Annotated in this window: 79 protein-coding genes and 1 tRNA gene (1 of these 80 running past the window's edge); 24 read left to right on the top strand and 56 right to left on the bottom strand. The window is 38.3% G+C overall.

Annotated elements, in window-relative coordinates; genetic code table 11:
- Window positions 1-513: 513 nt before the first annotated feature.
- The 9 genes from BM143_RS15640 to BM143_RS15605 form a co-directional block, all read right to left on the bottom strand.
- The gene (locus BM143_RS15640) at window positions 514-840 is read right to left on the bottom strand and encodes a VanZ family protein (protein WP_262484252.1); all 327 of its coding nucleotides are present in this window, start codon (window positions 838-840) and stop codon (window positions 514-516) included.
- A gap of 25 nt (window positions 841-865) precedes the next feature.
- The gene (gene gcvH, locus BM143_RS15635) at window positions 866-1,243 is read right to left on the bottom strand and encodes a glycine cleavage system protein GcvH (protein WP_034725701.1); all 378 of its coding nucleotides are present in this window, start codon (window positions 1,241-1,243) and stop codon (window positions 866-868) included.
- Window positions 1,244-1,410: 167 nt separating this feature from the next.
- A complete protein-coding gene (locus tag BM143_RS24185) occupies window positions 1,411-2,313 on the bottom strand; it encodes a hypothetical protein (RefSeq protein ID WP_228430857.1) in 903 nt (300 codons plus the stop codon).
- A gap of 129 nt (window positions 2,314-2,442) precedes the next feature.
- Window positions 2,443-9,459 (bottom strand): T9SS outer membrane translocon Sov/SprA, encoded by a 7,017-nt coding sequence (gene sov / locus BM143_RS15625; protein ID WP_090025383.1) that lies wholly within the window; start codon window positions 9,457-9,459, stop codon window positions 2,443-2,445.
- Between the two features lie 57 nt (window positions 9,460-9,516).
- Window positions 9,517-10,101 (bottom strand): Holliday junction branch migration protein RuvA, encoded by a 585-nt coding sequence (gene ruvA / locus BM143_RS15620; RefSeq protein ID WP_034738448.1) that lies wholly within the window; start codon window positions 10,099-10,101, stop codon window positions 9,517-9,519.
- A 178-nt stretch (window positions 10,102-10,279) separates the two neighbouring features.
- Window positions 10,280-10,480, bottom strand: a complete 201-nt coding sequence (locus BM143_RS24345; RefSeq protein WP_449384777.1) for a bacteriocin-like protein — start codon at window positions 10,478-10,480, stop codon at window positions 10,280-10,282.
- 228 nt (window positions 10,481-10,708) lie between these two features.
- Entirely contained in the window at window positions 10,709-12,997 is a 2,289-nt protein-coding gene (locus BM143_RS15615) for an NADP-dependent malic enzyme (RefSeq protein ID WP_090025382.1), read from the bottom strand.
- A 16-nt stretch (window positions 12,998-13,013) separates the two neighbouring features.
- Complete coding sequence (locus BM143_RS15610; RefSeq protein ID WP_072925015.1) at window positions 13,014-13,865, bottom strand: BadF/BadG/BcrA/BcrD ATPase family protein; 852 nt, start codon at window positions 13,863-13,865, stop codon at window positions 13,014-13,016.
- Window positions 13,866-13,940: 75 nt separating this feature from the next.
- Window positions 13,941-14,204, bottom strand: a complete 264-nt coding sequence (locus tag BM143_RS15605) for a hypothetical protein (protein ID WP_034725705.1) — start codon at window positions 14,202-14,204, stop codon at window positions 13,941-13,943.
- Between the two features lie 514 nt (window positions 14,205-14,718).
- Between BM143_RS15605 and BM143_RS15600 the strand changes: the two genes are divergently transcribed.
- The 9 genes from BM143_RS15600 to BM143_RS15560 all read left to right on the top strand — a co-directional run bounded on the left by BM143_RS15600 (window position 14,719) and on the right by BM143_RS15560 (window position 25,115).
- Window positions 14,719-15,177, top strand: a complete 459-nt coding sequence (locus BM143_RS15600) for a GtrA family protein (RefSeq protein ID WP_034725707.1) — start codon at window positions 14,719-14,721, stop codon at window positions 15,175-15,177.
- 3 nt (window positions 15,178-15,180) lie between these two features.
- Complete coding sequence (locus BM143_RS15595) at window positions 15,181-15,909, top strand: lysophospholipid acyltransferase family protein (protein ID WP_081873919.1); 729 nt, start codon at window positions 15,181-15,183, stop codon at window positions 15,907-15,909.
- A 39-nt stretch (window positions 15,910-15,948) separates the two neighbouring features.
- The gene (locus BM143_RS15590; RefSeq protein ID WP_090025380.1) at window positions 15,949-17,394 is read left to right on the top strand and encodes an MFS transporter; all 1,446 of its coding nucleotides are present in this window, start codon (window positions 15,949-15,951) and stop codon (window positions 17,392-17,394) included.
- Window positions 17,395-17,485: 91 nt separating this feature from the next.
- Complete coding sequence (locus BM143_RS15585) at window positions 17,486-18,442, top strand: DUF3810 domain-containing protein (protein ID WP_228430855.1); 957 nt, start codon at window positions 17,486-17,488, stop codon at window positions 18,440-18,442.
- 892 nt (window positions 18,443-19,334) lie between these two features.
- Window positions 19,335-20,843 carry a vitamin K epoxide reductase family protein gene (locus BM143_RS15580; RefSeq protein ID WP_090025377.1) on the top strand — a complete coding sequence of 503 codons (1,509 nt, stop codon included), beginning with the start codon at window positions 19,335-19,337 and terminating at the stop codon, window positions 20,841-20,843.
- A gap of 101 nt (window positions 20,844-20,944) precedes the next feature.
- Entirely contained in the window at window positions 20,945-21,142 is a 198-nt protein-coding gene (locus BM143_RS15575; RefSeq protein WP_090025376.1) for a bacteriocin-like protein, read from the top strand.
- Between the two features lie 177 nt (window positions 21,143-21,319).
- Window positions 21,320-23,512 carry a peptidase domain-containing ABC transporter gene (locus BM143_RS15570; protein WP_047454528.1) on the top strand — a complete coding sequence of 731 codons (2,193 nt, stop codon included), beginning with the start codon at window positions 21,320-21,322 and terminating at the stop codon, window positions 23,510-23,512.
- A 65-nt stretch (window positions 23,513-23,577) separates the two neighbouring features.
- A complete protein-coding gene (locus BM143_RS15565) occupies window positions 23,578-23,772 on the top strand; it encodes a bacteriocin-like protein (protein ID WP_081987471.1) in 195 nt (64 codons plus the stop codon).
- Window positions 23,773-23,816: 44 nt separating this feature from the next.
- A complete protein-coding gene (locus BM143_RS15560) occupies window positions 23,817-25,115 on the top strand; it encodes an HlyD family secretion protein (protein WP_090025374.1) in 1,299 nt (432 codons plus the stop codon).
- A gap of 100 nt (window positions 25,116-25,215) precedes the next feature.
- Here the strand turns inward: BM143_RS15560 and BM143_RS15555 are convergent, their stop codons facing one another.
- From BM143_RS15555 to greA, 11 genes are all read right to left on the bottom strand, one after another.
- A complete protein-coding gene (locus BM143_RS15555) occupies window positions 25,216-26,595 on the bottom strand; it encodes a hypothetical protein (protein WP_090025373.1) in 1,380 nt (459 codons plus the stop codon).
- Entirely contained in the window at window positions 26,592-28,325 is a 1,734-nt protein-coding gene (locus BM143_RS15550) for a hypothetical protein (protein WP_090025371.1), read from the bottom strand. The genes BM143_RS15555 and BM143_RS15550 overlap by 4 nt, the downstream gene beginning before the upstream one ends.
- Window positions 28,326-28,729: 404 nt before the next feature.
- The gene (locus tag BM143_RS15545; protein ID WP_090025369.1) at window positions 28,730-29,497 is read right to left on the bottom strand and encodes a copper chaperone; all 768 of its coding nucleotides are present in this window, start codon (window positions 29,495-29,497) and stop codon (window positions 28,730-28,732) included.
- Complete coding sequence (locus BM143_RS15540) at window positions 29,494-31,011, bottom strand: tyrosinase family protein (protein WP_090025367.1); 1,518 nt, start codon at window positions 31,009-31,011, stop codon at window positions 29,494-29,496. The genes BM143_RS15545 and BM143_RS15540 overlap by 4 nt, the downstream gene beginning before the upstream one ends.
- A 340-nt stretch (window positions 31,012-31,351) precedes the next feature.
- A tRNA-Met gene (locus BM143_RS15535) sits at window positions 31,352-31,425 on the bottom strand.
- A 44-nt stretch (window positions 31,426-31,469) separates the two neighbouring features.
- Window positions 31,470-32,762, bottom strand: a complete 1,293-nt coding sequence (locus BM143_RS15530; protein WP_090025366.1) for a peroxiredoxin family protein — start codon at window positions 32,760-32,762, stop codon at window positions 31,470-31,472.
- Between the two features lie 61 nt (window positions 32,763-32,823).
- Complete coding sequence (locus tag BM143_RS15525) at window positions 32,824-33,045, bottom strand: signal peptidase (RefSeq protein ID WP_090025364.1); 222 nt, start codon at window positions 33,043-33,045, stop codon at window positions 32,824-32,826.
- A 5-nt stretch (window positions 33,046-33,050) separates the two neighbouring features.
- Window positions 33,051-34,982 (bottom strand): T9SS type A sorting domain-containing protein, encoded by a 1,932-nt coding sequence (locus BM143_RS15520; protein WP_090025362.1) that lies wholly within the window; start codon window positions 34,980-34,982, stop codon window positions 33,051-33,053.
- Window positions 34,983-35,057: 75 nt separating this feature from the next.
- Entirely contained in the window at window positions 35,058-36,245 is a 1,188-nt protein-coding gene (clpX, locus tag BM143_RS15515; protein WP_090025361.1) for an ATP-dependent Clp protease ATP-binding subunit ClpX, read from the bottom strand.
- A gap of 58 nt (window positions 36,246-36,303) precedes the next feature.
- Window positions 36,304-36,690, bottom strand: a complete 387-nt coding sequence (locus tag BM143_RS15510) for an HIT family protein (RefSeq protein WP_090025359.1) — start codon at window positions 36,688-36,690, stop codon at window positions 36,304-36,306.
- 56 nt (window positions 36,691-36,746) lie between these two features.
- Complete coding sequence (greA, locus tag BM143_RS15505; protein WP_047454511.1) at window positions 36,747-37,217, bottom strand: transcription elongation factor GreA; 471 nt, start codon at window positions 37,215-37,217, stop codon at window positions 36,747-36,749.
- Between the two features lie 109 nt (window positions 37,218-37,326).
- Between greA and BM143_RS15500 the strand changes: the two genes are divergently transcribed.
- The 5 genes from BM143_RS15500 (at window position 37,327) to BM143_RS15480 (ending at window position 42,166) form a co-directional block, all read left to right on the top strand.
- Window positions 37,327-37,782 (top strand): hypothetical protein, encoded by a 456-nt coding sequence (locus tag BM143_RS15500; RefSeq protein ID WP_090025358.1) that lies wholly within the window; start codon window positions 37,327-37,329, stop codon window positions 37,780-37,782.
- 1 nt (window position 37,783) lies between these two features.
- Window positions 37,784-38,233, top strand: coding sequence for a D-aminoacyl-tRNA deacylase (gene dtd, locus BM143_RS15495; RefSeq protein ID WP_034725727.1), 450 nt, complete (start codon window positions 37,784-37,786; stop codon window positions 38,231-38,233).
- A gap of 72 nt (window positions 38,234-38,305) precedes the next feature.
- Window positions 38,306-39,433 (top strand): serine hydrolase domain-containing protein, encoded by a 1,128-nt coding sequence (locus BM143_RS15490; protein WP_228430853.1) that lies wholly within the window; start codon window positions 38,306-38,308, stop codon window positions 39,431-39,433.
- 218 nt (window positions 39,434-39,651) lie between these two features.
- Window positions 39,652-41,304, top strand: coding sequence for a S8 family peptidase (locus BM143_RS15485; protein ID WP_090025357.1), 1,653 nt, complete (start codon window positions 39,652-39,654; stop codon window positions 41,302-41,304).
- Between the two features lie 469 nt (window positions 41,305-41,773).
- The gene (locus tag BM143_RS15480) at window positions 41,774-42,166 is read left to right on the top strand and encodes an ACT domain-containing protein (protein WP_090025355.1); all 393 of its coding nucleotides are present in this window, start codon (window positions 41,774-41,776) and stop codon (window positions 42,164-42,166) included.
- A 63-nt stretch (window positions 42,167-42,229) separates the two neighbouring features.
- On the opposite strand, the gene BM143_RS15475 is transcribed toward BM143_RS15480, so the two are convergent.
- From BM143_RS15475 to BM143_RS15430, 10 genes are all read right to left on the bottom strand, one after another.
- Entirely contained in the window at window positions 42,230-42,742 is a 513-nt protein-coding gene (locus tag BM143_RS15475) for a hypothetical protein (RefSeq protein WP_047454502.1), read from the bottom strand.
- Between the two features lie 53 nt (window positions 42,743-42,795).
- Window positions 42,796-43,335, bottom strand: a complete 540-nt coding sequence (locus tag BM143_RS15470) for a hypothetical protein (RefSeq protein ID WP_090025354.1) — start codon at window positions 43,333-43,335, stop codon at window positions 42,796-42,798.
- A gap of 5 nt (window positions 43,336-43,340) precedes the next feature.
- Window positions 43,341-44,714 carry a DUF4153 domain-containing protein gene (locus BM143_RS15465; RefSeq protein WP_090025417.1) on the bottom strand — a complete coding sequence of 458 codons (1,374 nt, stop codon included), beginning with the start codon at window positions 44,712-44,714 and terminating at the stop codon, window positions 43,341-43,343.
- Between the two features lie 64 nt (window positions 44,715-44,778).
- Window positions 44,779-45,075, bottom strand: a complete 297-nt coding sequence (locus tag BM143_RS15460; protein ID WP_139222055.1) for a hypothetical protein — start codon at window positions 45,073-45,075, stop codon at window positions 44,779-44,781.
- Window positions 45,076-45,088: 13 nt separating this feature from the next.
- The gene (locus BM143_RS15455) at window positions 45,089-45,574 is read right to left on the bottom strand and encodes a Coq4 family protein (RefSeq protein WP_072924993.1); all 486 of its coding nucleotides are present in this window, start codon (window positions 45,572-45,574) and stop codon (window positions 45,089-45,091) included.
- A gap of 6 nt (window positions 45,575-45,580) precedes the next feature.
- On the bottom strand, window positions 45,581-45,880 hold the full coding sequence (locus BM143_RS15450; protein WP_090025351.1) for a hypothetical protein: 300 nt from the start codon (window positions 45,878-45,880) through the stop codon (window positions 45,581-45,583).
- A gap of 12 nt (window positions 45,881-45,892) precedes the next feature.
- Window positions 45,893-46,732 (bottom strand): metallophosphoesterase, encoded by an 840-nt coding sequence (locus tag BM143_RS15445; protein ID WP_090025349.1) that lies wholly within the window; start codon window positions 46,730-46,732, stop codon window positions 45,893-45,895.
- Between the two features lie 30 nt (window positions 46,733-46,762).
- A complete protein-coding gene (locus BM143_RS15440) occupies window positions 46,763-47,053 on the bottom strand; it encodes a hypothetical protein (RefSeq protein WP_090025347.1) in 291 nt (96 codons plus the stop codon).
- Between the two features lie 67 nt (window positions 47,054-47,120).
- Window positions 47,121-47,411, bottom strand: a complete 291-nt coding sequence (locus tag BM143_RS15435; RefSeq protein ID WP_090025346.1) for a winged helix-turn-helix domain-containing protein — start codon at window positions 47,409-47,411, stop codon at window positions 47,121-47,123.
- A 61-nt stretch (window positions 47,412-47,472) separates the two neighbouring features.
- A complete protein-coding gene (locus BM143_RS15430; RefSeq protein WP_090025344.1) occupies window positions 47,473-48,090 on the bottom strand; it encodes a hypothetical protein in 618 nt (205 codons plus the stop codon).
- Between the two features lie 162 nt (window positions 48,091-48,252).
- Here BM143_RS15430 and BM143_RS15425 point away from each other — a divergent pair, with 162 nt between their 5' ends.
- Complete coding sequence (locus BM143_RS15425; RefSeq protein ID WP_090025342.1) at window positions 48,253-48,786, top strand: hypothetical protein; 534 nt, start codon at window positions 48,253-48,255, stop codon at window positions 48,784-48,786.
- A 65-nt stretch (window positions 48,787-48,851) separates the two neighbouring features.
- Here the strand turns inward: BM143_RS15425 and BM143_RS15420 are convergent, their stop codons facing one another.
- The 3 genes from BM143_RS15420 to BM143_RS15410 all read right to left on the bottom strand — a co-directional run bounded on the left by BM143_RS15420 (window position 48,852) and on the right by BM143_RS15410 (window position 54,323).
- Window positions 48,852-50,360 carry a RagB/SusD family nutrient uptake outer membrane protein gene (locus BM143_RS15420; protein WP_090025341.1) on the bottom strand — a complete coding sequence of 503 codons (1,509 nt, stop codon included), beginning with the start codon at window positions 50,358-50,360 and terminating at the stop codon, window positions 48,852-48,854.
- 9 nt (window positions 50,361-50,369) lie between these two features.
- Window positions 50,370-53,318, bottom strand: coding sequence for a SusC/RagA family TonB-linked outer membrane protein (locus BM143_RS15415; RefSeq protein WP_090025339.1), 2,949 nt, complete (start codon window positions 53,316-53,318; stop codon window positions 50,370-50,372).
- Window positions 53,319-53,558: 240 nt separating this feature from the next.
- Complete coding sequence (locus tag BM143_RS15410; RefSeq protein WP_090025337.1) at window positions 53,559-54,323, bottom strand: enoyl-CoA hydratase/isomerase family protein; 765 nt, start codon at window positions 54,321-54,323, stop codon at window positions 53,559-53,561.
- A gap of 308 nt (window positions 54,324-54,631) precedes the next feature.
- Here BM143_RS15410 and BM143_RS15405 point away from each other — a divergent pair, with 308 nt between their 5' ends.
- Entirely contained in the window at window positions 54,632-55,180 is a 549-nt protein-coding gene (locus BM143_RS15405) for a phage tail protein (RefSeq protein WP_090025336.1), read from the top strand.
- A 28-nt stretch (window positions 55,181-55,208) separates the two neighbouring features.
- Complete coding sequence (locus BM143_RS15400; protein WP_090025334.1) at window positions 55,209-56,030, top strand: T9SS type A sorting domain-containing protein; 822 nt, start codon at window positions 55,209-55,211, stop codon at window positions 56,028-56,030.
- Window positions 56,031-56,116: 86 nt separating this feature from the next.
- On the opposite strand, the gene BM143_RS15395 is transcribed toward BM143_RS15400, so the two are convergent.
- The 23 genes from BM143_RS15395 to BM143_RS15290 all read right to left on the bottom strand — a co-directional run bounded on the left by BM143_RS15395 (window position 56,117) and on the right by BM143_RS15290 (window position 80,119).
- On the bottom strand, window positions 56,117-58,801 hold the full coding sequence (locus tag BM143_RS15395) for a DEAD/DEAH box helicase family protein (RefSeq protein WP_090025333.1): 2,685 nt from the start codon (window positions 58,799-58,801) through the stop codon (window positions 56,117-56,119).
- A gap of 28 nt (window positions 58,802-58,829) precedes the next feature.
- Window positions 58,830-59,516 carry an SMUG2 DNA glycosylase family protein gene (locus BM143_RS15390; protein ID WP_090025331.1) on the bottom strand — a complete coding sequence of 229 codons (687 nt, stop codon included), beginning with the start codon at window positions 59,514-59,516 and terminating at the stop codon, window positions 58,830-58,832.
- A 30-nt stretch (window positions 59,517-59,546) separates the two neighbouring features.
- The gene (locus tag BM143_RS15385; RefSeq protein ID WP_185116551.1) at window positions 59,547-60,296 is read right to left on the bottom strand and encodes a DUF4241 domain-containing protein; all 750 of its coding nucleotides are present in this window, start codon (window positions 60,294-60,296) and stop codon (window positions 59,547-59,549) included.
- A 49-nt stretch (window positions 60,297-60,345) separates the two neighbouring features.
- Window positions 60,346-60,882, bottom strand: coding sequence for an SMI1/KNR4 family protein (locus BM143_RS15380; protein WP_090025328.1), 537 nt, complete (start codon window positions 60,880-60,882; stop codon window positions 60,346-60,348).
- A 163-nt stretch (window positions 60,883-61,045) separates the two neighbouring features.
- The gene (locus BM143_RS24340; protein WP_449384776.1) at window positions 61,046-61,207 is read right to left on the bottom strand and encodes a bacteriocin-like protein; all 162 of its coding nucleotides are present in this window, start codon (window positions 61,205-61,207) and stop codon (window positions 61,046-61,048) included.
- Between the two features lie 184 nt (window positions 61,208-61,391).
- Window positions 61,392-63,887 (bottom strand): phenylacetic acid degradation bifunctional protein PaaZ, encoded by a 2,496-nt coding sequence (paaZ, locus tag BM143_RS15375; RefSeq protein WP_090025326.1) that lies wholly within the window; start codon window positions 63,885-63,887, stop codon window positions 61,392-61,394.
- A gap of 97 nt (window positions 63,888-63,984) precedes the next feature.
- Window positions 63,985-64,563 carry a transposase gene (locus tag BM143_RS15370; protein ID WP_090025324.1) on the bottom strand — a complete coding sequence of 193 codons (579 nt, stop codon included), beginning with the start codon at window positions 64,561-64,563 and terminating at the stop codon, window positions 63,985-63,987.
- A gap of 22 nt (window positions 64,564-64,585) precedes the next feature.
- The gene (locus BM143_RS15365; protein WP_090025322.1) at window positions 64,586-64,855 is read right to left on the bottom strand and encodes a hypothetical protein; all 270 of its coding nucleotides are present in this window, start codon (window positions 64,853-64,855) and stop codon (window positions 64,586-64,588) included.
- Window positions 64,856-66,181, bottom strand: a complete 1,326-nt coding sequence (locus BM143_RS24135; protein ID WP_185116550.1) for a DUF6624 domain-containing protein — start codon at window positions 66,179-66,181, stop codon at window positions 64,856-64,858.
- An 18-nt stretch (window positions 66,182-66,199) separates the two neighbouring features.
- Window positions 66,200-67,042 (bottom strand): alpha/beta hydrolase, encoded by an 843-nt coding sequence (locus tag BM143_RS15355; protein ID WP_228430851.1) that lies wholly within the window; start codon window positions 67,040-67,042, stop codon window positions 66,200-66,202.
- Between the two features lie 42 nt (window positions 67,043-67,084).
- Entirely contained in the window at window positions 67,085-67,678 is a 594-nt protein-coding gene (locus BM143_RS15350) for an acyltransferase (RefSeq protein WP_034725774.1), read from the bottom strand.
- Between the two features lie 96 nt (window positions 67,679-67,774).
- Complete coding sequence (gene pcaF / locus BM143_RS15345) at window positions 67,775-68,980, bottom strand: 3-oxoadipyl-CoA thiolase (protein WP_090025319.1); 1,206 nt, start codon at window positions 68,978-68,980, stop codon at window positions 67,775-67,777.
- Between the two features lie 84 nt (window positions 68,981-69,064).
- A complete protein-coding gene (locus tag BM143_RS15340; protein WP_090025414.1) occupies window positions 69,065-69,478 on the bottom strand; it encodes a PaaI family thioesterase in 414 nt (137 codons plus the stop codon).
- Between the two features lie 138 nt (window positions 69,479-69,616).
- On the bottom strand, window positions 69,617-70,750 hold the full coding sequence (locus tag BM143_RS15335) for a 3-hydroxyacyl-CoA dehydrogenase NAD-binding domain-containing protein (RefSeq protein ID WP_090025317.1): 1,134 nt from the start codon (window positions 70,748-70,750) through the stop codon (window positions 69,617-69,619).
- Window positions 70,751-70,834: 84 nt separating this feature from the next.
- A complete protein-coding gene (locus BM143_RS15330) occupies window positions 70,835-71,635 on the bottom strand; it encodes an enoyl-CoA hydratase/isomerase family protein (protein WP_090025316.1) in 801 nt (266 codons plus the stop codon).
- A 322-nt stretch (window positions 71,636-71,957) separates the two neighbouring features.
- Window positions 71,958-73,778, bottom strand: coding sequence for a hypothetical protein (locus BM143_RS15325; RefSeq protein ID WP_090025314.1), 1,821 nt, complete (start codon window positions 73,776-73,778; stop codon window positions 71,958-71,960).
- A gap of 144 nt (window positions 73,779-73,922) precedes the next feature.
- Window positions 73,923-74,387 carry a 1,2-phenylacetyl-CoA epoxidase subunit PaaD gene (paaD, locus tag BM143_RS15320; protein WP_047454464.1) on the bottom strand — a complete coding sequence of 155 codons (465 nt, stop codon included), beginning with the start codon at window positions 74,385-74,387 and terminating at the stop codon, window positions 73,923-73,925.
- 43 nt (window positions 74,388-74,430) lie between these two features.
- Window positions 74,431-75,180, bottom strand: a complete 750-nt coding sequence (paaC, locus tag BM143_RS15315; protein WP_090025311.1) for a 1,2-phenylacetyl-CoA epoxidase subunit PaaC — start codon at window positions 75,178-75,180, stop codon at window positions 74,431-74,433.
- Between the two features lie 74 nt (window positions 75,181-75,254).
- Window positions 75,255-75,536, bottom strand: coding sequence for a 1,2-phenylacetyl-CoA epoxidase subunit PaaB (gene paaB, locus BM143_RS15310; protein WP_034725794.1), 282 nt, complete (start codon window positions 75,534-75,536; stop codon window positions 75,255-75,257).
- Between the two features lie 118 nt (window positions 75,537-75,654).
- Window positions 75,655-76,593 (bottom strand): 1,2-phenylacetyl-CoA epoxidase subunit PaaA, encoded by a 939-nt coding sequence (paaA, locus tag BM143_RS15305; RefSeq protein WP_317041321.1) that lies wholly within the window; start codon window positions 76,591-76,593, stop codon window positions 75,655-75,657.
- 91 nt (window positions 76,594-76,684) lie between these two features.
- A complete protein-coding gene (locus BM143_RS15300; RefSeq protein ID WP_090025309.1) occupies window positions 76,685-77,770 on the bottom strand; it encodes a 2Fe-2S iron-sulfur cluster-binding protein in 1,086 nt (361 codons plus the stop codon).
- Window positions 77,770-79,086, bottom strand: coding sequence for a phenylacetate--CoA ligase family protein (locus tag BM143_RS15295; protein WP_090025307.1), 1,317 nt, complete (start codon window positions 79,084-79,086; stop codon window positions 77,770-77,772). Before BM143_RS15295 ends, BM143_RS15300 begins: the two co-directional genes overlap by 1 nt.
- A gap of 454 nt (window positions 79,087-79,540) precedes the next feature.
- Entirely contained in the window at window positions 79,541-80,119 is a 579-nt protein-coding gene (locus BM143_RS15290; protein WP_034725803.1) for a TetR/AcrR family transcriptional regulator, read from the bottom strand.
- Between the two features lie 469 nt (window positions 80,120-80,588).
- Between BM143_RS15290 and clpB the strand changes: the two genes are divergently transcribed.
- The 7 genes from clpB to BM143_RS15255 all read left to right on the top strand — a co-directional run.
- Window positions 80,589-83,183, top strand: coding sequence for an ATP-dependent chaperone ClpB (gene clpB, locus BM143_RS15285; protein WP_090025306.1), 2,595 nt, complete (start codon window positions 80,589-80,591; stop codon window positions 83,181-83,183).
- A 763-nt stretch (window positions 83,184-83,946) separates the two neighbouring features.
- On the top strand, window positions 83,947-84,948 hold the full coding sequence (locus BM143_RS15280) for a zinc metalloprotease (RefSeq protein ID WP_090025304.1): 1,002 nt from the start codon (window positions 83,947-83,949) through the stop codon (window positions 84,946-84,948).
- 177 nt (window positions 84,949-85,125) lie between these two features.
- Entirely contained in the window at window positions 85,126-85,665 is a 540-nt protein-coding gene (locus BM143_RS15275; RefSeq protein ID WP_090025303.1) for a hypothetical protein, read from the top strand.
- A 35-nt stretch (window positions 85,666-85,700) separates the two neighbouring features.
- Complete coding sequence (locus BM143_RS15270) at window positions 85,701-86,351, top strand: hypothetical protein (RefSeq protein ID WP_090025301.1); 651 nt, start codon at window positions 85,701-85,703, stop codon at window positions 86,349-86,351.
- A complete protein-coding gene (locus tag BM143_RS15265; protein ID WP_090025299.1) occupies window positions 86,330-87,115 on the top strand; it encodes a sensor histidine kinase in 786 nt (261 codons plus the stop codon). The genes BM143_RS15270 and BM143_RS15265 overlap by 22 nt, the downstream gene beginning before the upstream one ends.
- On the top strand, window positions 87,112-87,756 hold the full coding sequence (locus tag BM143_RS15260; protein ID WP_090025297.1) for a response regulator transcription factor: 645 nt from the start codon (window positions 87,112-87,114) through the stop codon (window positions 87,754-87,756). The genes BM143_RS15265 and BM143_RS15260 overlap by 4 nt, the downstream gene beginning before the upstream one ends.
- A 252-nt stretch (window positions 87,757-88,008) precedes the next feature.
- Window positions 88,009-88,821: the 5' portion of a zinc metalloprotease gene (locus BM143_RS15255; protein WP_090025296.1), read on the top strand. It continues 204 nt past the right edge of the window; only the first 813 of its 1,017 coding nucleotides appear in the window; its start codon is at window positions 88,009-88,011; its stop codon lies beyond the right edge, outside the window.

Here is an 88,821-nt window from a genome sequence, read left to right as displayed (position 1 = left end):
TTACTCACTTCTGCGCTCCGTTTAACCGGACTGCAAAGATACAAACTTTTTTAAAACTCACAACTTTTATTTCTAAAAGTTTTAAAAGTTTTTCGATTGTCTCTTAAAGCTCGTATAAATAGTTAATGCTTATCTAAAAGCTCTTCTGTGCTACTGTCCTACTCTCGTTTTTCAGTGGGGCAAAGATAACAACTTATTCATACGCAAAACAAGTTTATTTAACATAAAGTTTACAATACATTCATAATGGGGATAAATATCATTTTAAACCATTAATTAATAGAGTATTATAAGGATAATACAGTTATCCACAATGAGGGAGGATAATAAGTAGGAGTTAAAAGATGCACTAAAAAGATGAAGGAAAAGGCCTAGAGTCTCGATTTTGGCTAAAGCCATCCTATTCTGCTTCTGTTGTAAGCGGGCTAACGCCCCCTTCTATTGAATAGGTTTTCTGGAGATAGGTGAAAATCACACAGAATTTATGATACCATATAAATAGTAGTGTCTGGCTTAGAAAAAGCGTTTGATTAATACCTTATATATATAGTATCCTATTAAGCATCCTATAGTATCTGCTACGATATCTAAAGATTCCATGGATCTGCCTAATCCCATCTCCTCCTGAAAGATCTCGGTAAGGAATGCATATATAAGGATGATCTGAAAAAAGTATGAAAATTTAATTCTGGGAAATGCTGCAATGAAGGAGAACCCTAACATGGCAAATATGCTCACATGTAAAACTTTGTCGATACCGCTGAACATAAACCAGTATTCCTGGTTCTCTTCACCCGGCTTCAGGAGCATATAAGTAAGAAATGCCCAATAAATGGGCAAAATCTTACTGAATATTTTTGAAATCTTATCCAATGATTGCCTGGTATTCTTCTGCAGTAAGCAGTTCTGAATGATCAGCACCATCAGCAAGTTCTAATTTAATGATCCAACCGTCTCCGTAAGGGTCTGTGTTTAACAGCTCAGGCTGAGCTTCCAATTCTGAATTAAATTCAATAACTTTTCCTGCAATAGGTAAGAATAAATCTGAAACCGTTTTCACCGCTTCTACACTTCCGAAAACCGCTCCCCCTTCAAGATCATCATCTACAGTATCTACATCTACATATACGATATCGCCAAGTTCTCCTTGTGCAAAATCTGTAATACCAATTGTAGCTACGTTACCTTCAATCTTGATCCATTCGTGATCTTTCGTGTACTTTAATTCTGATGGTGTATTCATTTTAATTTTTATTTTGTACAAATGTATTCAAAATAATAAAAGGTTCAAAGAAGTAATGAATATCTTGATCAAATTTTAATTATTATTTTTTTTATGATTTTATATATTCCCCTTAGTTTTAAATTAGATAAATAATAATATATATCTAATTTTATCCATTACCAATATTACTTATTATTAGTTTTTAATTCCTTTACTTCTTTACTCAGTTTATCATTATTTTCCTGAAGTGTCTTAAGTTGTTTACTTTGTTCTATCATATACAACGTTAATTCTTCAATCTTTTGAAGAAGTTTAATCTGAAACTCTCCAACATTAACCCCTTCTTTTTCCATCTGTGCTGCTGATGCTACTTCAGGAAGGTGCTTTTTCTCTTTTATATGCTTTTCCACCTCTTCCAACTTTGGAAGATCATAATTATCATTAAAGACAAAGTCAGCTGTAGGAGTAAGGGTAACTTTTATTTCTTTTGCTTCAAATTTACCTTGTAACAAAGCATTTCCGTTGGGAGAGATTTTCATGACTTCAGTCATGGTTACAGGTGAGTTTAATGCAATTTGCTGGTGACTTTTCATTAAGAAACTGATTCCTTCATTATCTAAAGTGATCGCCGTTTTTGTCCAATCAAGCGTTCCATTACTGGATAACCATCCAAGACCCGAACCATTAGCCTTAACTCCAAAGCTCATGTACGTTGATGACGAGCTTCTTAAGGCACCCCAATTATTAATTGATCCGTCTTCATATCTAATAGCTAATGCATTAATGCCTTCCGTAGAATTTGTATTGCCAGTCAGGATATTACCCAAAACATCTAATTTTTGGATTGGAGTAGAAGTTCCTATTCCTACATTTCCGTCTCTTAATAGCTGTATCCCTACTCCTGCAGAAGTCTGTAATTTTATTCCTCCATACCAATTAATATCTAAACCATCACTACTCGCTACAGGATAATGCCCCAGGTAATAATGAACAGGATCAGAATTCCCATAAAGCTTGTCAAACGGGATATCTTGGGAAAACATCATCCCAAATGAAAACAATCCAAAACTCAATAATACTCTTTTCATAGTTTAAAAATTAATTGCGCAAAGGTAATATATAGAATTCAAATCTTCCTTCATTTGTAAATTAAAACTAAAATCCCCTTCTTTTATAGAAAGGGATTTTAGTTTTAATAACTACATATTAATTTTATTTTAGAAACCACCGCCTGAGTCACCAAATGTGAACGTCGCAGACAGACCGGCTCTGATGGTAGACAGCGGGAATGCCGTCGATATTTTATACTTGGAAGTCATCTGCTCGTAGAAGACTCTTAAGTTCAGATTCTCTGAAACATTGTAGTCTGCAGAAATCTTGATATTCATCAGTTTCTGACCTCCCGTGATCTGTGAATCATCGAGCAGGATATTCATGATAGAGGTTTTACTGTCTCTCAATGAAATATCTCCTCTGATGTTAAGATCGCTTCCTTTTCCTCTGGATCCTCTTGTATTCGCCATTCCTAATCTGAAGTTCTTGACAATGTATCCCAATCGCACTACATATTCACTATTGGAGTCTTCCGTAAGGGTATGGTTCACCAATCCCAGAATCATCATTCTGTTTCTGTTGTACTGAAGTCCGAACTGCATATTGTTTCTCATGGTCACATCTATTCCGATAAGTGGTGAGAAGGATTCTACGTAGCCCACCTGAGAGAAGGTAAACGGATTGATATAATCATTATTAACATCGAATGCATTTCCTCCTGAAATCCTGTTAAAGTAATCAATACTCGACTGGATTCCTGTTGCGGTATACGTTGCGGTATATCCATGCAGGATATCAAATTTAGAGAACTGACCATTAATAATCGGAACATTTCTTAAACCTGAGTATGTAAGTCTCCAGTTTGGAATCGGGATTCCTGCTTTCTTGGCATTTCCGACCTGCTTGACAGATTTTCCTTCCACTGCTGCTCTGAACGCCGGGATTAATACGTACGCATTGGCAATACTGTAATGATCCGCAAAACCATCACTATTCAATATTTCCCCTATACCCAACTGCTGTGACAGTATTCTTGCATTCTCCCTGATTGCCTGGTAGACAGCCTGAGTTTCTTTGAATGAAGTTTTTAAAAGCACCACTGAATTGGAGTATGTCACCTGATCATTCGCGAAAGCATAATCATGATTGGCTGTTCCGAGGTTATTCCTGTTATTAAATCCGGATTGTGAAAAGTTTCTGTTATAGTTGTGCAGTGTACTCAGGTCAATCCTGAAATCATTCATTGGAACGATCTGTAAATTGGCCCTCAATTCCCTGGTCGACATCTTGATGTAAGGATCGGTCATATATGGTGAATCACTTACCCATCCGTTTTCCAGCACTGTTCTTCTGATATCTGCCTGTGATCCGAAAAGGAATCCCATCGTAGGACCTCCCAATGTCTGGCCATAACCATACATATTCGGTGCAGACAATAAACCAGGAAGTACTGTTCCGTTGTTTTCAGAGTAATTAACATCTAACTGCTTGAATGATGTCATCACAAAAGCTGCGCTCTGAAGAATCGTCAGTTTGTTTTTAAACTTATAACTCTTGTATCTGTATCTTCTCTTCTCCCACTGCTGCGTGTATGCGTTATTCAGAGAGTCTATTTCCTGCTTGCGTTTCTGCAGTTTTGCAGAGATATTCTTGAAATATTTAAACTGTCCGAAGAACTTAGGAATATCAGCTGTAGCTGTTACCTGGATCACATTGGTATTCTGACCTACAGAACCAAGGCTTCCTTCAGGACTTGAAAGGAGTGCTGTAGATCTGGCATTCCAGTTATACGTCATTCCGTAACCTACTTCTGCATCAATGAAATCTAAATACGGAAGGTACTGGAACGGCAGTTTATAGTTCAGCTGCACTCTGTGATTGTACAATACCGGTCTACCTGCTCTGAAGATATTTCCAAAGATGGATTTATTACTCATCCCATTCACGTCTATATTATCATTCAGTGTTCTTGTCGCAGAATTGATTTCCAGTTTTAATGATTTTGTAAAATTAAATCCTAAACCGTACTGCCATCCGAAGAAGAAGTTTCTGTTTCTGATCGCCGCAAAGCTATCGCCTGTGTTTCCGCTTAGGATTGCTTCTACGTTTCTAAATTCAAGCTCGTTGTAATTTCTGTCTATTTCCGTTCTGAAAGATAGTCTTGTAGGAATTGGATTGAAATTGAATTCTTTTACCCATCTCAGGTATTTTGTAGATTTCGCCGTATCACTGATCATTTTGTTGAAAGGCTTAATCACCCAAGGCTTGAAGGTATAGTTGTAATCCACATATCCTCTCAGATACTGTCTGTAGTTTTTAGAGGTGTAAATATCTCTGAAATAGTCATCGTTATAAACCGCAGTTACGGAAACGTTTTCAATATCATAGAATTTAGGCTTCTTATTTGGATTTACTCTTTCCTTGTGCATATTCACCACACCGATGCTTCTTTGCTGTGTGTATGTTCTTGCTACTTTTTTCAGCTGCTCTTTATTGGCTGCCTTACTGAATTCCACATCGGTATCAAGAGGATTGTATTTCGGATCCTCGATGGTTTGTGAATAAGAATAGTTTAACGGAATTTTCATTCCGGTTTTCTCAGGAAGTAATTTATCTACGTTTATCGCTGTATTGATACTGAATGCTGATTGCGTAGACTGTGTTCTTTCTGCCGGTTTTGAATCTATATTCCCGAAACCTACAGAGGTATAAGATGCACTCGTATTAATGGTTGCAAAATCACCAAGGTTAAAGTTCAAGCTCGCATTACCTGCATATCCGCCATCGTTTTCAATTTCAGAAAGACGGATTTCGTTTACCCAAAGAACACGGTTGATAGAAGTCTGCGGATCTGCTCTTTCGTTACCATTTCTGATACCAACCATAATAGTGGTCACATTTCCTAAACTTGGACGTCCTTTAACGTATATTCTTTTAAAGCTAGGTCCGAGTTCAAAATTCGGATCCATTATTCTTTCTGCTATTCTATTCGGATTGTTTTTGTCTCTTCTTATTTTAGCATCTACCAAATTCTGGATTTCCAGTTCAACGTCATTTTCAAACGGCCAGATTTCCATTGGTGCAGTTGCTGTACCTTCTGTTAACTTCAGGGAAGCTTCATATTCATAATAGTTGTCTGTAGCATCACTACCGAAACGAATGAAGAACTTAGTTTTACGGTCTATCTCACCACCCCCAGGTTCTCTGATATTCGGATTATGAGCGTGTACAAAAAGTTTTAGTTTTTTATATCTTCTCATATCCAGTGAAGTATTTTTGAATACTCCTCTTGCCTCGCCACTTACAAGGTCGTTCACTTTCATGTATAGAGATGCCTCATTCTGTCTTTGTGCACCAGCATTTCCGCTTAATACCTGTCTGTCGATACCAGGAGGCAATACATATGGAGGCTGATTCAGGGCATTTTCTTCAATATTTACACTTCCAACTTCAAGATTGGTAGTGTTCACCTCCACACCTCCTTCATTGGTAGCAGGATCCGGATTAGGTTGTGAAAACAGTGCAATATTTTTAGGATACTTTCTCCAGTCCGATCTTACAAGATCCAGCGTTCCAAATCTCAAAGTAGAAGTCTGCTCGAAGCCCGCAAGCATTAATCTTGCAAACCTTACGTTGTTCAGTACCGATGGGTTTCTTTCTCCTTCAGCTTCAGTTTCTGCATATTTTGAAACCGGGATTCTGAACAGGTACCATTTTACATCTGAAGTTTGCCCGTTCTGGAAACTTGCCTTTACCGTTTTTATATCTACGATATTGTTTGTTCCTAATGCAAGACTCGGCTTATCAAGCTTTACAATATATTCATTGTAGCTTTCCGTCTGGTCTAGGTTGTAATCTTTATTGATATCTTCTGCATCCGGAGTCTGTGAAGCCACTTCCAGAGAGTTGGCCTGAGAGTTCCCTTCCGGGTTTCTGAAGTATTTGTATCGCTGAACAAGAGATGAAGCCTGCCCGCCTGTAAATTTATCAGACATGAAAAACACGAAATCATCTACTGCAGGGTCAGCCAGGTTGGTCACCGGGTTTACAAATGTATTCCCGAATCTCATCGCTTCCTGATCAGAGCTTAAACCATCGTATCCTAAATCCTGAGATCTTCTGTCGTCCCCTTCACTTGAGAATGCATAAAGAATAGGTGGTTGCTTTGGCTGTACTCCCCAGTTGGAGGTAGTTGTAGTAGAAGGAGCTCCCGGAGTAGGAAGACCGTTTTCATACTGCATTTTACCGTCCTTCAGGATATCTTCGGAAACGTTTCCTAAGTGAAGTAATAGTCTGGCTCTGTTTCCTAAGGTATTTCCGTCCGCATAAGGATCCATCATCCAGAATTCCACATATTCGATGTTGGAATTCACAAAGTTGGACACACTGATCGGTCTCATGATCCCCGCCCATCTCGCAGCTGCTGTTTCAGTGCCGGGATTGACGTTATAAGGACCTTTTTCATTAGGATAATAAGAAATATCTAAGGTATTGGTGAAAGTCTGCTCACCCGCAACAAAATCTCTGTTATTGTAAATCTCGGAATACTGAACTCTTCTGGACGCGTGATTGGAAACGGACTGTGCCGTAATTCCCGCAGGCGCTCTACCTCCTACTCCCCAGAATCTAGGGTCAATATTATACCAGGAAAGAAGTCCTCTTCCATAGCCGCTTGTCAATGCATCGTCGGCAGGCGGTCCGTTGAACGGTGCCGCTGTATTTTTTTCCGGTCTTGAAGCAAGGCTCCATGCAGCCGGTTCTTTTAAAGATATCTTAGAAGTGGTCTGTTCGAAGTCATCAATATAAGACTGATCATTCGTTCCTTTATTCAGTCCGGGAAGCAAATAAGCTGCTTCCATTTTGAAGTTCAGGTTGGATGGCGCTTCGGTGTTTACTAATGGAATTTTATCGGTCAGTCTGGTCAGGAAAGGCACCTGATTGTTGTACATCATATTCACCCCTGCCATGGTGTTATTAACAGCTTCCTGTCCATAATTTACCTTCTGGGTAAGCGGAGATTCTGAATAGTTGACAACCGTTCCACCGATGATAAAGTTCTCATTAAATCTTCTTTCTAAGTTTAATCCTAAGAATCTTTTTCTCTGGGTATTAAATGTAAGCTGGTTTTCCAGTGAAATATTAATCGCCTGTCCGGACTGTTTAACGTTTTCGTTGATTACCGTTACCGTTCCGAGCATATAGTCTACGGTATAGTCTACCCCTTCCGTCAGCTGAACTCCGTTTGCAGAAACTTTTACAGATCCCTGAGGAACGTTTACCGCTCCAAGAGAAATTCCCTGTCCCTGTGTTCCTTTATAACGCCCTTCAATCGTATAACGCTGTGCAAGGTTACTGGAAGTGGCTACCTGCTTTTGCTGGCGGTAAAGGTCATTAAATACATACTGCGGATCGTTAGTTCCAATCTGACTCTCCATAAAGCTTCCGAAAGGCTGTACTTTGGTGAAAATAATCCTACCTGTTTCCGGCCGTATCGTAATCCCGTTCACAAAGTCAAAAATACCGTCTCCCAGTACACCGCTGCTGGCCTGGATATCACCGTTCATATTCAAACGGTCCCAGTTAAATAGTTTTAGTAAATTCTTATCCTGAACTGGAGTACCAGGAAGATAGTTTACCTTACCTCCACTCTTCGGATCTCTGTAGAAAACATTAAGAATAAATCCGTCCTGCGCTACCTGTCCTGCATCCAGAGAATAGATGTTCTTCATCATCAGGTCCCACATCGGAGATTGTGTATTCACTTTGTTATTTACTCTTAGAACCTTCGTTACCAGTACAGGGCTTTCTTCGGAGAATTCTCCAACTTTATATACTTTATTGCTTCCGTCTGTAAATGAGTAAGAAACGGCTAAAAGCTGATTTTCGTTCAGCTTCTGGTTTAATGAAACATATCCTAACTGAGGCTGTAAGGTATACTCATTGGTATTCAGCCTTCTTGCTTTTGTATTAAAAATAAACTGCTCGCCGTTATCATAGGGCTGCGCACTTCCCGGGAAACTCTGCCCCTGGAATGTGGTTGCATAGTTTTTACCGGCTTCTCTCGGTCCTATGGCAGCATTAATAGACTGGTATAATCCATTCTGTGAGTTATCCGGCAATCCTCCGACTCCTTCTCCAAGGTCCCTGATCCCAATGATACTTTTCTGGTAAGCCAGATTACTGTTCCCCTGGTCCAATACCCAAACTTCCAATCTGGTTACGTTGACGGTGGAATTGATCTGCGGATAATTAAGCAATGCCTGGTCATAACGGTCGAGGAAGTAATGCCCCAGGAAAAAGTGTTGGTTATCTTCGTAGTCAATAGCATTGACTTTAAAGTTATTCATAACCCCACCACCTTGTACGACAATATTTCTGGCCTCACCCTGCTGTTGGGACAGAACTACTGTTCCGAAGGTCTTCCCAAGCTGGAATTCCGACTTTACCCCGAAAAGGGATTGTGAACCACGGATAAGACTGGTAGAAAGCGGCATATTTACGTTACCGAATTCTACTCTTTTTATGATTTTATCTTCCCCTCCGGCACTTGGCTTGTCTACATCACCAAGACCTTTTGTCTGAAGGTCTTTCCAGCTTCCTTTTGCCTGCCATACGAGGTTCATTCTGTTTTCGAATGCGAAACCACTCTGGGTATCGTAATTGGCTTTCAACTGAAGGTTCTCCCCTACTTTTCCTAAAAGTCCCAGCTGTATTCTCTGGTCTATATCAAACGTAAAACTGGTCCTGTTTTGTGGCAGGATCAGCGGGTTGTCTATTTTCTGGTAAAGTCCGGCAAAGTCTAGAGAGGCATATCCTGAAGGAATGATCTCAATTTTATTACTTCCGAAAATGGTTTCAAATAATCTGTTGTTGATCATCAGAGACGGAATAAGGCCTTGCTTTTTGGCATCCGTCCTGTCTCTTCTGAAAAGGAGACTGTATTTGTCAGATTTCTCTTTGTAGTAAGCTCTTGTCTGAGTCGCGAGCATAAATTCTTTATACTCTTCGGGGGACATCGCTGTAGGCGGGCCGGTGTAGGTATTTCCAATCTTTGGATATACATAGTACATTCCGGTTTTTATGTCATAAAAGGCTTCATACCGGGTGGGGTCAGCCAGTTGATATTCTTTCTTTATGATCGCAGTATCACGTACCTGTTGTGCAAAGGCACTTACTGACATGCACAGGAACGACAGGAACAAAAATATTTTGAGATGCTTATTATTCGCCACCAAATGTTAAATGTTTTTTAAAATTTGTTTTACCAGTTCTTCTACCGTGATCTCCGGATTCTGCTTCATCATTCTGTCTGCTATCTTCTCGCTCATCCGTTTCGGGATCCCTAAAACTTCTAATGCAGATAACGATTCTTCCTTGACTTTATTATCCACAAAAGCAGAAATATTTTCTGCCTCAATGCCGAATTTCTGGACCTTATCCTTCAAATCCACTATGATTCTTTCTGCGGTTTTAGCTCCTATCCCTTTGGCTTTTTGAATCAGTGCACTATTCTTGGAAAGGATAGCCGTAGCGATCTCTTCAAGGCTCAAAGTAGATAGAAGTATAAGGGCAGAAACAGCTCCTACTCCGTTAACGCTTATTAACAGATTGAACATTTCTTTTTCTGAACGAGTGTTAAAACCAAAGAGAAGATGGGCATCTTCCCGAATGATCTGCTGAATAAATAAGAATGCCGGCTTATTCAGGGCCAGTGCCTGGGAGGTCATCAAACTGATACCTACATAGTAACCAACTCCTTGTACGTTGATCACTGCGTAAGTGGGCGTAAGTTCTTGAACGCTGCCTTGTAAGGAAAATATCATTATTAATTTTTAAAACTCCCAAATATAGCAATTTAAACTAATTAATATTTTCATTTCATGTACGAATGATTTTTAACTTAAATTTTGACTATGAATTCAATGATTTAATATAAACGTAATAAAAACAAAAAACCCATCCGGACGGACAGGTTTTGTAATGATATATCGGAGCGTAATCTTATAAAGGATTTATATCTAAACACATGCTTACGTTACAAGCACCGTTTACGCAGGTTGGGGTACAACCTACAAGACACAGCTGTCCTTGAGACGGAAGGCAATAATATCCTCCTTCCGGTGATTGAATAGGCTGAGTTCTAGGCCCTCCTCCATTGATTTGTTTTAGATTTTCTCTTGATAGTTTTTGAATGTTTTTCATTATAAATAGTTTTTAATTACACGTAAATATATTTATTTTTCTATAAAATCATTATAATTTTTCAAAAAATTCTTTACTATTTCACTTTTTCAGGAATAAAGAAAGGCTACAGCGGCTAAATTCATATTTTCAGACGAGTCTGTATTCGCATTTTTTAATGATGTTAACAATAAAAAAAGCAGTACACAAGATGAGTGTACTGCTTTTATCTGTAAAGAAGATTCTTTATTATTTTTTATTTTCTCTTCTCTGAGCATCAAGAACGGCTACCGTCGCCAGATTTACAATTTCGTCTACGCTTGAACGCATCTGTAAAACGTGTACCGGCTGCTTTAATCCCATCAGGATTGGCCCGATTACCTGAGCTACTTTCATTCCTCTGATGATCTTGTAAGAAAGGTTCGCACTTTCAAGATTCGGGAAAACGAATGTATTGGCAGGAGTAGTTCCTAATTTAGAGAACGGATAATCGCTTAAATGATCTGCATTCATCGCAAAATCCGGTTGGATTTCACCATCAACAATCATTTTAGGATATTTCTCGTGAAGAATGCTTACCGCTTTCGCTACTTTTTTGGAAGTATCGGAAATGGCTGCAAAGTTTTCGAAACCAAGCATCGCAATTCTAGGCTCTATCGCAAAAGATTTCACTGTGATTTCTGCCATTTTAGCAATGTTCACAAGGTCTTCTGCTGTAGGATTCTGGTTGATGGATGTATCAGCAAAGAAAATAGGCTTCTTTTCTGAAAGGATCATCATCATCGCCGCAATTTTATCTACGCCTTTATCTTTTTCAATCACTTCCAAAACAGGACGAAGCACTGATGTATAGTTCTTAGAGAAACCAACGATCAATCCGTCTGTATCTCCGTGTCTTAACATCAATGGACCGAAATAATCTCTCTGGCGCACATATCTTTTCGCTTTGTACTCGTTCATTCCTTTTCTCTGACGAAGTTTCCAAAGGGTTTCTCTGTATCTTTTTCTGTTTTCCTTCTGATCATCATCACTCGGATCAATAATCGGGATGTCCAGATTGATACCGAAACGCTCCATCTGTTCTTTGATGTATTTTTTATCTCCTAAAAGACTTGGGAATGCAATTCCTTCCTCATAAAGAATCTGTGCTGCTTTCAATACGTTATATTCTTCAGCATTTCCTAACGTGATTCTCTTCGGATTAGATTTTGCACGGCTCTGCATCATTCTTACCAACTTCTCGTCTCTTCCCATTCTGTCCAGCAGCTGGTTTTCGTATTCTTCGAAGTCTTCGATGGTTTTTCTTGCAATACCGCTTTCAATAGCTGCTTTTGCTACAGCACTGGACACTTTGGTGATCAGTCTGTTATCAAATGGTTTCGGGATGAAATATTCTCTTCCAAACTGTAAGTTCTGAACATTATAGGCAAGGATTACTGCTTCCGGCACCGGTTCTTTGGCAAGATCCGCGATAGCATGTACCGCTGCAAGCTTCATTTCTTCATTGATTCCTTTCGCCTGAACGTCCAATGCACCACGGAAAATGTAAGGGAATCCCAATACATTGTTCACCTGGTTAGGATAGTCGCTTCTTCCGGTTGCCATGATCACGTCTTTACGGGTTTCAAGGGCAAGATCGTAAGCGATTTCAGGATCCGGGTTCGCCAAAGCAAAAACGATAGGATTCTCAGTCATGCTGGAAAGCATTTCCGGAGTCATTACGTTTCCTTTTGATAATCCGATGAAAACATCTGAACCTTTTACGGCATCTTCCAGGGTCTCAATATCGGTATTGGCAATGAAATCTATTTTTTCAGGCGTAAGATTTTCTCTTTTATGATTGATTACCCCTTTACTGTCGCACATTAAAACATTTTCTCTCTTCAGACCTAAAGAAATGTATAAGTTGGTACATGCAATGGCAGCCGCTCCGGCTCCGTTCACAACCATTTTTACTTCTCCGATATTTTTACCGGCGATCTGAAGCGAGTTGATCAGTGCAGCAGCTGAAATAATAGCTGTTCCATGCTGGTCATCGTGCATCAAAGGAATATCAAGCTCTTCTTTCAGTTTCTGCTCGATGTAGAAAGCTTCAGGAGCTTTGATATCTTCAAGGTTGATTCCTCCGAATGTCGGAGCAATTCCTTTTACAATCTGGATAAATTTGTCCGGATCTTTTTCATCGATCTCAATATCAAAGACATTGATGTCTGCAAAGATCTTAAACAAAAGACCTTTTCCTTCCATTACCGGTTTTGAAGCTTCAGCTCCGATATCACCAAGACCTAGTACAGCCGTTCCGTTGGAAATTACAGCTACCAGGTTTCCTTTTCCTGTGTAGTCATAAACGGTTTCCGGCTTATCGTGGATCTCCATACAAGGAACTGCCACCCCTGGTGAGTATGCCAATGATAAATCTCTTTGAGAAGAGTGAGGCTTCGAAGGGATAACTTCGATCTTTCCTTTAGGTTCGGCTTTATGATAATCTAACGCGGCCTGATTAAAGTTCTTTTCGTCGCGGTGGGTTTTACTTGACATAGAATTTTGTTTTTTATTAAAGTATATACTTAATATGGTAGTCTACTAAACTTTCGATAGGTTTCTGGACAACGTGTCCTACATTTAAATGAAATTCTTCTGCAACTGAGCGCAGCGTATCTTCATAGTAATACGCAATAGAGCCGATGAAATTGATCTCGGCGTCTTTTGATTGTTTATAAGGAATGACCTGATATTCGAAGAAGTTTTTCATTTCCTCATATACCATATCTTTAAAGTAAGGATGATCCTTTCTTTCGATGACAAATTTGTTGAAATCCGCCAGCCAGGCGTTAGGTCTTGAGCTGTGATACATGTTTTTCAATGCATCTTCTATTTTCAGCCCATAATTCTGCTCAAATTCCGTATGAAGGTCTGCCGGAAGTTTTTTCATAAAATATCTTCGCACCAGCTGTTTTCCAATGGCGCTTCCGCTTCCTTCATCTCCCATAAGGAAACCAAGGGAAGGAAGTTCTATTTTAATGTCTTTACCGTCGAAATAACATGAATTGGATCCGGTTCCCAAAATACATACGACAGCAGGCTTTCCGCTATACGCAGCGTAAGCGGCGGCCACAAGATCTTCTCTCACAACCACTTCAGCTTTTGTGAATACTTTTTTCAATTCTTCCTCTATGGTTTCGCAGTTTTTTTTCACACCGCATCCGGAACCATAGAAGAAAATCTTCGTAATGGAGTTTCTCACCAATATAAGGCTGCTGTTCTTTTCTATTTCAGGAACGATAAGTTCTCTATTGATAAAATTAGGATTAAAGCCGATAGTTTCTGTTTTTAAAAACACTTTTTTGAAGTCATCAAGGATCACCCAATCTGATTTGGTAGAACCACTATCAACAATAGCAACCATATATTACATTTTAGTTTAAGGATGCTAAATTATGAATTTATCTTTACATAGCGTTTAAAAACAGACTGGAAGCTTCTAATGTTTTATATCAGCTTTTTGATTGTCAAACTTCATCAGCCAGTCTTCAATTTCATCCTCCAGATAAGAACTCTGAAGCATGATAGCATTGATAAAATCATCCGGCACCGGTTTGTCTGTAGAATTCTCAAGGTTCCACAATTCGTCTGCCATATTTTCATACTCGGAATACACTCTTTTGAAGCGGGAATTCTCTCTCTCAAGAGCCTCAATATTTTTTTGCTGAAGCTGGAATTTTCTGTATTTGTTTTGACTTTTCATACAAATATTGTTATAGTTTGGGTCGTGAAAATTAAGGTATTATGCGTTAGGGCGCACATTCCAAGATAGAAAAAACCATCAACACAAGAAGTTGAAAATGAATTTATTATCAGGTTATAATTACATCATTCAGAAGAATAAATTTAGAAATTATTTTGATTCAAAAAAATTATTTAACAACTTTTTTCATTGTTTAACATATGCTTATCACAATATTTTCAGCCTCCCGATTCCGGATCATCTTCAATCCCTTTTGCTTACAACGATTGTCCTGTTTATCTCCCATTTATTAAATGATCATAAAGTAATTTTAAGGTCTGTTTCAGTCATTATCACGAACTGTTCAAAGAAACATATGCCCTCTTATATAAAGTATTTCCAGCCTATCCATCACACAAAACGACACATACCACACTATTAATCAATAAAATACACTCCTTTTTAATTTTAAAATAATCTTTTATTCTTACATTATTGACATATAATTATAAATTTGCACTTTCATATATATTGAATGAGAGAATTACTAATACGCCAGAAACAGGTTTTGTTCTTCATTATAGCCGGAGGGCTCAGCGCTATTGTAGAGATTGGAAGCTTCAAGGCTTTCAGTACTTACCTGCCGCATTTTTTCTCCGGAGAAACCAATTTTCACGGCATCCACTATCCTTTGAGTAACATTTTCTCTACCAGCTGCGGAATCATCACCAATTATTTTCTGAGCATCTGGTTCGTCTTTGAAAGGGGAAAACATTCCAAAAGGAAAGAATTTGCCTATTTCATGGGCGTTTCTTTTGTATCAACGTTACTGAGTTTAGGTTTTTTCCAGATTTTCTACAGCTTTATATTTAAGGATAATATCAATTTAATTTTTTATACCTTAAGCCCGGAAATGATCAGTAAGATCGCAGCAATTGTGCTGGTTTCCATTCTGAATTATTCAGTGAAAAAGAAAGTAATTTTTAACGGTTAAGCAGTGACAAAAATTTTAAATTATCTCTGGAGATTCTGGCTGCTGCTACTGGCATTTGTCTTAACAGTTACCCTGGGAATCCCTGTCTACATTCTATCCTTTAATAAAAAGCATTACAAATACGCATACAAATTCATCCGCATCTGGTGCTTCGGGATGTTCTACGGCATGGGCCTGAGATATGATCTTACCCACCTTTCCGATCAGAAAAAAGACAAAAGTAAACCCTACGTTTTTATTTCGAATCATACTTCCATTATGGATATTATGCTTACCTGTATTCTGATGCCGGATCATCCGATCTGTTTTGTGGGCAAAAAAGAACTGGTAAAGATCCCTATTTTCGGTACCATATATAAAAGGATATGTGTAATGGTAGACCGTGGAAGCGCAAGAAGCCGTGCAGATGTCTACAGAAGATGCGCAGAGAAAATGGAAGAAGGCAACAGCATTGCTATATTTCCCGAAGGTGGCGTACCGGACGATACTTCTATTATTCTGGATGAATTCAAAGATGGGGCATTTACTTTATCTTCCAAACACAACTCCCCGATTGCCGTGTATACCTTTGTAGGGCTGAAGGAAATTTTCCCTTTCGACAGCGCAAAAGGCTATCCCGGCCGTGTAAAAGTGTATTTCAACGGAATCATGGAGCCTTCCGATTCTCCAAAAGACCTAAAAACAGAGGCTTACAAAGAAATAAAAAAAACGCTGCTGGAACACTCTATATAAAAGAAATAGTTATATTTGTTTGCGAAATTTTTAACAAACATGTCAAATTACTCTAAACAAACCAATTGGGGACAGTTTATTCCTCTGGTTACTGTGTTCTTTTTCTGGGGATTCGTTGCGGCAAGTAACGATATTCTGATCCCGGTTTTCCAAAAAGCCTTTAAATTATCCCAAACCGAAAGCATGCTCGTACAGATCTGTTTTTATGTGGCTTATACGGTGGGATCTTTAATTTATATGGCCGTTTCAAAAGGTTTGAAACAGGATTTGATCAACAAAATAGGTTATAAGAATGGCTTAATATTAGGTCTTCTTATTTCTGCGGCAGGAACTTTACTGTTCTATCCGGCAGCCAATACGGCCTCGTTTCCATTAATGATCTCCGGTCTCTTTATAGTAGGGCTCGGGTTCTCGTTACAACAGATTGTTGCCAATCCGCTGGCGATAGAAGTAGGACCTACTGAAACAGGGTCTCAAAGACTTACGATGGCTGGAGGAATCAATAATCTCGGGACAACTATCGGACCGCTTATTGTATCGTTTGCTATTTTTGGTGCCGCTTCTACTGCCAATACAGAGGCCAGCATCGAAAGTGTGAAAATTCCTTACCTGATGCTTGGAGCCGCATTTGTGCTTGTTGCCATCATGCTTAAATTCTCTTCTCTTCCAGCTATAACTCCCACCATTACGACGGATACGGACGACGCAGTTCCGGGAGACCATAAAACTTCTGCTTTCCAGTATCCTCAATTGGTAATGGGTATGATTGCCATCTTTGTTTACGTAGGTGTAGAAGTATCTACAGCCAGCAACCTTCCTGCTTATATGGAAAAAAGCCTAGGCTTTGAAACTAAAGATGTAGCTCCTTATATTTCATTATACTGGGCCTCACTGATGATCGGCCGTTGGACAGGTGCTGTAGAGGCATTTGATGTAAATGCCGGGTTTAAAAAGATCTTAAGATTTCTTGCCCCTTACCTTGCATTCGGCGTATTTCTATTGGTGAATGCCATAGCAAAGCATGACCTTTCTCCTTTCTATGTATATGGTGCCGTTATCATTGTAATGATTATCTGTGACATCATGAGTAAAGGAAACCCTGCAAGAATGCTTTTAATTTTCTCCGTGGCGGGTATTGCAGCACTTCTTACGGGAATGTCTACAACAGGGATGGTTTCGGTATACGCTTTTACCAGTGTAGGACTTTTCTGTTCTACCTTATGGCCTTGTATCTTTGCCCTTGCGATCAACGGTTTGGGAAAACATACCAATCAGGGCTCAGGATATCTGATCATGATGATTATGGGTGGTGGAATTGTAAGTTTTATTCAGGGATACATTGCAGATAAAACAAATATTCACTTCAGCTATATCGTAGGTGTTGTCTGTTTTGCTTATCTTGCATTCTATGCAGTCCGTGTAACCGGGATCTTAAAATCTCAGGGTATTGACTTGGATAAAATCTCTAAAGGCAATGGTCACTAACAGTAAAAAAACAATACATAAGAAAAGATTTTGGGCAGGTGGATTACTTGCCCAATTTCTTTTGTTCTATGCGTTCTCTAAGTCGAAAACAATGATCTCTTTTTTCGAATGGTTCTTTGAACTTCAGAAAAAGATGCATCAGTTGCTTTTCAGCTGGATTCCGTTTTCTTTCGGCGATCTTATCTATATTCTTTTGGGCGTTTTTCTTTTATATGGCCTTATACTCTGTTTTAAAAAGAAAAGCAGAAACAAGGCTCTTTTAAGGCTTCTGGCCGGCATTAACATCTTCTACTTCATCTATCAGATCTGTTGGGGTATGCTGTACTTCCAGACTCCCGTTATCAAGAAACTTTCCAGTCAGAAAGAACCGGAAATCAATAAGGCAAAGATATTAGCCCTTCGCTATCTGGAAAAATGCAAAACTACCAGGCAATCTGTAAGAGAAGATAAAAACGGAGTATTTATTATTACTGATCTGAAGACCGTACAGGCAGAAATTCTTCAGCAACAAACCAAGCTTCCCCAATATATTTCAGATAAGTATGCGCCGGAAATCAATGCTTTTAAACCCAGCCTTTTTAAGAGTGTCATGAATTTTACAGGAATACTTGGGTACTATAATCCGTTTACAGCAGAAGCACAGTATAACAGTGAACTGCCCCATACTTTCATCCCGTTTACATCAGCACATGAGAGTTCGCACCAGCTTGGTTTTGCCAGAGAACAGGAAGCCAATTTTATAGGCTATCTGATTGGTGTGAATGCAAAAAATCCGGATCTGAGATACAGCACCGAATATTTTACGTTAAAAAGTCTTTTAAGATTTATTGTTGAGGAAGATCCTGCATTTGTAAAGTCTGTGATTGTGCAATATTCTCCTGCTATGAAAAGAGATAGGCTTTATGAAAGAAGTTTTATATTCAGACATCAGGGTTGGCTGGATGACTTCTTTGGGTTTACGAATAACCTGTTTCTGAAGAGCAACCAGCAGGAAGGAGCGGTTACTTATTCTTACTTTATCGACCTTCTTCTGAACTATGAAAAGTAGTCAACAAAAAAAAGAATCGTATCAGGCGATACGATTCTAAAAACACAAATGATGAAAAAAAATTTATTACCTTGACTTGTTCCCTCATTCAAGGCGATGTAAAAGTACAATATATTTTATAAATACAAAAACATTTCCCTCCTTTTTTAAAACTTTAAGAAAACTTTATGATTTTTTAAGTTTTTTTGAGTTCATCACTGAAAATTAGAATTTTACCAAAACGAATAATTCAATAATAATTCATTATTTAAATTTAAAATTCACTATGAAAAGTGTACAAATTTAAACAATTGTTTAAGGATTGAATATTTGAATTTTTAGGTATTTTTTCAATACTAAAAATTAGAGTTATTATCTGTAAGTGGGTAAAAATGAAGAGAAAAAAAGTAAAAATATATGCATCAAAATATATCTCTATTCCGGGATCGGACGATTTTTTATATTTTAGAATTTTCAAGCTTAAAAAAATGCCAATCCTTGTTTTATATTTTCTTTAAAATAGTAAAAACTATATTCCTTTCTTGTCTTTCCAAAACTAATAGTATTTCATTTCAAAGCAGAACTTTTATCTCTTTTTATAAGCTCAGATATATTCCACGGTTAGACAAGGAGTATTCAGCCATAAACGGATCACTACATCGATCGTAATCATTCAAGATTCTACTCTTATAAAATTTTTAAACTGCATCCTTTCTGATACCGTGCGAGACCTCTAATCAGACAACTTCTTACCTCTATTTCATTACGGAATAAGCTTCATTTTCTACTAAACAATGTAAAAAATACAGTAATATTTACACATAATCAAGCATTTAACAAAAGTATATCACTAACAAAAGAAAAAAAATTTGTTTTTTTAAAACATCTGCGTATTTTAGTTAAAAATATTACTATGATTTTCGACAAACTAATTAACTATCTAAAACTCGATAAACAGGAATTTTCTTTCCAGTTCAACTCACATCCAAACTACCCTTCAGCACTGGCTTTTAGTGATACACTTAACTTTATGGGAGTAAAAAATGATGCTTATGAACTTGATAAGGAATATTGGGATGAGCTGCCTGAAGAATTTATCGCGATTGTAGATAACTCCTTTTCTCTGGTAAAGAAATCGGGAGTCAGTTATTCGGTTTATTCAGAAAAAGCAAAAACACTTAATAAGGAAGAGCTTCACCAAAAATCTACAGATTTTGTACTTCTGTTTGAAAAGACTGAAAATGCGGAAAGTAAGCTGGCTTTTAATTTCACGCCTCTTTTATATCTTGTTTTCGCCATTATCCTTGTGTATTCTTTTTTCACCCAAACCATATTCGAAGCTCTTTTCAATCTTCTTTCTCTGGCTGGTGTCTATATATCTATGGAGATTTTCAATCAAAAATTCGGGAATACTTCTACCGTGATCGGAAGTATTTGCGGAGACACTTCTGCCAAACAGGCTGCCAACTCATGTGATAAAATCATCAAACAGGATAAAACCAGTATTTTAGGCTTAAAGTTCTCCGACTTTTCACTGATCTACTTTGCAGGGCTTGCCATATTGGGACTTTTCCTTCCGGCAACTGCTTATATTGTAAAAGGATTCACGTTCGTTTCTATTCTGGCCATCGGATATTCATTATATATTCAGGCTTTTGTAGAAAAAACATTCTGTAGAGTTTGTCTTTTGATTATTTCAATTCTTGCCGGACAGCTGGCGATCAGCATTTTCTTCTTCCAGAATACATCATTCAGTATTGGAGCATTATTATTAACCGCTGTTTTATGGATTCTCGTTTTTTCTGCAGTTCTGTATTTCAGCAATATTCTTTCTCAGAAAGAAACCCTTCAGAAGTCCAATGCCAAGAATCTTAGATTTAAAAGAAATTATGAACTTTTCAAAAGCCAGCTGATGGAAAATGAAAAAATAGAATTTCAGGATACCGAAACTTTTTCATTAGGTAGTAAGGATGCTAAACTTCGTCTTTCTATCGTATCCAATCCTTACTGTGGATTCTGTAAAGACGGACATAAAATCATGGAAGGCCTTCTAGAAAAATATCCTGAGGACATTTCTGTACAGATCCGTTTCAATTATTCATCAGAAAGAGCTGACGAGAAGTATACGAAGCTACTTTCAGCATTTAACTATATCTACCACCATAAGTCTCAGAAAGATTTCCTGAACGCTGTGGAAGAATGGTTTGAAACCAGAGACGAAAACAAAATCGTTGCCTTGTCCGGATCATCTGCAGAGGAAGATCTGACACCATTTATTGAAATGACAAAAGACAACAGCAATTCCGGTCTGAACTTTACTCCTATTTTTATTTTAAACGGACACCAGTTCCCGGATAAATATGACCGTGATGATATTTGGTTTTTCGTTGATGAATTGATGGAAGATGAGGACTTACACTAAGAAAATCTTCACGAATTGAAAAATTCACTATCTTAGGAAAAAATATAAGCGTCCTCCGAAAAGCTTTGAAAGAGTAGGAAAACAGCAAACTAAATAACACTATGAAAAACTTAAAGAAAATCTCAAGAGACAATTTAAAATCTATTAAAGGAGGACTTAGAAGATGTCCGGAAAATGGAGAATGTGGTGGTGACCAATGCTGTGCCAACGGAGTCTGCAGACCTATTGCAGGAGCCGGGCCCAACACGTATTATTGCACACCACCTCCCATGATTGATTTCACGCCACAGGGTTATTAGGATTAAACTAAAAAAAGCGGGAACATTATCTCTTCCCAGCTATTAATGATCCTTTAATTTGTATCGATGTATACAATAATGGTGCATGATATAAATGAACGATATAAATTTGAATATTAATTTGAATAAGTAAAAATGTCGTCATATTTTGGCGACATTTTATAATGAATATCAATTTTGAAGAAATTTCCCTTTTATAAACAGCCGGATGCCAAAGACTGCGGCCCTACCTGCCTTAGAATAGTAAGTAAATATTACGGCAGAAGTATTTCCCTGCAGCAGATCCGTACCCTTTCTGAAACTACACGTGAAGGAAGCAGCCTTTTAGGCCTTAGCGACGCATCAGAAAACTTAGGATTCCGTTCCCTTGGAGTCCAGATCGATTTTAATACCCTTGCAGAAGAAGTTCCTTTCCCCTGCATTGTACACTGGAACAAGAACCACTTCGTTGTTGTCTACAAAATTGATAAAAATAACAAAGTCTATATTTCAGATCCAAGTTATGGGCTGATCACTTATTCCCGTGATGAATTCATCAAATTATGGATCGGGGAAAATGCCAACGAAAATACGGAAGAAGGAATTGCCCTTATTCTTGAAACGACGCCTGCATTTTTTCAGACCGAATTTGATACAGAGGAAAGTAAGGCCAGTTTCTCTTTCTTATCCAAATACCTGCTTAAGTACAAGTCTCTTGTCATACAGCTTGCGGTGGGTCTTTTGGCGGGAAGTTTACTTTCGCTTATTTTCCCATTCCTTACGCAGAGTATTGTAGACGTCGGGATACAGAATCAGGATCTCAACTTTATTTATGTGGTTCTTCTTGCCCAGATCATGCTATTTCTGGGAAGGATGGGTATTGAAGTCATCCGAAGCTGGATTCTTCTCCACTTATCTGCTAGGATCAATATTTCCATCATTTCAGATTTCTTTATCAAGCTGATGAAGCTTCCGATAAGCTTTTTCGACACGAGAATGACGGGGGACATCATGCAGAGGATTAATGACCACCATAGAATTGAGCAGCTATTGACGAGTTCTTCGTTAAACACCCTTTTCTCTTTGGTGAATCTTATTATCTTCAGTATTGTTCTTCTGTTTTATGATTACAGACTGTTTGTCGTTTATCTGATAGGCGCAGGTCTTTACATCGGATGGATCAGCTTTTTCCTTAGTAAAAGAAAGGAACTGGATTACAAAAGATTCTCTCAGGTTTCACAGGAGCAGAGTAAGGTAATCGAGTTGATCAACGGGATGCAGGAAATCAAGATGCATAACGCAGAAAAGCAAAAACGTTGGGACTGGGAATTCCTTCAGGTTAAATTATTTAAGATCAGAATCAAGTCTCTATCCCTGGAACAATGGCAGTCGGTGGGAGGAAATTTCATCAACCAGATGAAAGATATTCTGGTCAGTTTCCTTTCAGCCAAACTTGTATTAGAAGGAAATCTTACTTTAGGGATGATGCTTTCGGTGCAGTATATTATCGGGCAGCTGAACAGTCCATTGTTACAGCTTATCGATTTTATCAAGCAGACTCAGGATGCCAAGATTTCCCTTGAAAGATTGGGTGAGATTCACGATAAAGAAGACGAAGAAGACAAAAATGAGCAGTATGCAGGAGAAATTCCTCAGAAAGACATTGAAGTCAGCAACATATCATTCAGGTATATCGGGTCAGATGTTCCTGTATTTGAAGATCTCAGCCTTACAATACCTTATCAGAAAACAACAGCTATTGTTGGAGCCAGCGGAAGTGGGAAAACCACGCTTTTAAAACTTCTGATGAAATTTTACGAACCTACGGCAGGAGATATCAGATTGGGAAGCACACAGCTGAAAAGTATTTCCCCGAGATTCTGGAGAGATCATTGTGGTGTAGTGATGCAGGAAGGATATGTATTTAATGATACCATCGCCAATAATATCGCGGTAGGAGAAGATCATGTAGACAAACAGAAATTACGACGTGCCGTAGAAATTGCCAACATCAAAGATTTCATTGAAAGTCTTCCGTTAAGCTATAATACAAAGATCGGAAATGAAGGTGTAGGTGTGAGTGGTGGTCAAAAGCAGAGGCTTTTCATTGCCAGAGCCGTTTACAAATCTCCGGAATTTATCTTTTTCGATGAAGCTACTTCTGCTTTGGATGCCAATAATGAAAAAGTGATCATGGAAAATCTTGAACAGTTCTTTAAAGGTAAGACCGCTATTGTGATTGCTCACAGACTATCCACCGTAAAACATGCCGACAAAATCATCGTTCTGGATAAAGGTGTGGTAGTAGAGGAAGGTAGCCATGCCGATCTGGTGGCTTTAAAAGGAGAATACTACAGACTGGTGAAAAATCAACTCGAATTAGGTAGCTAATACCCATAAAAAAGCGTATTCCGAAAAGCTTATAGAGTAGGAAAAAAACTAAGCAACTTTTAATTATGAAAAATCTGAAAAAACTGTCGAGAAAAGAATTAATTTCTATTGACGGAGGAGCAATACTCCCTGGTACAAATTGCTGCGGATCTTGGTGTAACGGAAGCTGGGTTCCATGCAGAATCAAGCATTTTGAGTGTCCACCGGATTCAGATACCAATCCTCCATCAGACTATGACGGAAACTGTCCATTTGCTTAAATTATATTCCCTCTGAAACATGGGGGAAATTTTATCTCAGAAACATGAAAGAAGATATTCTAGACAATATTGAACTCCGCTCAGAGAGTGTTCAGGACATTCTCACCCAGCCTCCGCATTGGATGATACGCTGGGGAAACAGCGTTATATTAATTATACTCCTGCTTATCCTTGGGATGAGCTACATCATCAAGTATCCGGAATTTGTTGCTGCTCCGGTTATGGTGACATCACAAAATCCTCCTGAGAAAATAGAGGCCAGAATGAACGCGAAGATTGAAAAGATTTTCATCAAAGATCATCAGCAGGTAAAGAAAGACGATGTATTGATGGTCATGCAGTCCACGGCCAATTATAAAGACGTCCTGGAACTGAAAAAGCTGGTGGATTCTATTTCTCCTCAACAACTGCAGAGTTTCCCTATTGCCATAACATCAAGATTCAAACTTGGTGAACTGCAGGGAGATTACAACAGTTTTGCAAAAGCTTTTCAGGATGAAGAACTTTTCACAAGACTTCAGCCTTACGCGCCGGAAAATATAGCAGCCAACCAGAGTATCTCAGAATACAGGGTAAGAATTGCTACTTTAAGACAACAGAAAAGTCTGGAACTGGCAAAATATGAATTATCAAAGAAAAGTTATCAGAGATCTCAGGAACTGTTCACCCAGGGAGTGATTGCTTCCGTAGAACTTGAAAATGAAAAAATAAAATTCCTTCAGGCTCAGCAAAACCTTGAAAACCTCAATATTTCAATCTCCCAGATGGATGAAGGGATTTCCAATCTGAATAAAACGAAAAGCGGAACAGCCATTAATACAGAAAAAGACAAGATCACCTATTCTTCTCAAACTTTACAGCTTTTTGAACAGCTTCGTAAATCTTTAAAACAATGGGAGCAAAATTATCTTGTCATCTCTTCTACAGATGGAATGGCCAGTTTTCAGCAGTTTTTTGGAGAAAATCAGTTTGTAAAAATGTCAGAACCCATTGTTTCCATCCTTCCTACCAATAAGGAAAAGCTGGTGGGAAGAATGTCCGTTCCTACCGTTAATTCAGGAAAGGTTATGACGGGTCAGAAAGTATTGATTAAACTGGACAACTACCGTTTTCAGGAATATGGTATCGTGGAAGGAAAAGTTCAGAATATTTCTCTTATTCCCGATGATAAAGGAAACTATTATGTAGATATCACCCTTCCGAAAGGATTAAAAACCAGCTACAACAAAAAGCTTCCTTTTGACAAAGAACTCAGAGGAAATGCTGAGATCGTAACACAGGATCTTCGTCTTATCGAAAGATTCTTCTATCAGATCAGAAAATTATTGGGGTACCAGACTTAATACTCCTTTAAATATTATAAAACAATAAAACCGCAGCTTACAAAGACTGCGGTTTTATTTTTATGATGAGTACGAATTTAAACTGACTATGGGTCCCGTTTTACTTTTCCAGTTTAGGTTTAACCTTTAAAAATATAAAACTGTAATCCGTAGGATATTTTTGGTCTCCAACCGATGCGTTTTTGTGGCAATCCATACACTGTTTCTCCTGGATATAAGTCTCCATTGTGACATTGGCTATATTCTTCGGGGTAATCCCACCGGTCATCAGAGGAGCTTTCTTATTGTTGTCTTTATCCTTCACCGGGTTTTCCGGCCACTGTACATTCACCAGCTGATAGTATTGCCACACAGATTTAGGATTGCTGGCTTTAATCATATTCTGTATCTGCTTATTCAGCTGTTGTATTTCCGGCGAAATGGCATTGTCTGCAATACGAACGACCTGAACAGGTTTGTTTAAACTGTCCTTTCCGGGAACCGGAGACTGGTTAGGTTTGTCCGTGCTTTTAGGATCATAAAAACAATATTTCACGGAGGGATCAACCTTTCCATCTGTTGGCGCATTGTTCACATGTTCAAAAGTCATCCAGGTAAATTGAGGAGACTGATTGGTTTTTCTGATGATATGAAGACCTACCAATCCTAAATATTTCTGTGAATATTTTCCATAGATCGGCTTATTGTTCTTATCAAAACCTTCGATCTCCGGAACCATCGCCATGGATATTTTGTAAAAATTCTTCAGCGATTCCAGCTGATCTTCCGGAATGATTCGCCATGCCGCTTTGATCTCAATAGATTCCATCGGAAACCAAACCCCTTGATTTTGGGCTGCAAAGGCACTTAAGCTTCCATAATTATAAAGTTTATTATCACGTACAAAATCACTTTCAATAGTATTCATCCGGATTTCGTACCAAACGATGTTTCCGCTTTGATCGGTCAGCCATGCTCCTTTAGCCTGCATGATCTCGTCTACATTTCCTCCCAGCATTGCTTTCAGCTTAGGTTTCGGAAGACTTGCATTGATATCCGTAAACTTATTGATCTCATTGATGTACTTCATATACCCGTTTTTGCTTCTAAGATTCCATTGTGCAGGTGGTTTGGAAGCAAATACATCATCAATACTCAGGTAGCTTTCCCATACCGTAGGTTTGTAGTCTCCGGGCATCCCGTAATCAGCGGCAACCGCAGCAGTATCAGGAACTCCCCTTTGGTCTGAAGCCAACCAGTTCAATGCAAGAAAATTTTTCCAGGCAAAACAATTCATTACATTCTGAGAACTGTTCACACAGCTGGAATCTGCCGGCAGCTGATACGTTACCGATGGAGGATCACAAAAGGCGCCACAGTCGAAGTCTGCCATCTTTTGAGAAAAGCCAACTCTGGAGTTTAATTTTTTGTCCTTTTTTCCGGATTCACATGAAATTGAAATTAAACTCAATAGAAAAAAGGAAAATAATAATGTTCTCATTTCAGTATTTTTTGAACCTGTTTGATTTGCTGATCAGAAAGTAAGGTCTGGTTTGGCGTAATGTTCAGTTTTGGAAGTGAACCCGGTGCCACTACTTCAAGAACTCCCGAAATCGTATATTTTGGATCTAAAGCACTATTGTACAGCGCAAGCGGTTTCTCTCCCAACGAGGCAGCAGCATGAACGGTAATATCAATTATGAACAGCTGATTATCATTTCCAAGATCCTGATAGTCGGTCACAGATACACTGATTCCAGGGCCAAAATCAAAACCTGTTTCCCTGTTGGCATCACTGGCCAGCACAGCAATTCCACTTGTAGTGGTTCCTGCTTCAATCTGGGTAATGCATGAGGTTAAATTAGAAAAAGTATTCAGTTTGTTGTAAAGACTCGCCTGAAGCAGATTATTATCCAGAAGATACTGTACACTTGGCAGGGTAACATCCGGATCTCCTACCGGCGGATATTCCTGAGGCTTGTCATTTCCTCCCGGAATTCCTGTTCCTGCAAGCTGTACTTTAAAAACATCCGCAATCTGTGAGCCCCATTTTAAAGGCTGGCCCTGTACTTTAATATCACTTAGTTTAAATTGAGCTCCGGCCGGAACTTCAAATCTTGAATGAAGAACCATATTAAAAGGATAAAAATCAGTCCCCGGATTGGTAGCTGCCCCTCTGATAATTTTATAACAATCTTCAATAGTATATCCTTTCGCTGAATCCGGCATTGTAAACTGAGTGAAATCCGGAACCTGACCGTACAGTGCGATTGGATTGGTCAATGATATTTTCAGCTTTTTATTATACACCAGGGCATTCACATTCTGCCCGATACGGGGATCACTGTTTCTGTAGATCTGTCCGTACTGTGCAGCACAAATCAGTGTATTCGCATCGGTAATCACTTTTCCTCCAACTACTCTTAAAATAGTAGCTGCTGCTCCAAGGTAAATTTCTGCACCTAATGAATTGGGCGGGCTGGTAAGATGCACCGCTCCGCCTCCACTTTCTGTAGCCGAAGATCCGTTGTTCCATTTATTAATCGGATTATAGGCAGGCAGGCCTGTTTCTCTTACTATAACAGGATTTCCATTTTCATCCAAAAGATAGAGATCTTCTTTCTTTACATTGGGGTTATTAAGGATTTCCTGATAAAGCGAAACCACCATATCCTGAGAAACTTTCCACATATGGAACCAGTATTCCGGGTTTTCGTGGGTGAAATTTACAGCGATAATATCTCCGTTGGCATCTCTGGTCACGCTCCATTCACAGTATTCATCCTGCCAGCCTCTGGGGCCGGAAGGGCCGAACGCTTTTGTATCCGTATTAGTCGGATCACATGGATTTTTAGGAACCACCAGTTTTGTACCATATTTTTCAGTGAATGCATTCGGTCCGATATCGGCAAGTTCATGCAGCTTGTCCTGAACTTCATTAGGAAAATCCTTAGTAAACTGACCGGTAAAATAATGATTGATTCTGTTCGGGAAAGCTCCCCACTGGATTGGGACTGTATTATTTTTATTAGGAGTAACAGGTGTTACAAGAGGATTATAGTACCAGCTTCTGGGATGATCATAACTGCTTGACCATGGATTTCCCATCTGTGAATTAATGGTACAGTATTTTACGTAATTGCTCCAGGCATTTTCGATCTGATTCTTCAGATCCGGCTGGTCTTTAAAATCTATGTCAGCCTGATAGGCCGGGGTGTCAAATTGTTTCATGGTTTTAATTTTTAATGGTATGTAGTTTTAAGAATTTGAAGTAACTGCGGTAAGAATGTTCATTCTCCAATACATCAGCACCGAAAGTGCAGTGAAGATCTGTTTTCAGAAAGCACCACCAGAAAATAATTTTTCTACTGATGCTCACGTGAAAAGTAAATTATGATACTCAAAGCTAGAAATTCCTCTTTGAAATTCTTTACGTATTTCTACGCAAATTTATTTTTCAAAGTTTATACCTATTGCTAGAACCCTTTTAATAAAGACGGAATAACAACCTTAAAAATCCCATGAATGGGAAATTAGTATCAAGTCACAAAAAAAACCGCACTCAGTGCGGTTTTCTCACCCTTATTTTACATAAGTCCGGTGAAGTAGTAGAATATAGTAGAAAACAAAAATATTTAATTGAATTTCAATATATTTTTCATGTTAAGTCTGGTCTGTGCAATCATAACACGGAGCAGCTTCAAACGAAAACTGAAATGCCATCCCGGAGATCTCGGATGTTCCATATGTTCACTGATCATGATGAAAGTAACGACAATCATCGCCAGATTATGTCCGGAAGGCAGCAACATCGGGAAAAGCATCAGTGCCCATCCTGCTCCCACACACCAGACTCCGTGCATAATTCCAAACATAAATGCATCACGATCTGCCTCGGAACCGAACGCAGCAAGCGCAACGTGATCATGTCCGCGGTTCAGACATTTTTGCTTGATCGGAGAAAACTGCCATATCACAGCAATGATTCCCACTGCCAATGCAGGAATGTAAGAATTCGGTAGAAGCAGATTCAGCCCTACAATGATCGCATTCATAAAAAAGCCCATGACAATCCATACTGCTGTATATCCCAATATGAAAAGTAATGCAGACCAAAACCTGCGGCTTTTGAAACTGCGGTCATAAATATACTGTACCGGGGTAATCAGTTTTGGCAGCATCATCGCCAATACCATCAGGGTCCAGCCGATCATCAGATCAGAGACCGGATTCATCTGAAGCATCATCTGTAATGAAGCTTTGGATGGTCCTTCAAGGCTAACATGACAATGCTTTACCGTCATAATCCCGCCGGGATTAAACAGCAGAATTATCCAAAAGAAAGCACTTACCGCCAGAATCGTTATACTTATTGAATAACGGATCCTTTTCGAGGTTTTCATAGTTTCTGCTCTTCACGATAGATGCTTACGCGACCTACCGTAATTTTTTCATCAGAAGGAATCACATTATCCGGCAGGATGGTTACATCCAGAGAATTAATATCAAGCTGATTATTGATAAACAGATTGTCGATAATGTCTGTAATATTAAGAATAAAGGTAAGTCCTGTTCCACCATTGTGCCCGTCTTTATCGGAAGCATTACGCAACCCGAAAAGAGAAACATGTCCGGCAAGCTGATGATTAACAGAAACGTTCAAAATATTCGCATCTCGTGTTCCTTTGACATTTTCCAGCTGAAGATAGACCTGATCCGGTAAATTGGATACAGAGGCTTTCATCAGGCTGTTGGGTACATTCTTCCAGGAACTGCTTTCTAACTTAACGGTCGTTTTCGCTCCTGATCCGTCTATCTGAACTTGTCCGGCATTGGCACCTACAAGTTCTGAGTTGTCTCCTAAGTCCATATCTTGTTCTTGTAAATTTTCTGTTTCTACAGATTGTGCTCCTAATTTAGTCAATCTTTGGGAAAGCGTTTTCTCCACGATAGGAGCCGTTGTAGGTTCAAGATCATCATACGTATAATCAAGCTTAGCTAAACTCGTCATTTCTGCAGGCGTATACACCCAGGCTTTATTATCCGGTAAAGGCATGATGAATTCTCTTTCGCCGTAAAGTGCCGGTCCTCCTAACCACAGTGGATTAATGGGATTACTGTTCTTTACATTCCATGCAGCCCACATTCTGTCGATATTACAGTGGTGAAGATAAAAAATCGGGTCAAGTCCTGCAGAATCAGGATCAGACATTATTCCGTCATTTCCTCCTACCTGTACGTGCACCAGATTATGTGGATTACTCTCAAGGTTACCACTGGTGGCACCGTCGTGTGAAAATTTGGTTTCCGGTCCGCCATACCCTGGTTTTGACGTTGCAGAATTGCTTCCCGTATAAATGGTATTTCCCTGACAAGCTTCTGAAAGTGGTGGAATCACCACATAAACGTTTCCATCACTTTTAGGGCCATATCTTGCGGTTACATATAAAGGATTCGGGGTTTTCCCGTCAGGAAGGGTTTCCTGTGTAAATGCCGGAGGTATTTTGTACTGGTCACCTGCTCCCAGATAATTCCAGTATGGAAGTGCCCAGTCTGCCGGACCACCTAAACTGATCACCGCCTGGCGGATCTGTTCTTCAAGAGCAATAAGGTACCCACGGTGCCATGGTGCAAAATACCAGCTCTGATGCTGACACTGATTCCAGTATTTATTCATTGTATCTGTATCCGGAAGCGGACTTGTAGGAACATTCGGAGGTCCGGGAAGAACATTCCAGTTCGGAAATGTATTTCCACCCATTTGCTCACCGTGCATGGCTGCAAAAAACCACCAGCTGTTTTCATCATTTAAAGCCCAGGACTGCATAACCCCTACTGCTTTTGCATACCACAAAAGATCCGGGTTGTCAAAAGTACCATTATACTCCCAAGCATTTTTTCTTGTAAACTTTGCCATAGAATTAGTTTTTAGTTTTTATGGTTATCAATTTTCTATCAGAAGTTACTGCTCTTTACAGGCAGATTTCATGTTAACCACAAATCTAGGAACAAGGCTTGAAAAAGGATTACGTATTTATACGTAATTTATCCCATATCAGTGAAATTTAATAAACTGATTCCAGGCCAATATAAATAGTCACTTAGAAACTTAAGGATGGAATAGTCTATGGAAAAAAGAATAGATAAGTCACGTAAAACTTATCGTAAGGAATTTTTAATTCAGGATTTTAAAATAAGTAACGACGAATCACTAAAATAAAAAAGGGAAAGTAAATCTATTACTTTCCCTCTTATTGTAGCGAAGACGGGAATTGAACCCGTGACCTCAGGGTTATGAATCCTGCGCTCTAACCAACTGAGCTACCTCGCCGTTTTGGTGGTGCAAATATAGAAAATATTTGTTTACCACCAAAATTATTTTAACTTAAAATATTCCAAAACATCACCTACGTGGTCTGGTTTATTGATTATCTTATTGTTAGCATCTAAAATAAAATACGTCGGAGTTGCATGAACATTATACATATCTACGTAAGTACTGTTCCATCCTCTTAATTCCGAGTCATTGATCCATGGAAATGCAGCGATTTTCTGAGTATAGGAATTTTTATCCGTATCTAAAGACAGGCCGACAACCTGAATATTTTTCGCTTTTAAATCATTGTATTTTGCTAAAAGCTGTGGTAGCTCACTTTCACAGTGAGAACATGTTGAAGACCAGAAAATGATCACTTTTTTATCCGCTTTAACGTCATACAGTGACTTTGCAGATGTGTTTGTTGCCGACTGGAATTTCACATTAGGAAATGCAGCACCCATTTCCACATTCGCATTGGATTTTAAAGTAGTGGCAAGTCTGTCGGTAATGGTGCATTTAAGGTTTTTCGCAAGGGTCAGATACTTGGTTTTAAACTCTTCCATATCATAGGCGTCAAAGATGTCGATAAGCTCAGATAAAACAGTCTGCCCTCTTGGAGTTTCTACCTTTAAACGGTCCAAAAGTGTATCCACTGAAGCTCCAACATTCGTATTTCCTCCGGAGTTAAGATATGACACCAAAACAGGCCTTAAAAGTGATGAAGACTCAAGCATATCATTAGACTTATCCAGGAAGTTAACAATATCGTCCTGAGTCACCTTTTTTGCGGGATCTGCTGAGTTAGACAGGAATTTAGCGTAATTGGTATTATAATAAGAAATAAAAGGATGTTTGGCAGCGTCAACACCAGTGCTGGTTCCGGAAAGTCTGTCTATTTCAGTTTTCAGAGCTTTTCCGAAATCGGTATTGTCTTTATAGTATTCTTTGATCTGTGCCAATGCAGGAAGAATAAGTTCTTTTTTCTGGGAACCTTCCTGCTGCTTGCTCATAATATCATTCACTTCATCAAGATAGGCTACATCTTTGACTTTACCATTCTGAACATCCAATTTTACACTTATATTTTTATTCTCCGAAACAAAGCTTACCGCGTTATTTGAAGTAGGAAAATACACTTTCATCATCCCCATATAATGGCCTGGATACTTGAAAGTCCATGAATTATTCTTATTCTGTTCTTTGGTAACGATGATATCTTTTGAGCCGTTTAATGTATATAGAATGGCATCCTGATCTTTAAATTCGGCAGGAGCCTGGACTGTAACCGTAAACTGGGCCTGCAGAGAAAATGCAGCTAATACTGCAGATAATATATATATCTTTTTCATAGAGTAAAAATAAAAAAACTCTCTGATTAATCAGAGAGTTTAATGTTATTTTAATAAAATTTTAGGCTTTTACGCTTTTTAATTTCTTTGTATAGAATATAATAAGTGCAATGGCAACTACAGACAGCAGATAAACGTACATGTCAATAGGTGATGCAGCAGCTCCCGGTCCTACCCCTCCGGTACCACCTCCTCCCGGTACTGGTGGAACTTCGTCATCGGCCTTGACCAGAAATGTTCCGAATAAGAAAAGAGCAATTACTAGTTTATTAATAGTTTTCATAATATTTATTTTAAGATTTTAGTGTTAACGGTTTCTCCTTTATCAGAGACAATTTTTACAACATAAGAATTTTTAACAGCGCCGTTAAGCTCAATTACAAAATCCCTAGATGCATCAACTGCCTTTTTAGAGATAACCAGTTTTCCGCTCATATCATAAACTTCAATATCTGCTTTTTTCCAGTTTGGATCAAATCTAACAATGTAGTTGGTAATTTCCGGATTGTATACTACCATTGTTCTTGAAGGAACATTATTAGTATCTTTTGTACCTAACACTACATTATTTGGATCACCATAATATAAATCATAAGATGCAACAGCGTTAGGTGCAATACCTCCCTGTGTTGCCTGTTGTACAGTACCGTTGGATGCTTTATAATAGAATCCGATACCTGCAGACAGTAGGTGAGTTCCTGTAGGAACCAACTCTCCGTTTTCTCTTATTTCGAACTTGTAAGATTTAACTTTATCAGTCTTATAATTTACAAGTTTAACATTTTTTCCTTTAAAGTTATTTTCATTGGCTTCATTGATATATAGCCAATACTGTGCTGTATAGTTTGAATCATAACCACCATTTAAAGCTTCTTCAAATGTACCGATCATGTTCTCACTTGTAGCTGTAGCCTGAACCGTAGTTGCTATTGAAGTCTGGTGACCTGTAGTAGCATCAGGTGAAACTACATAATACGTTCTTGCCAATTCATTTCCGTTAGCATCTAAACCAATTACTCCAAGCTGTTTTACAGTACCATCAGTACTTTTCGCACCATTTTTGGCAGCAGTAACGCTGTAATCCGTAGCTGCAGCTCTTACCGTTTGATTAAATCTTCTAAGGGTGTTGAAGTTTAATGCCTGTGGAGCAGAAGTTCTTAATTTCAGTACGAAAGTTTGCATTGGCTTGATGATCATTCCAATATCTCCAACAGGAACTCCATTAAGAGCATAAGTCTGAATCAATGCTCCAGAACTGTATGCATTACCTTGGGATCCTACTGTTACAGTTCCCGGGTCGTATCTTACTCCCCAAAGGTTAGGAATATTATTATTATCAGTAGTTCCTCCGTTTTCAACATATCCGATTTTTGACAAATCAAGATTCGTTAAGAAAGGATTTCCAAACTGATAAATATTCTTACCGTAAGTGTTTGCCCATGGTGTTATCGATACTTCGAACTGATCCTGAAGGTAGGTGTTGTATCTTTCGTTGTAGGCATTAAGAGCACTTCCTCCTGCATTGAAACTAACATTCCCTCCATTCTGAAGAGATACATTACTAGCCAATGTTGTATAAGGACGGCCATTAACGGTACGAAGTGCGCTGCTTGTGTCCAGATTATTATTGGCTGATCCCAGCATATAATATCCGGTAGCATCACTTGTAGGAGTAGTCAAATCTGTAAAATCAGCAACAGCACCAGTGTTGTTCCATTTTAAGATTTCGTTTTTACTTCTTCTTACTGTTCCGAATGTTTTACCAAGTTCAGTGGATAATGTGTTCAAGACTTTACCAGAGAAAGGCATTGCTACCTGCTGATAAAAATCCCCATTACCATGTTTCTTGGTTCTGAATTCTTTACTTACGATTCCAGTAATCTGTGCCTGGCTTAAGCCATCAACATATAACTGTCCATAAGTAGATGCGTCGTCGGTATTCCCGGGAGTATTAAGTCTTAAAATAATATTTCCGCCATCGGTTTTATCTCCACCAGCAGCGTCTATTGTTTTAAAAGCATCTCCGGCTGTACCTACAACCATGACGTTTCCGTGCACATCCAAAAGGCCATTACCTTTCGTCTGCACACCTCCACCACTATAAACAAGGGTGCCTTCGCTCACATACATATTAGCATTAGTGTCAACGTGACATAGTACCTGCGCCTGAACAGAGTAACTAATTGCTAAAAGACCTATAGCAAATAAACTTTTTCTCATTGTATAAATTATTTGTGTGTTAATACAATCTTCACCCGCAAAGGTAAGATTTTTTTTTAAAGAAAAAAAAATATTTTATTTATTAACAAAAATATTATCCTCTGTTAATATGATTTCTTTCTCCTCTCCTATTGAAAACATATAGTCCTCCAGAACTTTTTCAGTTGTTCCTCTTAAGCCTCTGGCTCCCAATCCTTTTTCAATGGTTTCTTCTACTATCTTTTCGACAGCGCCGTCTGTAAATACCAAATTCGTGCCATCCATTTTGAACAGTTCTATAAACTGATTGATGATCGAATTTTTGGGTTCTTTCATGATTCTTACCATGGTCTCTTTATCCAGTTTATCCAGGTAGGTAATGATCGGGAATCTACCTAAAAGTTCAGGAATTAATCCGAAAGTACGAAGGTCAATAGCATTGATATTTGTCAATACATATTTTTCTTCGTCCGTATTATTTATTTTTTCAGAACTGAAACCAATGGCTTGCTTGTTCATTCTTCTTTCGATGATATCTTTGATTCCGTCAAAGGCACCACCGGCAATAAACAGGATGTTCTGAGTATTCACCTGGATGTATTTCTGATCCGGGTGTTTTCTTCCTCCCTGAGGCGGAACATTGACAATACTCCCTTCAAGAAGTTTCAGTAATCCCTGTTGCACTCCTTCTCCGGAAACATCTCTTGTAATGCTTGGATTGTCAGATTTTCTTGCAATTTTATCGATCTCGTCAATAAATACAATTCCTCTTTCTGCCTTTTCCACATCATAATCAGCCACCATCAGAAGTCTTGAAAGGATACTTTCCACATCTTCTCCCACATAACCTGCTTCTGTAAGAATGGTAGCATCTACGATACAGAAAGGAACGTTAAGCTCTCTGGCAATTGTTTTTGCCAGAAGAGTTTTTCCTGTACCGGTTTCGCCTATCATGATGATATTTGATTTTTCAAGTTCTACTTCTCTGTTCTCATCCTGAGCGTGAAGCAGTCTTTTATAATGATTGTATACCGCGATCGAAAGCTGCTTTTTTGCCTGATCCTGCCCAATAACATATTGGTTCAGGAATTCTTTGATCTCTTTCGGTTTTTTAAGTTCGTCTATACTTTCTGCCGGAGAAGTCCCCGCTTTAGAAACGCTGTCTTTTACAATAACGTGCGCCTGTTCGATGCAGTTTTCACAAATAAAGCCGCTCTGCCCGGAAATAAGCATCTGTACTTCATTTCTTTTTCTGCCGCAGAAAGAACATTGGTTTGAATTCATACTATATAATAAGGTTAAAGAAAATCGTAAAAAATTTCTTTTTTACGATTTTATGCTTTTAAGAAATAATGGAGTTTTGAATCTCTCTATATTCTTCGTCTGTTAGTTTCAGTCTTTCATTTTTGAAGTTCATGTCTTCCACTTTGTTTAAGGGAATGAGGTGGATATGGGCATGAGGAACTTCAAGTCCTACTACAGCTACTCCCACTCTTACGCAGGGCACTGCATTTTTAATCTTTTTGGCGACTTGCTGGGCAAATCCCCAAAGGTTTTTATATTCTTCACTGTCCAGATCAAATATCAGATCTACTTCTTTCTTGGGAACTACCAGTGTATGTCCTTTCACTAAAGGCATTGCGTCCAGGAATGCGATAAAGTTATCATCCTCGGCAATAGTATAAGAGGGAATATCGCCATTAATGATTTTTGTGAATATACTGCTCATAAGGTAGAAGTTAGAGGTTAGATTTTAGAGATTTGATTCCGGATATCGTACTTAGATTATAGGGAAATATCTAATACTTCGAAAGACAGTTTGTTTCCGTTTGGTAATGTAATGTCAGCTGTTTCGCCGATTACTTTTCCAAGCAATCCTTTTGCAATAGGTGTATTTACAGAAATTCTTCCTGTTTTAAGGTCACTCTCATTATCCGGTACTAATGTAAACACCTGCTCCTGGTTGGTAACATTGTTTTTAAGTTTTACCGTAGTAAGGATAGAAACCTTTGAAGTATCTAATTGACTTTCATCTATGATCTTGGAAGTTGCGATAATATCTTTCAGCTTTGAAATTCTCATTTCAAGCATACCCTGAGCTTCTTTAGCCGCATCATATTCAGCATTTTCAGACAAATCTCCTTTATCTCTTGCTTCTGCGATCTGCATGGTAATTTTTGGTCTTTCCACAGTTTCTAACTGTTCCAGCTCAGCTTTCATTTTCTCTTGTCCCTCCTTTGTTACATAGCTTGCCATAATTTTCAAAATTTAGGTTTGGTATAAAAAAATAATCCGACATTTGCCGGACAATGTATTACGTGTTATATCGTTTAACTTTTACAAATATATAAAAATTTAAATTGAAATGAAAAAAACTTTTTCAATCCTTTCTATTTTAACGATGCTGATTTTCAGTATTTTAACTATAAACTCATGCGGAAGCAGAGAAGACACCGTGAGCTGTTTTCCCAGCAACCCTATCAATGTAACTTTAAATCTGAACCTGCCTGCTTACTACAATCTGACTTATGACGGAGGCTGGATTTACGTAAACGAGCAGCAGTCCGGAACAAGAGGACTGATCATAGTGCGTGTGGGAGAAAACTTTAAAGTCTATGACAGGAATGCACCACATCTATGCCCCGACAGCAACACCACCCTAGAAGTAAAAGACAATATCAGCATTCTATGTCCTAAGGATAACACCAAATGGATTCTGAGAACTGGCGAGCCGCAGTCTGGTTCACCGACTTCTCTTCCACCTAAAACCTATCTTAATAATTATGATCCTGCTACTAAAAATTTAAATATTTATTACTAAAATGAAGATTGTTATACAGAGAGTTTCGGAGGCTAGTGTAAAAGTGGACGGAAAAATTGTCGGGGAAATCGGGAAAGGACTGATGCTGCTGACCGGCATTGATGAAAATGATGAAAAAGCAGATGCAGACTGGCTGGTTCAAAAGATTTTAAACCTCAGGATTTTCGGTGATGAAGATGATAAACTTAATCTTTCTGTTAAAGATATTTCAGGAGAAATTCTTTGTATCAGCCAATTCACTCTGATCGCGGATTACAAAAAAGGCAATCGCCCTTCTTTCATCAAAGCTGCAAAACCGGATAAAGCCATTCCACTTTTTGATTATTTCAAAGAAGAAATCGCTAAATCAGGACTGAAAACCGAAAGCGGTATTTTCGGAGCGGATATGAAAGTCTCTCTTATCAATGATGGTCCGGTGACGATTGTCATGGATTCCATCACAAAAAGCTGATCATTCAGAAAGAAAATATTTACAGCTACAGCTCCGTTTCGCTAACCTTAAGATTAAAAAAACACCTTATTCATGCATCTTCGTTTTAAATTAATATCCGGACTTTTATTCATTTTCAGTATTCAGATGCCCTGTTTTGCTCAGAGCCGTGAGGAACTTTTAAAATCAAAATTAGATTCTGCGTTTTCAGAACTTTTCAAAGCAGACGAACCGGGCGGTGCTATTCTGATCCAGCAGGGAAATAAGGTTTTGTATGAAAATTCTTTCGGGCTGGCTGATCTGAAGACTAAGGAAAAATTCACAACAAAAACAGTCGCGAACCTTGGTTCTATTACTAAAACTTTTGTCTCCTATGGTATTCTGATGCTTCAGGACCGACATAAGCTTTCAACAGATGACAACCTGCTGAAATTTTTTCCGGATTTTAAGAATAAGGATATTGCTTCTAAAATTAAACTCCGCCATGTTCTTACTCACAGTTCCGGGCTTCCGGATCTCAGACATGTGGAGAAAGACAGCATCTTTTACCTGACCGCAAAGGATGAGGAGAATTTCAGACCTCTAAAATCTGCAGACTCACTGGAATTTGAACCGGGAACAAAATTCAAATATTCGAATCCTGCCTATAACGGACTGGCGCTGGTGATTGAAAAAACGAGTGGCATGAAATGGCAGCGTTTCATCGGTGAAAATATCTTCAAGTCTGCCGGAATGAAGAGCAGCCGTATTACAGACGGAAGCTATCCTGAAAAAAATGTAGCCCACGGTTATATCCTGAAAGATAAAGTATACACGGAATACGACTATGGTGAATACCCTACTTTTACTGCTGCCGGAAACGGAGGGGTCTGGAGCTCCATTGAAGATCTGAAAAAATACATTACAGCTATTAATCAGTGTAAGTTTACCAACTGTTCTGTTATTGAAGCATCTAAAACGCTTTATAAGCCGGAACAGTGGAATGGCAAAAAACCGGTTTACCACACCGGAACCTGGTTTGTACACAAAGGTTTTTACGCCGATACCCCAACAGAAGAGAATGTAAAAGTCATAGAGCATTCCGGTGATCAGGGAGGTTTTAAATCCCACCTCATCATGATTCCTGAAAAAAACATTTCTATTGTCTGGCTGACAAATAATAATAAATTCATTACCGGTCATATCCGGAGACTCCTTCTTAAAATGAATTATATCAACTAAATCTTCTTATCAATAGTTTGTCATTAATTGAATACGCATATTCTTTTGACATTAATTTAATTTCACAAAAATGTGATTTAACTTTATTTTATTATCATTTACACTGATTATTCATTATAATTAACAACTATACAATAAAAATCATTTATTTAATTCTATTTTTCCTTTTTCTGTGATATAAATTATATATTTGGTTAACAACCATTTAATAAGATATTATGAGAACAGAAATTAGACTTTTCACCTTATTTATTTTCGGCTTTATTCTTTCTTACGGCCAGAATCCATCGGAGAAAAATGATAAGCCAAACCCGAACATTTATGTATGTTTTTCTAAAAACATCACTTCTGAAAAAGCAGCACTCGGAAATCCGGAACTGGCAGAATTTGTCAAAACCAATGGAATTTCGTTTGTCAACGATTTTGGTTTTAGTGACCGAAAACTCGACGAAATGATCAAAGACAGCAGAGCCAACGGTAACTCCGGTGAGTCTGTTGAAAAACTGAGAAGGATATTCAAAGTCAATATTCCTTTACAAAACAATGAAGACGCCGAAAAGCTGGCACACACGCTTGAAAGATTCCCTGAAGTGGAATATGTTTCCGTAATGAGCAGCACGCCTATCGAACCTCCTTTCGTTAAAGCTTTTGTAGCCACTCCGGATCTTGAAAGTCTTCAAACCTACCTCAACGACAATCCTGGAATTAATGCAAAATATGCCTGGTCGAGAGGAATCACAGGACAGAATATCAGAATCCGCGATGTAGAATATGGTTTCTATAAAACTCACGAGATGCTTTCCAATCAAAACTCTATTCAGCTGGAACCGGGATATAGCCCGAATGCAGGATTAGCGAACAATAACTACCGTGATCACGGAACGGCTGTGGTAAGTATTTTGGGTTCTGTAAAGGATAATATCGGTCTTTCAGGAGCTGCTTACAGTGCCTCCCAAATCAAAGGCTATATGGAATGGACTACTGTGGGATACAACAGAGCTTCCGCAGTGAGCAGATCCATCAATGCATCGCAGGCAGGTGATATTATTTTGTATGAAATGCAGACCGGCGGGAAAGACGGCCAGTACTGTCCTGCAGAATATGACAGCGTAATCTGGGACTTAACAAAAGCAGCTACAGATTCAGGAATCATTATCATTGCGGCGGCAGGAAACGGAAATCAAAATCTTGATGATCCTTTTTATGCGGCTTACAGAGCAAGAGGAAACAGCGGTGCCATCATTGTGGGAGCAGGTTCTCCGAATACCACCCATTCAAAACTGAGCTTCAGTACATTCGGAAACCGGGTGGATGTACAGGGCTGGGGAAGCAACGTGCTTGCGGCAGGATACGGATCTTACCAAAAATATGACAACGATAATAACAGAACTTACAATTATTTCAGCGGAACGAGCTCTGCCACTCCAGTGGTAGCTTCTGCAGCGACACTGATCCAGTCTTATTATTATCAGACTACAGGTCAGTATATGACTCCGGCTGCAATGAAAAACCTGTTAATCTCTACAGGAATTCCTCAGGGCGGTACCGTTGTGAATCAAAAAATCGGTCCTTTTCCTAATGTGAAAAATGCTATATTACAACTGGAAGGAAGTCTTAAAGCGAGCGTAAAAGTACAAGCTCCTTTAGAAATTAAGATCTACCCTAATCCTGTGACCAGCTCTGTTGCCATTCATAGCAATGACGATAAAAAACTTGATTTCGAGATCATCAATATGCATGGAAGAACCGTTACAAAAGGTTCAGTTTCACCGGATGAAAAGATCAATACTTCGAATCTTCCTACCGGTCAATATATCATCAATATTACTGAAGGACAGAGAAGAGTGGTTGAAAAATTCACCAAACTGTAATATCACAAAACATTCATACCTATTTAATGAAAATAATGAGGTGATCCGGATTCGGATCGCCTCATTTTACTTTTAAAAACTGTAAAATAGGATCACCCAAAAAACTTGGGGAAGAGATGAAATTTTTCCACGCAAAGTTCTATGAAAAATGCTTTTGAATTGGAGGAAGCAAAGAGTTGGACTTCGTCGTAGATAAAGCTGTCGAATATAGCGTCTGCTTAATCCATTTTTAATCAAAGATTTCAAAGATGAAATGTTTTTAAACACAAATTTCACAAATAATTTCACAAATAACACGACTATGATATGCGAAAATAATCTGTGAGAGATTGTGGCTCATTTTTTTATTTATAGTGTCTTCTGAATTGAATCAATTCCTTTATGTTAAAAAAAATATATCTGCACCCAGAGTTTTGAAACTGGTCATAAAAATAGATGTATCTTGTTTTCTTTTTAATATCAATCAAGAATGAACGGAGAAACAGATTTAGGAAAGCTTTTAAAAAGTATGAAACCCCAGCACAATCCGGGTGACTATGTTTTTTGTACCACGAAAAGTACAGAAGGTTTTGATTTGAATGAAATTGAAATGTTCTTCAGGGAGGAAGAAGGATTTACCCTTATTCTAAAAAAAGAAATTGCAGACAGACTACAGCTGGACTATTCTGTTGTCATGTCATGGATAACACTGACTGTACATTCTTCCCTGGAAGCGGTAGGATTAACGGCTGCTTTTTCAAAAGTGCTTTCTGAAAACGGCATCAGCTGTAATGTTGTGGCAGCGTATTACCATGACCATATTTTCGTAAATACAAGAGATATTGAAAAGGCGCTTAAAGTCCTGACCCAATTATCTGAATAAAAACTTTAAAAAAAATAGGCTGCCTTTTCAGGACAGCCTATTCTGTTTTAAACGGTACAAAAATTATTTCGCTGGAACACTGTTGAAATTCAGTGCTATTTTAAGATTCATATCCGAAGTCGTCTGATTTTTTAATTCGTAGACTGTTCTTACGGTCAGTCCTGAACTTTTTACGACCTCATCTAAATATCCTGTATCATTAAGATCAAGATTTAAACTCGAAGAATCTGTTGTAATATTGGAACGGGATGCCACTAATTTCTCTCCAGTCCCGCTGGATGAAACATATACTTTCACAGATTTTACTGCGCTTAAGTTTCCACCTGAAGGAGACACTACGGAGATTTTAGCATCAGAAATTCTTACATCTTTGATTTTCGCATTATTGTTTCCTCCAAACCATGTCTGCACATTGGTCGCTGTAGATGTTGAGGAAACTTCTTTATCGGCCGGAACTCCCGTAGACACCAAAACATTGGCCGTATAAGGGAATGTGTTCTGGACCAGTGACTGCACTGTTCCACAGCTGACTACTACTGCTGAAACTGCTGCCGTCATTAACCATATATTTTTCATAACTTTTAAACTTTAGTAATGAGTTTGCAGAAATTATACCAAAGGGATAAAACTTACTCTACACTTACATTAAAACTTCCTTTTGTATTTCCGGAAGCCATATTGCTTTTCCCGATAATCAGCCAGACTTCTCCGGTACCTTTAGTTTGGTAAGTGATTTCTCTGCTGAATGGTCCGTCATAATCTCCGTTGGGAAGTTTGATCTGGTTAAATCTGATATTAAAGTCTTTTTCATTCGTTGAAATTTTGGCTTTAATAGTCGGTTTGTCATAATGGGTCAATTTTAAAACAAGTTCCTGACCGTCTTTCGTGAATTCTTCTCCCAATGTGAAAGGAAGCTGAGATGCATCTGCCGTTCTTACGATCTGGCCTTCTTTTTCACTTCTCATAACGCCTTTGCGCAGTACTTCTTTGGTAACGGGAGCATTGTTAATGATTGAATCTTGCTTTCTGATGGCAGCTGAATCTGCTTTAGCGGCAGCGTCCGGCATTTCTGTTATCACGGCAGAGTCTCTGTTCGGAGCTTCTGTAATGTTCGCTTCTTTTTTACATGAAATAATAATCAATGGAATTAACAATAAGGATTTTTTCATAATAACTACTCTTTTAATGTTTCATAGTAAAGGATTTTTGAAAGGAAAGGCTTGGCTTTTTCTTCTTTTACTTTTTCAAGTATTTTCTTTTTAAGCTGCAGATCTTTCTTTTCATCCGCATACTTCAGAAGCCTTCTTTCACTGAAACTGATTTGCTCAAGGTGATATTCCACGGCAAAATCTTTACGCTTCATATTCTGGGAGGTAATGATTCCGCCCCAGTTGACATAACTGCAAGCCAAAATTGTTCCATAAAAATACCAGGTCATCCCATTAAACAGGAATGCATTTCTTTTTTGCTTTTGAATTTTAATCAACGTAAGAGCCAGACCAATCAGCGCCAGCAGGAGAAAAGCAAATACGCCCAGCCTTTTGTAAGTAAATCCGTAGGTGATGATGTACTCATAATTTTTTAGTGCTGCGGACAGTACCAGAACAGCATTCAGAATGATCCAGATTCTGGCCAGCATTTTCATTAGCTTTGCTTTCGGATCAAAATTGAATCCGGATTTAAAATAGAACATAATCACCATAACGGCCATCACAATTGACATGATCACGGCATTCACTCTTTCATGTGTTTCTTCCGAAAGCTGGACCGGCGTTTTTGAAACTTCATAAAACTGTTCATAATTGTAAGTGATAATGAAGAATACCAGTAAAATATTCAGACAAAAGAAAGAGATTACACCGCTGGTTCGCTCTGCATCCAGATCAAGGAAAGAATATGTGGCCTTCTGAACTTTAGACTGATCATTAAAATTATCGTCCAGCAGATAATTCTTTTTATAGATAAATCTTTCCACTGCATAATTCCAGTAATTGAACGCAATAAAAAAGCCCAGAACCGAAAGACATAACAGTTGCCACACATTAATATCCAGTTCATAATCTGTAAAAAGTGCCGCAAAATGATCACTTCCCGCAGAATAGATCCCGAAAAATATAGAAATAAATACAAGCGGAATCACAACGAAAGCCAATGTTTTCTGCCACACGCCGGAAACGTTCCTTTTCGGCAGCCATGCATCAAAGATGAAGAACCTGAAAATGGAAGTGAAGCTGTTGATGATAAAAACCGGGATCAGGAACAGTATTTTAAGCTTTCTGTTTCTTGAGCGGTAGCCCAGCAAAAGAATGGAACTTACAACCGCCAGCAAGGATGGGAAATCTCTGTACCAGATAAAAGCAAAGCTTGACAGGATACTTGTAACAAAAAGTATCAGAAAAGTTCTGGTCCTGTTTCTCTCAGGCGTTTTGAACAAAGTAAGCAATGCGTAAACAATGGCAAGAATACCGAGATTCAATCCAATGTCCTGATCGTAGAATACGATGACGAACGAGGCGGCTGTAAGGAATATATAGTGATGTGTTTTCATGATGGGAGATGTTAAATTTTTGATTGAAAGATTGAAAGATTTAAAATTTAAAAAGTAAATAGATTTATAGTTTAAAATCAATGAGGATGCCCATATAGAGGATGGTGACGGGAATATTGACCAAAAGAAGGAGTACAGAGTTTCCGGAGGATTTCTTATCCGGAATATGGGTCAGGAATTCCATAAGCTCATATAATAACACAAGCAAATTGACTACCGCTGCAATGATGACATAGTAGAACCCGAAGACCATCAGAAGTTCTGCTTTCGTGATCAGGTAACCCATTAAAAGTAAGGTTCCTGATAAAAACGAGATAAGAAAAGTATTTCTGCCAAGCGCAGTATATTTTATTTTCGTCATGACTGACTTATCATTAATAGAGCGGTGCTGTTTCTTTCTGTTGGATATAGTCTTTCAGGTGATCGAAATTCTGCCACAAAAGGCTTTCAAAATCCCAGTGGTAAAAGGGTCTCATGCTCTGCCCTTTCCGATATGCTTTCATATACAGTTTCAGATATTCCGGAAGGATGAGGGTTCCCAATACAACAGCAGCCAGCAAATGGGCATTCAGTTTACCGTTTCCAAGCAGCAGATACTGCATCGCCACCTCATCTTCGAAGTGGGTTCCACATCCGGTGATCAGGTGATGGACGTCGTGGTCCTCCATTTTCGGGATCATGGAGAACCCGTGCTTTTTATAGAATTCGCCCAGTTTTCGTCCTAAAGAATCTTCCTGGAATTGCAGCAGCTGTTCTTCGTTGAACTGCCACTGTCTTTTTTTCTTTTTAAAATATTTTCTGTAAAGTTTCTGGGTTTTATCGTAGACAAAAAGCAGAAATTGAACACGTACTTTTTTCATAATGTATTATTTAAATATTAGATTAATTCCTAACATAACATAGAGGAACCCGAGTGGTACATTGAACATGATTAAGCCTATCGCCATTAAACAGGCATTCATTTTAAGTTTTTCAGCAAATCCGTAAAGAAGCAGACCGATCACCGCAAGAAGATTGACTAGTATTCCATAGACAAGAAAAACGATTCCCCATTGCATAAACCAAGCGTTTTCAGTGATGAAATACCCGGAGAAAAAGACATTTCCAAGTAAAATACATATTCCGAAAATGTATTTTCCAAGGTTTATTATTTGATGATCTTTCATCGATACAATATTTTAAGCTTGCGTTAGGGTAAAGACGGTAATTTCCGGACGGACCATAAATCTTATCTGGAAAGAGTGACCGATAGCTCTGTTGATATACAGAATTCTTCCGTCCTGAAGATTTATTTCCCCTGAGACATATTTTTTATTCTCTACAGGAAGAACCGGTGTGATGATGCCTGGAATTCGGCATTGTCCTCCGTGGGTATGACCGCTCAGAATCCAGCCCTGATAACCATTCCATATATCTCTGTCGCAGGCATCCGGATTATGACAAAGCACGATATTGGCTTTTGAAGGATTATGGCTTTTCATCACTTCTACCGGATAGAAATTGGGTGACCAAAGGTCTTCAAACCCGATAAAGTTCAGTCCGTGGCTTTCTTCACTGCTATTTTTAAGCATCGTGACTCCAAAATCATTGAGAATATCGCAGATGTTTTCTGAGCATTCTACATCGTCCCAGTTCTTTCCGTAATCATGATTTCCCAGAATTCCGAAGGTCGCCAGCTTTCCATAGACTGCCTGTTTCATTACTTTTTCCAGGTCTTTCTGCTCTTCTGATGTTCCGTGATTGACGAAATCTCCGGTGTAGACCACAAAATCCGGATTAAACTGTTTGGCTTTCTGGAAAGAGTCGATCAGGAAATTCCAGTCGAAACGGTCTCCGACATGGAGGTCTGATATCTGCATCAATGTTTTCCCTTCCAATGCTTGTGGGAGATTTTTAATAGGTAGCTTCCTTCGGACAAATTCTACCCAGAAAGGTTCTATCTGCCATGAATACAATGCAGGAAATACTCCTATCAATGAAAGCTGCGCCAATCTTTTAATGAAATTCTTTCTTGTCATCACTGAAATCTGTATGATTAAAGTCTTCGTTTAACTTCCTGCGAATGGGCTTCCGAAGATTCCTACCGCCAGTTCGACCCAGATCAATGCAAAGACAATCAAAACGAAAACGCAGATCAAAATTCTATGACTTTGTTTTTTGACTTTGGTTCTTACCAGATTGACCAGAAAAGCTGTGCTAAAGAGTAAAACGCCTGCAATCAGAAAATCTGAAGCTGACCAATTGACCTCATCTGAAGTTAGATTTCCCAGCAATGGAATACACAATACAACCAGTGGGAGTGCATAAATGGCGTGTGTTTTTTGTTTTTGTGTCATCATTTTATTTAATTTTTAAATTATAAAGTACTTTGTATTTCAAAGTTAAATTTCAAAAAAAATATAGGGTTTATCTTCCCAGTAATTTTTCAAGAGCATTCAGATGTTCATTAAAAGCCTGTCTTCCGCTTTGAGTCACACGGTAAGATGTTTTCGGTTTTTTGCCTACAAATTCTTTTTTCACTTCGATGTATCCTGCTTTTTCCAGGGCATTACTGTGGCTGGCGAGGTTACCGTCTGTGATTTCCAGAAGCCCTTTCATTTCAGAAAAATCAACCCAGTCGTTGACCATAAGAACGGACATAATCCCCAGTCTTACACGGCTTTCGAATTCTTTATTGAGTTGATTTATTTTTATCATAGTAAGGCAATAGCTGCAAATCTTTAAGAAGCTGTTCTTAAAAAGTCTGCAAATTTAATCTTTATTTATATTTTTTATGCATGATCAGCCCATACACAATATGCAAAATTCCAAAACCGATGGTCCAGAACACAAGCCCCCATCCTAAAAAGAAGAGAGAAATGAGTCCCAGCGTGATCTGGCAATATCCTAAATATTTAATATCCGTCAGTGTATATCTTTCTGCACTTACTAAAGCGATTCCGTAGAATATAAGTGTTGCAGGCGCTACCCAAACAAACAAATGATGAAAAAGAAGTGCCAGGCAGAAGACTCCTCCTGTTACCAAAGGAACGGCAAACGTAAATAATAAACGCTTTGTTGTACTGTCCCAGATCTTTTGTCCTTTCTTTTTGCTTTTATTGGCGGTGAAAATATAACCACTTAAAACGGCAGTCAGCAAAATCACAGTTCCTACCAGTACAAGTTCCCTGACCAATGCCGGACCGAAAAAGTTCCTGTCACCATCTAAATAACTAATTCCTTCCCTCTGGAAGACATAATATACATACCCTGCACCGATCAGCGCAGCCAAACCGGCAAAAACTCCGGACAGTCCGCTTAATGAAATAAATCTGGAAGACCGCTCCATCATGGAACGGATATGTGATAAGTCTTCGTGATAGTTTTTCGAATCCATAAAAAGAACTTTGAATTACAAAGTTATAATTTATTTTGAATCTGCCAATTATTTTTTTAATATTTTAATAACAACTTTTTACCATCCCATTGATACAATTCTTAACTTTAAGAAATCAGGATCAGGCTGAAAGAAATTCTACATCTATTAAATGAACACATTATGGCGAAAACTTCAATAGATTATTCTCAGATTGAATTGCAGGAACATATTCCTTTAACAGAAGAGGAAATAAGTAGTATCGCGAATCAAAAGCAGGATTTTTTCAAACATGTTCCGGGTGTGCTGATATTGGTAATTCTTTTAATGGTACTTATGGCCTGTTACCTGTTGAAAGATAAGTTTCATGATTTCAAATACTATCATTATCTCCTGTTTTCCGGCATCACATTGGTGCTTTACGCTTTTTTATACGGCATCATGTATCTTGTTTATATTTACTTCGTTAAAAACTGGGAAAAGGACATCAAAAGCGGTAAAAACAGATTAATAAGCGTCATTATCAGTCGCCACAAAACAGAAAATGATGAATACATCATCACCTTCTCCGGCCGTAGCAGAAAAGAAAAAATAAGACTTCCTGTTTCTAAAGCTGACTACTTAGATTATCTTGTAGGAACTCAGGTTGTGGTGGTTTATTTAAAGCATAGTAAAACCGTGATTTCTATTGATCATTACAATCATTCAACACATTAATTTTCATAAAAAAAGAACCCTGCCCAAAAGCAGGATTCTAAAAAGTAGTATTTTTTTTGTTTTAATTATAATGGATTCTGGACGATCAATGGATTGGCATTGATTTCCGCTCTCGGAATCAGGAATTCCCATCTTGGATCGGTATTCGGAACGGTCATCAGATTATTCGTAACCACAGACGAATGATTGGCACCAGTTCTATCCAGCCCCTGATTCAGTCTCTTCAGATCTAAGAGTCTAAATCCTTCACCCCATAATTCGAGTCTTCTGCTGTTAAGAATTTCATTGATATAGGCAGTGCCTGTTGTACTGGCTCCAGCATAGCTAGTATTTCTGTTTTTAGCGAGTAGGTTAAATGCGGTCTTTGAGTCTGTTTCATTTCCTAATCTCGCCAAAGCTTCGGCTTCTATAAGATACATTTCTGCAGCACGCATATAAGGAAGATCCACCCTACTGTCTGCAAAACTGGCAGAAAGAAACTTCTGACTGGTAAATGGAAATTTAGAATAGGTAGTCGGCAGGGCAAGACCAGTATGTGCTCCCGTAGGATCAAAGTTTTTAGTTCTTACATCGGTCGAAGGAAACATTTGAAATAACTTACTGTTAATCGCTTTTGGTGCCTGACGTATATTGGTGGAATTAAAATTCCTTGACATATACGCTCCGAAATTCGAGAATGTTTCGCCTTGGTCTGCAATAATAGTAGCACCCCAAATCCATTCTCCGTTTCCTGCAAGATTATTAAATCCGGCTGTATAGGCCGTATTATCCATCAGAGGATATTCTGCTCTGGCTAATTTAGCAGATGCAGCGGCAACGGCATAATTCCCTTGTGTAAGAGCAATTCTGGCTTTTAATCCTAAAATTACCTTATCATCAAAGTGGGACTTTGTTAGTCTTTTGCTTCCCGCAAGTCTTGTAGCAGCTTCATTAAGATCACTATTGATCTGTGTATATACATCTTCAACGGTATTCCTTTCCAAAGGTATTTCATTAGCGATCAATCTGATGGGAACTCCAAGCTGGCTATTCACAGTACCCGGAACATATCTTTTACCATAAATCTGAACCAGCATATAATAACAGAATGCTCTGAATGCATGAGCTTCACCAATCGCGAGCTTTACCGTATTGGCATCAGCTGCATTAGCAACCGGAACTGAAGGTCCGTTGGCAATCACTAAATTGGCATTTCTGATAAGGGCATAATAAAACTGGTACGGATAAAAAACATACGAACTGCTTTCATTCACCTGATCCTGCCATCTGACGGTTGAAATATACCAGCCATTCCCTGTAGAAGGAAACACAAGATCTTCCCCTATAGCATCCATCATAATCATGATACCTCCCTGACCGTTCTGCCCCTGACTATCATTCTGTCTGTAATACATATCTCTATGCATCCCGTTTATAATAGCCATCAGATTCGATGCACTTGAATAGGCTGCATCTTCAGAAGCTGCAGTCGTAGGATCTGTTTCAAGATAATCGCTCTGACATGAGATCATTGCTGTGAAGATTGATGAAAGCACCACAGCCCATTTGATATATTGTTTTTTTAGATTTTTCATACTTAATTTTTAAAATGATACATTAAATCCGATGGTAATAATTCTCGCAGGGGTATATCGGTTGGATGTGGTTCCATTAAACGCCTGAGCAGGCTCCAATCCTTTTCTTGCGGTTTTGCTCCAAAGGTTCTCGCCGGAAACCAGAATCTTGAATCCCGCCAATCCCAGCTGGGACAAAGTCTCCGTATTAAAGCTGTAGCTCAAAGTAGCCTGTCTGAAGGTAATAAAATCTGAGCTTATAAGCCATCTTGAAGAAGCTGCATTTGAACTTGTATAGGTAGATGAGTTTAATGCAGGAACATCAGTAATCTGTCCCGGAGTCGTCCACCTGTTTAAAATATCCGTGCTTAATGCTCCTCCCTGAGAATAACTTGACATTAGGGCTGCATAATTAGAATCATATGTTTTTCCTCCTAACTGGTATGTAAACATTGCAGATAAAGCCCATTGCTTATAGGTAATCGAGGTTCCAAAGCTTCCAAAAAGATCCGGAATAGCAGTTCCTGAATAATCATATTTAGCTTTATTAAAATTGGTCGTCACCTTGGTTCCATTTACAGTTCTGATATCTGCAGCAGTTGTATTAGCAAAGGCATCAGCTACTAAAAAGAGAGGAGAACCGTCTGCCGGGTCAACTCCATACCATTGTCTCAACCAATAATCATAAATAGAATGACCTACTGAAACTTTCTTGGTTCCGTTAATAATTTCCGTGATACCATTGGAAAGTTCCGTAACCTGATTTTTCAGTGTGGATGCATTGGCATTAATATTCCAGGTGAAGTTTTCATTTCTGATCACATCCGCATTAAGACTGAATTCAAATCCACGGTTGTACATTGTCCCGACATTTCTGCTTATATTATTATCGGGAACTCCGGCAGAAACGGGAATAGGAACCTGAAAGATCAGATCTTCGGTAACTCTCTTATAATACTCTACAGATCCTGAAATTCTGTTATTTAAAAATCCAAAATCGATTCCTATGTCACTTTGCTTATTTGTTTCCCAGGTAATCGTAGGATCTGCCAAAAACCCGAACAAAATACCTGGTTCCTGAGCATTATTGTACCCTAAAGAATAGGTACTTTTATACATATAGTAACTGTCTGTTCTGTCATTTCCTACTTCTCCATAAGAGCCCCTAAGTTTTAATTCACTGATCAGTCCAGAGTTTTTCAAGAATTCTTCTCCTTTTATTCTCCACCCTGCACCAAGAGACCAGAATGAATCCCATCTTACATCTTTACTGAATCTGGAAGAACCATCCCAGCGAATGGATCCTGAAAGTAAATATTTTGAATTGAAATCATAGTTTAATCTTGAAAAAACACCTTCTTTTCTGTAATTGTCTGTTCTGGATGTAAGCGTTGTAGGGGTCACAAAATTGATCAGTTCGTCATTATCATCCACAATCTGCCCTTTCTTGTAACCATACAAATATTCATAGGTGAATTTATAGTTTTCATGCCCTAATAAATATTCAAAATTATGCTGGCCAAACTTTCTTTTATAATTCAAAAGCTGGTTCCAGGTAAATGTCTGTTCCGTAATACTGTATTTTTCCGCTGAACCTCCCGGAGCGGCATCACCAATGATTTTATTCCCATAGGTGCTTCTTCTGTTATTTCTGATATCATATCCTACATTGGTAGATAAGGTCAGATAAGGATCAACCTTAACCTCAGCATAAGCTCTGGAAATGATATAATAATTCTTAGAAAGATCTTTATTTAAAAGCGTTTCCTGAATCACATTTCTTCCGGCAGCAGCATCTGCTCCTCTTCCGCTCCCCGCATCGTACATGATATTCCCGGCATTATCGTAAAGATTAGCATTGGTAACAGGATCATGAGCATACGGACTGTAAATAGGCCCCATCGTTCTTGTCCATCTGTAAGGATTGATGTATGATGAATTACTATCTACCCCTTCCACTGAATTGTTTCCGTTGGAAGAAACTCCACTGATACTGGTTCCTAACTTCAACCAGCTTTTCACCTGCGAATCTACTTTCAACCTGGCGGTAAATCTTTCAAAATCCGATTTTATAAGATATCCTGTTTCGTTGGTGTAGCCAACTGAAGTGAAGTAAGTTGTCGTATTGCTTCCACCGCTGTAATTTAATTCATAATTCTGTCTGAAACCTGTATTCATCAAAGGTCTTTGCCAGTCTAGATCCGAATACCTCAGTTCTGCATTGGGATTTAAGATACCGTCTACGACCAGTTGATTATCTGCAACATTGAAAACATTGGTTTTCAGTACTCCTGATATCAGCTGTGTTGTGGCATACGTATTAGCCTGTGCTAATGTTGAAGTTGGTACAGATGTCATCCTCCCGTTTCTGATAGCTTCCCAGATAAGCGGATAATATTGATAGACATTCACTCTTTCATATTCAGGAATAGATCTTTGTACATATCCCGTACTCATTCCGAAATTAAATGAATCTTTTCCTTTTCTTCCTGATTTGGTAGTGATGATAATAACCCCGTTAGCGGCAGCCGAACCATAAAGTGATGTTGAAGCTGCATCTTTCAAAATATTAAATGAAGCAATATCGTTGGGATTAATGGCGGCAAGAGACCCCGTATACACCGTACCATCCACTACATACAAAGGTGATGTTGTAATCCCGTAAGACCCTATTCCCCTGATCTGAATACTGGGTGAACTGCCCGGCTGGCCTGTTCCGGTACTTACTTTAACCCCCGCACTGGCTCCATCGAGTGCTTGCCCGATACTTGATATAGGGCGGTCTGCAAACTGTTTAGCTTTTACCTCCGTACTGGAACCTACCATGGTTTCTTTTTTCTGGCTCCCATACGCTACAACAACCACCTCATCTATGGCATGTTCTTCCTGAACGGTGTCGCGCTTAGCTTTTTGAGCCTCAACAGTCTGTCCTCCTAAAAAGAAGAGAACAGCTGTTAACAATGACAACTGTAATTTCATATTAACAAATTTTAACTATAATACAACCAAAGATATATTAATAAACGTTAAAATTTCCAAAATGATGTTAAATACAATAAAATTAAATAATCAATGTAAATTATTAATAAATAATAATCAAACAATTTAAATTTTTAATGCTAGTTCAATAAACGCAAAACAAAATACATTGAAGTTTTTAATTTTTCCACAAAAAAACCGCTGAAATATTCAGCGGATATATAACAATGATGTAAAATATTATTTTGATCTTAATTTTTCTTTAATAGATTCAATATTTTTCTTGGCAGAATCTTCGAGGATCAAACTGGCACTCATGTGAATTCTTGCCGGCATCAGTTCACTGAAATGATCTGTTCCTTCCCAGGATACTTTTTTGATTAAAGCCAATGCATCGCTACTTCTGGAAGCTAATGTCTGCATAAATTTTTCCAGTTTAGCATCCATCTCCTGAATATTTTCAGATACGGAATGATACACATTATGCTGTTCTGCCCACTCTGCTGATCTGAAATCGGCATCAATAGCCATTGCGGAGAACTGAGATTTTCCGATTTTTCTTTCTACGTAAGGTCCGATTACAAATGGTCCGATTCCCAGATTAATCTCGGTAAGCGCCAAAGCTGAATCTTTCGTAGCAAAACAGTAATCTGCTCCACACGCAATTCCCACTCCTCCACCGGTAGTTTTTCCCTGAACTCTTACGACAACTATTTTTCCGCAGTTTCTCATAGCATTCAGAACTTTTGCAAAGCCACCGAAAAATTTCGTAGATGCCTCCAGCTCTTCAATTGCCAAAAGCTCATCGAAGCTTGCTCCTGCACAGAATGCTTTCTCACCTTCACTTTTTACTAAAATAGCTTTTACTTCTTCTTTAGCTCCTTCATCCAGAATAGTCTGAGCCAGTTTTTCTAAAATGGCACCCGGAAGGGAGTTGCTTTTTGGTGTTCCGAATGTAATTTCGGCAATATTGTTTTTAATTTCTGATGCTACGAATTCGTTCATTTTTATTTTTATTGGATTCTTACAAAAATACTAAATACCACTGTCCCGGAAAAATTATAAGAAACAAATTGCAGATTAAGCACAGCTTATCAAATCACGATGTTTATTATACCACAAAACCTTTCCTATAAAGAAAAACAAACATCTATTACGTAGAAATACGGACTCTCCAATTTGGTATTTTCTACTCTAGTGCTGCCTTTGTATATGTTGTTCCTTTGGCTTATCAAAAAAACTAACAACCAACGGCGGAATCCGAAAAGCCCAGAACAGAGTAGGAAAACTTAACAACTGAAAAAACTATTATCATGGACGAGTACATTGGAATTGTAAAACTATTTGCTGGAAATTTTGCACCTAGAGGCTGGATGTTTTGTGACGGAAGCTTACTGAGAATTTCAAATAATTCTGCTTTATTTTCCATCTTGGGAACGACTTACGGAGGAAACGGTATCGATACTTTTGCTCTGCCTAATCTAAAAGGTCGTATGGCCATCGGAGCCGGAAATGTAAATGCAAACGAGTATTATCCTTTGGGAGTTGCTGCCGGAACTACACAAAATACCATTATGGCACAGAACCTTCCAAGTATAGGTTCAGGTTTTCAACTGAAAGTGGCTAACACAAATGCTACCGTTTCCACTCCTACAGCCACTACTTCCATAGCCAAATCAGGAACACAGGTTGGAAGAGATTTCAATGCTGTACCGAGCTTTGCTGCTGTAGATCCTGATACCGCTATTAACGCAAGATCTCTATCATACATCGGGCAAAATCTTCCGGTGAATAATATGCCGCCTTACTTAGGGCTAAACTACATCATCTGTATTGAAGGAATATATCCTCCACGCAGCTAAAAAAAACAATTTATTTAAAACCTAAATCATGAAAAGAACTATTTTTTTAACCATCTGTAGTCTGTTCATATCCTTATTTTCTTTTGCACAGACAAGTACAGAGCAATTTGAAACCGAATCGAACGGAAGTGCAAGTTTTACCGATAACGGAGTGATCTTTAATATCATCTCTCATGTAGGACTTTTTGACATCCAGGCGAATTACCCTAATACAGGATGGAACGGAACAGCTAACGATAACAGATATATAGATAACTCCAACGATACTGCTTCACCACCGTCTTTCAGTATTAAAACGACATCGAACCTGTTTAAAGCAAACCGTTTCTGGATGTACCTTTCTGCTCTTAATTTAGATCTGACTGTAGCGGGGACCCTAACAGTTACAGGAAGGCTAAGCGGTGTTACTAAGTTTACACAGACTAAATCTACAGGCTTTAACACTTCTATGGCTACAGCAAACGGATATACCCTGATAGATCTGACCAATTTAAACGGTCAGAACTACTCAAATATCATTATTGACGAGCTTAGAATTACCCTGGGAGGAGGTTACAGATATGGAGGGCTCGACGCATTTAGTTGGGTAAAAGATTCCGGTATCGTACTGGCAACTAACGAAGCTACTTCTTCAAAAAAAATGATGAGTATCTATCCTAATCCTACCAGCGGATCTCTTTCTATTCAGACAGAAGACAATGCGCCGGCTGAAATTTACAGCCAGGAAGGGAAATTGCTAAAAAAAATGGATCTGAAGAAAGGAACCAATCAGACAGACATCTCGGAACTTCCGAATGGCGTTTATATCCTCAAAACACCATCAGGCTCTTCCAAGATCATCAAAAAATAAAAATTTTTCATAAGTGATTTGTGCCCTCGAAAAGATTCTAATGCATAAATGAGAAATTCCCTGATCCCTCAGGGAATTTTTGTTTTTTAGCGGGTCCATTTGTGAAGATGTTCTATTCTTGCATTTCTTTTTAGCAGGGATTGAAACCTCAGCTGTAAAAGAATACGACGTCCTTCAATGGTTCTGGTAAAAACAAGTTCTGATTTTTCAATTTTTTCGCTCCAGGTTTTCATAAACAGCTCAGCGCTTTTTTTGTTTTTAGCAAAAACTTCCGGTACAGGATAATAGATATATTTCTTCGTAAAGAAAAGCTTAGCCTGCTGTTTAAGCAGATAACGCGGATTATCAATCTTAGAAATAACCTCCTGCAAAACCTGAATAAACTGTGATTTCTCATAGTGACTTCCACCGTCCAGATAACAGAACATATCACCTTTAGCCCCGGAACTTACCACTTTCATCTTTTCTGGAGGAGTTGTAATAATTCTCTCATAGATCAGGCAATTGAGAACAGTTTCACCTATGAGTCCGATATGTCCTGCCGCGTTTTTATATTTGAGATACTGTCTCAATGCACGGTAAAATTTTAAACCATACGCAAGAAACCCTAGTCCTCCAAAGAGAAACATCACCCAGGAAAAGCTTTTAACAGAATTTATCGCCTCCATATTCTTTAGTATTCCCAGAAGAAGATCCTGTCCAAATAACAAAACGGTTGATATCATTACTTTAGAAAGGTCCGCAGTCATTTTTCCGAGATAAGTCATCTTCATATCGGTCACTTCGGTAAGATCGCCGGAAGGAACCTTAATTTCTTCGACGAGAATATTTCCCTTATCTAAAGCTAATTTCCATCGCAACGTGAGATCTTTCCTGTTCTTAGCCCAGGAAAAACTCTCCTGATTGATGACTGGAATCTGATCTTCTTTTTCAATAGTCTTGATATTGAGTCTTTCAAAATTGTTCTCAATGGACGTTTCATCGTGGGTTGAAATTCCCACAAAGGTTTTAAATCTCTTTTTCACAATATCCATATCCTGACCACCATTCTCACTCTTTGGATCAAAACATACAAGATGCCATATATTTCCGGTCTTTTGGGAACTGTCTTTATCTATTCTTATGACTCTTCCTCTCATCTGGTTGGAAAGGACAAAGGAACTCACAAAACTGGCAAGAATCAAAGTATTCATTTTAGGAGCATCCCAGCCTTCACCCAGTAAAGCTTTCGTACCAATCAACACCTGAATATAACCCTGTTGAAAAATTTCTGTGATGATATGAACGATATCGTGTTTTATCTGTTCCGTCAGATTGACCTGGATGTAGTCCTTATCATATGCAACAGGTGAAAATGATACTCCCAATATCCCTTTTCTGGAACACCACTCATTCATCTTTTCCTTTACAGATAAAGGAATGATGACAATACTTCCCGTCAGAACACCTATTTTTTTATTCTGGGAATTCTCACGTCTCAGCTTTTCAAAAATAGGAATGGCTCCGATTTTGTCCAGATGGAGATTATTTTCGGTATCGGTGGATAGGTATTCCTTTTTTATAAAGTCTGTAAGAACTACCATTCTCAGATCTTCTTTCAAAACAGAAAATTCAAATTCCACAATCTCTTTAATCCCCTGAAGTTTTCCAATACTGGAATTAAGGATCTGGCTTACATTTCTATTGTTGAAAAAACTGATCGCCTTTTTTTCCAGGAATCCCTGTCTTTTCAATCTGTTCTCTAAAACGGTACGGTGATCTTCTTCGTTTTTAAAATTCACTTCATCTACAATCAGATAAAAGTCGAGAAGTTCTTCGAGCCAGAAAAAATCAAATTCAGGAATGTACTGATGCTGATCACCAATGATTTCAAAATGAATCTCAGAGATTTCTTTTTTTCTGAAATGAAGATAAATGAGCCCGGAAGTATAGGAGGATATATTTTCATAGATCCATTCCAGATGATCCATTGGTTTCTGGTAAACAGGGTGCTGTTCCAATGCATTGAGAAGAATATCGTCATTCTCAATTTCTTTAAAAAACGCCGCAGCCTGTGTATAATAATGTTCTATTTTCTGCTGCTCTTCATAGGTTGGCAATGTAAAATACACCAGATCCTGGTGCGGACAAAGATCGCCTTCAATCATTAATTCCGGAACGGAAATCTCTGCATCTATGGGGCCGTTCAGCTGCATATATTTTTGCCATTCGGAGCCGGAGACATCAAAAGGAGGGGTTGCGGTAAGGGAGACAACGGTTGGATCTATCGATGTTTTCAATTCCATCAAGCTTCTCCACCATGCATTTTTCAGATGATGGGCCTCATCAAAAATAAAGGTTTTCACTTTCTGCTTCTGAAGTTTCTTTATAATTTCAGTTAAGGAAACTCTGGATGATTTTTTTTCAATCTCCGTTTCATCGTCATCCGGCACACCTGATGCTGCATGAATTCCCTGATAAGTGGTGACGGTAATAAGTCCGGGATTTTTAATATCAGTGGAGATCCAGTCCGGTACTGTTTCTGTATCAAGAAAAAGTTCGCAAAATCTCTGCACCCATTGATTTTTGACAGCTAAGGTTGGGGCTACAATAAGTGTTGGTTTATTGAGTCTCAGCATAACTTCCAGTCCTAAAACGGTTTTTCCGGAGCCGGGAGGTGCGGTGACGTGCAGATGCCGATCGGTAAGAAATCCGTCAAGATCATCCAGAAATCTCTTCTGATAAGCGCGCCAGCTGTATTTAAATTTTGTATGGGCAGGAAAAATAGTCATGGTGATTGTTCAGTGATGCAATTAACAGCTATTTTTTCAAAGCCAAAATATATTTGTCGATGTACAGCTGTTTTTCTTTTGTTTTATACTGCTGGATATATCTGGGATGCTCAAGAACGGTCATGGTTTCAAATAGTTGAGCTTCTTTATTCAGTGCAGAAATAAATTTCGAATTCTTTTTGCCGAGAACAAAGACTTCGGAAGTATCCACGCCCAGGCTGATATGTTTTTTCAAAGAATCAATCATAAAATCTTTTACGGCTTCAAAAAGTTTTTTATCATCATAATAATTGGCGTTCAGCCAGCCGGTTTTTGCTTTCTTCACAATAGCCAGCGGAAAAGGTGAATTGATATAAACGTCTTTATAAAATTCTTCCGGACCACCATATTCAACAATCATATCATACATAAAAACAGAGGAAACTTCATGGGTGTGGGCCGACTGCATTTTAATTCCGCAGACCGCTTCCAGCCTTTTGGTATCGGTAAACGGAACGCCCGTCACTCCTGCTCCATGCCTGCTGGGATTGATCCCGATCATCAATTTCCTCTGGTTTCTGTCATTATAGTATTTGTGATAAAATTCTTCCATGACCGTCATCGTTTCCGGATTATCCAGATACGGATTCATAGCCTCGAAGCCTTCAGGAAGATCTCCTGAAAACTTAAGGTTTTTATTGAATTCTATGACAGCATCTGCAAAATTTTTATTCATTGAAAAATTATTTTAACCCCTCGAATTATCCTACTGATCTGTATTTTCATCATCGTCTTCGTCCTCTCCTTCATCAGATAATTCCATTTCGATATCAATAAAGTGAATATAAAGGCTGCAGATTTCGTCCTTTGCATCATACCCAAAGTAAACAGGATATACTCCATCTCCTAAACCGCTTGCAAATATTGGAATCTGATATTCTGTATCCGGCACTTTCCAATTGATCCAGTCTCCCAAATCTCTTTGATTATCAGGATTTTCTTTATAGTTTTTAGCAAAAATTTCTGCAAAATAGTCATCGTAAATATTTTCCACATCAAGTTCAGAAATAAACTTCTCCACATAAGGAACTACCTGTGTATCGGTAATACACGCCAACCCTGCATCTACTACAAAGCCAAAATAATCTTCTTCCTCAGAATCTCCAAGTTCCTCTTCTCCTATCAATGCCTCTCTGTATACAACAGCCTCTTCTTTTGTAAATTCCACTTTCACAGCAGCATACCGGTCTCCCCAATCTTCGAATTTGGCCACAGCGATTTTAACGGGGAAATTACCTTTTGGCACTTCAACAAAATAGGGTTTCTCCTTTGCATTTAAATAAACCAAAGGATCTCTTACAATCACTTTTCCGGACGGCAGGGAAACATTCCCGATTTCCATGACTTCCATTTCCTGCTCCAGAATTTTATCTGAAGTAAAATAGGTTTCCAAATCTACGGGACAGGTAAGGATATCTTTTACCTCTTCCCATTTTTGCATCCAGCTTTCGTTCATTGTTTTTATTTTTTACGATTTGATTTAAAGTTTAAAAATACCTGTTTTATTATTCACCGTCAAATTCATCCTCATCTTTCAGGCCTTTGATGAAAGTTTCAAAGTCTTTGGCGAGAACTATTTTTTTATAATCATTTTCCTGATCAATATGAACCACTTCCGGTTCACCGTCTTTTCCACAATTGGAATAATCCAGCAAAACCATATCGTGCCCAGCCGAAGGACAGTCGCAGATATAGATACCAATTGCAGGATAGCCCCATTCCTCAATCATAAACTGGCTTCCGAGTTCTCCACAGATGGAATAGGTTTTCTCTCTTCCAATGCCCATAATTCCGGTAATCGCAATATGATCATCGGCCCATGAATTCTCTTCTGAGGTAGGAAAGCAGGATTTATCAACCAATCCGCCATTCTGCAGTTTCATCAGTTCGATATAAGAAGCCGGAAGTTTGTACCCCAGTTCTTCTTCTATTGAAGTAATAAGTGCATCATCCGGAAATGGCTCAATATAATCTCTTACGGAATAACTGCTTTCGTTCCAGAAATCCGTAAAGTCAAAGTCTTTGAAAAATTGTGGCTCCATATTTTGTCTTAAATAAATGTGATTTTGATTTGCTGTAAAAGTAATTATCATTTTTAATAAAAAGCCTTACTAAACCAATATTTTTCATGCAGTAAGTTGACAGGGATCATTAAAAAATCCCTTTCAGTAAAAACCAAAAGGGACTATCAATTTATATTTTATTTTAAGAATCAGCGCATATATAACATGCTCTTGCAATATCCGGCCATCTTCCAGGGCGGCAACAACTTCCCGGAGGGCAGGAATTAGGGAAACAAGCCCAGTTTGGACCGGCACCTTTAACAGATCTCAATTCATTTCTTGAAAGTTTTTTTAAATTTTCCATAGTCATGAGTTTTTAATTTTTTTCCTACTCTATATGCTTTTCGGATTTCGCCTTTTAAAGTTACTATTTTTAATATAAACTTTTATTTTCCAACGGCTTACTTGTTGATCCCTGACAAGGATAATTAAAAAAATCCCTTTCAGTAAAAACCAAAAGGGATTATCAATTTATATTTTATTTTGAATTAAATCAATCCAAACTGCTCGAAATGGTGCGTAAAATGCTTCTTATGCATCAGCTCCCACATTTCTTTATTCAGTTTTCCGAATACATAGTTCATGTGCTCAGCCTGTGGATTTTCTCTGTAATAGACTGTAAATCTCTGTAAGTTATCCAGGAATGACTGTTTGGCAGCTTCCAGGTTTTTATGTTTTAATTCCAGTAAGGTTTCATCTTCAGCCAGGAATGGAGCAGGGAAATCTTTCGGCATTTTTCTGTGATTATAAAGGGAATCCTGCCATTTTTCCAACTGTTCTTCCGGCGTGAAACATTTGTCGGCTTCCGGCTCACCTAAGCTTACCAGAACTCCGTGTTCAAGATGTTCGATCATTTGCTGAGGAGACATTTTACCCCAGTTTATCGGTGTCGTTTCTGTTAAACCACTCAATATTTTCTGAACATTTTTCACTTTCAAATCGATGAAAGGAGAATGCTTGGCCACCAATGTCAGGATCGTCGCTACACAAACGATCTCATCTCTTTGGTTCAGCACTTCCACCAACCATTTTACAACACCGGAAGGAATGTTTCTTCCTTTTACGCCTCTGTTTATTTTTTCTTTTGCTGTTAAATAAACCGTGATGGTATCTCCCGCATAAACCGGTTTAAAGAATGAACAGTTTTCCAAACCGTAGTTGGCGATAACAGGTCCTTTTTTCCCTGAAACAAACAGTCCTGCTGCTGCAGAAAGGATGAAATATCCATGGGCTACCGTTTTATCGAAAATCGTTCCGGTTAAGCTTGTAGCATCGGTATGTGCATAGAAATGATCCCAGGAAACATTGGAGAAATTAACGATATCTGCATCGGTAACCGTTCTTCCTGCCGTTTCCAATGAATCTCCTACTTCAACTTCTTCAAAATATTTCTGGAACGGATGCTTGTCTGAGAATTTTTTCTCTGCACCCTGCTGATATACTTTTGTAATTGCTTTCAACACATCCGGAGAACCCTGAATCGCTGTTTTCTGAAGGAAGAAATGAAGACCGTTCAGTCCGCCCATTTCCTCTCCTCCGCCAGCTCTTCCCGGACCACCATGCATCAAAGTAGGCAACGGAGAACCGTGACCAGTACTTTCTTTGGCGTTATCTCTGTTCAGCACAAAAATTCTACCATGTTGGGAAGCCATTTTCCATGAAGTTTCTGCGATAAAGTTTTCGTCGTGGGAAATAATAGATCCTACCAAACTTCCTTTTCCTCTTTTAGCAAGAGCCGCCGCTTCTTCGGCATCTTTATAAGGCATTAACGTAGAAACCGGTCCGAAAGCTTCTACATCATGAGAGATATTTTTCTCGAAAGGCTTATCGTTTAAGAACAGTTTCGGGCTCATGAATGCACCATTATCATAGTCTGCATCTACAAGTTCATGTTTTCCGTCGTAAACCAGTTCTGTTTCTGATTTTAAAATATTTACTTTTCTAACCACCTCATCGTACTGCTGTTTTCCTACCAGTGATCCCATTCTGGTTTCTCTGCTCAACGGATTTCCGATTTTGGTTTGGTCTAAAGCTTTAGATAAGGCATTCTGAACATCTCCGATCAGGTGCTCAGGAACAATAATCCTTCTGATTGCCGTACATTTCTGACCTGCTTTGGTAGTCATTTCAGTACGTACTTCTTTGATGAAGAGATCAAATTCCGGAGTTCCCGGTTTTGCATCCAGACCTAAAATTGAACAGTTCAGAGAATCTGCTTCCATATTGAAACGCACTGCATTTCCAGCGATAGAAGGCATTGATTTCAGCTTTCTTCCTGTATTGGCAGAACCAGTGAACAGTACGGAATCACCATCCTGAACATAATCCAGAATATTTCCCGGCTCACCACAAACCAATTGAAGGGCACCTTCCGGAAGGACACCACTTTCGATCATGTCCTGGAAAACTGCATTGGTCAGGTAAGAACCGTAAGGAGATGGCTTTACAATGGAAGGAACACCTGCCAACAGGGAAGTTGAGAGTTTTTCCAGCATTCCCCAAACCGGGAAGTTATAAGCATTGATCTGTATAGAAACTCCCTCACTTGGTGTGAGAATGTGAGTTCCCAGAAAAGTTCCGTTAGCAGAGATTTTCTGAGTTTCGCCATCCACCCAGAACGGAGTGTTGGGAAGCATTCTTTTGGCCAATCCGGAATAGGTAAAGAAAGTACCGAAACCTCCTTCTATATCTACCCAAGAATCTGCGTGGGTAGCTCCGGTTTTATATGATAATTCGTAATATTTTTTCTTTCTTTCCAAAAGATAAAGAGCCACTTTTTTCAGCATCTCTCCTCTGTCATAAAACGTCATGGAAGAAAGGTTTTTGTAGCCTACTGTTCTTCCGTAGTCAAGAGCCTGCTCAAAATTAAGCCCTTCTGTATCTGAAACAGCAACCTGCTCGCCTGTAACGGCATTGTATAAAGGAACTCCGTTTCCGGTACCTTCTACCCATTCTCCGTAGATGTAATTTTTCAGTTTTTCCATATTATTTTTAACTTTTTATTTCTTTTTAATCTCTAAAAAATCCTACTTTTTCTTTAAACCTTATAGGTTTTTGAAACCTATAAGGTTTGTGGACCGTTTATTCTAAATTCATAAAATCATATTCTACACTAGATTTATGATAACCAAGAAAGTCGTCTTTTGAATCGAAGTATTTCAATATTTCTCCTCTTTCAATACTACTAGGTTTTTCTACGTTGGTGTAAGAATTATATGAAGAATATTTCCATTTTTCAGCCTGACTGACAAAACCATGATGTACAGGATTATTATGGATATAGTGTAACAGTTTAAGCAGGTATTTTTCATCCTGAACTCTCTTCCTTCTCAGGAAGTCAATAAAGAGAGTTCCTTTCCTACTATATCTTCTGTTGTAAGCTTTAGCATAACTATTCAGAAAATTACTGAACGGCCTCATCAGATATTGATGTTCATCTTCGATCTTATCGTCAGTTAAATCTTTAAATCTCATTAGTAAATGAAAATGGTTTGGCATCAAACAATAAGCATAAATTTCTGCTATCGGAGTGATATATTTTAATAACCTGTCCAGAAAATACTGATAGTTACTATCCTCTACGAATAATAAATCTTTTCCGTTGGCATGCGAGTATATATGATAAGTATATCCGGACTCAAAATGCTCTGCGATGGTCATTTCTTCTTTACTAATTCTAAATTTATTTTTTAATAATGAGTTGTACTATTTTCCTTCCTCCCATAAACAGCAACAGCAGAATAAGGGAAAAATCCAGGATCAGGACTGCATCCACAAACAGGGTATATAAAAAATCCTTCTGTTTCAGCTTTCTGATCACATGTTCTGATTCTACATGCTCCAACGCATCGGAAATACCCATTGATTCCCATAATAGATAGAACCCCGCATAATTGATTCCGACAACGGCAATCAGGAGGAAAATCCAATATTTCTTTAGACGGTCTATCATTTATTTCTTTTTCTGAAGAAGTTCCAAAGCTTCTTTCAATGTATATTTTTTGTATTCAAATCCTCCTGCATCTTTAGCATAATCTTCGATGGTTCTGCCAAATCCGGAATTCTTTCTCAGTTCGTTGACAGCCTCCGGGTCTTTTATCGGCCACACAAATGACAGGGTTTCTGTTTTTCCGTTTTTAGTTGAAAAAATTGAACGGATCTGTGTTCCATAGATTTGTTCTTTGTTTTCGTACATGAGCTTTCTGTCCATCATCATAGCATACAATCTGAACGGAAGTTCTTTTTCATCGGCTGCTTTTTTGATCAGAGGAAAATACTTTTCGATTTTAGGGGAATGCTGAATGACATACCATACGGCATAATTTTCAGGTTCACCTACCATAGATTTTCCGGGATAGCCATATTTTTCAATGATCTTCTCAACTTTAACCAGATTCTTCTGATCCTGATCGTCCATCAATTTGATCAGCCCCGTACTCACGTCTTCTGGAGAGAGGTTTTTCTCTTTTATGATCTCGGCCTTTCTTTCGGGCGTAATATTGGGCTGTGTCAGCTCACGGTAAATCTGGTCGTCTTTATAGATCTGCGCCAGCTCTTTCTTGAGTTCGATATTGAGTGGTTTTTCTTCCGTTTTCTGGCTATCTCCGAACTTTAAAACTTCATCTAAAGTATAATTTTTAAAAACAAAATTTTTCCCGTAGAGACGCTTGGCATAGCTTTCCACCGTATCATAAAAACCGGCTTCCTTTCTGAGTTTATTTACATTTTTAACATCTTTAATCGGCCAGATAATAGGATCACTTTCTTTCTCTCCATCGTGAGAAGAAAACCCCTGAGTTCCGTAGATCTGTTCTTTTCCATCATTCATCAATTGTCTGTCCAGCATCATGGCATACAATCTGAACGGAATTTCTTGATGATCAGCCGCCGCTTTAATGAGGGGCATATATTGATTGATTTTAGAGGAGTGCTGAATAACAAACCATGTGGTTTCATTTTCAGGTTCTCCTACCAAAGATTTTCCAGGATATCCATATTCTGCAATAATTTTTTCAACTTTTTCGAGATTGACTTTATCCTGCTCATCCATCAGTGACCACAATCTATCCGTAATATCTTCTTTAGTAAGATTTTTTTCTTTCATGACCTTTTCCTTTTGCTCCAGGGAAACGTCAGACTGCATCAGTTCACGATAGATCTGATCATCTTTTTGAATCGTGGCCAATTCATTTTTAAGCTTTACATTAATTTTCTTATCCTGCTTTTTCTGAGCATTGATTAACACTGAAAAGAAAATGGCGAAAAATAAATATCTCATGATCCGTATTTTGATGGTTTATTTTTTAGGTTCCTTGTATGGGAAAAGTTTCACCAAACCTTCGTACAAACTTCGGTGAAGAATGGTCGCATGATTGTCTGTCTCCATCATTTTATATTCTACAGTCCAGTTCTTTTTACCGGCCTGTTTCAGTACGTCATAAAGAGATGCTGCGTCTTTTACCATCACAGGATGTTCGTCTTTTCCTACAGAAACGTATATAAATTTCTTAGTATCCGGGCTTTTGGAAAGCCATTGAGGAGCCTGTTTCAATAAGCTTTGATCATCCCACCACAAACTTGGACTGATGATAAAATAGTTATTGAACATTTCCGGTTTTTTGAAAAGTATTTCTGTTGCCAGAAGTCCACCCAGTGACTGTCCGAATACATATTTCTCCGTTGTTTTATACTGGTTTCCTATGTAAGGGAGTAATTCTGTTTCCAGAAAATCTATAAACTTATCTGAGTGTCCTGTAGTAGGATAATCCTGCTGTAAATCTTTCAGATCGGTATGAAAGGTAAAATCCCTTTTTCTGTCGATGTTGGCAATTCCAACTATGATGGTTTCCGGCATTGCATACATTTGATTAAAGAACTGCACCAATCCCGAAACGTGGATAAAGTCTTCATTCATTGAGCCATCCAGCAGATAGATCACCGGGTATGCTTTTGTTTTATCAAAACCTTGTGGCAGATAAATATTTAAAGTTCGGTCTTCATTTAATATCTTAGATTTAAATGTTCTGACCTCTCCGATAGTCAACGGTTTTACTTTTTCATTCTGGGCTAAAACCATGAATTGAAAAGTAAACAGCAAACTACAGGCAATGAGCATCTTTTTAATCATATTCGTTTTCATTATATCATAAAACCTTATACGTTTTGAATAAGGTTTAAAAGTTTATTTTAAATCCGCCCAGATGCTGTAGTCTACAGTTTTGGTCGCGGTCTGTTCTACATATTCTGAGAACGGTTCACATGGAAGGATAGCTTCTTTTCCTTCTCTTGCCAGTTGTTGGTACAGCTTAGTTCCTTCTGTTTTCCAGTGAATCATTTCATCGGAAACATCACGAATGATTTTTGCAGGGCTTCCTACGATCAGTTTTCTTGGTCCGCAAGTGAAATTAGCCGGAACAAAAGCCAATGCTCCGATGATGCATTCATCACCGATAACTGCTTTATCCATCACGACGGAATTCATGCCTACCAGGCAGTTTTTACCGATATGTCCGGAATGAATGATTGCTCCATGTCCGATATGGGCTGATTCTTCAAGAATGGTTTCAATATTCGGGAACACATGCAGGGTACAGTTTTCCTGCACATTGGCTCCGTCTTTAATGATGATTTTGCCCCAGTCGCCGCGGATCACCGCATTGGGTCCTATGTATACTTCTTCACCGATTTCCACATTCCCGATGATCACCGCCTGCGGATGAATATAGGCAGAGGGCTTAATGATGGGGCGGATACCGTGGTATGAGTAGATGTTCATAATGTTGATGAGATGATTTGATGATGTGTTGATGTGACGATTTGATGATTTGATGATTGGTCACCGCATCGGCATATCAACACATCATCACATTAATTATACTTTTTCAATGACCATTGCATAACCCTGTCCGACACCGATACAAAGGGTACACAATGCATATTTCTTATCTTGTTTCTCCAGTTCAATAGCAGCAGAACCAATGATTCTTGCTCCTGAAACTCCCAGCGGATGGCCGATGGCAATAGCTCCTCCGTTTGGATTCACTCTTGAATCATCATCTTTTAATCCTAAGCTTCTGGTCACGGCCAATGCCTGTGCTGCAAATGCTTCGTTCAGTTCAATGATGTCCATATCTTCCAGAGAAAGATTTAATCTTTTTAATAATTTCTGGGTCGCTTCTACAGGTCCGATTCCCATAATTCTCGGTTCCACACCGGCTACGGCAGATCCTAAGATCTTAGCTTTTGGTTTTAAACCATATTTTTTTACGGCTTCTTCACTTGCCAGGATAAGCGCTGCTGCTCCGTCATTCATTCCTGAAGCATTTCCTGCCGTTACAGTTCCTTCTTTTCTGAAAGCCGGACGAAGTTTTCCCAAACCTTCCATAGAAGATGTAGGCTTGATGAATTCATCCTGATCAAAAACTTTAGGTTCCCCTTTTTTCTGAGGAATTTCAACTTTTACAATTTCTTCCGCCAGCCTTCCGCTTTGTTGGGCTTTTGTAGCTTTCTGCTGAGACCAAAGGGCAAATTTATCCTGATCTTCTCTGCTGACATTATGCATATCGGCTAAGTTTTCAGCGGTTTCTCCCATTCCGTCAACTCCGTACATCTCTTTCATTTTCGGGTTAACAAAACGCCATCCGAAAGTCGTATCAAACATCTGGCTGTCTCTTCCGAAAGCAGCACCCGGCTTAGACATTACGTAAGGAGAACGCGTCATCTGTTCTACTCCACCAGCGATGTAAATTTCACCTTCTCCGGAAGCAATGGAACGGAAAGCATTAGCCACCGCCGACATTCCTGAAGCGCAAAGCCTGTTTACCGTTTCTCCACCTATCTTGTAAGGCAGCCCGGCCAATAAAAGAGCCATTCTCGCTACGTTACGGTTATCTTCTCCCGCCTGGTTAGCACATCCGAAAATAACGTCCTCAATTTCCTCAGCAGGAACTTTAGGATTTCTGGCCATCACTTCTTTAATAACCACTGCCGCCAGATCATCAGCTCTTACTTCTGATAATCCGCCCTGCAGTTTTGAAATGGGTGTTCTTACGTAGTCTATGATGTATACGTTGTTCATTTTTATTAATTTAACAATGTATCAGTTTAACAATGTAACAATTGGATTGGTAGATTGGTACATTTTCAAATTGGTACATTTTGTTTATAGTTCTGTTACTTTTTTTCCAATTTTATAGACGGTTCCGACGAATTTTGCGATCAGTTCATTGTTCTGATTGGTTATCTTTATGTCATAAACCGCTGTTTTTCTGGTATCGTTCACCAGAATACTTTCTGCTCTGAAAACATCACCTTCTTTACCGGCTTTGGTAAAATTGATGATACAGTTCAGCGCAACAGCTGCATCTCCGGAATTGTTGGACGAAAATGCCAGTGCAGAATCTGCAAAGGCAAACGTAACGCCTCCGTGAACCGTTTTCAACCCATTAATCATTTCTTTCTTGATGGGCATTTCTATTAAACAATAATTTTCTTTGACTTCGATCATTTTGATATTCATCCACTGGGAAAAATAATCCTGACCGAACATATAATCTGCAACTTGTCTCGGCGTCATAAATTCTGATTTAACCATGTTTTTATTTTTATTTAAATCGGATTTTATCCGATTCTATGTTAAATCGTCCCTTTGGGACTCTAACAGGTATATTTTTTTATATTGCTACGCTGTTATATTTTTACATTGTTAGATTTATTATATTTTGCGAAGCAGAGGGCTCTGTCTGTATCTTTCTTCCTGATATTCTCCGTAAAGATTTTGTAGGGTTTCTGAGATTTTTGAATACCCGATTTCTTTTCCCCATGCCAGTAATCCTTTTGGATAGTTGACTCCCTTCTGCATGGCCAGCTCGATATCTTCATCGTTGGCAATTCCTAACCTTTTGGCTTCCACAGCTTCGTTGATTAACATTGAAATAATCCTTAAGAAGATCTGCTGATATAATACATCATCTTTTTGAGCGACCTTTTTTTCTGCGCCTTCTGAGTAATCATAGAAACCTTTTCCCGTTTTTCTGCCGTGAAGCTTGGCCTCAGCCATTCTTTGCTGAAGCAGAGAAGGTTTGTATTTCGGATCGTAGAAATAGTCTTTGTAAACGGTTGTGGTTACGGCAAAATTGACGTCAACACCAATTAAATCCATCAGTTCAAAAGGTCCCATTTTAAAGTTTCCTAATGTTCTCATCGCATCGTCTACCTGTTCGGGAGTTGCAATGTTTTCTTCAACAATCCTTAATCCCTCTCCATAGTAAGGACGGGCAATTCTGTTGACGATAAATCCAGGAATATCCTTAGCAATCACAGGAATTTTTCCCCATTCTTTCATGAGGTTGTAGATTTTTTCCGGTAATGATTTTTCTGTTAATAAAGAAGGAATCACCTCAACCAAAGGCATTAGTGGCGCCGGATTGAAAAAGTGAATTCCGATGAAACGCTCCGGTTTCTTTAATTCTGCACCAAGAGAGGTGATAGAAATGGATGACGTATTGGAACCAATGATACAGTCGTCGGAAACATAGGTTTCAAGTTCTGTAAATACTTTGGTTTTTATGTCTTTATTTTCGATGATGGCTTCTATGACAAGATCTGAGTCTTTCAAATCCTGTAAAGCTTCACCTTTAATGATATTGGTTCTGATTTCTGTGGCTTTTTCCTGAGAAATTTTAGCTTTTTCCACTAATTTCTGAAGTGTTTTCTCTAAGCCTGATAATGCTTTATCAATCTGCGGAGCATTTGCATCGAATAAAACGACTTTGCATCCCGCTGTTGCAGCCACCTGAGCAATTCCTACGCCCATGGTTCCTGCCCCGATAATTCCGATATTTTTCATTTTTTATAGATATTAGAAACCAGAAGTTAGAAGTTAGATCGCATACTTACTAATATCTAACTTCTAATCTCTAGCTTCTATAATTTATTTTCCTTTATACTCAGGTTTTCTTTTCTGTAAAAAGGCATTTACACCTTCGATGAAGTCTTCTGTTTCTGCAGCTTCCTGTTGCAGATCGCCTTCCAGTTCCAATTGCTCTTTTAATGTGTTGGTATAAGACTGAGCAAAGGCTTTCTTGGTTAATTTAAGAGCAGCAGTCGGCATATTTGACATTTTCTCAAGAATCTCCATAGATTTCGGAGCAAATTCTTCTTCAGTGAATACTTCAGCCACTAAACCGTAAGATTTAGATTCTTCAGCCGACAGTCTTTTTCCTGTAAATGCTAAATAATTGGCTAACTGTCTTCCCAATAATTTTGGAAGGAAATAAGTTCCACCTGTATCAGGAATCAATCCGATATTTGAAAATGCCTGAGCAAAATAAGATTTATCTACTGCCAAAACAAAGTCACAGATTAATGCCAACATTGCACCTGCACCTACTGCAGGACCGTTTACCAATGCCACAACAGGCTTTTTACAACGCGTGATTTCTGTTACCAGAGGATTGTAGTAATCCACTACAATTTTTCTGATGATATCGTTATCATGGTGTTCGTTACCCTGTACGAAAGCATCATCCAGATTCTGACCGGAGCAAAATGCTCTTCCTCTTCCCGAAATCGCCACACATCTTACGGTTGGATCTTCGCTGCATTCTTTAATAAAATCTTTCAGATCTGATAAAGATGGCTTGGTAAGCGCGTTCATTGTTTCCGGTTGATTGAGGTAAGCAATTTTCAGTTTTCCGTCAAAATGCGTTTCAATATCAAGTTGTGTATACATGGTTTTAAATTTAAAATTAAATGATTAAAGAATTAAAAAATTACACTGCTCTAATTTAACAATATAAAATAATGTGGCAATCTCTATCATGTAACAATCTAACAGATTAACAATGCTGCAAATAAATCTAACAATGTATCAGTTTAACAGTGTAGCAATTATTTTGCTGTTGTTAAACTGGTACATTGATTTATTGTTACATTAAATGCCCAATTCCACAACATGGATCACCGTAATTTCGGGATCGGGAATCTGGGATAGTATGTTTAAAATATTTTTTTGCATAATTTAAAAAAGAAAAAGCTTCTTTTTATTCCCTTATTTATAGGGGAATATTATTATAATAATTATCAAATTTAATGTGATCTATTTGACCATCATCATTTATAGGCATAACATTACAGTCGGACAGGATATTATCTTTTGCTATAACTTTTTTACATCTCAGATAAAGTCCGGTATTTATATTACTTACTTCATTGCCTGATACCGTAACTCTTCCATCAAGGGAAACTTCATGATTAATCGTAATCCCATAACCAGTTCCATTTCCATAAATTAAGTTATTTGAAACTACGAATCGTTTCGTTAAGTTATTAACCGCTTCATAATCATCAGGTGATGGAGGTGTAAATCCATTTATTGCGATACCTGTAAATGTATCTCCCTGAGGAGAAGCTTTAAAATTATTATTGCTTATCAATGCATTTCCTAAAACAGAAGTTATCCTTTTAGTTTCTGTTGAATTTCCATTAGAATCAGTTGTAATCGTGATTGAATGAGCTGAATATTCTATTGTTGCTGCATGTACATTAGAAGCACAATTATTGGATATGTTGATATTATTTATATTACCTCCAATCGTAACTGCTGTTCTAACGTTGTTAAAATTATTATTTTGTATATTGATATTATCTGCTGCTATCTCATCTACCTGGGACTGAAGCAATATTCCATAAGTCCTGCTATCAGAGGTTTCTATAATATTATTGTTAATTGAAATATTTTTAAACTCATTAGCAAGGCCATCTGTTAATCTGGAAGAAGAGTTAATAACTCCACTGTCGTCGGCAATCAGCTGATGAATATAATTATCAGAAATAATGGCATTCTTCTTAGTTCCATCAAATCTGATAGCTCCCCAGGTCGTATTCCTAAACATGTTGTTACTGATAATAAAGTTATTCACATTATCATAAAAATCTATTGCATACAGTCTGTGGTGTCCGGTATTATTCCTTCCACAATATTCAAAATTGTTGTTTGTAATCAAAACTGATCCATAGTATCCGCAATCAAATGCAAATATCCCACAAGGAGCTGTGGAAGGGTTTAAATTTTTTGCATTTTTAAAAGTATTGTTCTCCACAATAAAATTGGCATTATGTGATTGCGTAAGTCCTAAATGCTCCATTCTGAACATTTGTGATTGTACTCCACTTTCAAAATAATTATTAGATACTTTTATAGTTCCTTCACAATTATAAAATTGTATTGCTCTCGTGTATAAGTCAAAGAATCTACAATCATTAATTTCTATATTTGTAGATTCAAGTGAATTGATGATATATATTCCTCCATTGAAATCTCTTAATATTTCAGTTGCAGCACTATCCCAGTCATGGGCAGTGTAAACCTGCAGGTTTCTTTTATTTAAATCAAAACTAATTCCTTCAATAATAAAATTGTTACAATTTGAAAAATGTAAGAAATAAGAATTAAATCGCTGATTACTATTTGATTTAATTACTGTATGTTGCTTATCTCCTAAAAGTTTAAAACAGGAAATATTTACAAAACTTAATTGTTCATTAAGAATATATTCTTTCGCATCAAATCTTAAAGTTGCTCCTAAATATCCCGCGGTATTAATCGCTTTAGTTAGCATGACTTTATCTCCGGTCCCATTTGTTAAATCAGTGGGATAAGTACATCTGTACCATTCTACATTAATGGTATTCTCTGTATAAATGGCTTTATAATATTTCCCGTTTTCTTGTCTCAGAACAACACCATCTAGTAAACTGGTACTAATAGGGTCTATTTCCTGATAACGGATAATTTCTCCGGTATTGTGAAATGTTTTAATAATAGTAGATTCCTGGCACGTTGATGGAAATTTCTGGCTGTTGCAATTTGTCATAATAAATGTTTTGTGTTGATTAGTTTAAATAAGATCATTAAAAAATGATACTGAAGCAAAACTAAGGGCTGCTAACGACAAAACTCGTCGTATCATTTATTACTTACAAAATGAAGTCATTTATTGAAAATGACTTTTTGACATTTAATGACATTTAAAATAATCAAACGGCTCCAGACAGTCTAAGCATTGATAAGAGGCTTTACACAAGGTAGATCCAAACCTGCTTATCTGTTTTGAATTCATAGAACCACAACGCGGACATTTTTTCGGTTTCCCGATATGATGCTCGTCTGCACCTTTTTCAGGAGGTGTGATTCCATAAATACGAAGTTTTTCTCTCGCTTCATCCGTTAACCAGTCCGTTGTCCATATTGGAAACATTTTGGTTACCACTTTCGCATCCCAGCCGTTTTCCTTCATGATCTTAGTGATATCTTCCTCAATGGTGAACATGGCGGGACAGGCAGAATAAGTAGGCGTAATGGTTACTTCGCAGGTATTTTCACCGGTAACTTTTGCCTCTCTTACAATACCTAATTCCACAACATTGATCACCGGAATTTCGGGATCGGGAACCTGGGATAGTATGTTTAATAAATTATTCAAAATTTCAATCTAACAATTTAGCAGTGCATCAATATAACAATTCCTACCACGTACAGCCCGGGTAAGCTCTCTGCATATACTGAAGTTCGCAAAGGATAAATCCGAAGTATTCTGTATGATAACCTGTTCTTGATTTAGGCTGCATGAATGGATTTGCCGGATATTCCAGCCCATATTCTGCGAAATCTTTTTGTGTGATGGCTAAGAATTCTTTGTATAATTCATCTCCGTCCGGAGCGATATTTAAAGCAATTAAATCATCCTCTCCTTCCACTTTCGCGAAGAGACCTTTTGAATATTCCCAGATATTATCAAGAGATTTTACTAAACGTTCACGGCTTTCTTCTGTTCCCTGAGCAAAAATCTTCATCCAGGAAGAAGCGTGTGTGTAGTGATATTTTACTTCTTTTAAAGATTTCTGAGCCAATGCGGAAAGTTCTTCATCCGCAGAATTTGACAATGCCTCATACATCAGTTTCTGATATACAGAGAATACATAAACTTTAAGAATAGTCTGTGCATAATCTTCATTAGGAAGTTCTACCCAATGTGCGTTGACATACTCGTGTTCGTATCTTAAGAAAGCCAAATCGTCTTCACTTTTACCGTTATCCGCAACTCTTGATGCATACACATAAAAGTTATTGGCCTGGCCAAGTTCGTCCAATGCAATGTTTGTCAATGCAATATCTTCCTCTAAATAAGGACCTTCACCGCACCATGCAGACAGTCTTTGTCCCATGATGAAGCTGTCATCAGCAAACTTTAATAAATAATTATATAATGGATTCATTGTTTTATTTTTTTTGTAAAACGTAAAATGTCGGTTGTACTTTGTACTTTTTACAGCCTACCTTTTACAGAAAATTACATGTTTTTTACATCATTAGGAATATCATAGAACGTCGGGTGACGATATAGTTTGTCATCTGCCGGATCAAAGAAAGCTTCCTTGTCTACTCCTTCTGAAGTCACGATATATTTACTTGGAACTACCCAAACAGAAGTTCCTTCTTTTCTTCTGGTGTAAACGTCTCTTGCGTTCTGCAAAGCCATTTCTGCTGTTGGCGCCTGTACTATTCCTGCGTGTTTGTGAGATAATCCCGGTTTAGTCTGAATAAACACTTCCCACATATCTAAATTTGCCATAGTCAAATTCTAAATTTAACAATGTATAAGTGTAACAGTTTACCAATCAGAGATTCTTCGCTTTGCTCAGAGTGACCAATTGATTGTTACATTTTTACATTGGTATATTGTTACATTATTATATTACTTCTTTTTGTTGTTTCTCTGCAAAAGCTATTGCTGCCTCTTTTACCCAAAGGTTTTCCTGCTGCGCTTTTACTTTAGTTTGTAATCTTTTCTTATTACAAGGTCCGTTTCCTTTTAAGATTTCCATGAATTCATCCCAAGGAAGATCACCGAAATCGTAATGCTGTCTTTCTTCATTCCACTTCAGATCTTTATCCGGAACGGTTAATCCCAAAAATTCAGCCTGAGAAACGGTAACGTCAATAAATCTCTGACGAAGACTGTCGTTACTTTCTCTTTTTACTCTGTAATTCATTGAGATTTTAGAGTTTGGAGAGCTGTCGTCATTGGGACCAAACATCATTAAAGCCGGCCACCAGAAACGATTTAACGAAGCCTGAGCCATTTCTTTCTGCTGTTTTGTTCCACGGCAAAGCGCCATCAGAATTTCGTAGCCCTGTCTTTGGTGGAAAGATTCTTCTTTACAGATTTTCACCATCGCTCTTGAATAAGGACCATAAGAATTCCCCATCAGCATCACCTGGTTCATAATGGCTGCACCATCTACCAACCAACCGATTGCACCGATATCTGCCCAGCTCAATGTAGGATAGTTGAAAATACTTGAGTATTTCGCTTTCCCTTCCAACATATCTTCGTAAGTGGCATCTCTGTCTGCTCTGATGGTTCCGTTTCCTAAAGTTTCGGTTGCAGAGTACAGGTATAAACCGTGTCCCGCTTCATCCTGAACTTTAGCTAAAAGAGCCATTTTTCTTCTCAGTGAAGGCGCTCTTGAAACCCAGTTGGCTTCCGGCAGCATTCCGACAATTTCAGAATGTGCGTGCTGTGAAATCTGACGAACCAATAATTTTCTGTAATCATCGGGCATTACATCTTTTGGCTCTACTTTATTCTCGTCGTGAACGTATTGAACAAATTTTTCTAAATCCATTTCTTTTGTCTTTTGTATTAAAGTAAAATGTCGGGTGTACAATGTATTTTGATTTACTTTTTACATTGTACATTGTACATTTTACAAAAAATTAAACATCATAATTAAGCATCACCACATTCGTTGTCGGGTGACATTGACACGTCAGAACATAGCCTCTGGCTACTTCATCTTCGGTAAGCGCGAAATTTTTCTCCATGAAAACTTCTCCTTCCAAAACCTGCGCTTTACACGTACAGCAAACTCCTCCTTTACATGCGAAAGGCACCGGAAGATTGTCTTTTAATGCTTTATCTAAGATACTCTCTTTTTTAGAATTCAGGTGGAAAGAATATTCATCATCATCAATGATCACCGTTACCATACTTTCCAAATTGGCAATGGCTTTAAACTCATCACTCATCTCCTCGGAATTCTCTTCGTCAGGAGCCGTGAAATATTCAAACAAAACCTGAATGGCAGGTACTTTTTTATCTTTCTTTAAATAATCTGCGATCCCTTTGATCATTTCTGCCGGACCACAGATAAAGTAAGTGGCTTCTTTTACATCAATATCTGCATATCTTTCAAACAGCTGTTCCAGTTTTTCAGCAGAAATTCTTCCTTCGAATACCGGATCTTCATGTTTTTCACGGCTTACCAGATAAATGACTTTCAGTCTTCCGTTGAAGTGCTCTACCAATTTATCAATCTCAGCTCTTTTCATCACATGATTCATGCTTCTGTTGCTGTAGAAAAGATAAGCGCAGCTGCTCGGTTCCTGGTAAAGACTTTCCTTAATATTCGATAAAACTGGGCTGATCCCGCTTCCCGCCGCCAAACCTACATAGGTTTTCACATTGGTAGGGTGATATGAAGTATTGAAGCCACCCATTGGAGGCATTACTTCCAGCAGCTCATCCATATGAAGATGCTCATTGAAATATCCTGAAACCTTTCCACCTTCCAAAAGCTTTACCAGTACTTCCAGTGTATTGCTTTTTTCGCTCGGGGCGTTGCAGATAGAATAAGAACGTCTTTCTTCGTTCCCGTTGATCATCATACGGAAATTAAGATACTGCCCCTGCTTGAACCTGAATTTATCCTTCAGCTCCTCGGGAACTTCTACTGCCACGTTCACCGCATCAGGAGTATCTTTCTGAACCCTTACCGTTTTAAGTTTATAAAATGAATTCATTATTTTTTAAGTATTCTATTAATTTTTCCGCCTTCGCACTTCGGCAGGCTGTCCTGGGCATGAATTTTTACTTTCGTGGTAATTCCTACCCTCTTTTTTATTTCGTTTTCTATGCTTTTTCCAAAGTTGCCGACAAAATTAAAATAATCATCGGTATCAGCGTATATTTTTTGTGCTTTCACCAGTTCATCATCAATTTCTACATCAATATCCAGTGCTACACACATCTGCTCTTTTTCAACCGGGGTAAGATAATAGTTCGGAACCACTCCTTTTACATGTGAAAATGCTTCTTCGATCTGGCTTGGATAGACATTCACGCCTCTCACTATAAGCATATCGTCTGCTCTTCCTTTGATAGGTCTCATTTTCACCATGGTTCTCTTTGCATTCTCATCGTAGTAAAGGCTTGTGATATCATTGGTCCAGTAACGTAAAAGCGGCATTGCTTTTTTCGTTAAAGTCGTAATCACCAAAACGCCTTCTTCTCCGAACGGAACCGGCTGTTTCGTCACAGGATCTAATATTTCAGGATAAAAATGGTCTTCCCAGATGTAAGAACCTCCTTTTTCTTCAAAATCCTCCATGGATACTCCGGGACCGATGATCTCGCTTAATCCATAGATATTCGTTGCATGAAGGCCCAATCTTTCTTCGATGTGGCTTCTGATAATTTCTGTCCATGGCTCAGAACCTAAAACAGCATATTTCAGACTGATCTCGTCTGCAGAAACTCCTCTTTTCGTAAATTCATCAGCAATCGTTAATGCATAAGACGGCGAACAGCAAATCACTTCAGGTTTAAAATCTAAAATCAGATCAACCTGTCTGGCGGTCATTCCCCCTGAAATCGGAAGAACGCTCATTCCTAATTTTTCAGCTCCGTAATGAAGTCCTAAACCTCCGGTAAAAATTCCATATCCGTAGGCATTGTGCAACTGCATTCCGGGTCTTGCTCCTGCTGCATATAGTGATCTGGCAACAACTTCACTGAAAAGATCCACATCTTCTTTTGTGTAGCCGACAACTGTAGGTTTTCCTGTAGTTCCGCTGGAACAGTGAATTCTCTGCAGCTCATTTTTCGGAACGGTAAAAAGTCCGAACGGATAATGATCCCTAAGGTCCTGTTTGTAAGTAATCGGAAGTTTCGTGATATCTTCAATGGTCCTTATATCCTGTGGAGATATTCCTGATTCATTAAATTTTCCTCTATAAAATTCTGATCTCTCACTAAGATAGCCGACCAAATCTGTCAACCGCTCAGACTGAAGCAGTCTCAACTGGTCGAGTTTTAAATATTCAACTGCAAAATCCATATCCTACTAACTAACATTTGTTAGGTGTAAATTTAAAAAGAATTTCAATCCTGACAAAATTTTTATGACTTTCGTCATATTTTGAATGATTCTAAATAATGAAACAATGAGTTCTTTCGCCCGTGAATACGACCAAATACTTAGGGTAAATGAGAAGGCATCTTTATTTGAAACATTAAGATTTTTTAAGGAGTAAAGAATAATTACGGAAATATCAAAGATATTTTTAAACTTGAGGACTTTAAATCTAAGGGTAGATTCTTAATTCATCTTCTATACTTAAAAATTTAATGGTCAGTTTTTCTCCCGCAGATTAAAAAGGTATAGCAGATTTTGTAATAATGCAGGAATCCAAGGATTGTCAAAAACTTTTGTGAACTTCTAAGTATTAAAATCTTTAGCTTAAAATGTAACCTTGTGCACAAAGCTTTTGTGTCTTTTGTGGTAAAAAAAATTATTGTTTCTGATTGCCTAATAGCCCGTAAAGAAGCTTAGCCCTTATTTCATCAGTAATTTCAGAGGTGGATTCCGTATTTCTTTTGAACCAGAAATAGGAATTATTAAGGGTATGAAGAATAAATCGTGTTGTAAAGGTGGGGGATTTCAGTTCCCATTTCTCAGCTTCGTAGATCTCAGAAATCAGCTGTTCTACCTCATTCTGATAGTTCTTTCTCAGTTCTATGAATTCCGGAAGTCTTTCTTCAAGATGCCTCCATTCATTGGAGTAAATATGGGTCACATCGCGGTTTTGAAGAACAACCGACAAATGTTTATCTAAAAATAAATTGAGTTTTTCTTTTGGAGCAATGTCCGTGTTTTTTACTTCCTGGAGTTCATCAAAAAATTCCTGAGCAATACCGAAGCAGATCCATTCCAGAATTTCTTCCTTTGAACGGATGTGGGCATACAGCGACGCAGCTTTGATATTAAGCTTTGTGGCCAGATCTCTTACCGAGCTGCCCATATACCCTTTCTCTTTGAAAAGTTCTACGGCTACGTCTAAAATTTTCCTTTGTTTTTCTTTAAGTTCCATCTGTAAAATGCAAAAGTAATTATTCTAAGGTTAAAAAAATTAATTTAACACTATGATTTTAAACACGGAAGCGGGAGTTTTGTATGACCACCCGTCAAATCTTCGATTTGCCACCCCTCCGGCGGAAGAGAATTTCAGGTTAATTTTATATAAAGTAGCCGTTAAATGCTGAAGTTTCCACTTCTTTCCAATTTATGTTTTTTAGGAAACTGACGGTTTTTCCATTATTTCAAAGCAAATATAAGGGAATCGGAAATTTTGTCAAGTTAATTTATCGTTAAAAATAAACAATCCGGAAATTTTGTCCATTTTTTTTGTAAATTTAATAATTGAACAGTTTTTGCGGTAAGGTAATCGATTAAATGATTAAATAACTGATGGCATTAAGAAACCGGGCCTCAAAATTCAGTTTCTTGATGTCTTTTTAAAGCACAACCAACAACAAATTATTACAAAAAACATAAAAAATATGAACTTAAACCAATATACTGTAAAATCACAGGAAGCCATCCAGGCGGCACAGCAAACTGCTCTGGAATTTGGCAATCAGAGTATAGAACCACAACATATACTTGAAGGGATCTTTCAGGTAGATGAAAATATATCGCCTTTCTTATTAAAAAAATCTGAAGCAGATGCCACTTTGGTAAGAGAGCGCAACCGTGAAAATATAGAGAAACTTCCAAAAGTTCAGGGAGGGAATATTTATCTTTCCCAATCAGCGAACAAAGTATTGCTGGATGCCCCGAACGTTGCCAAGAAAATGGGCGACGAATATGTAACGATTGAGCATTTATGGCTTACGTTACTGGAAACCGGTTCTGAAGTATCTAAAATGCTTAAGGACATGGGTGTCACCAAAAGTCTTTTGGAGGGTGCTATTAAAGAATTAAGAAAAGGAAGCAAAGCTACTTCTGCGAGTTCGGAAGAAACCTATCAGTCCTTGAATAAATATGCTAAAAACTTCAATGAATTAGCAGCGGAAGGAAAACTGGACCCGGTAATCGGGCGTGATGAAGAAATCAGAAGAGTGCTTCAGATCCTTTCGAGAAGAACAAAAAACAACCCAATCCTTATCGGGGAACCGGGTGTTGGTAAAACAGCCATTGCTGAGGGTATTGCCCACCGTATTATTTCAGGAGATATTCCTGAAAACCTGATGGACAAAACGCTTTACTCACTGGATATGGGTGCGTTGATTGCCGGAGCTAAATATAAAGGTGAATTTGAGGAGCGTTTGAAATCTGTGGTGAATGAAGTGATCAAGTCTGAAGGACAGATTATTCTTTTCATCGATGAGATCCACACTCTGGTAGGTGCCGGAGGCGGTGAAGGCGCTATGGATGCCGCCAATATCCTGAAACCTGCTTTAGCAAGAGGAGAATTAAGAGCAATCGGTGCTACGACTTTAAATGAGTACCAAAAGTATTTTGAAAAAGATAAAGCATTGGAAAGACGTTTCCAGAAAGTGATGGTGGAAGAACCTGATACAGAATCTGCGATTTCTATTCTTCGTGGGATTAAAGATAAATATGAGGCTCACCATAAAGTAAGGATCAAAGACGAAGCGATCATTGCTGCCGTGGAAATGTCTCAGCGATATATTTCAGACCGATTTTTACCGGATAAAGCGATTGACCTTATTGACGAAGCTTCAGCAAAGTTGAGAATGGAGATCAATTCCAAACCGGAAGAACTGGATGTACTGGACAGAAAACTGATGCAGCTGGAAATTGAGTTGGCCGCTATTTCAAGAGAAGGTAACCAGACCAAAATTGATCACCTGAAAGAAGATATCTCAAAAATTTCTGAGGAAAGGAATGAGATCAATGCGAAGTGGCTGAAGGAAAAACAAAAATCTGAGGATTTAACACAGATTAAAAAAGATATTGAATCTTTAAAACTGGAAGCAGAAAAAGCCTCAAGAGCAGGTGACTATGCGAAAGTTGCAGAAATTCAGTACGGAAAAATAAAGGAAAAAGAAGATGCTTTGCAGAAACTCGAACTGGAGATGCAGAACCATCAGAATGAATTAATTAAAGAGGAAGTAACTTCTGAAAACATCTCTGAAGTGATTGCGAAATGGACAGGAATTCCTGTCACCAAGCTTATCCAGTCCGAAAGAGAAAAACTGTTGAACCTTGAAGGCGAACTTCACCACCGTGTCGTAGGACAGGATGAAGCTATCGGAGCGGTTGCAGATGCCATCAGAAGAAACAGAGCCGGATTAAGTGATGATAAAAAACCAATCGGATCTTTCTTATTCTTAGGAACAACCGGTGTTGGTAAAACGGAACTTGCCAAAGCTCTGGCAGAATATTTATTCGATGATGAGAATAATATGACGCGAATCGACATGAGTGAATACCAGGAAAGACACAGTGTTTCCAGACTGGTAGGAGCTCCTCCGGGATATGTAGGCTATGATGAAGGCGGACAGCTGACGGAAGCGGTAAGAAGAAGACCATATTCTGTGGTTCTTCTGGATGAAATTGAAAAAGCGCATCCGGATGTTTTCAACACCTTACTTCAGGTATTGGATGATGGACGTCTGACTGATAATAAAGGACGTGTGGTGAATTTTAAGAATTCAATCATTATCATGACTTCTAATTTAGGTTCACACCTGATTCAGGAGAATTTCGAAAATATCACCGAGGAAAACCAGGATCAAATCGTCAGCAAAACAAAAGATGAAGTTTTTGATCTTCTGAAACAGACATTGCGTCCGGAATTCCTGAACAGAATTGATGAAGTGGTATTATTCCAGCCTTTAAACAAAAAAGAGATCGGAAAAATTGTTCAATATCAGTTGAGAGGTTACAATGATATGCTTGGTAAACGAAACATTATCATGACAGCCACTCAGGATGCAGTCGATTATCTGATGAATAAAGGGTATGATCCTTCCTTCGGAGCGAGACCTTTGAAAAGAGTAATCCAGCAAGAAGTATTAAATAAATTATCCAGAGAGATTCTTGCAGGAACGGTGAATGACGGTGACAGAATAACTTTAGATTATTTCGAAGAAACCGGTTTGGTTTTCAGACCGACAGATCAATAAGTAGTTTTTTTCATATATATTATTTTTGTAAGTAAGTGGTGCAGCCCAATCTGCATCACTTATTTTTTTATTCTAAATTTTATCAAAAGGCAGTGATATATTTGTATATTTATAGAACCAAACAAATTAATAACTAAAACAAAATCAGCATGAAAAAGCTAAAAAGAAGCTCACTAAAAACCATTTTGGGAGGAAAAATTGACTGTCGATGCAACATATTTACTTACCCTGATGGCTCCACCAGCGGAACTTGCGCAACAGAACGTTGTTCACAAATCAACATTAATTGCGGACAACTTGAATGTCGACCAGGCCTTATTGATTAACCCATAAAATCATCGTATGAAAAAGTTAAAAAGAAACGATTTAAAGAAAATCACCGGTAGCGGAACAGCTGTTATTACAGAATGTGACATTGATATGAATTGTCCGACCGGGCTCTGCTGCTCAACAGGAAATATCTGCAGGGACCGCAAAAAATATCCTTGCATATAAAATACAGACCGGAGATTCTTTCTCCGGTTTTTTTTTGCTTTTAATATCAATAATTATTTTCCGAAGAATTTTAAAGACATAGTCTATCAATTTAATATATTAATATAATGATTAAAATATTTCAATAAAATAAATAATTTAACGAATAATTTAAACTTAAATAAAATATCATATTATCAACAAATAACGTTAAATCGTTAAATAATAATCAATCAATACATATTTTTCATACATTTGTGACACATTCAAACCACAAACCATTTATATTATGAAAAAAGCAGTACTAGGAGTATTGATTACTCTTTTCGTGTCGTGTAACAACGAATCAGAAAATCTCGCTTCCGAAAAAGCCACTCCGGATCAGCCTGCCATGGCAGATAAATCAGCAGCCATCTGCGGCTCGGATTTAGTGAGACAAAAATTCCTTTCAGAGAATCCTGAGGCCGCACAGCGTATGCTTCAGATCGAAAACAACACCGCTGATTATATTGAGCAAAAGAAAATGGGTAAAGTACTTCCTGACGGCAGTGTAGAAATCCCCGTTATTTTCAACGTTCTGTACACTAATTCAACGAATAATGTGTCTGACGCCAGAATCAATTCCCAGATTGATGTACTGAATAAAGCTTTTGCTTCAACTCATGCTAACGTATCTAATATTCCTGCTGCATTTCAGCCTGTGAATGCCGGAGATACGAAGATCAAATTCAGACTGGCACAAATCAACAGAAAATCTACAACTACCTCCAACTGGGCGCCTAATGATAATATGAAAAAAACTTCAACAGGAGGAATCAACGCTACAGATCCCACCAAATACCTGAATATCTGGGTAGTAAATTACATGCCTTACCAAACCGGATACGTCCTTGGATATGCTACTTTCCCTGAATCCGCAGGTCTTTGGAATGACGGTGTAGTCATGATGGACGAATATGTAGGTGAAGGCGGACCGGTAGCCACTCACAATAAAGGAAGAGTAACGGTACACGAAGTAGGTCACTACCTTAACCTTAGACATATCTGGGGGGATGCTAACTGCGGAAATGACTTCGTAGATGACACTCCACAACAGATCACCAACCACAGAGGCGTTCCTTCTTATCCTAAAATGGAAACATGCGGCGGTGTATCACGTTCTACCATGTTCATGAATTATATGGATTACTCTGATGAAACGACCCTGTTCATGTTTACAAAAAAACAAAACGACAGAATGCAGGCTTCCATTTCTGCTAACGGTCCAAGAGCAGGGTTGAGATTGTTATAAAAGATCATTACCATACCAACTATAAGGTCCTCAAATTATTTGGGGACCTTATTATTTTACAGCCTAATTTGCAATCCGTAAAAACACGGAAAATTAACGGGAAAAAACACATACTACTTAACATAAAAAATTACGAGATTTGCACTACTACTAACATTCTTTTATAAAACTAACGTTATGAAAACAAAACCTACTTTAGAGGACGGAACCCTTGAAGCCGTTTCTGGAACAAACACCATTGCTTCAGAGCTTGTTAAGAAGTTGATCTCCAACTACAGAGACAACCAGATGCAGGCTGTAAATAAAGAATTGGGAATTACCGATTCCCACTCCATATGGTTTGACCTTCCTAAGTTGAAAAAATTTATTGCATGTATAGAAGATGAAGCCGCAAAAGCAAATCCTGACGTGTCGGAAGCAGATCTGGGTATCAGATTCTATTACGCTGCTTATCCAAAAGCAGAAGACTGGAGCATCATGGAAAGCCATCCGGTAGAAAGAGAATACGCAGAAAGACATACTCTGGTGATGGTTCCTACTTTAAAAAAAGCAGATGAAACAGGTGAAATGCTTAATTACGACTTCTGCCCTTTCACTACAGGCTCTACGCTAGCTATGGCTGCAAAAAACAGTGCGGAAACACTACCCGAAACGCTTGCAGAAAATCATGGAGCACTATCCCCACCACACGATCCAAAAACAGAGATATTCCCATAATATAATCATTAATTTATTTTTACCATACAATCCACATGACTGATTTTCAGAAGATACTTCAGGGATCTCTAATCTGGGTAGAAGGACTCGCTGCCTTAATATCCATTATTTACTATAACCGTGGTAATACGGACAGATATTGGAAGTATTTTTCTATTTATCTTATTCTTATGTTTGTATGTGAAATAATTGGAAAATGGGGACATCAGTTTTTTGAATATGACAAACCGAAGTTTTACAATTATTTTGTCATTCCTATTGAGTTTCTTTTCTTTTACTGGCTTTATGCCGCCAAGTCACTGGGAAGACCAAAACTCTTTTACACGATATCATTTCTGTATCTATTATCATTTTTACCCAGTGAAATATTTTTCACCACAAAAAAGATAGTTTTCTCTTTCAACTATACATTTGGCTGCCTTATGCTAATGATACTGGTTATTATGGAGTATTACAGACAGATTAATTCCACTGAAATTTTAAACTTCAGTCAGAATAAAATGTTTTATATCAATTTAGGCGTAACTTTATTTTATATCGGGACGCTTCCTTTCTGGACATTTTTCAGTCTTCTGGCCAAATATAAAGAACTGTGGGACATGTATTTTAATTATTTTCTGATGTCCGGAATTATAATGTATCTTTTATTCTCAATTTCATTCATATGGGGAAAACGGAGCTCATAATAACCATCATCCTATTCAACATCTTCTTTGTGCTTTTTGTAGCTGCTGTTATGGTATACATTAGAAAGTACAAACAGAGGAAGAGAGAATATATGAATGAAATTGAAGTGAAAAATGAAATTCATAAGCGGGAGCTTCTGGCCACGCAGCTAGAAATTCAGCAGGCAACGATGCAGCAAATCGGAAGGGAACTTCATGATAATATCGGCCAGAAACTGACACTGGTAAGCCTTTACACCCAGCAGCTTCTTTACGAAAACCGGGTTCCTGAGGTAAGCGAAAGAATCGATCAGGTTTCCCAGATTATCAATCAATCTCTGCAGGACCTGAGAAGCCTTTCAAAAACACTGACAGATGACAACATCAATCAAAAGGAAATCGTAACTTTAATCCAGGAAGAGGTAGACAATACGAATACTTTTAAAAGATGCCATGTCACCTTTGAACATAATTTCAAACAGCTTGATCTGGGATTTGTCCATAAAAACGTGTTACTCAGGATCACACAGGAATTTATTCAGAACAGCATCAAGCATGCGCAATGCAAAAATATTTTCATCAATCTGAACACTTCTGACGACATTCTTTGGGAACTTAATCTCAGAGATGACGGCACAGGATTCGACAGTACGAAGATAAAATCCAATGGCATCGGCTTGACCAATATGAAAAACAGAGCAGCCATCATAGGCGCCGATTTCAGCTTTGAAAGCCGGGAAAATGCCGGAACTACCCTCAATATTATCTTAAAAAAACAACCATGAAAAAAACAATAGTAATCGTTGATGATCATATTCTTATCGCTAAAGCATTAGAAGGAATCATTGGAAATTTCAGTGATTTCGAAGTGATCTACGTATGCGAAAACGGCAAAGATCTGATTGAAAAATTTGAAAATAACGGTAAAATTCCGGACATCATCCTGCTGGATATCAGCATGCCGATCATGGATGGCTTTGAAACCGCTGCATGGCTTACCAAGAATCATCCTAACATCAAAGTAATGGCACTGAGTATGCAGGGTGATGACAACAGTGTGATCAAGATGATTAAAAACGGAGCAAAAGGATATCTGCTTAAAAACACCCATCCCAAAGATCTTGAAACAGCATTAACAAAATTGAATTCAGACGGATTTTTCTACCCTGAATGGGCCTCAAAAATCATATTCTCCAACCTGAACAGGGACAAGGAAACAGAAAACGCCATAAGAATCTCAGACCGAGAAAGAGAATTTCTGAAATACACCGTAACAGAGCTTAGTTACAAGGAAATTGCAGACAGAATGTGTTGCAGCCCGAGAACCGTAGAAAGCTACCGCGACCAGCTTTGCGATAAATTAGATTTGAAAACACGTGTAGGATTGGCGGTATTCGCTATTAAAAATGGTTTTGCAGGCGAATAAAAAGAAATCGCAATTAAAAATATTAACCAATATTCAATATTTTATCTAATTATTTAAATCAAAAACTCACAATAAAATTAAATTATTGAACAGATTTAAATAAATAACTAAAATTCAACAAAACCAATAAAAAATCACATAATATTCACCAATAATTATCAATAATTAACAAATAGTCAGTAATTGATTAATTTTTATTGCGCCATATTTTTTTATAATATAATTTTGGAACGCAAACCATAACAATATATTATGAAAAATTTACTATTTGGAGCTATGATACTCAGCTTCATGTCGGCCTGTAACAGCGACAACATTTCCAACCAGGAAGAGCCATCACAAAACCCCGGCACACCATCCGTTACAACCGCATTAAAAAGAAGCTGTCCTTCTGACCTCATCAGACAGGAACGACTTAAAAATAATCCGGCATTAAGAGCTAAATTTGAAGCTAATGAATTACAGGCTGAAAAATTTTCCAGAGATCTCTCAACCGGAAAAGTACTCGCAGATGGCACCGTTGAAATCCCTGTTATCTTCAATGTTATCTATAACACCAGTGCCCAGAATATTTCTGATGCAAGAATCGCAGAACAAATTGCTGTATTGAATGCAGATTATGGCGCTACCAATTCTGATATCGGCAACATCCCAACAGAATTCCAACCTGCTGCTGCCGGTAATGTAAAAGTAAGCTTTAAATTAGTAAAAATCAACCGCAAACAAAGCTCGAAGACAGCATGGAAATCTGCTGTGGATGAAATGAAATACTCGGCTAATGGAGGAATCGACGCTACAGATACCACCAAAAATCTGAATATCTGGGTCGTGAATTCTATTCTGGACAATAAGAATAAGCCCGGAACATTGGGATATGCTTACTATCCGGAAGATGCAGGATTAGAGGATGACGGGGTTGTTTTAGACTACCGTTATGTAGGGAAAACAGGCGCTACCTTTCCTTATAATTTAGGAAGAACCGCTACTCATGAAGTAGGCCATTATTTAAACCTTCCTCACCTTTGGGGATCATCTGACAATGGCTGTGAGACAGATTTTTCTGCT

It is taken from the genome of Chryseobacterium oleae (assembly GCF_900115055.1).
In the GTDB taxonomy this organism is placed as follows: Bacteria; Bacteroidota; Bacteroidia; order Flavobacteriales; family Weeksellaceae; genus Chryseobacterium; species Chryseobacterium oleae.
The sequence above is the reverse complement of the archived record's forward strand: the minus strand, read 5'-3'. Positions and strand labels throughout refer to the sequence as shown.

Bases quoted from the DNA above. Each gene is read 5' to 3' on its own strand.
- BM143_RS15370 (WP_090025324.1), bottom strand. From the start codon at position 64,563: ATGACCATCGCAGAGCATTTTGAGTCCGGATATACTTATCATATATAC.
- BM143_RS15550 (WP_090025371.1), bottom strand. From the start codon at position 28,325: ATGAAACAATTTGACACCCCGGCCTATCAGGCTGACATAGATTTTAAA.
- BM143_RS15615 (WP_090025382.1), bottom strand. From the start codon at position 12,997: ATGTCAAGTAAAACCCACCGCGACGAAAAGAACTTTAATCAGGCCGCG.
- BM143_RS15415 (WP_090025339.1), bottom strand. From the start codon at position 53,318: ATGAAATTACAGTTGTCATTGTTAACAGCTGTTCTCTTCTTTTTAGGA.
- BM143_RS15545 (WP_090025369.1), bottom strand. From the start codon at position 29,497: ATGAAAACCTCGAAAAGGATCCGTTATTCAATAAGTATAACGATTCTG.
- BM143_RS24340 (WP_449384776.1), bottom strand. From the start codon at position 61,207: ATGGAAAATTTAAAAAAACTTTCAAGAAATGAATTGAGATCTGTTAAA.
- BM143_RS15575 (WP_090025376.1), top strand. From the start codon at position 20,945: ATGAAAAACTTAAAGAAAATCTCAAGAGACAATTTAAAATCTATTAAA.
- BM143_RS24185 (WP_228430857.1), bottom strand. From the start codon at position 2,313: ATGAAAAGAGTATTATTGAGTTTTGGATTGTTTTCATTTGGGATGATG.
- BM143_RS15420 (WP_090025341.1), bottom strand. From the start codon at position 50,360: ATGAAAAATCTAAAAAAACAATATATCAAATGGGCTGTGGTGCTTTCA.
- BM143_RS15390 (WP_090025331.1), bottom strand. From the start codon at position 59,516: ATGAATAAAAATTTTGCAGATGCTGTCATAGAATTCAATAAAAACCTT.
- BM143_RS15410 (WP_090025337.1), bottom strand. From the start codon at position 54,323: ATGAACGAATTCGTAGCATCAGAAATTAAAAACAATATTGCCGAAATT.
- BM143_RS24345 (WP_449384777.1), bottom strand. From the start codon at position 10,480: ATGAAAAACATTCAAAAACTATCAAGAGAAAATCTAAAACAAATCAAT.
- BM143_RS15400 (WP_090025334.1), top strand. From the start codon at position 55,209: ATGAAAAGAACTATTTTTTTAACCATCTGTAGTCTGTTCATATCCTTA.
- pcaF (WP_090025319.1), bottom strand. From the start codon at position 68,980: ATGAACAACGTATACATCATAGACTACGTAAGAACACCCATTTCAAAA.
- clpB (WP_090025306.1), top strand. From the start codon at position 80,589: ATGAACTTAAACCAATATACTGTAAAATCACAGGAAGCCATCCAGGCG.
- BM143_RS15430 (WP_090025344.1), bottom strand. From the start codon at position 48,090: ATGGATTCGAAAAACTATCACGAAGACTTATCACATATCCGTTCCATG.
- BM143_RS15405 (WP_090025336.1), top strand. From the start codon at position 54,632: ATGGACGAGTACATTGGAATTGTAAAACTATTTGCTGGAAATTTTGCA.
- BM143_RS15325 (WP_090025314.1), bottom strand. From the start codon at position 73,778: ATGACAAATTGCAACAGCCAGAAATTTCCATCAACGTGCCAGGAATCT.
- BM143_RS15610 (WP_072925015.1), bottom strand. From the start codon at position 13,865: ATGGTTGCTATTGTTGATAGTGGTTCTACCAAATCAGATTGGGTGATC.
- BM143_RS15500 (WP_090025358.1), top strand. From the start codon at position 37,327: ATGAAAAAAACTTTTTCAATCCTTTCTATTTTAACGATGCTGATTTTC.
- greA (WP_047454511.1), bottom strand. From the start codon at position 37,217: ATGGCAAGCTATGTAACAAAGGAGGGACAAGAGAAAATGAAAGCTGAG.
- BM143_RS15445 (WP_090025349.1), bottom strand. From the start codon at position 46,732: ATGACAAGAAAGAATTTCATTAAAAGATTGGCGCAGCTTTCATTGATA.
- BM143_RS15295 (WP_090025307.1), bottom strand. From the start codon at position 79,086: ATGGATTTTGCAGTTGAATATTTAAAACTCGACCAGTTGAGACTGCTT.
- BM143_RS15330 (WP_090025316.1), bottom strand. From the start codon at position 71,635: ATGTATACACAACTTGATATTGAAACGCATTTTGACGGAAAACTGAAA.
- BM143_RS15520 (WP_090025362.1), bottom strand. From the start codon at position 34,982: ATGAGAAAAAGTTTATTTGCTATAGGTCTTTTAGCAATTAGTTACTCT.
- BM143_RS15280 (WP_090025304.1), top strand. From the start codon at position 83,947: ATGAAAAAAGCAGTACTAGGAGTATTGATTACTCTTTTCGTGTCGTGT.
- sov (WP_090025383.1), bottom strand. From the start codon at position 9,459: ATGTCAGTAAGTGCCTTTGCACAACAGGTACGTGATACTGCGATCATA.
- BM143_RS15560 (WP_090025374.1), top strand. From the start codon at position 23,817: ATGAAAGAAGATATTCTAGACAATATTGAACTCCGCTCAGAGAGTGTT.
- paaA (WP_317041321.1), bottom strand. From the start codon at position 76,593: ATGGATTTAGAAAAATTTGTTCAATACGTTCACGACGAGAATAAAGTA.
- BM143_RS15275 (WP_090025303.1), top strand. From the start codon at position 85,126: ATGAAAACAAAACCTACTTTAGAGGACGGAACCCTTGAAGCCGTTTCT.
- BM143_RS15555 (WP_090025373.1), bottom strand. From the start codon at position 26,595: ATGAGAACATTATTATTTTCCTTTTTTCTATTGAGTTTAATTTCAATT.
- BM143_RS15340 (WP_090025414.1), bottom strand. From the start codon at position 69,478: ATGACGCCGAGACAAGTTGCAGATTATATGTTCGGTCAGGATTATTTT.
- BM143_RS15530 (WP_090025366.1), bottom strand. From the start codon at position 32,762: ATGAAAAAGATATATATATTATCTGCAGTATTAGCTGCATTTTCTCTG.
- BM143_RS15260 (WP_090025297.1), top strand. From the start codon at position 87,112: ATGAAAAAAACAATAGTAATCGTTGATGATCATATTCTTATCGCTAAA.
- BM143_RS15355 (WP_228430851.1), bottom strand. From the start codon at position 67,042: ATGAAAACGAATATGATTAAAAAGATGCTCATTGCCTGTAGTTTGCTG.
- BM143_RS15350 (WP_034725774.1), bottom strand. From the start codon at position 67,678: ATGAACATCTACTCATACCACGGTATCCGCCCCATCATTAAGCCCTCT.
- BM143_RS15450 (WP_090025351.1), bottom strand. From the start codon at position 45,880: ATGAAAGATCATCAAATAATAAACCTTGGAAAATACATTTTCGGAATA.
- BM143_RS15480 (WP_090025355.1), top strand. From the start codon at position 41,774: ATGAACGGAGAAACAGATTTAGGAAAGCTTTTAAAAAGTATGAAACCC.
- BM143_RS15270 (WP_090025301.1), top strand. From the start codon at position 85,701: ATGACTGATTTTCAGAAGATACTTCAGGGATCTCTAATCTGGGTAGAA.
- BM143_RS15490 (WP_228430853.1), top strand. From the start codon at position 38,306: ATGCATCTTCGTTTTAAATTAATATCCGGACTTTTATTCATTTTCAGT.
- BM143_RS15365 (WP_090025322.1), bottom strand. From the start codon at position 64,855: ATGATAGACCGTCTAAAGAAATATTGGATTTTCCTCCTGATTGCCGTT.
- BM143_RS15385 (WP_185116551.1), bottom strand. From the start codon at position 60,296: ATGAACGAAAGCTGGATGCAAAAATGGGAAGAGGTAAAAGATATCCTT.
- BM143_RS15290 (WP_034725803.1), bottom strand. From the start codon at position 80,119: ATGGAACTTAAAGAAAAACAAAGGAAAATTTTAGACGTAGCCGTAGAA.
- BM143_RS15425 (WP_090025342.1), top strand. From the start codon at position 48,253: ATGGCGAAAACTTCAATAGATTATTCTCAGATTGAATTGCAGGAACAT.
- BM143_RS15435 (WP_090025346.1), bottom strand. From the start codon at position 47,411: ATGATAAAAATAAATCAACTCAATAAAGAATTCGAAAGCCGTGTAAGA.
- BM143_RS15580 (WP_090025377.1), top strand. From the start codon at position 19,335: ATGATTTTCGACAAACTAATTAACTATCTAAAACTCGATAAACAGGAA.
- paaC (WP_090025311.1), bottom strand. From the start codon at position 75,180: ATGAATCCATTATATAATTATTTATTAAAGTTTGCTGATGACAGCTTC.
- BM143_RS15540 (WP_090025367.1), bottom strand. From the start codon at position 31,011: ATGGCAAAGTTTACAAGAAAAAATGCTTGGGAGTATAATGGTACTTTT.
- BM143_RS15510 (WP_090025359.1), bottom strand. From the start codon at position 36,690: ATGAGCAGTATATTCACAAAAATCATTAATGGCGATATTCCCTCTTAT.
- BM143_RS15475 (WP_047454502.1), bottom strand. From the start codon at position 42,742: ATGAAAAATATATGGTTAATGACGGCAGCAGTTTCAGCAGTAGTAGTC.
- BM143_RS15485 (WP_090025357.1), top strand. From the start codon at position 39,652: ATGAGAACAGAAATTAGACTTTTCACCTTATTTATTTTCGGCTTTATT.
- BM143_RS15585 (WP_228430855.1), top strand. From the start codon at position 17,486: ATGATCTCTTTTTTCGAATGGTTCTTTGAACTTCAGAAAAAGATGCAT.
- BM143_RS15380 (WP_090025328.1), bottom strand. From the start codon at position 60,882: ATGGAGCCACAATTTTTCAAAGACTTTGACTTTACGGATTTCTGGAAC.
- BM143_RS24135 (WP_185116550.1), bottom strand. From the start codon at position 66,181: ATGAGATATTTATTTTTCGCCATTTTCTTTTCAGTGTTAATCAATGCT.
- BM143_RS15565 (WP_081987471.1), top strand. From the start codon at position 23,578: ATGAAAAATCTGAAAAAACTGTCGAGAAAAGAATTAATTTCTATTGAC.
- BM143_RS15460 (WP_139222055.1), bottom strand. From the start codon at position 45,075: ATGACGAAAATAAAATATACTGCGCTTGGCAGAAATACTTTTCTTATC.
- clpX (WP_090025361.1), bottom strand. From the start codon at position 36,245: ATGAATTCAAACCAATGTTCTTTCTGCGGCAGAAAAAGAAATGAAGTA.
- BM143_RS15300 (WP_090025309.1), bottom strand. From the start codon at position 77,770: ATGAATTCATTTTATAAACTTAAAACGGTAAGGGTTCAGAAAGATACT.
- BM143_RS15265 (WP_090025299.1), top strand. From the start codon at position 86,330: ATGGGGAAAACGGAGCTCATAATAACCATCATCCTATTCAACATCTTC.
- ruvA (WP_034738448.1), bottom strand. From the start codon at position 10,101: ATGATATTTTCCTTACAAGGCAGCGTTCAAGAACTTACGCCCACTTAC.
- BM143_RS15465 (WP_090025417.1), bottom strand. From the start codon at position 44,714: ATGAAAACACATCACTATATATTCCTTACAGCCGCCTCGTTCGTCATC.
- gcvH (WP_034725701.1), bottom strand. From the start codon at position 1,243: ATGAATACACCATCAGAATTAAAGTACACGAAAGATCACGAATGGATC.
- BM143_RS15600 (WP_034725707.1), top strand. From the start codon at position 14,719: ATGAGAGAATTACTAATACGCCAGAAACAGGTTTTGTTCTTCATTATA.
- BM143_RS15395 (WP_090025333.1), bottom strand. From the start codon at position 58,801: ATGACTATTTTTCCTGCCCATACAAAATTTAAATACAGCTGGCGCGCT.
- paaZ (WP_090025326.1), bottom strand. From the start codon at position 63,887: ATGGAAAAACTGAAAAATTACATCTACGGAGAATGGGTAGAAGGTACC.
- BM143_RS15525 (WP_090025364.1), bottom strand. From the start codon at position 33,045: ATGAAAACTATTAATAAACTAGTAATTGCTCTTTTCTTATTCGGAACA.
- BM143_RS15605 (WP_034725705.1), bottom strand. From the start codon at position 14,204: ATGAAAAGTCAAAACAAATACAGAAAATTCCAGCTTCAGCAAAAAAAT.
- BM143_RS15590 (WP_090025380.1), top strand. From the start codon at position 15,949: ATGTCAAATTACTCTAAACAAACCAATTGGGGACAGTTTATTCCTCTG.
- BM143_RS15455 (WP_072924993.1), bottom strand. From the start codon at position 45,574: ATGAAAAAAGTACGTGTTCAATTTCTGCTTTTTGTCTACGATAAAACC.
- BM143_RS15470 (WP_090025354.1), bottom strand. From the start codon at position 43,335: ATGAAAAAATCCTTATTGTTAATTCCATTGATTATTATTTCATGTAAA.
- BM143_RS15335 (WP_090025317.1), bottom strand. From the start codon at position 70,750: ATGAAAAATATCGGAATTATCGGGGCAGGAACCATGGGCGTAGGAATT.
- BM143_RS15440 (WP_090025347.1), bottom strand. From the start codon at position 47,053: ATGATGACACAAAAACAAAAAACACACGCCATTTATGCACTCCCACTG.
- dtd (WP_034725727.1), top strand. From the start codon at position 37,784: ATGAAGATTGTTATACAGAGAGTTTCGGAGGCTAGTGTAAAAGTGGAC.
- paaB (WP_034725794.1), bottom strand. From the start codon at position 75,536: ATGGCAAATTTAGATATGTGGGAAGTGTTTATTCAGACTAAACCGGGA.